Origin of the sequence: Joostella sp., assembly GCF_048266025.1 — a bacterium.
Classification (GTDB): domain Bacteria; phylum Bacteroidota; class Bacteroidia; order Flavobacteriales; family Flavobacteriaceae; genus Galbibacter; species Galbibacter atrarenae.
This window is the reverse complement of the sequence record NZ_JBLXAF010000012.1, coordinates 1-85,166: the sequence shown is the minus strand read 5'-3', so window position 1 is coordinate 85,166 and position 85,166 is coordinate 1. Positions and strand designations below refer to the sequence as shown.

Sequence of the window (85,166 nt, the reverse complement as noted above, 5' to 3'; positions counted from 1 at the left end):
GGAACGAGTATAAAAGGTAGACCTAAAATCAGTAAAATGGGTAATCCTAAACTTAGAAATTTACTATTCATGTGTAGTTTTAATGCATGTAAATATAATCGCGCATGTAAGGCGCTTTACGAGCGTATTGTTGCAAAAGGAAAGAGTAAAAAGTTAGCATTAATTGCCGTGTGTAATAAACTACTTAAACAAGCTTTTGCTATTGTGAAAAATGGAATGCCTTATGATGAAAACTTTGTTTCAAGATTGAGGTAAAATCCTTTGGTTTTTACCTCAGTTCTTTGTTAGGGCACGTTATTATTCAGCGTTTATTTTTAATTTAACGAATGCTCTCATCATAGGGTTTTTAAACATATAACGAGTACTCATTCCTTTGCCTAATTTAACTAGTACATCCCCTCGATTTTCAGTAACAAGTTGGTTTAGGTTGTAAGTAATACTATTATTTTTTACATCACGACCAGTGATTTTATTATAAATCTTAACAACATCGCTGATTGTGAAAGCATTGAATTCGTCAATTTTAACTATTGCACAAGCAAACAATAAATCTCTCCATTTTGAACTGCTATTTGATGTAAGTATTGCTTTGCGATATGAAATTCTTAATTGTTCAGATGTGTTTTCAATACCTAGTCTTATTGCAATTGATAAATAGGCGTCTGAAAAAATGCTTTTTTCGTTCTCAATTATTTCTTTAGCACCATATTTACATAGTAAATGAACATAATGAGGAAAACCAGATGAAAATTCAATTATTTTATCTTTTACTTTATTGTCAATTCCAATTTCTAGTCTATTAAGACCGTTAATAATTATTTCTTCGCATTCATCATCTTTCATTTTTGGCATTTTCACTTGTTTAAGACATCTTTCTAAAGACTGGTGATTACCAATTAAATTTTCTATACTGTCAGATATTCCTACAAGTACAATTGTTGCATTAGAATTGTTATCTGACATTGATTTTATTAAATCCGCAAACGATGACCTAGTTTTTTGGGTTGAAATATTGTCAAACTCATCAAATATAAAAAGAAGTTTGCCTGCAGGTAGAGAATTTAGAATTTGTACTATGTGATTTGGTCGAACACTTTTAATGCCTCTCAATTGATTTCCAATACGAACTATTTCCTCGGCTTGTTGAGGATTGAAACCTATACCATCTGTTTTTCTTGAAAATTGAATACCATCTAATGCATTTTGCCATAGTGTTTGAAAATTGTCTTGTCTGTTACAAGTTACTTTAACGGGATATAGGTTTGTATAAGAAGTTGCCATTATGTTTGCCAAAGATGTCTTTCCAACCCCTCTCTCTCCGTATAGAATTGCGTGTTGTCCTTCTTCGTTTATTGCATCTGCAACTTTATTTAATTGATTAATTCTACCATAAAAAAAATCTTTTTGTTTAATCGGTGATGTTGGTGAGAATACTTGATTAAGTATAAATGTTTTTTCTTCTTTTGTCATAAGTTGTTTTTAATGTGCCCTAACAATTATATATAATGCATATGCACTATATAACTATTTTATATATCAAATATAAACATTCACTTTAAACATGTTATACAGTAATCCTCATTTTGGGATATACATTGTATTATTTATACTATATGTATAAAAAATTCAACAACGAAGGATTGGTTAAAATTATCTGGGAAATTACAATATTTTTCGATTTAATTGACTTCCTCTTTATCTAATTCAAAGTTAACATCTAATAATTCTTTAGGATGAACTTCTAAAGCTTTGGCTAATGCCAATAAGGTTGTGAATTGAAAGTTTCTATCACCATTTTCAATGACACTTATACTTCCTTTTGTCACGCGACATCTAGTAGCTAAATCATCTTGAGACAATCCTTTTTCATTTCTTATACGAAGTAAATTCTTACCAAATATTAATTGCCTTTTTTTGTCTAGATTACTCATTTACTGGTACCACTTTCAACAAAAACACTAATTATTTTCCATAATTTTGTTACAAGAACTTGTAACAAAGCAAAATTTTTAATATTTTAGTAAAAATTTATCTTCATTTACATTCTTTGATGGGATGGAATGAGATAGTATATTTGCAATTCTTCAAATAAAAAAATATTAGAAGCAATTGCTTTGAATCTCGACTAGAAAACTGGTACTTTTTGAGGAAACGAGATGATAAGTAAGTTTGCTCACGACCGCGGGCGTGGGCTCTCTTATCGTTTCCAAGGTATACCAGTACCTCTAGTCGGTAAGTTGAGTTTCATGCCCAATTTTTTAAATTTGCTGAACTTTTCTTAGCGTTGTTTCTTGGTATTGAGTTTTTAGGTATTGCATTATAAATATTTTTAGAATGAACCAATCGATTACTTTACTATTGTGCTATTTTGTACTACTAAACCTTTCATATGGCTTAATAGTAACCGTTATGAATAGACTTTTTAGGAAAAAGCCCAAGGGTCCGATATAAAATAATTAAGTTACGGGATTGATGATTTTTAATGATTGATTTTGGATTACGATACACGGTTATCCCGTAATAGTACACTTCACGAATCACCGAAACCACGGTGTTAATTTTTACAAGCTTAGAACGAGTAATAAAGGTATTTCCCCCAATGCCTATATCTATTGACTTTAATGTCAATGGATGAATCACTTATTGTTTAATTTTAAAAAGTATGCGTATGTAAAAAATGAAAGTAAAAGACAATATCCATTAGAACCAGTTTAAAATACTGGTAAAAAGAAGGTCTCCCAAAGTTTTGGAAGGCAGTGGGAGACCTCTAAATAACTAAACTTTTAAAAGTCTAATTAATACAACTCAAAATTATGGAAAATAATTGTGTTATAAAGGATAGGTGCAAATTATTGTTGGCCCTGCTTATCTTTTCATTTACGATGTGTTCTTTGTTCGGGAACACTAGGGGTTATTTTAATTCATTTGAATTAGCTGAATTTCAACATCGGATTACAGGGGTAGTCACAGATGTCTACGGAACACCCATTCAGGGCGTAAATGTGGAAATAAAGAATACGACTCTAGGCACTTTCACTAATAAAGAGGGTATTTTTTATCTGGAGGCTATCCCTACCGATGTTTTGGTTTTTAAATACTTGGGATTTAAATCAATTGAAGTAGTCGTGGGGAGTTCAGAGAAGCTCTCTATAGTGCTTGAGGAGGATGTTACGAATTTAGATGCCGTAACGGTTAATGCGGGATATTATACGGTTTCTGAGAAAGAAAGAACTGGAAACATCGCTAGCATATCGGCTGTTGATATAGAAAAACAGCCTGTTAACAATCCTTTGGGTGCCATGCAGGGCTATATGTCAGGTGTTAATATAATACAAGATACTGGAGTGCCTGGTGGTGGTTATGAAATTCAAGTCCGGGGGAAGAATTTTATCAATGGTGGAACGGAACCTTTATATATTATAGATGGGGTGCCTTTTGGTTCGCAATCCCTTGGCGTACCCGAACTATCAGCTGGGATTAACAATGGTAATATTAGTCCTTTAAATGCTATTAATCCTACGGATATCGAGAGTATCGAAGTATTGAAAGATGCGGATGCCACGGCTATTTATGGTGCTCGTGGAGCCAATGGTGTGGTCTTAATTACGACCAAAAAAGGCGTTGCAGGAACGACACAATTTAAAGCGAATGTGAGTAGTTCACTAGGGAGCGTTTCTCATTTTTTAAATCTTATGAATACTCCTGAGTATCTTGAATTACGGAATGAAGCAGTTATAAATGATGGATATGGTGAACTACTAGAAAATCCAGCGTATGATTTTGTTTGGCCTGACCTTAAAACATGGGATCAAAATCGCTACACCAATTGGCAAAAGGAATTAATAGGGGGGACCGCATATAGGAATAACGCACAACTTTCTGTCTCAGGGGGTAGTGCTCAAACTCAATTTTTGATTAGCGGTGCCTATCAAAAGGAAACTACAGTGTTCCCCGGGAATGCCAATTATAAAAAATATTCACTGCGTAGCAATATCAATCATGTTTCTAAAGATGATAGGTTTACAATAGGCATGACAGGGAGTTACACCATAGAAGATAATCAAATGCCTCGAACAGATCTTACCAGTAGTGCCTATCGATTGCCACCAAATGCTCCTGAATTATATACCGAAGATGGGAATATTAATTGGGAAGATAATACGTGGGACAATCCATTAGCTGTCTTAGCGGATGATTATAAGGCTCAAATACATACCTTACTTACCAATATTAATATGTCTTATCGTCTGCTGCCAAGTTTGAAGGTAATGGCGAACTTGGGGTATAATCAATATCAGATTTCATCTTACAAATTATTGTTGAATACTTCTAGAAACCCAAGTTTTGGTTTTACTCCAGAAAACTATTCGTCCATAACAACGAATGAATCATCCAGAGATTCTTGGATTGTAGAACCACAACTTCAGTGGGAGAAAAAATGGGGGATGATAGCTCTGGATGTATTAGTGGGGACTACTTTTCAACGGCAAACATCCGAACAATTGGTCTTAAAAGGCACAGGCTTTCCTAATAACAGTCTTATTCATAATATAGCAGCAGCTAATGAATTAGAGGTTCGAAACTCCAGTGATAGTGAATATAATTATCAGGCATTTTTCGGAAGGATAAATTTCAAATTAGATAATAAATACATTTTAAATATCACAGGAAGAAGGGATGGGTCCTCTAGGTTTGGTCCAGATAAGCAATATGGTAATTTTGGAGCCGTTGGATTGGCATGGTTGTTCTCAGATGAGGCATTCTTGGCAGCGAATGATGTTTTAAGTTTTGGGAAGCTTAGAGGTAGTTATGGAACAACGGGGAGTGATAATATTGGTGATTATCAATTTTTAAGTACCTACAATGTTACCGGAAATGACTATGATGGTACATTAGTATTGGAACCATCTGGGCTCTCGAATCCTCTTTTTGGGTGGGAGGTCAATAAAAAAATGGAATTTGCCTTAGAATTGGGATTTTTCAAGGATCGTATTTTATTAAATACGGCTTGGTACCAAAACCGTTCCTCTAACCAATTGGTTGGTATTCCTTTGGCGGCGACAACAGGTTTTAGCAGCTTAACAGGTAATCTAGATGCAACCGTCCAAAACAGTGGTTGGGAAGTTGATTTATTTAGTAAAAATCTGAATGGTAATGATTTTCAATGGACAACTACATTTAATATTTCAATGCCTAAAAGCAAGCTGTTGGAATTTCCAAACCTAGAGAATTCAACCTTTGCAGCAAGGTACGTTATTGGGCAGCCAATCACCATTCAAAAGCTTTATAATGCTACAGGGGTTGATCCTGATACAGGGATTTATCAATTCGAAGATTACAATGATGATGGAACTATAAGTAGTTTAGAAGATCGTCAGTGGATAGAAGATACAGCACCAGATTTTTATGGAGGATTGGGAAATACATTTACCTATAAAAATCTATCATTGGATGTTTTCTTTCAGTTCAAAAAGCAAAAAGCTTATAATTATCTCAGACAGCAGGCGGCACCAGGTTTAAAGAATAATGCTTCGGTTGCCTTTTTGGATAGATGGCAGCAACCAGGAGATCAATCGTCCTTAATGATGGCTACCTCAGGGCTAAATGCTAGTTTAATACCAAGTCGGGACTATTACAGGCAAAGTAATAAAACTATAAGTGACGCCTCATTTATGAGACTTCGAAACGTCACTCTAAATTATGCGATACCTAGTAAGGCAAATGAGAACCTTTCCATCAATATATACCTACAAGGTCAAAACTTGTGGACCTTGACTGGATTTGATGGTCCAGACCCGGAGCAACCTTCTCATATTATATTACCACCACTACGACAAATTACATTAGGCGCACAGTTTAATTTTTAAATTAAAGATCATGAAACATACTAAAACATTATTAAAACATACGCGGATTATAGGCCACAGTCCTTTCTCTATAAAAATCCTTGTAATTCAAATTATGCTGTTGGCGAGTCTGAATTCTTGTTCAGAGTTTGTCGCTGTTGACCCTCCTAAAAATATTTTGGTTTCCGAAACCGTTTTTAAGGACGCAGCAACTGTTGAATCAGCCTTGGCCAATATTTATTATACTTTGAGAAATCAAGGGATGGTGAGTTATAATATAAGTGCAGATATGGGGATCTATGCAGATGAGTTAGATTATTATTCCTCGAACGCTGATAAATTATCTATTTACCTTCATAGTATGACTCCTATAAACAGTAGGGCATCTTATTATTGGACAAATACTTATGCGCTTATCTATGCTGCCAATGATATTCTTGAAGGGCTGGCGAGCTCCGAGACGTTAAGTTCTGATGAAATTGCAATTTACAAAGGGCAGGCACTTTTTATTCGGGCATACCTTCATTTTATATTAATAAATATATATGGAGATGTTCCGTTGGTAACAAGTACCGATTATTTAACAAACAATAGTATCGAACGTTCCGCAACAGCAGTCGTTTATGACACAATCATTGAAGATTTAAAACGTGCCGTAAATCTATTGAACTCGGAAGACCTTACAGGTGAACATGTAATACCCAACAAAGCAGTAGCCAATGCGCTACTCGGGAGGGTGTATTTGTATACAGAAAATTGGGAATTAGCAGAAGAAACATCTTCTTTGCTCATTGATGAATTTGAATTGGAATCAGATTTAAGTAAAGTGTTTTTAAAGGAGTCCAGAGAAACCATTTGGCAATTTAAATCAGACCCTGCAAATGTTAGAAATACTTATGAAGCTACTCAATTTATAATACAAGCCATCCCTGGAAATAGTTATGCTTTAAGTGATTCGCTTTTAAGTGTTTTTGAATTGGAAGATGAAAGATTGAAGCAGTGGGTGGGGAGTTTTACCAGTGGAGATGGCTTGACAACTTTGCATTTTCCATATAAATACAAAGCGCCTCTAAGTGAAGAGGAGACTTTAGAATATTCAGTTGTATTTAGATTGGCAGAGCAATTTTTAATTAGAGCGGAAGCGAAGGCACAACAGGGAAACATCGTGGGATCTCAAAACGATTTAAATAGGATTAGATTAAGAGCTGGTCTTGGGAAAACAACAGCTGCTACAAAGGAGACCCTTTTAAGTGCGATACTCGATGAGCGTTTTATGGAATTATTTTCCGAACAAGGACATAGATGGTTCGATTTAAAACGTACTGGTAAAGCAGGGGCTATTTTGGAGTTGGTAAAACCAAATTGGAAATTAACAGATGTTCTTTGGCCTGTGCCCGAAGCTGAGATAGAACGCAATGCTAATTTACTACCACAAAACACAGGCTATTAACTTATCTAATATTAATAACATGAAAACTTATTTGTTAATGGTGTTATTTGTATTTCCCTTGTTAGTATTTGGAACTACGGTAACGAAAAAATTAGTAACATTGACCGATATAGTGGAAAATAAACCCAACAATGGTTTTATTGAAGCTCGGCTAGAAAATAAGAGTCTTTATTTGGGGATTCCTAAATCACTTTTGGATAAACCAATGCTACTAATAAATCATCAAGATAGAGCTAGGTTGGAGAATAAATATGTGCTTTGGACTGAGCATGGTAGTAACTTATTTTTGAAGACTCCAGGTACTATTGAATCATCCTCAGGTATTTTGATTCCCATGGGAAATGAAGGTTCAATGCACGATGAAATAATTGCGACCTTTCCAATTAACGAATTAAAAAGCAATGCTAGTATGATTTGGGTGAACGCCAGTGATTTATTTTTGAATCCACTGCTCACAGAATGGAAGGCAGCTGTTAGTCAAGGCACCTTAAAAAGTCAGTCTTTTATTAAAGGTTTTAAGTACTTTGAAAACGAACTCGTTGTTAAAGTAGCCCAAGTAAATTCAGGAAAGAAGAATACTTGGATTGAGGAAGTCGATTATAGTCTTTTCTTATTACCAAAACCTATGAAATCAAGACCATTTGATCATCGTATGGGATTTTTTAGTGCTGATAATATGAGTTTTAATACCATAAATTATAAAGCAGAAACCCCTAAGGCCAATATTGCAAGATGGCGATTGGAGAAAAAAAACAAGGGTGCTTCAATTAGTGAACCGGTGAAACCTATAACCTTTATACTTCCAGATGTTATTCCCAAGAAATGGAGACCCTATGTAAAAGCAGGTATTTTAGAATGGTTGCCTGCTTTTGAAGCTGCTGGTTTTAAAAATGCACTTGAAGTAAAAGAGGAAACAGTTAATGATTCCAATCCCTACTTTCATAGTGTCCATCATAACCTGGTAATTTGGGGAAATAAGGCAAACATAAGAGGATTTGAAAATAAAAAAGGTGCTACAGCCTTTTCAATATCGGATTTAAGATCTGGAGAGATATTAAAATCCAACATCCATTTTGGATCATCATATCAAAGCATTATGGATAGATATATTGTAAGGTGTGCGCCCTTGGATTTTAGAGCTCAGCAATATCCTTTACCTGATGAACTCTTGGGAAAGCTGATTCAATCTACAATAGCTCATGAAGCTGGTCATGCTTTTGGGTTAATGGATGCACATTACGGAGAATATTCATATCCATTTGAAAAAATGAGAGATGAAGCGTGGTTAGAACATATGGGGCACACGCCAAGTATCATGAATTATGCAAGGCAAAACTATATCCCCCAACCAGAAGATAGTATTTCTCCTTCATTGTTAATACAAAAGGTTGGGCCTACAGACATTTATAATATTAAATGGGCTTATACACCATTTAATAGGGTGTCCGCTAATGAAGAAAAGGTGGCATTAGAGAATAGTGTTCGAGAGCAGGACTCCATCCTTTGGTATCGTTACAATAAAGGACAGCATGAGCTAGTTGGTCCTGGGGCCACTGACGAAGTTGTAGAGAGTAACAACCCCGTAGAAAGTACAAAGTTGGGTTTGAAAAATATGAAAAGGGTGCTAGAACTACTACCCGAGATAAATAAAAATCAAAGCGATTACTCCTTAATGGAGCGATTACATGAAACTGTATTGGAACTGTGGTTTAAACAAATGAGACAAGTATTGTCATTGGTTGGAGGTTATACCATTTATTATAAATCGGGGAGGCAAAAAGGAGATGTCTATACACCAATAGCTTTGAATATTCAACAAAACGCTTTGATGTTCTTTATTCAGCACACATTTAATGCACCCGATTGGTTGATTAATCCATCTTGGATGAAAGGATTACATTATTCAACGTATCCAGATAAACTTATGGACTTTCAAATGAGGTTATTGATGGAAAGTATTGGACAACGGCGTTTAAAACGATTGGCCTATTTAGAAGAGCACTACCCAACCTTTAACAGTGTTACATCAGATTTTTTAATTAAAATACAAAACAGCCTATTCAATGAATTGGAAGAAGATCATATCCAAATTAGTTTTAGAAGACAACAGCTTCAACAGGTATACGTGGAAGCTTTATTAAGGGTGATTCAACAAAAAGTAGGAGAGTTAAACGCTGTGGGAAACGTAAATTATAACAGTTACTCGAAAAGTCTCTTTTTTGATAATTTATTGAATTTAAAATTAAAAATAGCATCATGTGTAGATAAGAAAATAGACGTAAAAACGTCTGGGCATTTAAAGTTGATACTAAATCAATTAAACGATATTGAATAATTTTAAAAGGAATAGCAAATATGGAAAAGGTGTCGATTGTGACACCTTTTCTTTTTATAATTTTTATATAATTCTACTGATCATATCGTTTTTCAACGGTAAGCCCCATATCATCATACACTTGAAATCCTTTATAGAGACATGGGTTTTCTCCAGAAGTTGGACAAGCAACTCCTTCTTCAATGATTTGAATTCCAGGCTCCAAAGGATCATCATAGTAATCTGGATCGTTATCATTTGTGTAGTTATTGGCAACAGCCAATCCTACAGCCATAACCATAGTAAAAACGGGTAATACGGATTTTAAAAAATTGGTTTTCATACTATTAAAAATTTAAAAATTAGGACCTACTCTGTTTTAGGTTTTCGGCCTTCCCCTAGCACTGCACAGTATGTTTTTGACGTGTCTTTATCAGCATCGCAATGATTGCTAAGAAGATCCACCAAAGATTAAAGATCATATGTTGTGTCCAATTCAAACTACTGATGACACCCCCACAGGAGCAAGGAATGTGTGGACTATAGTTTAACATATACCAGATGTAAATGGTAAACACAGTTATGAGTCCAAGGCTTAGTTGTAGTGCCAATAATTGGTATTTGGACACTAATAATATGGCTATACCAAGCTCTAAAGTTGGTATTAACCATACCAAGACTTTAGCGTAGGACGATAATAATGGCGATTGAATTAATTGAACTTCAAATTTTTGATATCCCAGTAGCTTGCTTGTAGCGGCATATACAAATAGTACTACAAGTAAATAACTAATAATACTTGGAAGTTGGATTCGATATTTTTGATACCATTTCATTTCAATTGTTTACATTGATGATCAATGGTGTAAAACTAATGGGTTTAAAAGATCCGTAAAGGAGTAAAATCTATCTATGAAGGATTATTTGAAATACTGGGTTGTTTTTGTAGTGATTGCGCAGTTCTTAGTTCCCTTACCGAATACCCGAACCTTTTTTTGAATTCTCTCGAAAAATGGTTTGCTTTTTTAAATCCCAATTGTTGGGCAATCAACTTTACGGATGTGTCTGTATTCTGTGCTAAGGTATGAGCGTTTCGTAAGCGTTCATTTTTTTGAAACTGTAAAACGGTCATTCCATACAACTGTTTGAAGCCTCTTTTTAGTTTGAACTCATTAAGTCCATTTTCAACAGCCAAGGTTTTAAGATTGGGTATATGTGTAGCGGGTTGTTTTTCAATCTTGTTACCAATGCTTCTTATCTTATGTATGTCTTCGCTAAAGAGATGGGTTGTATGAGAAGTGGTAGCTTTATTGTTGGTAGCTTTTTTAAGGGAATCTTTTATTTTTTTTGTCAATTCATTTTCTAATACTTTTCGCTCTTTTAAAAGTACGGTAAAGGTGAGTAAGCAATTTCCTTTTTTAATATATTTTGGATTGGGAAATATTATTGAGCCGTATACAGGTAGTAGTAATCGTTCTTTGGTATTCAATAACATTTTGAAAGTACTCGGTGGAGAAATTTCTTGTTTCCATAAACCTTTAAAAAACTTCTTCCATGTTTTACTGCGTTTGTGCAATAGCCGTTCAAAAGATATACCAATGAGGTCATTCCCCTTATATTGTAATAAGTTATGACCTGTCGTATTACTATACTTAATAACTCCTTTTCGATTCAATACAAAAAGTGCCGTTTGGGAAAGCGTATAGGAGTCGTCCAATGCAATGTAACCTTGGTGTAAAAAAGAATCTTGTATTTCCTCTACGGTCATATTTAAAAGCGTAACCAAAGCCTCTAACTCATCATTATTTTCACTCAAAGCAATGCGGTAATTGAAATTACCTTTCGAAAGCTCCAGAAGAAGTTGATGTATTTGTTGGAGTCGTTGTTCAGTATGCGCATTCATTATTGATCCGTTGTTTAGAGTCTCTTCTTATAATTCTAATTATTTTTATGTAAAAAGTCATTGATTAAAGCAATCCCTTCTTCTAAAGTGCGACAAGCAACGGTGGGTACTTTAGGTGTGTTTATCTTCAAGTATACCTCTGAAATACTAGTGGCTACAGGATTGTCCACCAGAAGTACTAAAAAGGAAATCAAATGAGAGCCTTCTGTCGCGAGATAGGTACGTGCTGCCTTTTCGAAGTATTTGACCCTTCTCATATCACAAATGATGGGATATGAAAGTCCCTGCTGCGTAGACATACGGCAGGAAACAACCTCCATGGCTTTAGGCAGGTCTATGAGCGTTTGATCCTTATAAGTAAAATATAAGATCCCGTCTATAATACGAATCTTGGCATAATCATTTTCACAAGTATTATTCATATCACTTTCACATAAAGGGTCAAATTACAATATTCTAATCATATTTTATAACAGGAAATATCCCCAAATCGCATTAAAAGTATCCCAAACGGAGTTTTTAGTATCTAAAACGGATTATTTTCTTTGTTAAGGGCGGGCGTTGAATGATAACTTGTTGATTTGCTTTAATTTGAAAATTAAAATGAGATGATTGGAATAAAATATTTATCATATGGCAAAAATTAAGAATAACAATTTTTTGGATACCGTGAATGAAGTGTTTACGGATGCTACTAATCATGGGGTATTGCATCTTTATGCCGAAGACACTTATTTTACAGGGCGTAAAATCGCTGTAAAAAATAAAGAGCTTTTTCATTTCGGAACTACCGGGTATTTAGGTTTAGAACAGGATTTGAGACTTAAAAAAGCTGCTATAGAAGCAATAAATAGATATGGAACACAATTTCCATTATCCAAAACCTATATCTCACACCCTCTTTACCGAGCCCTCGAAGAAAAAGTAGCATGCATGTATCAACATCCCATCATTATTACAAAAAATAGCACCTTGGGACATATGGGAGTTATACCGAGTGCTGTAGGAGATCACGATGCTATAGTACTGGATCATCAAGTACATTGGAGTGTTCAAAGTGCTGCTAAAGTATTACAAACGCGCAGTGTGCCCATTGAGATGATTCGACATAATAACTTGGATATGTTGGAAGATAAATTAAGAAAGTTATCACCAAAGCACAACCGCATTTGGTATATGGCGGATGGAGTCTATTCCATGTATGGAGATGAAGCACCCGTAAAAGAATTGATCTCTTTATGTCAAAAATATCCTCAATTATACTTGTATTTTGATGATGTTCATGGGATGAGTTGGACAGGTAACAATGGAACAGGGTTTGTTATGAGCAAATTAAAAGAATTGCCAGAGAACGTACTGCTTTTTGGAACGTTAAGCAAAACATTTGGAGCGAGTGGCTCTGTTTTAGTTTGCCCAAATCAAGCCATGTATCAAAAAATTAAAACCTTTGGAGGGCCTCTGACCTTTTCGGCACAGTTAGAACCTGCCTCTGTAGGTGCAGCCATCGCATCGGCAGATATTCATCTTTCAAAAGAGATTTATAGGCTTCAAAATGAATTGCTAGAACGCATTCAATTATTCAATTCCTTGTTGGCAAAAACCTCTTTACCACTTATAGATCAAAATAATGCTCCCGTATTCTATATAGGAACAGGAATGCCGATTACAGGCTATAATTTTGTAAACCGGCTAATGATGGAAGGATTCTTTGTAAACCTTGGGATCTTTCCTGCAGTACCTGTTAAAAATACGGGCGTTAGAATAACCATATCAAGGCATAATCAACCTGATGAAATTAAAGCCTTGGTAGCAGCGATGGAGTATCATTATCCAAAGGCTTTAGAAGCAACCCTTACCACGCATCATAAGGTATGTAAGGCATTTAATATGCAAACGAAGCCATTAACGAATATACCACAAACATTACCCGAAGGATTGTGCATTCAAGTATCTGAAAGTATTGAAAATATACACCCCTCTTTATGGAATTCTTTAATGGATCATCAAGGGGTCTACAATTGGGAAGGGCTTAAATTTATAGAACGGAGCTTTTCAAATAATACAGCGCCCTATCACAATTACTCTTTTACCTACGTTATAGTGAAGGATCAGCTGAACACTCCAATTTTAGCTACATTTTTCACACGTGCTTTGTGGAAGGAAGATATGTTAGCTCCAGAAAGGGTTTCAAAAAAAATAGAACAGAAGCGAGAAAGCGTTCCTAATTATATGGTTTCTGAGGTGTTAAGTATGGGATGTATGTTCACAGAAGGAAATCACCTGTTTTTAGATAAGGAACATCCCAGATGGCGAGATGCTATGCATTTACTTTTTAATGAAATAGATGAATTGGATGCCAAGTGGAACCCTCAGATGATTGTTTTACGTGATTTTGAAGAAAATGAATTATTAAATGAGTTTTTTCATAATCATGGATACATTAAGGTAGCGATGCCCGATGCTTGTACAATCAAAGACTTACATTGGAAAAATGAAGAAAGCTTTGTAAAAAAGTTGTCGCGTAGATCAAGAAGGCATTATAAAAAGGAAGTACAGGCCTTTTTGCACCACTTTACAGTTAAAATTAAAAGTCAAATAAAGGAAGAGCAAGAAACCACGTATTATAAGTTATTAGAGCAAGTTCGTAAAAATAACCTAGGATTGAACACATTCCCATTCCCTTTTAGACTGATGCATGAAATGAGTGACCACGCCGCTTGGGAGTTCATTGAAATCAATTTAAAGGCACCCTACGTAAAGGAAAAAAAGGTGAAAACTGTTGGTGTCATGTTTTGTTTTAAGAATGGACAACATACTTATGTTCCTGCATTTGTAGGAATGGATTACACCTACGCGCATGACTATGGAGTTTATAGGCAGTTATTGTTTCAAACGATTAAAAGGGCAGGGGAGTGTGGTTTTAAAAATGTTGATTTTGGAATGACAGCTCCATTTGAAAAGAAGAAATTCGGAGCCGCTATCACTCCTAAAGTAGCCTATATACAGGCAAAGGATAATTACACCATGGAACTTATGGGTTTTATGGAGGAAAATAAGTAAGTCGATGTTTACATTATAAATTTAAAAACAACTTAAGCTACCTACCAGTACTGAAGCTTAATACCTAATACGAAGTAGGATGAATGACCATTACCAACCCATAATTATTCAATTCCTCGAGCGTTTAGAGGAAATTGAGTGTAAGAAAACCGTTAGTATTAAACGTATTGAAGATGGAATTTATTTATGTAATGATACACTGTATCAACTTAAAAACATCCTTGAACAAAATAGTTTTCCTAATAAAATAGCAGAAATTCAATTCTTTAAAACAATTAAAGTTATTCCTTTAAGTGCATTGGTATATCTCAATGAAGTTCGATCCTGCGAATTGTTGATGCCCAAAATAGGCGCGAAGCACAAGCTTTCCTATTTAAATAAAAAGAAACGTCGAATAAATAAGTTTTTCAATAAACACTGTGATTTTGTTTATTATATGGAGGCAGAGCTATCATACCTCGACAATCAATACTTCACTAGAGAACATCAAGTATTTCCTTTGAACACTCCTCCAGAATCATCTTATTTAGATCCTAACTTTTTTACCTCGCACGACATGTTATGGGCTAGAATTAAAGGGATGCATAAGTTTGTGGGGTATTTGAAAAGACGAATAAATGAATTTAAGACCCTGATTCATTCTGGGGCTGTTGATGCTCCATATGGAAATAAGTTGGAATGGACTGCTTCTAAAGTAGCCTTAACAGAGTTAATTTATGCACTATATACTTCTAAAGCCATTAATTATGGCCAAAAGGATATCAAAACAATAGCAACAACTTTTGAAAATCTATTTGAAATTAAACTAGATAACTTTTACAAAACGTATTCCGAAATAAAGGCTAGGAAGGGGGCAAGAGCCCGATTCTTACAAGATCTGGTGTATCAATTTAATGCCAAAATGGAAATAGATGATGATTATTAATCACGTAACTCCGATGTGCATACGTGTTTATTGCTAAGATAGTTTAAAAAGAAAAAGTGCCCTGTTAAAGGCCATAAAGTCCAACAAAATGGTTCCAATTTTAAAATGTTAAAATTCAACGTAACTACGAACCCCTTGTGAAGTTAATTCATGAAAGCGCTTCAACTTTACCCTAAGAAAGTCAAATCATTTCAAGGCTGTCGAATGTAAAACCATAAACTATTTCGGCAGTCTTGTTTAAAAAACATTCAAAAATGGGAGCAACACTTATTACTACCGAAGAACTTATGGAGTTTAAAATGGAACTGCTAGATGAAATCAAACAATTATTTCAATCTCAAAATGGAAGTCCCTCTAAAAAATGGTTAAAATCTCATGAAGTGATGAAACTTCTAGGAGTTTCACCAGGGACTTTACAAAATATGAGAATTAATGGAACGTTACCCTACACAAAGGTAGGAGGTATATTATACTATGATTATCAAGAAATAATGAGTGTACTGGAACAAAATCGTGTGCACAATAAATTACAATAAGGTGGAGATTAATTATATCAAACACCTTAATTCTTTGTTCGAATTGTTCTCCAAAGATAGTAGACTGAACCCAACGCATGTCAGCCTATATTTAGCTCTTTTTCAGTGCTGGAACAGCAATTTCTTTAGGGAAGAATTTTATATCAATCGTAATGAGGTGATGCACTTATCAAAAATAGGCTCTACAGCAACCTATCACAAATGTATCAAAGACCTCAGTCATTGGAATTATTTGCTTTATATGCCCTCGCATAATCCATTTAAGGGAAGTAAAGTTAAGATGTTCAATTTCGGATCAAGCACTGTACAAGAGGTAAGTAAGAGCTTTACCAAAAAACAAACAAGTGCTAAACAAGAACTGATACCTATTAATAAACATAAACAAACCATAGAAAACTTTAAAAATAAAAACAAACAAAGTGTTTTTGATAAATCAAGTTTCCATCAAGTTAAAAACAACAAAAAACCTTCAGAACCTATTCACTTTCAAGACAACTTAAAAACAACCTCTGAAAAAAATTATAATGAACCCTTATGAAAATCGATCATCCACATATCATTATTGAAGGAGGTGTGCAATTTTGTTTAGGTGTACCAAAAAGAGAGTATGTTCAGTACGATTTTGATAAAATGCTGATTTATCTAGAAGCTAAAGGGAAAATGATGTTTGGTAAGAAATTCAAAATACATGCTGAAGACCATCAGGTGTTGTATAAGCTTTGTTGCTATTTCATTAAAGATAAAACAAGCTGTGATCGCTTTAGCATTGATATAAATAAAGGGATTTTACTTACTGGTCCAGTAGGTTGTGGTAAAACATCGATGATGCGATTGTTAAAACATATGGTTCCACATTTTCGTCCTTATGAAGTCATTCCTACAAGAAATATTGTTTTCGGTTTTAATAATATTGGGTATCGAATTATCGAACAATATGGAGATCATCAGTTTTATTGTTTTGATGATTTGGGAGTAGAACCTACTGGAAGGTACTTTGGTAAAGATTGTAATGCAATAGGAGAAATTCTTTTATCTAGATACGATCTATTTGTGAAGAATAAAGTAAAAACTCATGCCACGACCAACCTCAATGCACAGGAACTGGAAGATCGTTATGGAAATAGAGTGCGGTCTAGAATGCGAGAATTGTTCAATTTGATTGCCTTTGATAAAAAAAGTAAGGATAAGAGAAAGTAATGTAGTAACGACCTTTATATTTTTATGCTAATTCATCATAAGTAACTTTTTCAATGATTCTTGCATTATCTGACTCAACATGGGAATTAGTTACATCTCTGCTTACGGGGTAGGCCTCTAATGGAATAGATTTAAAGATTTTAAATTCTTCTTTTAATATTTCTTCATTAGGAAGGCTTAGCATATAATCTTTATCTTGAGGATCCACACACATAGGCATACGTTTAGCTCCATTATGTATTCTTTCAAATAAAGGATCCGCAGTAGTTGTAATTACCGAACAAGTTAGTTGATCTGTTTGTTTTGTATAAATTCCAAAAAGGGCAAACATTTCTTTGTTTGGACGCTCAAAAAAGAATGGAATATTTTTACCTTTTTTTGGTTTGTGAGGCTCATACAGACCATCAATTAAAATGAGACATTTTTGCTCTAATAATGCATCATCTTTCCAGTTATGATAGCTTTGAAAGAATTTATCATCGCGGGTATTTAAAGTACCTCCAGTATATTTTTTCCAATATTCTGTGATTGCTTCTGAATACTTTGGCGGTGCTATCCCCCAAGTTGCTAATTGAATTTGATCTGGATCCTCTTGAGTAATTACTAAGAGTTTACCATGCGTAAAACCATTAAGGTGATAGTGTACAGGTATTTTATCTTCCGTTAACGCGGTCTCCACTTCAAAAATGTCAGCAATCTTTTGTGGGTTCTTTTGTCTTTGAGAAATATGATAGCACATAAATGTATGAGTTTATATATCATAAAGTTAAGGTTGATTTTAATCATTTACAATAGCTTTTTTGAGAATTGTTTATAAGTAAATTTGGATTATATCCAATAAATTGGAATTATTCCTAATTTTGTAAAAAATGATAACGATGGAACGAACGATTCTTCATTTAGATTTAGATACTTTTTTTGTTTCTGTAGAGCGCTTAATAGACAGCCGTTTAAAAGGACGACCTATTTTAGTCGGTGGTATAAGTGATCGAGGTGTTGTTGCTGCATGCAGTTATGAAACTAGAGCCTTTGGTGTACATAGCGGGATGCCTATGAAAATGGCAAAGCAGCTTTGTCCCGAGGCAGTAGTAATAAAAGGGAATGCTGGGGTATACACTAAACACTCGGAATTGGTCACTGACATTGTTAAAGAAAGTGTACCGCTATTTGAGAAATCTAGTATTGATGAATTTTATGCAGATTTATCTGGAATGGATAAATTCTTTGGTTCCTATAAGTTTTCATCTGAATTGCGTAAAAAAGTTATTAAAGAAACAGGTCTTCCTATATCCTTTGGGCTTTCAGCAAATAAGATAGTTTCTAAAGTAGCCACAGGTGAAGCCAAACCTAACAATCAATTGAAGATCGATGTAGGATTTGAAAAACCATTTCTAGCACCCCTATCGATACGAAAAATCCCAATGATTGGAGAAAAGACTTTTTTAACGCTTCGAAATTTAGGAATTAAACAAGTGCGAACCTTACAGGAAATGCCAAAAGAAATGCTTTATACGGTTCTTGGAAAAAATGGATTGACTATTTGGCAACGCTCTTGTGGGGTAGACAACACCCCTGTGATTCCTTTTTCAGAAAGAAAATCAATATCAACAGAACGAACCTTTGATAGAGACACCATTGATGTTCAAAAACTAAAAGGCCTATTAACCGCTATGACAGAAAACTTAGCATATCAATTACGACGTGGTGATAAGTTAACAGCTTGTATCACCGTAAAGCTTAGATACTCTGACTTTCAAACGGTTTCTAAACAATTGAAAATTCCATACACCAGTGCAGATCACATTTTAATAACTAAGGTATTGGATCTTTTTAAACAGCTTTATAACCGCAGATTATTAGTGCGCCTTATTGGTGTTCGCTTTAGTCATCTTGTACAGGGGAGTTATCAAATTCATTTATTTGAGGATACAGAAGAAATGATCAATCTTTATCAAGCCATGGATAAAATTCGTTTGCGCTATGGCGATAAAAGTGTGATTCGAGCTGCTTCCTTGGGGTCTAGGACTATAGGTAGAATGCAAAATCCTTTTAATGGACAACCTCCAATTATATTAGCTCATAGAAAACAATAATGTATTTAAATTGTCATACATATTACAGTTTGCGTTATGGTACTTTTTCTGAAGTTGAACTTTTGAAACTCGCAGCAGCCAATCACGTAAAAACAGTAGCCTTAACAGATATAAACAATACCTCTGCGTGTCTTAATTTTATTCGCAGTGCAGAAGGGTTTGATATTGCGCCTATTGTAGGGATTGATTTTAGAAATGGAGTTGATCAGCAGTTTATAGGTCTTGCTAAAAACAATGAAGGATACCAGGAATTAAATGAATTTCTTTCAGATTGTTTACAACAAGAGAAGTTTCTTTTTAATCGAGCACCTGAATTTAAAAATGCATTTGTAATCTATCCTTTTGAAAAAGTATTAGAATGGGAGTTAACGGAGTTCAAACCTTATGAATATATTGGTATTTCTGTAAAGGATCTTCGGAAATTACCATTTAGTAAGTACATAAAATATCGAGATCGTTTGGTCTTCCAACAAACAGTCACTTTTAGAAATAAAAGAGATTTTAATGCGCATCGTTTGCTACGAGCAATCGATAATAATATACTATTGAGTAAACTTGAAGTCTCCGAACAAGGAAGTTTAAATCATGTAATGTATCCCATGGATAACATATACGCCTTATTTAAAGAATATCCTTTTATTTTAGAAAACACGGCATTCCTTTTTAATCAGTGTCAAATTCAATTTGATTTTTCTAAAACTAAACAGAGTCAAAATCAATCCACCTATACCGGTAGTCAAGAGAAAGATCAGCAATTACTAGTGGAGCTTTGTAAGGAGCGACTTTCCAATCGTTATCCTGAGAACTCTGATGCAGCTTTAAAACGGATGTATAAAGAGCTAGCATTGATTCAAAAAATGGAATTTGTCTCTTATTTCTTGATTAATTTTGATATTATCAGTTATGCAAAGTCAAAGGGCTATTTTCATGTGGGGCGTGGTAGTGGAGCGAATAGTATTGTAGCCTATATATTAGGGATTACAGATGTTGACCCCTTGGAACTTGATTTATATTTTGAGCGCTTTATGAATCTGTTTCGTAGCAGTCCTCCCGATTTTGATATTGATTTTTCATGGCGAGATAGAAATGATGTTACACGATACATCTTTGAGAGATTTGAAAATGTAGCGCTCATGGGAACCTATGTTACCTTTAAGTATAAAGGAGCAGTCAGAGAATTGGGGAAAGTTTTTGGGTTACCCAAAGAAGAGATAGATCGTTTAAGTGCTGGGAATATTACTACAAGTGCTTTGGATGAATGCGCAAGGTTGGTACTTCGATATGGAAGTTTAATTGAAGGGATGCCAAATTACATTAGTGTACATTCCAGTGGGATACTTATTAGTGAAAAACCTCTTTCTTATTTTTCAACAACCTTTTTACCCCCTAAAGGATATCCTACAGTTCAATTCGATATGCATATAGCAGAGGATGTGGGCTTATATAAGTATGATATATTAGGCCAGCGTGGGCTAGCAAAAATTAAAGAAGCAATAGCTATTATTCAACATAATAAGAAAGGGGGAGTGGATTTTGATATCCATAATGTACATCAATTTAAAAAGGACGATACTATCAATTCCATGCTTAGTAAAGGACAGTGTATGGGATGTTTTTATGTGGAATCACCTGCTATGCGAATGCTCATTAGCAAGCTTAAAGTAAATACTTATTTAGGACTTGTAGCTGCAAGTTCCATTATACGTCCTGGAGTTGCACAAAGTGGTATGATGCGCGAATACATCTTAAGACATCACGATCCAGAAAGAATAAAACAAGCACATCCTGTTTTATTATCAATTATGCCTGAGACCTATGGTGTAATGGTGTATCAAGAAGATGTAATTAAAGTAGCTCATCACTTTGCTGGTTTATCTTTAGGGGAAGCGGATGTTTTGCGTAGAGGGATGAGTGGAAAATATCGCTCTCGAGAAGAGTTTAAAGCAGTGGAGCAAAAGTTTATTGATAATTGTCGATTAAAGGGGTATCAAGATGACGTAATCTTCGAAGTGTGGAAACAAATTGAGAGTTTTGCGGGCTATGCCTTTGCTAAGGGACACTCCGCTTCTTATGCCGTAGAAAGTTATCAAAGTTTATTTTTAAGAGCTTACTTTCCTTTGGAGTACATGGTAGCTGTATTAAATAACGGTGGTGGATTTTATCGTCCTGAGATCTATTTACATGAGGCTAAAATGCTTGGAGCCACTATCAATCTTCCATGTATCAATAAAAGTAATATAGAAACAGTTATCTATGGTGAAGATATTTACCTTGGGTATTTATTTCTAAAAGATTTTGAAGATCGATGTAGTCATAGAATCCTTAAAGAACGTAGCATAAATGGGGAGTATCTAAGTCTTGAAGACTTTATGGATCGTGTGACAATCAGTATCGAACAATTGAGTGTATTAATTCGAATCGGAGCTTTTCGTTTTACAGGTATAGACAAGTATGAACTCCTTTGGAAGGCTCATTTTACTTTAGGCCATATAAAAAGGTTTGACACCCAATATCCCCTTTTTAAATTACAACAAAGTAATCATTCAATCCCTGTATTACATACAACTTCATTGGAAAAAACTTATGATCAACTAGAATTATTAGGCTTTACCATAGCGAGTCCTTTTGAATTATTACTTGAAGAACCTGAAAGTAATTTAGGAGTAAAGGATATGCCGTTATATCTTAATGGGAAAATTGATATCTATGGATATTTAGTGACAACAAAATATGCGCGCACCAGTGATAAAAAAGAAATGTATTTTGCTACTTTTTTAGATGTTTATGGAGTTGTTTTTGACGTTGTTCTTTTCCCTCAGATTGCTCAGAAATATAAATTTAGAGGAAAAGGTATCTATAGGATTTATGGCAATGTTGTAAGTGAATTTGGGTACTTAAGCATTGAGGTTATTAAAATGCGGAAAGAAGCCTTTGTTCAAGATCCTCGATTTGTTTAATCACGTTATCCTATTAAGATTGCTCTTGTTTATTAATCAGATATCCCCTCCATTCTCACATAGTTTAGTGCAAAGTCTCCTATAAGTTTTAGGCGTGCTTTTAGTGGAATTCAGATCATTAAAAAGTGCACAGAAATATTAACTGCAAACCCATAATCTGAAGTTTTCAGTGATTATGTTCAAACGATGTTATGAGTTATTAACATAGAAGTCGCTATTTTTCTTTTTGTTTGGGTGTAAAAAACATCAACTGATTACAATTAATTTCAAACTTTATTTTATTCGCAAATATTTGACAATAAATATATTGAGTTCCTTTATGTAGTAATTTTTTCATATCAAAATTAACCCAATTTTAAATCCTTTTTTGATATGAAAAAAGCAACTTATTTCACACCGTTTTTGTTATTGATCTCAACAACTCTTTTTGCACAAATTGGAGGTATCGAAGATTCTGTTAATGATATCTCCAATACCATAAGAGTTATATTTCCTATAATACTCGGAGTCATCTTTTTAGTCGGATTTCTATTTAATGCTGGTCACTTCTTTGGTGAAAATGCAGACTTAAAAAAAGGAATTACTCGTGTTCTGGTTTTTGTACTTATCGCCGGAGCAGTAGTTGGAATCTTTACCTATTTAATCGGAATTGTAGTGTAATGAAAAAGTATACTCCGTATAAAAACATCCGTAAACAAGCCATGATACTTGGACTACCGCTATCCTTTTTTGCACTACAAATGATATCGGTGGTTGCCTCACTTTTGGTTATTATTTTTTCTTTCAGTCTTGTAGCAATTATAATAGTACTTCTTTGGAATCTTATGCTATTTATGCTCCTATCCAAACTATCAAAAAGGACTGGTTTGTTTCCTTTTCAAGGAGTACTTCCTAGATATATCAGTAATAAAAAGCATACCCGATTGAATTATGAAGACCATTAATTTTTCAGAATATCATCCTATTTTACACATTGAAGATCATGTCGTTTTTTTGGCTAACGGCAATGTGATGCTTTGTTATGAGGTTGTACTTCCTGAGGTATACTCTCTTTCTGAAAATGATTTTCAGCAGCTGCATGGAAGTTGGTTTCAAGCGTTTAAATCCCTGCCTTCTGGAACGGTTATTCATAAACAAGATGTTTATGAAAAATGTAAGTATACCGCCAATACGATTCCAAACAAAACATTTTTGCAAAAAGCAACCCATGACTATTTTAAAAATAGAGACTTTATGGAACATAAGAGCTATTTGTTCTTTGTGCTACCTTTAGATAAAACACTAAAAGCTGCTAGGTACGTAAATCCATTTAAAAAAGTTGAGCGTGGGATTTATAAAAAGTCGGACACTCAGGTTAAAGAATTTATAAAACTAGTTGAAGATGCCATCTCCTTTCTCAATAATGGTCGTAAAGTTTCTATTTCACCCATTGCTAAAGAAGCTATTTTAAAATATACCCATTGCTATTTTAATGGGTTTAACCAAGGGGTAGATGCCGATATAAGCTTAAATAATAAAGGGATTACCATTGGTGAAACCCATTTTGAAGTGTTGGCTGTCAATAGTGAATTGTGTTTTGGAGAGGATATTCAAACCAGTAAAATCAATGAGAAATTAACATCAGATGATTTTACCTTCCATAAGGGATTTATAGATGGATTAGGGCTCGATCTTAGCGAGAATCATATTGTTAATCACATTTTATATCTCGATGATAAACATAAGTGGCGAAAGCTTCTGGAAAAGAAAATAGAAGAACTCTCTAAAAGCTCCAATTTTGGAACACAAAATAAGGTTGTATTAAAAAAAATCCGTCAAATAGTTACGCAAATTAATGAGGATGATAGTTCCCGTATTGTACGAGGGCATCTTAATGTAGTGTATTGGGATGATAAGAAAGAAAATCTAGACAATATAACTTCCAAATTGAAGGCTGAATTTAAGGAATTGGATATTTTTCCTTACTTACCTATTGGTGAAATGCGCAAGCATTATTTTTTGAATTCTTACCCTGGCTTTTCTTCTCATTTTTCTAGCGAAGATCTTTATGTCACTGACCTTAAACATGCATTATGCTTGTGGATCAATAACACCAATTATCGCTCAGATTCCACAGGTATCATATTCAATGATCGACAACATAACATTCCCATACTCAAAGACGTTTGGGATGAACCAAAAAAACGTATCAAAGCACAAAACTTTGCCATTTTTGCACCTACCGGGGAAGGAAAGTCATTTTTGGCAAATAATATTCTTAGACAATATTTTGAAGAAAAGGTACGCCTAGTTATTATTGACCTCGGAGGTTCCTATGCTAAATTTGCCAAACTCTATCCTAATGACCATGTAATATTACGTTACAAGCAAGGAAAAAACCTTGGGATCAATCCTTTCTATATTGATAAGGAAGCTGATCTGACCCCAGAACGATTGGAAGACCTCTCCATTTTCTTATTGGAGCTTTTGGCTGAGGGTAAATTAGTTTCAAAGGGTAGGGAAGTGGCCATGAAAAAAGTGTTGTTACACTATTACAGCAAAGTCCGAAAAGCACATTCACTCACATCCCTTTATCATTTCATTGTTGAGCACCAGGAAAATTTGATGCAGGACTTGGGGATTCAAGAAACGGACTTTAGCACCTATAACTTTTTACATATTATCTCCGAATATGTAGATGATGGACTCTACAGCTTTTTATTTAATGTAGGTGAAGATCAAACCTATAAGATAGAAGATAAGCGTATGATTGTTTTTGAACTGGATGAGGTTCGAGACAATAAGGAAATTTTATCTGTGATGCTAAAACTTATCAAGTCTGCCATTCAACGTACCATTTGGCGTAACCGATCTGAAAAAGGAATCATTTTATTTGATGAGTTTGCGAAACAGTTAAAGTTCGAGAATGTTTTAGAAAGTGTGGAATTCTATTATCAAGCGATTCGTAAACAAAACGGAGCTATTGGAATTATTTTACAATCGATTAATCAGTTACCAAACAATGCTACATCTGCTAGTATTTTGGAGAACACTCAGGTCATTTATAGTCTTCGAAATGAAAAGGGATATGACGAACTTAGAAAAAGGTTGAACCTTTCTTCTCATGATTTAAATCAACTTCGTTCCATCCGAAACAACTTAACCGGTACCCAAAAGTATACAGAGATGTTCATCAAAATAGGAAAAGAAAGTAACATCTTTCGCCTAGAAGTTCCCCCAGAGGTCTATGCCGCTTACCTGACAGATGGAGCCGAAAACGAACGCATCATGCGGATTTATGAGGAAACTTGTGATATGGAGCAAGCGATAAAAAAATTTACACAACTTAAAACCAAACAACCATGAGATATTGTTTAAAAAAGAAGAGGAGAATCTTAATAATTTTATTGGTTTTCTCCTTTTCATCATCTGGTCATTTGTTGGCTCAAGGGATGCCCGTCTATGACAATACCAACTTTATCAGTCTGGCAAAGCAGCTCATTGAATCGGCAAAACAGACCTCGAACCTCTTAAAGACAGTTGATTTTTTAAAAAAGCAGAAAGACCGTATTGAACAGGTAAGCAATGTAATTCAACAATTGGACGCTGTTGGTAAGCTAATACAAAACAATCACCAACTCTTTACAATGGTACAGGGAGATTTACAAGAGATATTAAATTCTCCATACATCAAGCCTGAAGAGATAAATCAAATTACAAACTCTTTTAATACGATCCTAAATCGTTCCTCAGAAAGTGTGAATTATGTCAACAAGATTTTAACCAGCGATTATTTGAAGATGACCGATGCAGATCGCGCTTCCGTATTAGAAAGCCATGAAAACCAATCTAACGAAATGGTTGCTGAAGTGGAAAATAAAACAAGACGTTACAAGGAGATTATCTCCTTTAGAAAGATGCAAGAGAAAATTAATAACAGAGCAAGCGAATACTAATAAACTATGTTTTTGGGAATTGGATTGGAATATATAGATACAGTCTTTCAGACGATTAAAGGTAGTGATTTCTCACAGTATACTATTGTTGGGATGAAATCTTTGGCTGTATTATTCTTTTTGATCAATATTCTAAAAAAGTATAACGAAGGCATTGCTGCAATCGATGGACATACTTGGGGTTTAACACCTACGGAATTGGCTAAAAATTTTGCAATAGTACTATTGGTTATATTCTCCACGCAAGTACTGAGCGTGTTTGATAGTATTTTGGTAAGTATTGAAAATCAATACCGTGATACGGCTCCAGCACTCCTTCCATTACAATTGCAAGATGTAGATTTAGAACAGGATGTGGGTTCCCTAGAAGCCGCTAAAAAGGCCATGGCAATATTATACGAAGCACTTGTGACTCCGCTTTACGGTCTTAAAATGATCGCCTTTATGACGGGCGTTATTCTTTGGTTATTGGATTTGTTTATTTATCCAATATTCTTGGCAGAGCGTTACTTTTTACTAGGAATTATGCAAGCCTTTTTTCCGTTGGTTATAAGTCTGGCTGTGTTTGAAAAGTTTCGGTCCCTGGCCTATTCGTTTTTTAAATTATATGCTGGCGTGTATATGTTGGTTCCCGCTTTTTTTCTGGTCAATGTTTTTGTCAACAATCTTTATTTAGTAATCAACACCCATTTTTGGGTGGATTTATTTGGAGCCAATTGGGGTAGTGAGTTTTTTGCTCCAGTTATTGAATGTTCTTCGATTGGATTTATTGTTTTACTCAAATTTAAATTGTATCGAAAAGCTAGCACGTTCGTCCTGCGTCTTTTTACGGGAGGTTCTTAATATGTAAAATTAAAATAGTATGAAAATACCCTATAAAAATATCTTTGAAGTACTCCGTACCAATCGTTTTATCGTTTTGGTAACAGTATGTTGTTCCGCCTTGGTTTGTATGGTTGCTGTACTGGTGACTTTTAAAATTCATATGGAATCCCTAAACAATGCTTTTGTAATAAGTGCTAAGGGTGATGTCATTCCCTTAGAAATAGTTCGTCAAAGGGAAAACTTGGAAGTGGAGGCCTTAGCACATTTAGAAAGCTTTCACCACTATTTTTATGACCTTGATGCAACTAATTACAAAAAGAACATAGAAAAATCATTATGGCTTGGAAACAATTCTCTTGTGGATTTATATCGTCAAAAACAGGCGGAAGGGGTTTATAATAGACTCTTGCAGTATTCCTTGGTTCAGAAGGTTATCAGCATTCGTTCCCAAATTACACTAGATAAGGAGCCATATCATTTTAAGTCGGTAACCAACTTTCAAATTAATAGGGGAACAATGACCGATACGTATGAGCTTATTACTAGTGGAAGCCTAATTCATGTGGATCGCAATTTTCCGCATAATCCTCATGGACTATTGATTACAGATTATCTTGAAAATACACTTAGAAAACTTGAAGATTATGAAAATTCAGAAAAGTAAAATTGTAATGGTATTGATCCTGCTGAGTGTTGTCTTGTTTATTGTTTTTTATGCTATCATCACCTTTGGAAAGGATGATGATGCTATTATAGAAAACAACCAAGTACCTGTCCCTAAACTTGGAGAAACGCAGCAACCATATGAAAATAAAATGGAGGCCATTGAAGCACTAAAAGAAGAACGAGACATCAATGCTCCAAGCCTATATGACGAAAGGCTTTTGGACTCCTTAGGGTATTATAATACAAATAGGGATAGTATCCGAAAAAAAAGACTGATAGATAGTGTCTATTTTCTGGGACAAAGGCGATACCAAAACATAGCATCCTTGAAGAATTTAGAAGGAAATTATTTAAAAAAGCAGTCTAAAGCACCCATACCTCAAACTATTGATACATCTAATACGGGCGTTTCCAAAACTTACGCAAAAGCCATGGAAAGGAGTGCAAGAGAATTAGCGTTGGAACATCAATTATTTTTTGCCTCAAACCCCAAAAAAAATTTAGAACAGATTACCCGAAATACAGATCAAGAATTGATGGTGCACGTAGATGGCACTCAGCGCGTAAAACAAAATTTTAGATTGCGTATGCGACTTTCTAAATCAGCCACTATAGATGGGGTGAAACTTAATAGGAATACTTTGATATATGGTTTCGTGAGTTTTAAATCAAATAGAACGCTCCTAAACATTGAACAGATTAAAGGAGTTCCTGTTCAATTTGAAGCCTATGATCTGGACGATGGAAGCAACGGGATTTATATAGAGAACAGTTTTCAGGAAGCGCTTCGAAATCAAGTAATTGGAGATGTGGTCAATGATATAAGTGTGCCCGGAGTGCCGCAAATAAGCGGTATTAAACAGCTTTTTAGAAGAAGTAACCGACAAATAAAGGCGACAGTAATAGATAACTATCAATTGGTATTAAAACTTAAACAATGAAAACAATACTTATACTTTTAACTATAATATTATCGAGTCCTATACAAGCACAAGCTGTTTTGGATACATTATATGCCAATGATAAAAAGAATGTTTCCTTGTTTTTCCCCGAGACCATTCGTCAAGGAATTACAGGAGCTTCTCATTTTGTATTTAGCTACAATCGAGAAGAAAAGCAATATTTTGGATTGTTACAAGCACAACCTGGGGAAGAAAGTAATTTGCTAGTTGTTACTGACGATGGAATGGTATATTCCTATATTTTGAAGTACACTAATGAACTATCAAAACTAAATCACTTTGTATCAAGAAGAGAAAGCATTGGTAGCGAAATTCCATTTTCAGAGGAACCAAAGCCAAAGCAGAAAGAGTTGGACAGTACAGATAGAAGTGAGCAATACTTTAAAACATTTAGTAAATATTTACTAAAGATAGAACCTCGTAAAATAAATGGAGAACAAAAGAGTGGAATTAAACTACAGCTTCAGAATTTAATTTATCACAAATCTGAAATGTACTTGGTCTTGGAAATAGGTAATACCTCAAATATTACCTTTGAAACTGACTTTTTAAATATATATAGAGCCAGTGGTGACAAAAAACGAAAAGCATCTTACCAAAGACTCAAAATGAAACCCATCTACATTTGTAATCCACCTATTAAAATATGGAATGGTCAATCGCTTCGATTTGTCTATGTATTGCCTAAATATGCACTAGGTGATAAGGAAAAACTAATGGTAGAATTACAGGAATTGAATGGGGGTAGAAAGTTGAAACTTGAAGCTAAGATTCCGAAACTATGACCAATTTAAAAGAACAATACTCAGTGACTCAATATTAAAATTAAATCGACTTATCTTCTAAAATAATGGTTTATCCATTCTAAAAAAATAGCTATTTTTTATTTTTAAGATAGGAATATTTTGCCTTAATTCATATGAGTGTTAAAGATTAAGCCTTTTGCTTAAGATAGCCATATCATTACTTATTTTGCTATCTAAAATTTTAGCATAATGTTGCGTAGTTTTTAATGAACTATGTCCCAGCATTTTACTTACAGATTCGATCGGAACACCATTTGATAGCGTTACAGTCGTTGCAAATGTATGACGAGCCATATGGGTCGTGAAATTTTTATTAATACCACATAAATCGGCTATTTCTTTTAAATAGGCATTCATTTTTTGATTGGTTAATACTGGTAGTAACTTATTGTGTCCCTTATTATCTATATAGTCAGAATACTTATCTAAAATCATAGCAGCAATAGGTAAAATTGGAATATTGCTTTTTGAATTGGTCTTTTTTCTTTTAGTTTTGATCCATTTTTCACCATCAATACCTATGGTGATATCATTTTCATTTAACTTCTCTACATCAGCATAGGCTAAACCAGTAAAGCAACAGAATATAAAAATATCTCGAACATGTTCTAGTCTTGGCGTTCTAAGATTCTTTTTTAGTAGCAATTCTATTTCTTGCTTTGTTAGAAATTCACGTTCTACGTTTTTCAATCGAACCTTCCAGTTTAAAAAAGGATCTTTTTTGATCCAATCATTAGCTAAAGCAATACGGATAATCTTTTTAAAGTTTGTGATGTATTTAATTGCTGTGTTATGGCTACACTTACGGACGGTTTTAAGATAGTATTCAAATCCGCTTATGAATCGGTAGTCAACATCAGTAACAGGAATATCGTTAAGTTTATACTCATGCTTAATGAAGTTTTCAATATGTTTCTTTGCGGTTCTATAACGTTCTGCTGTACCGGCAGAGAAATCTTTTCCAATAAGGCTATTAACTTTATCATTATGCTCTTGAAAGATTTTTAATAGCATTTTATTGTTTCTACTTTTCCCAAGATAGGCATCTCTTAAAGAAATTGCAGTAAGCGCTTTTTCATTAACTATAAATTCTTGGTGCTTATTAAGCAGGGCAGTTTTAACTTTTACTAAATAGCTATTCAATTCATTAATTTCCGGACTTGAGCCTTTAGCCACTCCCGATTTGGCTATCCAACGATTTGCTTCAACTTTCCTATTGATACTAAATTCTGCCCTTTTACCGTCAATGGTTATGCGCATATAGATATTACATTTCTTATTTTGATCTGCTTTTGATTTTTTTATGTAGTACAGTAGTGATAGAGAATTGATCATAAGTGACACCGAATTTTGAAGAAAAGTTACAAAATGACTCCTTAATTACAAAATGCAAAAAACATCAAAACGCACTAAATTAAAGGGATTTAGCGTAATTCGGTGTCACTTAATTTAGAGATTTTACTGACACCGATTTAGTCCCCTTTTTAATGATATTAATTGAAATCAAATGAAATCGTATAAAATGAAAAATCCCGTAAACATTGACGTTTACGGGATTTTGTTGGAGCTTTTTCCACTCTCAGCGGAGAAAGAGGGATTCGAACCCCCGGAGGTGTGACCCTCAACAGTTTTCAAGACTGCCGCATTCGACCACTCTGCCATTTCTCCTTAGCGGTTGCAAATATAGAAACCTTTTTTAAATACAAAAAGCCTTAAACGAACTTTTTTTAAATTATTTTTTTTAACCTTGATTATCAGATAGATAATTTTTAATTTTTTTTCTGACTTTCTGAATTCTTGCTATAATTATAATATTATCTCTTACTTTTGCTCAAAACCAATTTGAATGAGTATCATTAATGCACTAGAATGGCGTTATGCAGTAAAAAAGTTTGACCCCAAAAAAATACTTTCTAAAGAAAAGGTTTCTGTATTAAAAAAGGCTTTTAATTTAACAGCCACTTCATATGGACTACAACCTGTAAAATTAATTATAGTATCCAATAAAGAGCTTCAGAAGACTTTAAAAGCAAGTTCATGGAATCAGGCGCAAGTGGAGGATGCTTCCCATTTATTGATTTTCTGTATTGAAAATGAGATTGATGATGCATATATTAAGAAGTATTTCGAACGGGTGAAGAATATTCGAAATACTCCTGATGAAATCCTAGCTCCTTTTCAGAACTTCTTAATTGAAGATTTCAACAGAAAAACTACCGAAGAGATTAAACATTGGGCAAAGAATCAGGTGTATTTAGCTATGGGAAATTTACTAACTGTTTGCGCTCTCGAAGAGATTGATGCTTGCCCTATGGAAGGTTTTTTACCTGAGGATTATGATAAGATTTTAAAGCTTGATGCAAAGGGGTTAAAGTCTGTTTTAGTATTGCCAATTGGTTATCGTGCCGATGACGATATGTTTGCCGAGCTTAAAAAAGTTCGTAAGCCGCTACAGGATAGTGTGATAGAGTTTGAATAAATTTTATAATTACTTACGTCGTTTTGTGAGTTAATTAGAGTGACTCTGTAAGAAGAAATTGATGCGTAAAGTTTAGATGTTGAAAGATTTTTTTTAAATACGCTTTTAGCTAACTTTGTGCATAAGCAATGATAAATATAATAGTATGCCTGGATTTGAATTATTTGGAGATCAAGAAAGAAAACAAGTTAACGATGTGCTAGAAAGTGGCGTTTTGATGCGTTATGGTTTTGATGGAATGAGAAATGGACATTGGAAAGCTGTAGAGCTTGAAAAAGCTCTTTCTGAAAGAATGGAAGTGAAGCACACTCAGCTAGTAAGTAGCGGTACTTCTGCGCTTACAATAGCCTTGGCGAGTGCTGGTATTGGTGCTGGAGACGAGGTTATCATGCCTACTTTCACATTTGTTGCGAGTTTTGAGTCTATTATGGCTCTTGGTGCGGTTCCTATTTTAGTAGATATCGATGATACACTTACTTTAGATCCTGAAAAAGTTAAAGCGGCAATTACCTCGAAAACGAAAGTTATTATGCCTGTGCATATGTGTGGCTCTATGGCTAACTTAAAAGCGTTGAAAGAGATTTGTGAGCAACATAAACTATTGCTTTTAGAAGATGCTTGTCAGGCAATTGGTGGGATTTATGAAGGGAAACCACTAGGAAGTTACGGAGACTTAGGTTGCTTTTCTTTTGATTATGTAAAAACGATTACCTGTGGAGAGGGTGGTGCTATTATTACAAATAATGACACTTATGCTGTGCATGCAGATAATTATTCTGATCACGGTCACGATCATGTTGGTAAAGATAGAGGAGCTGAAACACATCCTTTTTTAGGTTATAATTTTAGAATTTCTGAATTGAATGCTGCTGTTGGATTAGCTCAAATAGCACGTTTGGATGAGTTTATTGCCCTTCAGAAGAAAAACTATACAGTTTTAAGAAATGCTATTGAAGATCTTCCTGGAGTAACTATTAGAACTGTTCCTGAGGGTGGAGAAGAGAATTATTCTTTTTTAAGTTTCTTTTTACCTGAAGAGGAGATTGCTAGATCTACACAAAAACTACTTGTGGAGAATGGCGTAGATGGTTGTTTCTATTGGTTTGATAATAACTGGCACTATATTAAAAAATGGGATCATTTAAAAGAATTAAAAAGTCTTGGAAAGTTTCCTGCGGAAGTAATTAATGGTTTACAAGATTTTGATAAGTTAGATTTCTCTCAATCTGATAAATGGTTAGGGAGAAATATCTCAATGCTTATAAAATTAAGTTGGACGGAAGAAGAGGTTAAGTTAAGAGCAGAAAAATTAAAAGAAGTTCTTAGTGACGTGCTCCTAGAAGTTAAAAATTAAGTTTCCCCAAAAAAGGGTCATTATACAAATAACACCAATGGCAATCAGGTTTAAAATAAAACCCGTGGTTGCCATTTGTTTTATAGTAAGTTTTCCTGCACCATAAATAATTGCATTTGGAGGAGTGGCTATAGGAAACATAAAAGCCATGGAGCCTGCTAGTGTAACAGGAATCATAAGTAAAAGCGGATTTATTTTTAATTCTGATGCTAGTCCTCCCACAATTGGTAGTAACATTTCTGTGGTCGCTGCATTGCTAGTAAATTCTGTAAGTACACTCATCATAGCTGTAAGTAAAATCATGAATCCATTTGGTGTAGTATTTACTGTATTTATAATTACTTCGCCCAAATAGTTAGATAAACCACTTTCTACAAACCCCGTAGCAAGAGCAAAACCTCCTCCAAAAAGTAAGACTATATGCCAAGGGATTTTTTTAGTGAGTTCCCAATCTGCTAATGCTTTATTTTTATCTGAAGATGGTATCATGAATAATAGTACAGCCATAAAAATAGCTACAGTGCCATCGTTTATATATTTCGGATTGTTAAAAAGGTTACTCCAGCCTGGTAAAACAAAACTCCCAATAGATAAATCTTCTCTAAAAATCCATAGAAATATCAGAATCAGAAAAAGTGAGAACACACGTTTCTCTTCTGTAGTTGGCTTTCCTAATTTCGCATATTCTTCTAAGTAATAGCTCTTAGGAAGCTTTTTAAGTGCCTGTTTTGGTTTATATAATAGATATAAATACCAAAGTGTGACTAAGAAAATAATGATGCTAATTGGCAAAGCAAATACAAACCAATTACCAAAGCTTATGGATTGATTCTCTGGAAACATAATCTCATAAATCCTTATAAACGATAGGTTAGGAGGGGTTCCTACCAAAGTTGCAATCCCTCCAATGGAACAACCATAGGCAACTCCCAGTAGGAGACCTGCACTATAGTTTCCTAGGTTTTTTTCTGAATATATAGTATTTAAAGCTGAAATTACTGAGAATACAATAGGAAGCATCATCATAGCTGTTGCAGTATTACTCATCCACATTGATAAAAATGCGGAAGCAAACATGAATCCTAACAACACCATAAATGGACTACCGCCAAGTAACGACAGTACTTTTAAGGCTATTCTACGATGTAGATTCCATTTTTCAATAGTGAGCGCCATTATAAAACCTCCAATATATAGGAAGATGATATAGTTAATATAACTTTCGGAGATGATTTTACCATCTACGACTCCAAAAATTGGGAATAAAATAAGCGGTAATAAAGAGGTGGCACCAATGGGAATTGCTTCGGTAATCCACCAAAAAGCTACAAGGATTCCAATGGCAGCAGTATATGTAAGTTCAGGACGCTCAGGGTCTAAATCGACAAAAAGCACGAAACCTATAAAAAATAGAATCCCAATTAATATGAGTTTATAATTTACAGTTTGTGATATGTTTAAATCTGCCATTAAGAATTAATTCGCTTTACAACGAAATATAGACTTAATAATTTACATATTCAACAATTTCAAGTCCGTAACCAATAATACCTACTCTTTTAGTTTGCGAAGAATTAGACATTAATTTTATTTTAGAAATGTCTAAATCGTGAAGTATTTGCGCTCCAATTCCAAAATCTTTGGCGTCCATATTTATTTTAGGAGCTCTCATTTCGCCTTCTTCTTGTAGTTTTTTCAATTCTGATAAGCGTCCAAGTAGATTTAAAGAATGACTCTCTTGATTTATAAATACAATCGCACCTTTATCTTCTTTATTTAGCAATTTAAACATATCATCAAGCTTCTTATCAGCATCACTGGTAAGAGTTCCTAAGATATCGTTATTTACCAAAGTAGAATTTATACGTGTTAATACCGGTTCGTCTACAGTCCAAGTACCTTTAGTGAGGGCTATATGAATCTGATCGTTTGTAGTTTGTTTATAAGCACGAAGTCTAAACTTCCCATATCTTGTTTGGATATCAAAATCTTCTCCTTTTTCTATCAGGCTATCGTGTTGCATTCTATATGCAATAAGATCTTCTATTGTAACAATCTTTAAATCATGAGATTTAGCAACTTCGCACAACTCTGGTAATCGAGCCATGCTCCCGTCTTCATTCATTATTTCTACAATAACACCAGCGGGTTCTAAGCCTGCAAGTCTAGCGAAATCTATAGCAGCTTCTGTGTGTCCTGTTCTTCTTAAAACACCACCTTCTTTCGCTACTAAAGGAAATATGTGTCCTGGTCTAGCTAGATCGAAAGATTTAGTGTTCTTATCTATAAATGCTTTTACTGTTTTAGCTCTATCTCCAGCAGAAATACCAGTTGTAACACCATGCCCACGTAAATCTACTGATACAGTAAATGCAGTTTCCATTGGATCGGTATTATTTCCAACCATTGGATGTAAGTCTAACTCTTTACACCTTTTTTCTGTTAGGGGTGCACATATTAATCCACGACCATGAGTAGCCATAAAATTAATCATCTCTGGAGTTACCTTATCTGCAGCTGCAACAAAATCTCCTTCATTTTCTCTATTTTCATCATCGACAACAATTATTACCTTTCCTGCTCGGATATCGGCTATTGCTTCTTCAATGCTATTTAGTTTAATATCTGTTGCTGACATTAGTGTATTTGTGTTCATTACAAATTTTTATCAAAGATACTTAATTAGATACTTTTGGCTCCTTTTTCTTCAACTTTTGACTTCTTTTTCTTTAGAAAACTGAATAGCTTTCCAACGTTTTTAAAAGAAAAGTTTGTTTCAAATAAAGCCTTATCGGCAGTAGCTCGCCTTGTTAAGAAGATTCCTAACGGAAGCATAATTCCAGTTGCAACCCATGCGCCAATTACAGGAGGAATACTTCCATCTTCAGCATAGTTCTTAGCAAAAATCCCTATAAAGTGATAGGTTAGGAATAATCCAATTGCAAGTACCATAGGAAGTCCTAATCCACCTTTTCTAATAATAGCGCCCAATGGCGCTCCTACGAAAAAGAGGATAAAACAAGCAAAAGCTAATGCATATTTTTGGTGTAAAGAAAGAATATGGTGATTGTAAAGTTTTAATCTCCTGTTTAAATCCCATTTCTTACCTTCTAAAGTAGATGTGGTATTCTTTACAGTATTCAGCGCCATATCTACTAATTGGTTCTGTCTGTAATCTTCAAAAATGGTGATAATACTATCACTATTCTCTGTTATTAACGCATGAAGCTTTTCTTTTTCTTCAGCAGAAATAACAACTTTATCTTTATTACTATCTGGCTTTTTAGCCTTAGTAGGAGTTATTTTAAGATTCGCTGCTCCTGTTCTCTTGTAGACATTTTCTCCAAAATTGGTATAGATTTTTTTATTGTCCTTTTTAATGGAATCTATAGCGTAATCTAGCTCCGTAACATTAAGCATTTTGAAAGTGTTCTTAACCTTTTCTTCTTCAAGATCTACATTATTTAATTCCGATAGATCCATAAATATGGTATAGCGATCAAAACTTGCTTTTGCATGTGGGTAATTATCTCTTTTATCTCGACTTTCTGCTTTTAAGTCTTCGTAGTAATTCCCATTTTTTAATATTAGCTGAAGGATATTTGAGTTTTCACTGCTTACAAGCTCCCCATCAACAGATTTAATAACTTTATTATTTATGTTTCCATCTGATAATTGATGAATAATAACGTTATCCAGAAGATTGTCATTGTCTCCGTGTTTTTCATCAACCTTAATGCTAAAATCTTCTCCTACGGTACTAAAAGCTCCTTCTGAAATTGCCATTGCAGGCTTCATTTGAGCAATATTCCTTCTTAGGTTATAAGACTTGTATTCCGCAGCAGGAATAATATCATTTGCAAAAAAGAAAGTCCCAATACTCAAAAAGAATATAAAGACTATTAATCCTCGCATAGCACGATACAATGAGATTCCGGAGGCTTTCATTGCAGCAAACTCATAGTTTTCTGCCAAAGAACCGAAAGTCATTATCGAGGCTAATAACACAGTAAGTGGGAGTACATTTGGTACAAGGTTAGGGGAGTAGTAGAATAAAAATTTTCCTACAATAGCTAAATCGATATCTTTCCCAGCAAATTCGTCAATAAAAAACCAAATTGCTTGAAAAATAAATATAAGCATCAGTATAACAAACGAACTGATGAAATTATATAAAAATCTCGATAGAATATATCTGTCTAAAATCTTCAAATTACTAGTTTGTTATGATGTAGTATCCTAAATTTTCATATTTCCTTTTGTCGAAGGTAAATAATGATTTTGAAAGTGGCTCGTCTGTTCTAAAAGAATTAACTGTAATAGTAGTCTTTGTTCCGTTGTTACCAACTTCAATTAAATTATAAATATGTTTTGTTTGCGCATCAATACCTAGCAAAATCTGCTTGATTTCTGAATTACTATCTATTGGTGTTAACTCAACATATTGGATATTTCTCCCTTTTACATTCTGAAGAATATCCCACTTATAATTATACCCTTTTTTATAAAAAGTAAGCATTTTAGAAGGTGTAATTGTTCCTTCTGTATCACCTTCATTCGCTTCGATTACTACTTCTTCATTTTCAGGAATTATTGTGTATGTATTACTTCCGTCAAATATTTTTGTAGCTCCTAAATAGTTGAAAACATATTTATCACCTTTAATGGTTACATCACCTTTTGTTTCTTGGTGAATACTCTCCGAAGTGTTATCTAAAGCATACTTAAATTCAATAAAAATATTATCGTAGCTTTTTACTTTATTATAAACTTCGTCTAATAATGTTTTGGCTTTTGCATTGCTTTGAGCGTTTGCACCTATAGAAATAAGAACTACTGATATTAATAAAAATATTTTTTTCATTTTGTGTTTTAAATTATGTTTTCTGAGCTTTTACTCGTTGCTTAATAATTGATCTAATGCTGCCATATCCGATACAAGTACTTGTCTTGCTTTACTACCTTCAAAAGGACCAACAATTCCTGCTGCTTCTAACTGATCTACAATTCTTCCAGCTCTGTTATAACCAAGCTTTAATTTTCGTTGTAAAAGGGAAGCAGATCCCTGTTGTGCAATAACAATAACTTCTGCTGCTTCTCTAAAGAGCGCATCACGATCGGAGATATCTACATCAAGTCCTGTGCCAGACTCTTCTCCTACATATTCTGGCAGTAAATGAGCGTCAGGATAAGCTCGTTGTCCACCAATAAAGTCTGTAATTTTATCTACTTCTGGAGTGTCCACAAAAGCACATTGTAGCCTTGTAAGATCGTTTCCTTGCGTATAAAGCATGTCTCCACGACCAATTAATTGATCCGCTCCAGGAGAATCTAAAATTGTTCTTGAGTCAATTTTAGAAGTTACTCTAAAGGCAACCCTAGCTGGGAAATTCGCCTTAATAATACCTGTTATAACGTTTACAGAAGGACGTTGTGTAGCTACAATCAAGTGAATTCCGATCGCACGCGCTAATTGTGCTAGACGGGCAATTGGTGTTTCTACTTCTTTTCCAGCAGTCATAATTAAATCGGCAAACTCATCAATAACCAATACAATATACGGTAGAAATTGGTGTCCGTCGTTTGGATTTAGTTTTCTAGCTTTAAACTTAGTGTTGTATTCTTTAATGTTTCTCACCATGGCGTTTTTCAACATCTCATAGCGATTATCCATCTCTATACAAAGTGAATTTAAAGTATTGATTACTTTAGTGTTGTCAGTTATAATAGCTTCTTCGCTGTCCGGAAGTTTAGCCAAAAAGTGACGTTCGATTTTATTAAATAGCGTAAGCTCTACTTTTTTAGGATCGACTAATACAAATTTTACTTCTGCAGGATGCTTTTTATAAAGTAGAGAAGTTAAAATTGCATTTAATCCAACCGATTTACCTTGCCCTGTTGCTCCCGCCATTAATAAGTGAGGCATTTTGGCAAGATCGACAACAAAAGTTTCATTGCTAATAGTTTTACCAAAAGCAATTGGTAATTCCATTTCGGCAGCTTGGAATTTCTTAGAAGCAATTACCGAGCGCATAGAAACAATAGTAGAATTTTTGTTTGGAACCTCAATACCAATTGTTCCTTTCCCAGGGATCGGAGCGATGATTCGAATTCCTAATGCCGCTAAAGAAAGCGCAATATCATCTTCTAAATTTTTAATTTTTGAAATTCTCACTCCCGCAGCAGGAACTATTTCGTACAATGTTACCGTAGGGCCAATAGTTGCCTTTATTTGAGAGATCTCAATTTTATAGTTTTTAAGAGTATCTACAATTTTATTCTTGTTTTCCTCTAGCTCTTCTTGATTGATGGTTATGCTTCCAGAACCATATTCATTTAAAAGCTCTAGCGTTGGAAATTTATAATTGCTTAATGCTAGTTTTGGATCAAATTCCCCAAAATCTTTGACTAGTTTATCTGAAAGGTTGTCGATTTCTTCTTTCTCCTCTTCAACAGTTTCTACTTCTATTTTCAGTTCTTCTTTTTCTTGTGTAGGAGTAGTCTCTTGTGTTTTTAGTGTTGGAGCAGCTAGTTCTTCATCATCCTCTTCTTCATCGGCTATTTTCACTTCAAAAGAGTTTTCGATATCTACATCAGATGTTTCATCAGTAATTTGACTTTCAGAATTAGTGTTAAGAGTATTTACTTTCTCTATTTCTTTTTCTAAAGATTCTTCAGTATCTGTATTCTGGTTAGTAGATTCTTCGCTATGCTCTGCTTTTACTTTATTAGATTTAAAAGCAGCTTTAAACTCTTCCTGTGTTGTGTAGAATAATGCTTTTATTTTTTGAGGAGTAACACCAAGTCTTATAACTGCATAGGTAATAAATATAAAAAACAACACTAAAACAACTCCGATTACTCCAATATAGGCGCGTAGAAAATCATTCATTTCAAAACCTATAACTCCCCCAAGTAGTGGAGCGCTTTCTGAGAAAAACCCGAAAAATATAGCTAACCAAACACTTACAATAACTCCCCAAAAAACTCTATTAATCAGTTTTTTAAGACTGTAGTTTAAAAACATATAAAGTCCAATCTGGAATAAAAGAATAGGGAAAATAAATGCAGCAATTCCAAAGCCTTTGTAAATAAAAAAGTGACTTACGGATGCACCAAATTTATTAAGCCAATTTTTAGCTTCAGCTTGTCGGTCACCAAATTCTTTTAGTAAGCTTTGGTCTTCTTGCCAAGTAGAAAAGTACGAGATAAAAGCAATAACACAAGCAACACTAAGTAGCATTAACAAACTCCCAAAAATGATTTTTTGTTGATTAGATACCTTAAAAGATATTTTCTTTTTTGAAGAAGCAGTCTTACTTGTTTTCGTCGTTTTTTTGGCCATCGGCTACATTAAGTTTAATCGCAAAAATACTAATTACAAACGTACATTTTCTATTTATATTTTTAAAATATTTTAGGAATGTAGATAATGCAACCTATTATTACTGCTGCAATGGCAGCAATGCATACAGCTCCAGCTGCTATATCTTTAATGAAGCCTATTTTTTTGTGATGTTCTGGGTGGACAAAGTCCGCAATTTTTTCGATAGCAGTATTTACTCCTTCTAAGCTAAGAATCAATGCTATAGTTAGGATTTGTAATATCCATTCTGTAGGAGATATATGGTAATAGAATCCAGCGATTGTAGTAATGACTGCAATAAAAAATTGCGTTTGAATGCTGGCTTCTGTTTTAAGAAGAAGATACGCTCCTTTAAGAGCGTATCTAATACTATGTATTCTATTTATTATAAAACTCATTAAGCTTTAATAGCGTTAAGTGCAGCTTCGTAATTTGGCTCGTCTACAGTTTCTGCTATTTGTTCTGTATATGCTACATTTCCTTCTTCATCTAATACAATTACAACTCTACTTAAGAGTCCTTCTAAAGGTCCATCTGTAAACTCTAAACCGTAATCTTTACCGAACTTCTGATTTCTAAAATCTGATAAAGAAATAACATTGTCTAATCCTTCAGCACCACAAAATCTAGCCATTGCAAATGGTAAATCTCTTGAGATACATAGAACTTTAGTGTTTTCCATATCAGAAACCTCTTTATTAAATGCACGAACACTTGCCGCGCACGTTCCTGTGTCTACACTAGGGAATATGTTTAAAACTACTTTAGAACCTTTGTAATCTCCTAATGAAGCAGAAGAAAGGTCTGTTTTTACTAAAGTGAATTCTGGTGCTTTTGTTCCTGTTTTAGGTAATTCTCCAGAAGTGTTGATTTTATTTCCTTTTAAAGTTACTGTTGCCATAATAATTTTTTATAAACGATTTTTTGTGTGATATAATCCTTTTGATGTTACTATTAATTGAGCGTAAGTCATCTTAATACTATAAATAGTAAAGGCTGAATTTACTTTTTTAAAGATATTAATAATTACTGATAAGTAGAAACAAAAAGGCAGCCTTTTCAGGCTGCCTTAATGCTCTTTTTCTCAATTCTTTCCCATGTGAGGATCTGTAGCTATTTATCAATAGAGCCTAAAACTCTCTTCATAAATTTGTTAACCGCCTCTTTTTGGTTTATTCCTTCTTCTTTTATCATTTTATTTACTTCCAAAGCGCCGTACATATTAGAGATTAATTCTCCTATAACGTCTAGCTCTTCGTCTTTTAATGAAGGTACTTCGGTAATAGCTTCTAACGTTTCTATTGCCTCAATTACGTAATCTTCATCATTAGTTTCAATAAAATTAGAAAGCTGTTTAATTACTGGTAGCTTCATCGATAAAAGATTTTAAAATTTCTGTCTTATTAGTCTGAATTTGGTTTTCAACCTTACCGTTTTTAAAAGCGGCAAAAGTTGGTAAATTGTCTACGCTAGCCAATTTTCTAGACTCAGGAAACTTCTCAGCATCTACAATTACAAATGTTGCATTTTCTGCTTCTTGAGAGAATTTCTTGAATTTTGGTTTCATAATGCGACAGTTACCACACCATCCAGCAGAATACTGTACTAAAACAGTTTCATTTTCTGCAATTAATTCAGCTAAATTGTCTTTTTCTAATTCTAAAAGCATAATTTCTTAGTTTGCGCTTAAGTATGCTGCAACTCCTTTTCTGTCGGCATTCATAGCATCTTTACCTTCTTCCCAGTTTGCAGGACATACTTCTCCGTTTTTCTGAACGTGAGTATAAGCATCGATTAGACGTAAATATTCGTTTACATTTCTTCCAACAGGCATATCATTAACGCTTTCATGGAATACTTTACCTTCTTCATCAATTAAGAAAGTAGCTCTGTAAGTTACATTGTCACCTTCGTATACGTAAGATTCTGTTTCCTCATTGTAAGTTTCAGAAGATAAATCTAAAATACGTAGCATATTAGCTAAGTTTCTGTTGCTATCAGCAAGAAGAGGGTAAGTAACACCTTCAATTCCTCCGTTGTCTTTAGAAGCGTTTAACCAAGCGAAATGTACTTCTGGAGTGTCACAAGATGCACCTACAACAATAGTGTTTCTTTTGTCAAATTCTCCTAAAGCTGCTTGGAATGCATGAAGTTCAGTAGGACATACGAACGTAAAGTCTTTTGGATACCAAAAAAGAATAACTTTTTTGTTGTTTTTAACCGCTTCTTCAAAAACGTTTAATTTAAAAGTATCTCCCATTTCGTTCATAGCGTCTACTGCTATATTTGGAAATTTTTTTCCTACTAGTGCCATATTTATTACTATTTAATTTTGTTAAATTCTCTATGCAAATTTAAGTAGTAATACAGAGGAAACAATGATTTTTAAATTATATTAACTTATCTAGGAATAAGAATTACCTATAGTAACTATTGCGAATAATTATTTTTATTGATAGCTTAAAATAAGTCGGCACTTATTAATAAATGTATAATATAAGCGCACTTATATTGTGAAATTATTTTTTCTCGGTGAGTTGTTTTATTTTGATATTAAATGCAGCATACAATAAAGTTACAAAAGGACTAAGATAATTGAAGAATGCATATCCAATATATGCAGTAGTATCTACTCCTAAAACGCCACTTTGATATGCTCCGCAAGTATTCCAAGGGACCAAAACAGAAGTTACAGTACCAGAATCTTCAAGGGTTCTACTTAGATTCTCTGGAGCCAACCCTTTATCTCGATATGCTTGTGCATACATTTTACCGGGAACTACGATAGCCAAATATTGATCGGAAGCAGTAACGTTTAATACTAAGCAACTAGCAACAGTACTTGCAAATAATCCGAATACAGAATCGAAAGCAGTAAGTAGGGCTTTACTAATTCTAGCTAGCGCTCCAATAGCGTCCATAATACCTCCAAAAACCATGGCGCATATAATTAGCCAAATGGTTCCTAACATACCAGACATTCCTCCAGAAGAGAATAAGTCGTTTAATTTCTCATTGCTAGTTTCTATAGCAGTATCTACCGTAATAGCATTCATAATACCTTTATATCCTGAGATAAAATTAAGATCGGTTGCTCCTGTAATACTTTTTACGATTTCTGGCTGAAAGATAAGTGCAAAAACACCTCCTAAAAGTGTTCCTATTAGTAATGCTAAAAGGGGAGGAGCTTTCTTTACAATTAGGAATATAACAACTACAGGGACTAAAAATAACCAAGGAGAAATATTGAAAGATTCGTCAATCGAAGACAATAAAGAAGCCGTTTCAGGCACTTTTGTTGTATCTAGATTAAGTCCAATTATCGTGAAAATTATAAGTGTTACAACAACAGTAGGTACCGTTGTTAATGCCATATATCTAATATGAGTAAACAAATCTGTTCCCGCCATTGCAGGCGCAAGATTTGTAGTGTCGCTAAGAGGAGACATTTTATCTCCAAAATATGCTCCAGAAATTACAGCTCCAGCTGTCATACCAGGAGAAATTCCTAAAGCTCCACCAATACCAACTAGCGCAATACCTACAGTAGCAGAAGTTGTCCAGCTACTTCCAGTTGCAATAGAAATAATTGCACAAATGATTACACAAGCAGAAAGGAAAAATGTAGGGTTTAATATCTGTAGTCCGTAGTAAATCATGGAAGGAATTACACCGCTTATAAGCCATGTTCCTGCTAAAGCACCTACAAAAAGTAAAATTAGAATTGCTCCAGCAGTAGATTTAATGTTATTAGCCACTTCCTCAAGCATTCTATCATAAGAAACCTTATTAAAAACACCTACAACACCTGCTACAGCGCCACCAATTAAAAGTATAAATTGGTTAGAACCGCTTAATGCATCATCACCATAAACAAACACATTAAAAGCTAATAAACCAACTAAAACAAGAACTGGGATAAGAGCTTCCCAAATACTAAGCTCTTTATTCTGAATTACTTTTTCGTCTTCCATTAAAATATTTTGATTTTGTAATGTTACGAAATGGAGGCGAAAGTTCAAAGTTTTATGTGATTTTCGTCAGTATTAATAGTGTTTTAAGTTTATAAATTATCAATTATAATGAGGATAGGAGTTTTATTTTATAAGGATTTTTAAAAAACAAAACTGCAGACCAAGATGTAAATCCTGAGTCTACAGTTTTAAATAACCTAAACCTAATTGTCAGTTTTTAGTTTAGTATATCAAGTTCTTTCATGCATGATTTCATCATTTCATAGGTACGTTTAATATCGTTATCTAATCCTATTGAAAAACGAATCAATCCATTGCTAAGTCCCATTTCTTCTTGCTCTTCTATTGGAATTTCTGAAGATGTAGAGCTTCCTGGAGCACTAAATAATGTTTTATAAAATCCAAGACTTACAGCAAGGTATCCAAGATTTTTTTCTTGCATCTTTTCCATAAGCGCATTTGCTTTTTCTAGAGATCCGATATCTATTGTTAACATCCCTCCAAAGCCATATTCTTCATTCATTTGAGATTTTAAAGTCTCATTTCCAGGGTGAGATGCTAATCCAGGGTAAACAACTTTTAATCCATCTTTTTCAAAGTTCTCAGCCAGATAAAGTGCGTTCTCACTATGTTTCTTTATTCTAATATGAAGTGTGCGTAAGTTTTTTAAGATGGAAGAAGCTCTTAAACTGTCCATTGTGCTTCCTAAAAGCATTGCGGCACCATCATTTACATCTTTTAAGCTCGTACAGAATTCTTTAGTTCCGCAAACAACACCACCAACAGCATCGCTACTTCCGTTTATAAATTTAGTAAGACTATTAATCACAATATCAGCGCCCAATTTTGCAGGAGCTACTGTTAAAGGGGAAAATGTGTTGTCTACCACTAGTGCGATATTATGTTTCTTAGCAATTTTTGCTAATCCTTCTATATCGGAAACTTCTAAAAGCGGATTGCTAATAGTTTCACAGTAAATCATTTTAGTGTTTTCTGTGATTGCTTCTTCTACTTTCTGAAGGTTTGTAGTGTCTACAAAAGAAGTAGGAATATTAAACTTAGGTAGGAAATTTTTCATAAAAGCATACGTTCCACCGTAAATTGTTCGGCTAGAAACGATATGGTCTCCTGCATTACATAATTGCATAATTACTGCAGTAATTGCACCCATTCCAGATGCGGTAACATTTGCTGTTTCTGTACCTTCAAGAGCGGCCAAAGCTTCGCCTAAATATAAATTAGAAGGGGAGGAGTGTCTGCTATAAAGGTAGCAACCCTCTGTATTACCTTCAAAAGTATCGAACATTGTTTTTGCTGATAAAAAGGTATATGTTGAAGAATCTGATATCGATGGATTTACACCACCAAATTCACCAAAGTATTGTAAATCTTGAACGTTGTCTGCGGGATTGAATTTCATAACTAATAAGGTTTATTTATTCATCAAAATAAGGTAATGGCTGACTAAATATCAATAGTGATAGGATTATTTAGATTAATAATCTACCATAGTGTGCTTAATGTGATTATATTTTTATTTTTGTTGAAATTAATTCAGCTAAAAGAAAATTTGTCATTTATGAAACTTGATAACATTGATAAAATCTTACTAGAATTACTGCAGAAAGATGCCAAACAAACTACAAAAGCACTTTCAATGCAGCTTAATCTATCTAAAACTGCCGTTTATGAGCGGATTAGGAAATTAGAAAAAGAAGGTGTTATTAAAGGATATACTGCACTTTTAGATAAAAGAAAGATAAATAAAGCATTTGCCGTTTTTTGTCATGTACGATTAGTGCAGCATACAAAAGAGCATATTACTAGTTTTGAGCGCGAAGTAATTAAGCTCCCAGAGGTGTTGGAATGTTATCACGTAAGTGGAGATTATGATTATATCTTAAAAATAAGTGTTGCAGATATGGCTACTTATAGGGAATTTATGACTACAAAACTGACTTCCTTAAAACATATAGGAAGTACGCATAGTATTTTTATGATTGAAGAAGTAAAAAACACAACGATAGTGGAATTATAATGCTAGCGTATTATTTAAACGTGCTATGTTGTATCCACTTTTAAGAACCTCTTTGGTTTGTTCACTTTCTTTATTTAATAAGGGATTTGTGTGATTGAAATGTATAAAATGAATTTTCTTTTTTTCTGATGTTTTTAAGTTTTTAAAAAGATCCATGCTTTCAATCACAAATGGATGCGGAATTTCAGAGATATCACGATTATTTATTTCTTCAGCATCGAAAAAGGTAGCGTCTAGAAAAGCATAATCTACTTTTTTAATTTCATCAATAATATCTGTATCCCATTTTTGCCATTTATCAATATCAGGAATAAATAGCACTTTCTTTTTTGGCCCAATAATAGTATATCCAACGGTTTCAGAATACTCATCCCGATGAGGCACTGTAAACGGAATTACGCTAAGGTTGGAAGTGATTTCTATTGTATCTTTTTGGTGTAGCGCCTCAATTTTAATATTAGAATTGTTGATCAATTGTTCCCAAGGACCATTATTCTCTATAAAACCTTTCAATTTAGGCATCGCATAAACAGGAACATTAGTAGCGTTCATAGCTTCTTTTCCTAAAAACATGAGTCCAGCGTAATGCCCAATATGAGCATGGGTAATAAAAATCCCGTCTGGGAGTTCACTCTCTCTTTGAGTATATCGTTTTAAAAGCTTGGTTTGCGTATTTATATTAGGAGAAGCTTCAAAAAGGAATGACTTTCCATTCTCTTGATCGTAAATTCCCAATGCTGTTACTTTCTTGGAAGCATCAGGATTATTAAAAAGGTCTGCACAGCAATCTTTATCACATCCTATTTGGGGAGCACCGGCATCTTGAACGTTTCCCAATACGATAAGAGAAACATCTTTTATAAGTTTAGGCGGATTCTCTTCATTTGAAATAGGAGTATTTTTATCCCTTTGGCATGAAAAGAGGCAAAAAGCTATGATTAACAGTAAATATTTCATTTAAATAATTATCTTTTATTGTAAAGCTTTAAATATAGGGAATGATTTTAAACAGTTTGAAATTATGGAAACATAGTTTAAGGAATACATTTGTTATAGAATGTTATAATTCAATAATTTTAAAAAGATAGATAGTTGCCTTCCCATAAAACATTTGTATTTTTGTTAGTACATTATAAAAGTTATACAAAAAACATACTATGAATTCATACGATGTGGCCGTTATAGGCTCAGGACCCGGTGGTTATGTAGCAGCATTACGTTGCGCACAATTGGGTATGAAAACTGCTATTATTGAAAAATATAACACTTTAGGAGGAACTTGCCTTAACGTAGGTTGTATTCCGTCTAAAGCACTATTAGATTCTTCTCACCATTATGAAGATGCAATATCTCATTTTAAAGAGCATGGAATAGATATTCCTGGGGAAATAAAGGTGAATTTAAAGCAAATGATAGCGCGTAAGCAAGGCGTAGTAGAACAAACAACTAGTGGAATCGATTTCTTGATGAACAAGAATAAAATTGATGTATACCACGGAATGGGAAGTTTTAAAGATGCTACTCATATTGAGATTAAAGGAGAAAAGAATGAAGAAATCGAGGCTAAGAAAATTATCATAGCTACAGGTTCTAAACCTTCTAGTCTTCCTTTTATTGAAATCGATAAAGAAAAAATTATTACTTCTACAGAAGCTTTAAAACTTAAGGAAATTCCTAAACACCTTATTATTATTGGTGGTGGAGTTATTGGTTTAGAGCTAGGACAGGTTTATAGTCGTCTTGGAGCTGAAGTTTCTGTAATAGAATATATGGATAGAATTATCCCTACTATGGATGGTGGACTTTCTAAAGAGTTACAACGTTCTCTTAAGAAAAGAGGTATGAAGTTCTTTACTTCTCATAAAGTAAAAGAAGTAACTCGTAAGGGAGATACTGTTACTGTAAAAGCTGATGATAAGAAAGGGAAAGAAGTTTCTTTTGAAGGAGATTACTGTTTAGTTTCTGTGGGAAGACGTCCTTATACTGAAGGATTGAACCTTGATAAAGCAGGTGTTAAATTAAACGATAGAGGACAAGTAGAAGTAAACGATCATTTACAAACTAATGTTTCTAATATCTATGCAATTGGAGATGTTATTAAAGGAGCGATGTTAGCTCATAAGGCTGAAGAAGAAGGAGTTTTAGTTGCTGAAAGCTTAGCTGGTCAAAAACCACATATCGATTATAACTTAATCCCAGGTGTTGTTTACACATGGCCAGAGGTTGCTGCTGTTGGTAAAACAGAGGAGCAATTAAAAGAAGCAGGTGTGAAATATAAAACTGGACAGTTTCCTATGCGTGCTTTAGGTAGAGCACGTGCTAGTATGGATATCGATGGGTTTGTAAAAATCCTTGCTGATGCTGAAACAGATGAAGTTTTAGGTGTTCATATGATTGGAGCTCGTACTGCAGATTTAATTTCTGAAGCAGTAACTGCGATGGAATTTAGAGCAAGTGCGGAAGATATTTCTCGTATGAGTCATGCGCATCCAACATATGCTGAAGCAGTAAAAGAAGCTGCTCTAGCGGCTACAGATGATAGAGCGTTACACGTTTAAGTAACTGTTTTAATAATATATAAAACGCCCAAAGATTTGATGATCTTTGGGCGTTTTTTGATTTACGAGTGTATTTCTATAGTATATTCAGCTTTAAATGTATTTTTCCCCGCCAGGTTAATAATCCCTTCTTTCTTTTCGAAATCTCCGTTCGTATCTTCGTGATCTGTAATTCCTAACCAAGGCTCTATACAAACAAAATCTCCATCTGGTTTAGCCCAAATTCCTACATAATCAAAATCAGAATAAGAAACAGTCACCACCTTTCCGTTGGTTTTATGAGCTAAACTTATTCTTTTAGACTTTAGATCTTTAAATATCAAGGCATCATCTTTAAATAATTCATGTTTTAGCTGTAATGTATCCGTATTTTCTAAAAAAGGAAGTGTTTTTCCGTTTTGTAAGCCCTTATCGTTTATTAAATGACGATTGCTATTTTCTTTCTCTTCAAAAACTAGTGAATAATCATCATAATTTTCATTATTCTTCAGAGGACATTTAAATGCTGGGTGACCGCCAAGAGAGAATAGCATTTTCTTGGAATCGTGATTTATAACTTCATGAGAAACTGTAAGAACTTTATCGTTCAACGAAAAAGTAATATTGAACTCAAACTTAAATGGATATGTTTTTAATGTTTCTGAATCATATTTGTATTGAAAAGTAATAGAATGCTCCTTGTGGTTGGTAATTTTCAAGGCTTCGTTATGTCTTATAAAGCCATGTTTAGGAACTGTATATTCTTCTCCTTGGTAATAGAAGAGATTGTTTTTTAGGCCGCCAATTATAGGAAATAAAACAGGTGCATGGCTACCCCAAATCTTTGGATCTGCCTGCCAGATATATTCTTGATTATCATTGTTTTTAATACTGCAAAGTTCGGCTCCAACTTTTGTAATATCAATTTGTAATAATGTGTTTTTGATAGATAGTTTTTCAGAATTTTTCATCGTTTGGCTATAAATAATGGATACTTATCAAAAGTATAAAAACTAGCTTACTATATTAAAAAAGATTGCTATCTTGTTATTAATATAGAAAATAAATAATTTTATTGATGAAAAAAATAATCGCTTTTGCTGGTAGTAATTCTAAAGGATCTATAAATTATGAATTGGTAAAATATACCGTTTCTTTAATTGATGATTATGATATTCAATTACTAAATATGGCAAATATGGCATTTCCTCTTTTTAGTGAAGATGAAGAGCGTGAAAACGGTTATAAAAACTCATTAATCGAGTTAAAAGATGATATTTTAGAAGCTGATGCTGTTATTATAAGTGTTAATGAACACAATAGCAATCCATCTGCTTATTTTAAAAACCTTATCGATTGGTTGTCTCGACTTGATCCAAAGTTTTTACTTGATAAGAAGTTATTTCTAATGGGAACTTCTCCTGGTGGAAGAGGAGCTATTTCTTCGATTACACTTATGGAGCAAACGTTGCCTAGATTTGGAGCTTCTTTAGAGAATATATTTTCGTTGCCAAAATTTGGAGAAAATTTCTCAGTAAAAAAAGGGACTATAATTAATGAGGAGCTAAAGCAAAAACACGCTGCTGAATTATCAGATTTTTTAAGTAAGATCTAATTAATTATTTAGGTTTTTCTGAGCTAATTCATCCGTTATAAAAGGTAAACTGATATTAAAAGATAAATAGCGACTCTTATTATTACCGTCGATAAAAGAATCTTTAAAGACATCTGTAAACCCTTGACTGTAACGTAGACTTACATAAATACCTTTACCGTTTCTTTTATATTGTAAATAATAACTAAGATTGGCAATTAGTCCATAATCGATGTCATTTACTCGAGTTCCAACGGCTTGTTTAAAGTCACCTATTTCGGAACTAAATGTAGCGTCTACGTCCTGTTTAAAAGACATTTGAGGAGCTAAACCAATTCTAAATTTAGAATTCGGAATTTTATAATTTACAAATATTGGAACCTGAATATAATTAAGTTCTATAGTTGCAGGAACATCACTGTATATATTATTTAAATAAGCATCAGGTCCATTCATTGAAAATGATTCGATATCAAAACTTCTTTTTGATAAAAAGTAAGCTGTAGGGCTCAGAGACCAAGAATCATTAATCTTAATATTCCCAGCAATTCCGAAGTTGATCCCAAGATTTGGTTTATTTCCTTCTATATTGCTATAATTTGTTAGAGGAACTCCAATTTCCATACTAAGATTAAACTTCTCTGATGCTACTCGATCTCCAAAAATAGCTGCAATAATAGCTGCTTGAGCGTTTGTTGCTAGAGGGAAAAGCATTAAGCAAGCATATAATACAACAGAGGATACGTTTAAATTAAGTTCCTTAATACTTTTCATAAGTTTTTGTATATCTAATATAATTATTCAACTAATATCAATAAAAAATCTAAAAAAGTAGATCCATTTTACTTTTAATTTCATCTAAGCATAGATTTCCTAAACTCCCTTTATGGCTATGAGAGATATTTCTTTTAGGAGTGAATTCTCCTCGTTGAATTTCTTCTCCCATTTTTTTATATGCGTCTCTAAAAGGCATTCCACTTAAAACTAAATCGTTCAAAGTATCTACACTAAAGAGATAATCATATTTTTTATCATCAATTACACCTTCTTTTACAATTATATTCTTGATAGAGAAAGTAAGCATTTCTAAGCATGATTTTAACTCTTGTATAGCAGGAACAATTATTTCTTTTGTAAGCTGAAGATCTCTGTGATATCCACTAGGTAAATTTGTAGTTAACATAGCTAGTTGGTTTGGAACTGCTTGGATTTTATTACATTTCCCACGGATAAGTTCAAAAACATCAGGGTTTTTTTTATGTGGCATAATACTAGACCCTGTTGTAAGTTCATCTGGGAAAGTAATGAAGTCAAAATTCTGACTCATATACAAGCATATATCCATGGACATTTTGGAGAGCGTTGAAGCAATACTACTTAATCCAAAAGCAGTACTTTTCTCAGATTTCCCTCTACTCATTTGTGCGGCTACCACATTATATTTTAGCGTTTCGAAAGCAAGCTCTTTTGTTGTGTAATCACGATCAATAGGGAAGGAGCTACCATAACCAGCAGCGCTTCCTAGTGGATTCTGATCTACAATTTTATGTGCAGCATCGATAAAATATAGATCGTCAATTAGACTTTCAGCATATGCAGAAAACCATAGTCCAAAAGAAGAAGGCATTGCAATCTGTAAATGTGTATATCCAGGGAGTAATGTTTCCTTGTGTTTGTCTGCTAATCCTAATAATACTTCAAAAAGTTCTCTAGTGCTATTCTTTATTTCAGAAAGCTCTTCTTTTAAATAAAGGTTTACAGCAACAAGAACTTGATCGTTTCTAGAACGAGCTGTATGGATTCTTTTTCCTGTGTCTCCCAGCTTGTCGGTTAAAAGGTATTCAATTTTAGAATGTGCATCTTCAAAATCATCTTCAATAGTAAAAGAACCATTTTTTATGGTTTCTCCAATATTTTCTAGTTCTGTTACTAAATCTTGAGCCTCTTCTTTAGTGATAAGATCAATTTTATGAAGCATTTTAGCATGCGCAATAGAGGCTAAAACATCATATTTTGCAATTACTAAATCTAATTCCCTATCTGAACCTACAGTGAAGATGTCTATTTTTTTATCAGTTGAAAAACCTTTTTCCCAAAGTTTCATTATTCTCTAGTATTATGAGTGTTATTATCTAGTTACGTATTGCCTAGAATGGTTATTAAGGCAAAGATAACTTTTATTATTATTAAAGCTAAAATCCATTACCGGCTTATAGCACTTTCTCTAATAACTTAATATATAAATCCACACCTTCTTCAATCTCATTTACATAAATAAATTCGTTTGCAGAATGTGATCGCGTAGAATCTCCAGGCCCTAATTTTAAAGAAGCACAGGTTAACGTTGCTTGATCTGAAAGGGTAGGAGATCCGTATGTTTCCCTTCCTAATTCAATACCAGCCTTTACAAGAGCGTGGTCTTTTGGAATAGCGGAAGAATTTAAGCGTAATGATCTTGGTGTAACTTCACAAGGAGCTAATTCTTTTAAGGTATCGTATACTTCTTGATTGCTATACTTGTCGTTTACGCGTACATCAATTACCAATTTGACTTCTGCAGGAACTACATTGTGTTGATTTCCAGCTTCTATCTGTGTAACTGTCATTTTTACAGGGCCTAAAACTTCAGATACTTTCTCGAATTTATAATCTTTAAACCACTGTAAAACGTTGATAGTTTTATATATCGCATTGTCGTCATTTGGATGTGCGGCATGACTTGGAGTTCCTTTTACAGAACCGTCAAAAACAACCAAACCTTTCTCTGCAATGGCAAGATTCATTAATGTAGGCTCACCAACAATAGCAACTTCGATTTCTGGCAGGCTTTTTAATACAGAATTGAGTCCTTTTGGACCTGAACTTTCTTCTTCAGCAGAAGCAACGATAACTATGTTATAATTAAGGTTTTTCTTTTGATAGAAATACGTGAAAGTAGCAATTAAAGAAACTAAGCAACCTCCAGCGTCATTACTTCCAAGACCAAATAATTTTCCGTCTTCAATATGAGGATTAAAAGGGTCTTTGGTATATGCAGTATTTGGTTTTACGGTATCATGATGCGAATTAAGGAGTAGCAAAGGCTTTCCTTCTGTATAATCTTCATTAAAAGCCCATATATTATTGTTTTCCCTTTTGAAAGGGATGTTATATCTCTGAAACCAATTTTCAATCAGTGCAGCTGTTTTTTCCTCTTCAGAAGAAAAAGATTGTGTACTAATTAGTGATTTTAAAAGTTCTATTGCCTCTTGTGTAAGTTGTTGAATAGTCATTATGTTAAGTTCTAATGTTGAAAATATGTTGTTTATATTTAATTAAGTGAAGAAGTCAATAAGTTGAAGATTGAAAATTAATCTTCTTATTGCCTCCCCTGAATTAAATAATATAACTTTAAAGAGTAATTGTTGTTTTTAGTTGGTTATCATCAGCGAGCATTGCTACACTACCTATAAAAACTTTTGACACCTTTTTTTCTAACGCATTAAAGCAATTATGAAGCTTTGGAAGCATTCCGTCTGCAATAATGTGTTCTTTTACAAGCGCTTGATATATCTCTGTATTAATATCTGTTATTACTGAATTTTCGTCTTCAATACTTCTTAAGACACCCTTTTTCTCAAAGCAATAATACAATTCTACTTCAAAATCGTTTGCTAAAGAAACGGCTATTTCTGAAGCAATTGTATCTGCGTTGGTATTAAATAATTGTCCATTTTTATCATGAGAAATAGCACAGCAAACAGGAGTGATATTATTATTCAGTAAAAGAGAAAACATCTCTGAGTTTACTTCAGTTACATCACCTACAAACCCAAAATCGTGAGTTTTTATAGGTCTTTTTATAGATTTTATAGTATTTAAATCTGCTCCAGAAAGCCCTAGCGCATTACAATTATTAGCCTGTAATTTTGCAACAATAGTTTTATTTACGAGTCCGCCGTAAACCATTGTAATGATATTTAGTGTTTCTCTATCGGTAATCCTTCTACCATCGACCATTTGAGTTTTTACACCCAATTTCTCTGATAACTGCGTTGCCATTTTTCCACCTCCGTGAACTAATATTTTAGCACCTTCTATGGCAGCGAAATTTGTAAGAACCTGATCAAGAACAGTTTCGTCTTCAATAAGATTCCCACCAATTTTTATAATAGATACTTTCATATGCGTTTATAAAATTTTAATAATGAATGTTGTAAAGTTTAGTTATGAGTAAATAACTGGTAACCAACAACTATTTCCCTTCCAGAATATTTTTTAATACAGCTTGTGCTGCATAAGTTCTATTGTTTGCTTGTTCGATTACCAACGATTGCTCACTGTCTAGAACTTCATCAGCAACGATTACATTTCGTCTTACAGGAAGGCAATGCATGAATTTCGCAGCTTTTATTTTATCAAGCGTAACCATCCAACTCTCATCAGTGCTTTTTATTTGTCCGTAGTCATTATAGCTACTCCAGTTTTTTGCATACACAAAATCGGCATCTTTTAAAGCTTCTTCCTGGTCGTAAATAATAGGAGTTTCTCCAGTGATTTTAGGATTTAATTCATAGCCTTCTGGATGTGTAATAACAAAATCTACATCTATCATCTGCATCATTTTAGCAAATGAATTTGGAACAGCATGAGGCAATGCTCTTGGGTGTGGAGCCCATGTTAAAACAACTTTTGGACGTTCTTTTTGTTTAAACTCTGAAATTGTAATAGCATCTGTAAGCGCTTGAAGCGGGTGAGCTGTTGCGCTTTCCATATTTACTACAGGAACTGATGCATGCTCTTTAAAACTTTTTATAATGAGTTCTTCTTCATCCTTTTTCTTATCAGTTAAAGAAGGGAAAGCTCTTAATGCAATGATGTCTACATATTGAGAAATAACTGCTGCAGCTTCTTTAATGTGCTCTGCAGTACCAGCATTCATTATGCTTCCATCTTCAAACTCTAAAGCCCAACCATCAGAATTGAGATTTAGAATCATAACTTCCATTCCAAGGTTTTGTGCCGCCTTTTGAGTACTTAAACGTGTTCTTAAACTAGAATTAAAGAATAAAAGTCCTATACTCTTATTTTTTCCTAACTCTTTATGAGAAAAAGGATTTGATTTTAAGGTGATAGCATTTTTAATAAGTTCATCTACATTATCGATGTCTTCTAAATCTAGGAATTGTTTCATTTTACTAATTTTTAATTTTCTAAAAGCCTATTGGATTTATCATATATCGCCTTTAGAAGTTATGTGTTTTATATCTATACTTTTATCGATTATATAAAAGTTATTTTAATTATTAACGAGGTTTTATCTTGGTAAATGGGATCTCATCTGCAACTGCATTAGTAATAAAATTTTCATTAAGTCCATTTACAATCCATGTTTCTATGCCTGCGGCAGACGCAATTTCTACGGCATCTACTTTAGATTTCATGCCTCCAGTTCCATGAGATGACTTTCCATCTGCAATTTCTGTAATTAGGCTTTCAAAACCAATAACTTCCTTAATAGTTTCTGGAGAATTAAGAGTCATTGATTCTTTAGTGTAAATTCCATCAGTATTTGTGGCAATAATAAGAAGATCTGCCTGTATGAGCTCTGCTGTTAAAGCGGCTAATTTATCATTGTCACCAAACTTAATTTCATCAGTAGCAACCGTATCATTTTCATTGATTATTGGAATGTAATCATTTTGAAGCAAGATATTTATGGTATTTACAATATTCTCTTTTGACGTTTTACTTTTAAAATCAGAATAGGAGAGGAGGCATTGTGAAATTAAGAGGCCTAATTCTCTAAAATTCTCTTGATAGATTCTCATAAGATGTAACTGCCCGATTGATGCAAGCGCTTGTTTTACATTAATCTCTTTGCCGTTACTTTCTAAGTTTACAAATTGCTTGGCTGCAGCTATAGCACCAGAGCTTACAATTACAAACTCATATTTATTTTTAAGTACTGCTATTTGTCTAGCAATATCTTCAATTTTACCGCGAGAAATGTGGTTTGTTTCTCTGGTTAGGGTATTGGAACCTATTTTAAGAACAATTCTTTTTTTGGTTGTTTTCATCATTTTAGTTGGACAAATGACATAAAAAAGGCTCGAAAAGCAATGCTATCATATTAAAAATATGGAGTCATTATTTACTTTTCGAGCCTTATTTATCTATACTTATATTTTAATTAAAAAATCATTCAATTTTAGTATAAGGAGTATTATCGTTGATAGTATTTAGAATGAAATTATCTTCCAATCCGTTTACTATCCATGTTTCGATATTTGCTTTGTTTGCAATCTCTAAAGCAATTACTTTAGAACTCATACCTCCAGTACCATGAGATGATTTTGTGTCATCCATAACCTCTTTTTTAAGGTCGGAGAAGTTATCTACTTCTTCAATAGTTTCTGGCGATCCTTCTGCAAAGGACTCCTTCGTATAAATACCATTTGTATTTGTTGCGATTATCAATAAGTCAACTTTTAATAAAGCAGCTGTTAAAGCAGCTAATTTATCATTATCACCAAATTGAATCTCATCAGTGGCAACCGTATCATTTTCGTTGATAATTGGAATGTATCCATTTTCAACCAAAATATTTATGGTATTTACAATGTTTTCTTTTGAAACATCTTTTTCAAAATCAGAATAAGAAAGTAGACATTGAGAAGCCAATAATCCTAACTCTCTAAAACTTTCTTGAAATATACGTATTAAGTGAGGCTGACCAATAGAGGTAAGCGCTTGTTTCACGTTAATATCTTCGCTATAAGTACTTTCTAAGTTTACAAATTGCTTAGCAACTACTTTGGCACCAGAACTCACGATTACAAATTCGTAATCATCTTGAAGTGCTGCGATTTGGCGACCAATATCTTCTAATTTACCTCTAGATATCTGGTCAGATTCTTTTGTAAGCGTATTAGATCCTATTTTTAAAAGAATTCTTTTCTTCTTTTTTTCGGGCTTACTCATTTTTTTGTTTTTAGTATTATGTTAAAGTTGTAAATGCTCACCAATTGAGCTTTTTTACAGTTCGATTAATTATCGAGTTATTATTATTTATTATTGTTAAACTTCTTTAATAGTGTAAAACTATCTAATTTGACCATCTCCATGGATATACCACTTATTGGTAACCAAGTGCTCAAGGCCAATAGGTCCACGCTGGTGTAATTTGTCTGTACTAATTGCCAACTCACCACCTAATCCTAATTGCGATCCATCTGTAAATCTAGTAGACGCATTATGATATACAGCAGCTGTATCTACGGTTGCCATAAATTCTTCTGCTACTTCTTTATCTTTTGTTATGATAGACGCAGAATGACCTCCAGAGTATTTATTTATCTTAGCAATTGCTTCTTCATTAGAATCAATAACACCAATTACTATTTTATAGTCTAAGAACTCTTCATACCAAATATTATCGTCTGATATAACAGTAACATTATCTAAATCACTTAGTTCTTTATCTACATGAACAGCTACTTTATGCTCCGCCAATTTGTCAAGAAGTCTTTTTGCAAACTCTTTATAATTTGGAAGATTTGTGTCAATAAGTACTTTATCTAATGCGTTACAAGCAGAAATCTTAGCTGTTTTAGCATTGATGATAACTTTAAGTGCCAAATCTAGATCTGCATCTTTTTGGACATATACAAAGTTGTTTCCTCTACCACTTACAATAACTGGACAATTTGCATTTTCTTTTACAAATTGAATAAGACGCTCACCACCTCTAGGAACAATAAGGTCTATTTGTTGTGTTGGCTTTTCTAAGAAAGCTTGAGTTTCTTGACGGTTAAATTGTAAATATTCAACCCAAACAGTAGAAACTCCATGTTTTTTCATGGCTTTATGCCATAAATCAACAATTAGTAGGTTAGAGTTTAAAGACTCTTTACCTCCTTTTAATAAAATCTTATTACCAGATTTAAAAGCAATTCCTGCTGCTTCTACTGTAACATCTGGTCTAGATTCGTATATAATCATGATAGTTCCGAAAGGAGCTGTTTTATTATAAACATCCATTCCGTTATCATGCTTAAAGTGGAAACGTTCTTTTCCTAACGGATCCTCTTGTGAAGCTAATTCTTTTAATGACGCTATCATCCCATCGATTTTAGCATCATCAACTTTTAGTCGGTCTTCCATAGCGAGATCATCGCCAGAATAACCGTTTAGGTCTTTCTTGTTTTCTTTTATGAGTGCATCTTTTTCCTCACGGATAAGATCAGCCATGGTTAATAATACATTATTTCTTTCGGAAATTGTTAGTATTTTATTCATTACAAGTTGTGATTTTCCAAAACATCAGACAAAGAATCTAAAAATGTGTCTATATGATGTTTCTTAATCGTTAATGGCGGTAAAATTCTTAATAAGTTCTTATTTGACGAGCCGCCTGTAAATATTTTTTTCTCGTAAATAAGCTCTTTTCTTATTTCTGATACATTTTGTTCAAACTCCATACCAAGCATCAATCCTCTACCTTTAAGTTTTTGTAAACTCTTGATTTCCTTTGATTTTTCAATAAAATAATCAGAAATTTCGTTCACGTTATCGATGAGTTTTTCATCTTCCATAACCTCCAGAACGGCAAGGGCAGCAGTACATGCCAAATGATTCCCTCCAAAGGTGGTACCCAGCATTCCATGTTTAGCTTTAAATCGTGGGTGGATTAATACGCCTCCAATAGGAAAACCATTACCCATTCCTTTAGCAACTGTCACTATGTCGGGTTCTATGTCATGATGTTGAAATGCAAAGAATTTTCCACTTCTACCATAACCAGATTGAATTTCATCTAAAATCAATACAGCATTGTGTTTTTTACATAATGCAGCTGCTCCTTGGAGAAATTCTGTTGTTGGCTCGTCTAAGCCTCCAACACCTTGTATAGGTTCAATAATAACCGCACATACGTCACCGAACGCTAATTCATAATCTAAAGAGTGAAGTTGGTTAAAAGGAAGGAATGTTGTGACGCTGTGCTGATTATTAATAGGAGCGTTTATAGCTCCATTATCGGTTGCTGCAACTGCTGCAGATGTTCTTCCGTGGAATCCATTTTTAAAAGCTATTACTCGCGACTTATTCGTATGAAAAGACGCTAACTTTAATGCATTCTCATTGGCTTCTGCTCCAGAATTGCAAAGAAATAGGTTGTATTCCTCACAATTAGAAAGCCTTCCTAACCTTTCTGCCAATTCCACTTGAAGTGGATTTTGAATGGCATTGGAGTAGAAACCAAGTTTGTTTACTTGCTCGGTAATGCGCTCTACATATGTAGGATGCGAATGACCAATAGAAATAACGGCATGACCTCCATAGAGATCTAAATATTCTTGACCGCTTTCATCGTAAACATAAACGTCTTTTCCCTTTTCAGGAGTAACGTTGTACAAAGGATAAACATCAAACAGTTTCATTTATTGTGCTAAAAATTATAAAGTTTGCTTAATTGAAGATATATAACGTTGTTAATCAGTAATGTTACAAATTTTGTTATATACTTCAATTTTTAAGTTATTTAATATCACTAATTCGTTTGTATGAAGCCATAATACCTTTTATCACTGCAGAACTCAATCCGTTGTGCTCCATGGCATTTAAACCTTCAATAGTACAACCCATAGGAGTAGTAACATTATCTACTTCTACTTCGGCATGTGTTCCATCTTCAATTAGAGCAGCAGCTCCAATTGCTACCTGAGCAGAGATTTCTTGTGCTTCGTGAGGATGGAATCCCATTTGCACGCCTCCTTGTGTAAGTGCTCTTAAGAAACGTAAAAAGAAAGCAGTACTACTAGCTCCAAGAACTGTTGCTGCTTGCATTAAACGCTCTTCAATAATCATTGTTTTTCCAATGGTACCAAACATCTTTTCTACAAAATGTACATCATCATGCTCGATATCATCAGCACAGATAAAAGACATTGACTGTAGTTTTACAGCAGCTGTGTTTGGCATAGCTCTAATAACTTTATTGTTTGGTACAATTTCGTTAATCTCACTAATAGAAACTCCAGTAACTGTAGAAATTAAAATCTGATCGTCTGTAAGATGATCTTTAATTTCGTTAAGTACAATTTTTAAAATTCGCGGTTGAATACAGAGGATTACCCATTTGGACTCTTTAACTGCTTTAATATTGTCTGACGTAACAGATACGCCGGCTTGTTCTTTAATAATTTCCAGATTCTCATCTGATTTGTCTGCTACTAAGATGTTCTTTGAATCAAATAAATCGCTGGATGCAATTCCGGTAATGATTGATTTTCCTAGATTTCCTGATCCAATAACGGTAACTTTCATTTGTTTTGTTTTTAGTTTTTTAGAAATAACTTCCTTTTAAATTTAGTCCGTCACTTTCATTTAAACCGAAAAGTAAGTTCATGTTTTGTACTGCCTGTCCAGAGGCGCCTTTTATTAAATTATCTATGACACTAGTGATGAGCAGCACGTCTTCGTGCTTATGAAGATGGATAAAACAATTGTTAGTATTAATAACTTGTTTTAAGTGAACTTCTTTCTTTGATAAATGTGTGAACGGGTCTATAACATAAAAATCCTCGTATAAATTCCAAGTTTCTTCCAAACTATTTTCAAATTTCATGTAAGATGTTACAAAAATCCCCTTTGTGAAATTCCCTCTTTGTGGGAGCATAAAAATATTTGGTTGGTTGTTCTGAAGACTCACAATACTTTGATTGATCTCTCCTAAGTGTTGGTGTGTAAAGGGTTTGTACCAAGATACATTGTTGTTTCTCCAGCTAAAATGAGAAGTAGAAGAAGGAGAAACTCCTGCTCCAGTACTTCCAGTAACAGCATTGATATGAATATCCTCTGTTAATAGGTTGTTTTTAGCTAATGGCAGTAATGCCAGTTGGATTGCAGTAGCAAAGCATCCTGGGTTTGCAATATTTTTCGCCGTTTTAATGGCTTCCTTTTGTAATTCTGGCAAGCCATATACAAATTCTCTACCATTATAAGTAGCATCAGCATTTAATCTGAAATCATTACTTAAGTCTATAACTCTTGTGTGATCTGAAAATGTATGCTGATCTAAAAAAGCTTTAGAATTACCGTGACCAAGACATAAAAAAAGCACATCAACACTAGGGTTAATGGTTCCTGCGAATTTTAAATCTGTAGTACCAAGAAGATCTTCATGAGCATCTGTAACTGGTTTCCCAGCACGAGTGGTGCTATATACAAAGTCAATCTCTGCTTGTGGATGGTTAATTAAAATTCTTATCAGTTCGCCTCCAGTATATCCCGAACCACCTATAATTCCTGCTTTAATCATTTTTTATTTTTTTCTTCTGAATAATCTAACGATTGGATCGTTTAGTAATTAGATTTCTTAATGAAACGATCCAGTGTTATATGTCTAACTATTTTTTATTTACTGCTTGATGTATTTTTGCAGCGTTTGCATTGATTTTGATAAATCCTTTAGCTTCTTCTGCTGTCCAGCCTTCATTCATTTCTCCGTAGCTACCAAATTTAGCATTCATTAAATCGTGTTCTGATTTAATACCATCCACAAAAAATCTATATGGAAATAAGGTTACCCAAACATCTCCAGTTACATTTTTCTGAGCATCAGTTAAAAAAGCTTCTGTATTTCTCATTACTTCATCCAAATAGTTTCCTTCATGAAGTAACATTCCATACCAATTTGCCAAATAGTCTTTTTGTTGTTGTTGCCATTTTGTTAGCACGTGTTTTTCTAACGTATGGTGTGCTTTTATAATTACCATCGGAGCAGCGGCCTCAAAACCAACTCTTCCTTTAATACCTATAATAGTGTCTCCAACGTGAATATCTCTTCCGATAGCAAAAGCAGAAGCTATTTTATCGAGCTTTTCTATTAGATTGATGGTTTTATCTTCCTTTCCGTCGATAGCAGTTAACTCACCTTTTGTGAAAGTTAATTTTACTTTTTGACTCCCCATATTTTCTAATTGACTAGGGTATGCTTCATTCGGAAGTGATAGGTGAGAGGTAAGTGTCTCGTCTCCACCAACACTAGTTCCCCAAAGTCCTTTATTAATAGAATATTTAGCTTTCTCCCATTCCATATCTACTCCTTTAGATTTTAAGAAGTCGATTTCCTCTTGTCTAGAAAGCTTATTATCTCTAATAGGAGTGATAATTTCAATCTCTGGAGCTAATATTTGAAAAATCATATCGAAACGTACTTGGTCGTTTCCTGCACCTGTACTTCCGTGAGCTATATACTGAGCATTGTTTTCTTTAGCAAAATTTACAATCTCAATAGCTTGTACAATCCTCTCTGCACTTACAGAAAGTGGGTATGTATTATTTTTAAGGACATTACCGTAGATAAGATATTTTACTACTTTATCATAAAATGTCTGTACAGCATCTAAAGAAGTGTAGCTAGTAGCACCTAATTTCAGGGCCTTCTCTTCAATATTTTTTATTTCCTCTTTAGAGAAACCTCCTGTGTTTACACTTACAGCGTGTACTTCATAACCGTTTTCAGATAAATGCTTTGCGCAATAAGAAGTATCTAAACCTCCGCTGTATGCTAAAACTAATTTTTTCATTTCTTTTTATTTTTTGTCAATCCTACAATGAGATTTATTTTTAGATTGACCATTGTACGTTGTTATTAATATTTTATAATCCCAAAAGAGATTACTATTTACTTAATCTTATTTCTGTTTCTCTTTCTTTAGGAATAGAGATTGTTTAATTTTCTTTAATCTATTAAATACTTTAGAGTCGTATTTATGCTTATGCTTTTTTTGTTCTTTTTCAACAGGATCATACAACATTCCAGTACATAAACACATTTTCCCTTCATTCCTAGTTAGAATATCAAAGTTTTTACATGTTTTACATCCGTTCCAAAAGCTAGGATCGTCTGTTAATTCTGAAAATGTTACAGGTTCATAACCTAAATCGTAGTTGATCTTCATTACCGCCAAGCCTGTAGTAATACCGAAAATTTTGGCATCTGGAAATTTGGTTCTACTATGTTCGAAAACCTTATTTTTAATTTTAGTAGCCAAACCTTGACCTCTAAAATCAGGATGTACAATAAGTCCAGAATTGGCTACATATTTTCCATGGCCCCATGTTTCAATGTAGCAAAATCCAGCAAACCTATTACCATCCAAAGCGATAACAGCATTACCGTTTTGTATTTTGGTAGTTATATACTCAGGAGTTCTTTTAGCAATACCCGTTCCGCGTTGTTTTGCAGATTCTTCAATAGTATCACAGATCTGTTCTGCGTATGGTATGTGTGTATCGTTTGCAATAAGTATTTGCATTCAATTACTGAATTAAAATTAATAAAATTGGAAATGGTTTTGTTTTTTAAGAGGGGAGTTGGACGCACCTAACTCCATAATATCGTTACACCCTTACGGGCGGCGACGAGGAAAGCGAACGTGACGTACAGGTACCATTACATAAGTAGGAGTTGCCCTTAAGGACAATTCTCTGATAATGGTTTGTATTTTTTTAATTACTTTTTGCATTTCGCAAGTATTCGTTCTTTTCTTAGAATTATAGTACAATATTATGAATAATAATTAGATTAAAAAGCTTATAGTTTGTTAAATTTGTAACATTAATAAGAAACTCGTTTTTTTGGTATGAATAGAACTATTAAGCAATTTAATATAACAGATATTGAACTGTTTAAAAGTAATCTTCTCGCTTGGTCCTCTTCATTTGAGGAAGTAATTTGGCTGGATAGCAACTTTTACAAACAATCCCATGGTAGTTATGATGCAGTTTTAGCTGCGGAAGCCTTTACTTCTATAAAGACCGATTATTATGATGCTTTCGAAAATCTTAAAGAATATCAGTCGGTTACTAAAGATTGGATCTTTGGATACCTTACTTACGATCTAAAAAATGATGTAGAGCGACTATCTTCTAAAAATTACGACGGATTAGAATTTCCAGATTTGTTTTTCTTTCAGCCAAAACGATTAATATTCTTAAAGGAAGGAGTATTGGAATTCCATTATTTAGGAATGATTGATGACGAAATTGAGAGCGATTTTCAGGAAATATCTTCATTTATTGCTGAAGATAAAAGTAATGATGGAAAAAAAGATATTCAGATTCAACATAGAATAGAGAAGCAAGCCTATTTGGAAAAGGTAAATGCAATGCTGACTCATATTCACCGTGGAGATATTTATGAAGCTAATTTTTGTCAAGAGTTTTATGCTGAAAATACTACAATAGACCCTGTAAAAACTTTTCAGAATTTAAATGAAATCTCCAAACCTCCATTTGCAACTTTTCTAAAACATCAAAATAAATATGTTTTATCCGCTTCTCCAGAAAGGTATATCCGAAAGGAAGGAACTCAAATTATATCACAACCAATTAAAGGGACTGCAAAAAGAGCAGAAGATAAAGAAGAAGATGCTCTATTGATAAAAGAGTTGGAGAACGATACTAAAGAACGCTCCGAGAATGTTATGATTGTAGATTTGGTGCGTAATGACCTATCTAAAGTTGCTGTAAAAGGAAGTGTAAAGGTAGAAGAACTTTGTAAGGTATATACTTTTATGCAAGTTCATCAGATGATCTCTACGATAAAAGCAGAAGTGTTACCAACAACAAGTCCTGTAGATATAATTAAAGCCGCTTTTCCTATGGGAAGTATGACTGGAGCTCCAAAACTTTCAGCAATGAAAATCATTGAAGATTTAGAAGAAACTAAGCGCGGTGTATATAGTGGTGCCGTAGGTTATTTTAGTCCGAATGGAGATTTTGATTTTAATGTAATTATTAGAAGTATCTGTTTTAATAGTGAAAAGAAATATGTTTCCTTTTCCGCAGGGAGTGCCATTACGGCAAAGTCGAAACCAGAAAAAGAATATGAAGAGTGTCTTGTTAAAGCTGCTGCAATGCGGAGAGCACTTCAGTAGAAAGACATTTATTTAATTACTATTTTTTAGGACATCTTTAAATCATTAAATAGATAAAGAAATCAATTCTGTTGATAAAATAATTGATGAAATTTAGTGTATTTCATTACATTTTACGATTTTAGAGGGAACTAACCATTACCCTTTTCTTTTATGCAACATCAAGGTTTCGATTTTTATTGTAGTAACAAGCGTTTATTTGGTCAATATTGGCATGGAGAAAAGATGAAAGCAGCCGTTGTGTTGGTTCATGGAATGGGAGAGCATAGTGGCCGTTATACAGGATCTGTAATCCCAGAACTTGTGGATGCCGGTTATGTAGTTTTTAGTTACGACCATTTTGGTCACGGTCATTCAGAAGGAAAAAGAGGTCATTGCCCAAGTTATAAGGCTGTTTTAGATAGTGTAGATGCTATTATAACAGAAAAAAATGATCGTTTCCCAGAACTTCCAACTTTTCTCTACGGACACAGCATGGGAGGCAATGTGGTTCTTAATTATGTAATGAGGCGTAAACCAACATTGCAAGGGGTAATAGCTTCGAGTCCTTTTCTTAGAATGGCTTTCGATCCGCCAGCATGGAAAATGAGCGCAGGGAAAGTATGTTACTATATGCTGCCTTTTATAACGATGCCTAGCGGAATTAAAGCTAAATATATTTCTCGTGATGAGAGTGAAATAGAAAAATATAAAGACGATCCTTTAGTGCATGATCGCGTAAGTCCAAATTTCACAATTCCATTTATAAAATGGGGAGAGTGGGTGCTAAACAATCCCAAGGAATTAGAAATTCCTTTACTATTATTTCATGGTTCTGGCGATCATATTACAAGTCATTGGGCTAGTAAAGCCTTTGCTAAACAATCCAATTTAATAACTTTTAAGCTTTATAAAGGTGGTTACCACGAACTTCATAATGATTTAGACAGAGAAGATGTTTTTGAAACTATTGTAGATTGGCTGGATAAGCAGTTAATGGCTGATCTTGTAGCGAGTTAAAACATATCTCAAGAAGTCATTTAAAAAAAACATCATTTAAAATAGGCTTTAGTTACCTTTGTAGAATGTTAGATAGATTTAAAAATCATATTATAAAACGATTTCCTTATCTGTTGACTTCAAAAGTGGCAATAGCTTCTAGCGGAGGAATTGATAGTATGGTGCTTACTCATTTATGCTATCAATTGGGAATGGATATCTGTGTCTTGCATTGCAATTTTCAACTGAGAGGGGATGCAAGTCTTGGAGATGAAGATTTTCTTCAGCAAAAAATGGAAACATTTGATATTCCTTTTTATTCGATTAGGTTTATGACGAATGCTTATGCTGAAGCTCATAAAATATCTACGCAAATTGCAGCCCGAGAATTACGTTACGATTGGTTTAAACAGCAAAAAGACATTTTAAATTTTGAATATCTATTAACGGGGCATCATGCAGATGATAATTTAGAGACTTTTTTAATTAACCTTTCTCGCGGAACAGGAATTGAAGGCCTCACTGGAATTCCAGAAATTAACGATTATATAGTGCGTCCATTATTACCTTTTTCTAGGGATGAGATATTTCAATATGCATTGCACAATGAAATTAAGTGGCGAGAAGATAGTAGTAATGCTGAAACTAAATATCTAAGAAATAAAATCCGCCATGAGGTTATTCCAAAAATAAAGGAAATCAATCCTAGCGTATTGCAAAGTTTTGAAAATACGGTAAATCACTTAAAAGGGAGCTCAGAAATCCTAAATAGTCATATCGATAGTTTACGATCGGATATTTTTATTAAAGGGGGAAAGGATATTAAGGTGTCCATAGCTGCATTGCAAAATCTTACTCCAAAGGAGTCCTATTTTTATCATTTATTTAAGGATTTTGGATTTAATGATCCCACGGATCTTATTAATATAATAGATTCTCAAAGCGGAAAACAGCTTTTTTCAAGTACACATCGGTTGGTTCGTGACCGTGATGAAATTATTATTTCTACTGCTGAAAAAGAAGAAGAAATAGTTGATTTTTTTATTGAAGAATCGCAAAGTCTTATTACTACCCCTATCAAAATATCTATCGATTTAGTAGAGCATATTGAAGCAGGAGATTCGCATTCAATATATGTTGATAAGGAAACGTTAAAGTTTCCTTTAAAACTCCGAAAATGGGAAAATGGTGATTATTTTTACCCTTTTGGAATGCAGGGAAAGAAAAAGCTCAGTAAGTTTTTTAAGGATGAAAAAATTTCCTTGCTAGATAAAGAAAAGCAATGGTTACTATGTGATACTCACAATACGATTATTTGGATAGTTGGCAAGCGTGCCGATAATCAATTTAAAGTAACTGAAAAAACGAAGCAAATTATAAAAATACAATACGTCGATGCGTAATTTATTAGTTACATTATTACTTTTTATTACTACATTCTCCCAAGCTCAAGATCCTGTAAAATGGAATACTTCCGTAGAAAAAATTTCTGATACTGAATATGAGTTAACCATTAATGCTTCCATACAAGAGCATTGGCATTTATATGCTCAAAATCAGCCGCTCGGTGAGGATGCTTCTATAATTCCTACTGTTTTCCATTTTGAAAATGAAGGAGAAGGCTACAATCTTATCGGAGAGGTAGTGGAAGAGGAGCCCATTACAGAAATGGATCTGATTTTTGAAGAAGAGTTGTCATATTTTGCTGAGAAAGCGATTTTTAAACAGCGAATCCAAATTACAGATCCAGCCTTAAAAAGTGTAATTGGTTCTGTAGAATATCAAGCTTGTGATGATGAACGTTGTATATTTAACGATGCCGAATTAGGTTTTTCTATTGATGGAGGGGAAGTTGTTTTTGAAAATAAAAACATCGACGATAAAAGCCTTAATCTTGCCGAAAACCTAGCATTACCATTAAAAAATAAGGAGCTTTTAGAACATACGCAAGGAAGCGAGACAAGCAAGGATAGTGGACTTATGAGTCTTTTTGTACTTGGTTTTCTAGGTGGACTTATTGCCTTACTAACACCTTGTGTTTTCCCTATGATTCCGTTAACGGTTTCTTTTTTTACTAAGCAATCTTCGGATAAAAAGAAAGGAATTTCTAACGCTGTTCTTTATGGAGCGTTTATTATTGGGATTTATATGGCGCTGAGTGTTCCTTTTCATTTTTTGGATTCTATTGCTCCAGAAATTTTAAATAATATCTCTACGAACGTCTGGCTGAATGTTACCTTTTTTGTAATCTTTATATTTTTCTCTTTTTCATTCTTTGGATATTATGAGTTAACATTACCGAGTTCTTGGGGTAATAAGATGGATTCTGCTTCTAATTCTGGAGGTATAATTGGAATTTTCTTTATGGCATTAACACTGGCAATTGTTTCTTTCTCTTGTACAGGCCCAATTCTAGGCTCTTTATTGGCAGGTTCATTATCAAATGACGGTGGCGCAATGCAACTTACAGTGGGAATGACAGGTTTTGGTGCTGCTTTAGCTTTACCATTCGCCTTGTTTGCCCTATTTCCAAATATGCTAAAATCGCTTCCTAAGTCTGGAGGTTGGATGAATACAACAAAAGTGATTCTAGGTTTCTTAGAGCTTGCTTTAGCTTTTAAATTCTTATCGAATGCCGATCTTGTTGAGCATTGGGGAATCTTAAAAAGAGAGGTTTTTATCGGAATCTGGATTGTTATTTTCATATTAATGGCGCTTTATGTGTTCGGAATCATTCGTTTCCCTCATGATGGACCTAAGAAGAAACTTAGCTTCTACCGTGGAATTTTTGGTGTTGCAATTATAGGTTTTGTTATTTATTTAATTCCTGGTTTACAGAACTCCAAGGAGTCTAACTTAAAGCTGTTAAGTGGATTCCCACCGCCTGTATTTTATAGTATTTACCCACAGGAAAGTGACTGTCCACTTGGACTTAACTGTTTTAAAAACTTTGAAGATGGTTTGGAATATGCCAAGGCAAATAACAAACCTATTTTATTGGATTTTACAGGATGGGCGTGTGTAAATTGTAGAAAAATGGAAGAGAATGTATGGAGTGAACCAGAGATATTCTCAATGTTAAATGATGAATATGTTCTTATTTCATTATACGTAGACGACCGTAAAGACTTGCCTGAGGATTTACAGTTTAACTATAAACTTGACAACGGACGAGTGAAATCTATCAAAACAATAGGCGATAAATGGGCTACTTTCCAAGCTATCAACTTTAAAACAGCTTCACAGCCATATTATATTTTGATGTCTCCAGATTTTGAACTCCTTAATAGTCCGCAGCAATATGCAGATGACATAGCTTATTATGAGTGGCTTAAACAAGGTTTGGCTAACTTCAAAAAGGAGTAATAGACTTAAAATAGTTTGATTTTTAGCTGAATTAAGCAATATTCATATTTAATAATTTATAAAATTTACCTCAAAGGTTCCTAGAGTCTTTGAGGTTTTTTATTTTTAGTAACTATTTAACCTTATTTTTATAATGAAACTGATTTCCAGTCTCTTCTTTTTTTGTTTTATACTTAATATAAACGCCCAATCTCCAACGTGCGACTGTAAGGCTGATTTAGATTTTATTTATCAAGAATTGATAGAATCTAAAGCATATAAATCTCAAAAGAAAAATATAGAATCCGATTTTAAAGCTTCGTATCAAAAATTAAAAGCATCTATAAATAAAGAAGAAACTCCTGTTTTTGATTGTTACATCCTTTTAAATAGATTGTTGTTGCCTATAAAAGATAGACACACGGAAATCTATGGGAATACTACATCTGTAGCTTATAGTGAATTTGATGACGAAGCTGTTTTGGCTGACTTTAAAGCTAGTGAAACCAATAGGATCTTTCCTAAAAGTACATTAGCAATCGATTCTCTTTCAAAAGAATTATCAACTAAAAAAAGAGAAGATCTTGAGGGAATATATTATTATGGAAAATACTTAAAGATAGGGGTTTATAAAACTTCGGATAAAGCATATAGGGGAGTAGTTTTAAAATCTACATTATATACATGGGAACGTGGAGATGTTATTTTGAATCTATACAATACTATCAACGATAGATACCAATTTGTTACGGGAACTCATACCGGTAAAAAGTTAATAAGTGCTTCAGGAGTTATAAAAAACGGTCAATTTTTAAAGCTCGGTTATAAAAAAGATACCACTACAATTAATCACTACAAACCACCTTATCCTGATCATAACTATGAATTAAGTATAGTTGCTTCTAATACTCAGTATATAAAATTGGGGAGTTTTGGGAGCTATGGAAATCTATTAAAAGAGGCAGATGCTTTTGCTGATAAAATCTCCAATAAACTTACGGTAGAAAATATTATTGTAGATCTTCGTGATAATACTGGCGGAGGCGAGCGTAATTCGAAACAGTTTTACAAACTACTTAAGAAATTTGTGCGTAACGGAAATCTATATATTTTGGTCAATGGAAATACAAGAAGCGCAGCAGAACAGTTCCTTTTAAAGGTTAGCGAGCTACCTAATGTAACTGTTTTAGGTGATAATACCGCTGGAGCATTGTCTTATGGCTGGAACTCTAAAACCCAAGTTATAACACCCAGCGAATACTTTGTTTTTCATCCAACAGATATTGATAATAGTCAGTTTTTAGAATATGAAGTGATTGGAGTTTCACCAGATATTTATCTTGACAATAATGAAGATTGGATTTCCCAAACGCTAAAATTTATCAATCATTAGTAAAAAGCATCAGAACTATAAAAAATGAATAACTAGCTGTAATTTTAAAGTTATATGACTTTTGAGTCAGACATTGGCGTAATTGTCATAGAATTGTCATAATAGTGACGTAAGAACTAAAACGGACTTAAAATACCTTTGCTTAGTGAACATTAAAATTATTGAATTATGAATAATCAAAACTTAGCAATTAAAGTAAAAGAGTTGAGAAATAGAAAAGGTTTCTCTCAAGAACAACTATCGGAAGAATCAAAATTAAGTCTTAGAACAGTTCAACGAATTGAAAAAGGCGAATCAATTCCGAGAGGTGATACGTTATTAAAGTTAACGCAAGCTCTTGGAGTAACGCCAGACGATCTTTTAGAATGGGCAGATGTTGAAGATAAAGGTTATCTAACTCTTTTGAACTTTAGTGCTCTATCAGGTTTATTATTTCATCCATTGTTAGGGGTAATAATCCCGTTAGTAATGTGGATCTTGAAAAAGGATAAAATAAAATTTGTGGATAATTATGGAAAGAAGATCATTAGTTTTCAGATCACTTGGACTTTGTTACTTTATTCTATCATAATGATAGCTACAAAAGGTTCTTATATTAGATTCGACATTAATTTTTTTGATATATTTTCATCCTTAGTAAATTTTAGAATGAATAAAGAAGTAATCTTTACTGCTCTTATAGGCGTTCTTTATTTGTATAACATTGTATTAATATTTAAGAATTATATGAGGATTAAAAAGGGGGAATTAAGTTGGTATTTTCCTGCTATTCCATTTTTGAAGTAAAATTATCATATAACATCGCTTATGGCTCATATTTGGGGAGACTATAAATCGACTTGTATTTAAACTGAAAACTGAATAGATTACACATTTCTACATGCACGAAACTTAATTCGCGATTTATCTTTTCTAAACTTCAGCATTAATAAAGAACGCAACGTATAATTTTAATCAAATATGTTAGTTTTTAACTTTTATAAATTCACTATTACAGGAAATACTAATAAATTTGAATTTCTTAAACCAATAGCTAATTTTTTATTTATTCAGATGAAAAAAATATTATTACTCTTTTTATTAGTATCCTTTAGTTACTTATCTGCACAGGATACATATAGCGTTCAAGATAATTATAACAAACAGGAAGTTATGATTACAATGCGCGATGGTATAAAACTGCATACTACTATTTACAGTCCAAAAGACACTTCTAAGAAGTATCCTATTTTAATGCAAAGAACTCCTTATAGCTGTAAACCTTACGGAGAAAACCAATTTCGTTCTAAAATCGGACCTAATGAAACGATGATGAAAGAAGGGAATATTATAGTGTATCAAGATGTTCGTGGACGTTGGAATAGTGAAGGAGTATATGATAATATGCGTGCTTTTATTCCGAATAAAAAGAAGAAAGAAATTGATGAAGCATCAGATACTTATGACACGATTGATTGGTTGGTGAAAAATGTAAAAAACACGAATAAAAACGTTGGTGTTTGGGGAATTTCATACCCTGGATTTTACTCTACTTATTCATTGTTAAGCGAGCATCCTAATCTAAAAGCGGTATCTCCACAAGCATGTATTGCAGATTTCTTCTTTGATGATTTTCATCATAATGGAGCTTATTTATTGAGCTATTGGAGAGCAACTTCTTTATTTGGTTATGAGAAAGACGGTCAAAAAACAGAAGCTTGGTACAATTTTCCTGAATTGGAAAGTAAAGACCAATATCAATTTTTCTTAGATGCAGGACCTCTTAGTAATCTAGATAAATATTATAAAGAAGATAATGTATTCTGGCAGCAATTAAAGGAACACCCTAACTATGATGAATTTTGGAAATCTAGAGGTATTATTCAGCATTTAGAAGACATAAAACCAGCAACAATGGTTGTTGGAGGTTGGTTTGATGCCGAAGATTTATACGGGCCACTTACCACTTATAAAACAATAGAAAAGAGTAGTAAGAACTACAATACTATTGTAATGGGACCATGGAGTCATGGTGATTGGGCGAGAACAAAAGAGCGCCAAGCAATTGGGAATGTATATTTTGGAGATAATATTTCTGAATTCTTTCAAAAGGAGATAGAAACGAAATTCTTTAATCATTTCCTTAAAGAAGGAGGAAAAGGTGAATCTGGACTTCCTGAAGCTTATGTTTATGATACAGGTATAAATGAGTGGAATACATATGATGTATGGCCTCCAAAGAACATAAAAGAGAAAACTTATAGTTTGGGTCAGCACCAATCTATGGGAGAAATAATGACGTTACAACATTCTTATGAAGAGTTTATAAGTGACCCTAATAAACCTGTTCCTTATAGCGAAGACATAAAAATGGTTTTTACTCCTAGAAAGTATATGACCGACGATCAGCGCTTTGCAGCAAGAAGACCTGATGTTTTAGTTTTTGAAACACAAGTTTTAGAAGAAGATATGACTGTTATAGGAGATATAATGGCCAAATTAAAAGTAGCTACTTCTGGAACAGCTGCAGATTGGGTGGTTAAAGTAATAGATGTTTTCCCTGCTGATGCTGAAAACTATGAAGAAACACAAGATTACCTTCAAATGAGTAATTACCATATGATGGTGCGTAGTGAAGTAATGCGTGGACGTTTTAGAAATAGCTTTGAAAACCCAGAGCCTTTTGTACCGAATGAAGAAACAGCAGTAAATATTAAACTTCAAGATATTTACCATACATTTAAAAAAGGACATAAAATGCAAGTGCAAATCCAAAGTACTTGGTTCCCATTAATAGATATTAATCCGCAGACGTATGTAGACAATATCTTTAAAGCAAAAAAGGAAGACTTTAAAAAACAAACACATAGAGTTTATAATTCCTCGAAAATAGAATTTAAGGTTTTAGACTAATATCGAATTATAATCTCATGCTTACACAAAGGTGTCTCTAATCGAGGCACCTTTTTTTGATTCTTCATAATAGCTTTGCAACAAAAAAGGTACGAATATGAACAAAAATGCCTCTTTTTAATTGTCAAAATCTCAAATAAATTTATTGAAATATTATATATTCGCAATCTAACTTTAACTATTATTTGGTATGGCAATACTATCCTTTGTAGGATTTACGCTTTTAGTGGCGGTAATCGCATATTTTGCTACAAAAAAAACAAACGAAAACACATCTGATGGATATTTCTTAGGAGGACGTAGTCTAACTGCTGGAGTTGTTGCGGGGTCGTTATTACTAACAAACCTTTCTACAGAGCAGATTGTAGGTCTTAACGGACAAGCATATTCAGAAGGAATTCTTGTAATGGCATGGGAAACATTAGCAGCACTAGCAATGGTGGTAACTGCTATATTTTTACTTCCTCGTTACTTAAAAGGTGGACTTACTACCGTGCCTCAATTCTTAGAAACTCGATATGATAAAGGAACCAAAACAATAGCTTCAGGGCTCTTTTTATTAGGTTATGTAGTTATATTTTTACCAATCGTATTATATTCTGGTTCTTTGGCAATCTCTACAATGTTCGATATCCCTTCTTTATTAGGAGTCTCTTTAAACACATCTATTTGGATTTGTGTTTGGGTAATTGGAATTATCGGATCTATTTACGCAATTTTTGGGGGATTAAGAGCAGTAGCAATTTCAGATACTGTAAATGCTGTTGGACTTCTTATTGGAGGATTAATGATTCCTTTCTTTGGATTGATGTTAATTGGAGACGGTTCTGTTACAGAAGGTATTACTATTTTAATGAACGAGGCTCCAGAAAAATTCCAATCCATGGGAGATCGTACTAGTTCTGTTCCTTTCAGTACCATATTTACAGGGATGATGCTTGTGCAGTTATTTTATTGGGGTACCAATCAAGCTATAATTCAACGAGCTTTAGCTGCTAAAAACTTAAAAGAAGGTCAAAAAGGACTATTATTAGCTGCTTTTATTAAAATATTAGGGCCGCTAATTGTGGTACTTCCTGGGATCATTGCTTTTTATGTTTTTGGACCTGACTTAGAAACTCCAGATCAAGCATATCCTTTATTAGTTAATAAAGTGCTTCCTACAGCATTATTAGGGTTCTTTGCCGCTGTATTATTCGGAGCTATATTAAGTTCGTTTAACAGTGCTTTAAATAGTTCTGTTACATTATTTAGTATCGACTTTTATAAAGAATATATCAATAAAGATGCTTCTGAGATTACAGTTATTAAAAACGGTAAATACTTCGGGATTGTTTTAGCAATCGCATCAATGTTAATTGCACCGCTTATTGCAAATGCTCCAAACGGATTATTTGGATACTTACAAGAAGTAAATGGGTGTTATAGTATTCCTATTCTTACTATTATCGTGGTAGGATACGCAACCAAGCGTGTACCAGCAATCGCTGCCAAAGTTGGGATTATTTCTGGGAGTGCTCTATATATTATTAGTCAGTTTATAGTAAAACCTATGATGGCAGATAATGCAATTGAAGCCGCAAAAGCTTCAGGGATTACTGATCCTGATAAGTTAGCTGAAATAGGTACTCTTGCTTATCCACATTATTTACATGTAATGGCAATTTTGTTTGTTATTAATATCATCATTATGTTGATAATTGGTAAAATAGCACCTAGAGATACAGATTTCGAATTAGAGTATACGCAGAAAGTAAGTATCGAACCTTACAAGTTTTTAGTTCCTGTAGGACTTGCTATTTGTGCGATTGTAATAGGTATCTATGCATACTTCTCTTAAGAAGTTTCAGTTGAAATAAAACATTTTATATGATTATAAAATAAGCTCCAATTTGGAGCTTATTTTTTTCACTATATTTAGGAGTGTAAATAAAATATGACATGTTAAGAAAAATTTTCGGCAGTTCGGTGTTTGGTATTGAAGCAACTACAATAACTGTAGAAGTAAATATAGGTCAGGGGATAGGGTATCATTTGGTTGGCTTGCCAGATAATGCCATAAAGGAGAGTAATTATAGAATAGCGGCAGCTTTACAGTATAACGGATTTAAAATTCCAGGGAAAAAGATTACCATCAATATGGCTCCAGCAGACCTACGTAAAGAAGGTTCTGCATACGATCTTACTCTTGCTATAGGGATTTTAACAGCTTCACAGCAAATAAAAGCAGATGGTCTAGAAGATTACTTAATCATGGGGGAACTTTCTTTAGATGGTACTTTACAACCAATAAAAGGAGCGTTACCAATAGCTATAAATGCCAAAGAAGAAGGTTTTAAAGGTTTTATTCTGCCAGAAGAGAATGCTAAGGAAGCTGCTATTGTAGAAGGAATTAATGTCTATGGAATTAAAGATATAAAAGATGTTATCGCTTTTTTTGATGAAGGAATTCCGTTAACACCTACTATTGTAGATATAAAGGAAGAGTTTAATAAAGCATTGGATTTTCCAGAGTTTGATTTTTCTGACGTAAAAGGACAAGAGAGTATCAAGCGAAGCATGGAAATAGCTGCCGCAGGAGGACATAATATTATTTTAATAGGACCACCAGGCTCAGGAAAAACAATGTTAGCAAAGCGACTACCTTCAATTCTGCCACCCATGACGATGAATGAAGCTTTAGAAACAACTAAAATTCATTCTGTAACAGGAAGAACAGCCAATATAGGAATCATGAATTCTCGTCCGTTTCGGAGCCCACATCATACAATTTCGGACGTTGCCCTTGTTGGTGGCGGTGCTTATCCACAACCAGGAGAGATTTCCATGGCTCATAACGGAGTACTTTTTTTAGATGAATTACCAGAATTTAAACGTGGCGTTTTAGAAGTAATGAGACAACCGTTAGAAGATAGAGAGGTGACGATCTCTAGAGCTAAATTTACAGTAACCTACCCTTCAAGTTTTATGTTGGTTGCTAGTATGAATCCTAGTCCAGGGGGATATTTTAATGATCCAGATGCGCCTGTAACATCATCACCAGCAGAAATGCAACGTTATTTAGGGAAGATTTCAGGTCCGCTTTTAGACCGTATAGATATTCATATAGAAGTAACTCCTGTTCCTTTTGAAAAGCTTTCAGACGAACGAAAAGGCGAACACAGTTCCGTAATTCGAAAGCGGGTAACCAAATCTAGAGAGATTCAAACAAAACGTTTTGAAGGCTTACCAACCATAAATAATAATGCTCAAATGAATACCAAGCAAATCCGTGAGTATTGTAAGTTACAACCGTCTTCTCTTCAACTATTAAAAAGTGCTATGGAACGATTAAATCTTTCAGCAAGAGCATACGACCGTATTTTAAAAGTATCAAGAACAATTGCCGATTTAGAAAATGTGAATGCTATTAATGAAAGTCACATCAGTGAAGCCATTCAATACAGAAGCCTAGATCGAGACGGTTGGCTTGGTTAGTTTTTGTAATGAGTAGGGTGGTACGAGAGTTATATTACATGAAGATTTTAGGAATTGGTTTTTCCTCTCAAGTATATTTCTGGTGTAAATACTGCTAAATCACTCCTTTTAAAGTCCTTTAAATTTCTTGTCAGAATAATTTTTATATGTCCATTTTGTATTGCTGAAAAATTCTGCAATGCATCTTCAAAATCTTTGAATTCAGAATTCAACGCATTTATTACAGCATTTTCATCCATTTTGATAATATCAATAATATTAAGAAGCTGCTTAATTTTTTCAACTATAATATCGTGTTTTGCTGTTTTTCTGAGTAAATAATAAACATTCGAAATTATAACTGGCGTAGTATATCCTTTTATTTCTTTTTCAGCACAAAGATTTAGAATTTCTGCCGAGTATTCCGCAAATGGTTCTCTGTCAAAAAAGAAATCAAGAAGAACGTCTGTATCAATTAGAACTTTATCCATTTATAAGTATTTCTTTTCTAGTCGATTTTGAAGCTCCTTTTTATAATCCATATCTTTTGGCATCTTAAAAGAACCTTTTAGTGATTCTACCGTTGGATTAAGTTTCTTTCTTTTTTTATTCTGGTCTTGCTTAGTAAGTGTTTTCAAGTAGTTTTCAATAATATCAGACAAACTGCGATTTTTTTCTTTAGCATAGTTTTTTGCCTTTTCAATTATTTCTTTTTCTATTGTTAATGTCAACTTTGTATTCATAATGATGAGCCTATAAGTTACTTAATCATAAAGTTACAAATTATTCCTTAGATACGTGTTTATATTTTATATTTCACACGTATGTTCAGTTTGTTACTAATATTTGTAGGATGTCTACATTAGTACTTTTTAATTGAATGATAACGTATTGGGATAGGTCTTTCACGCCAAATTATACGTATAGCAATGTATCGGGATAGGTCTTCCATGCCAAATTATACGTATGGCAACGTATCTGGACAGTTCTTTCACGCTTAATTATACGTATGGTAACGTATCGGGATAGGTCTTTTACGTCAAATTATACGTATGGCAACGTATCTGGACAGGTCTTTCATGCCTAATTATACGTATAGTAACGTATCTGGACAGGTCTTTCACGCTTAATTATACGTATGGTAACGTATCGGGATAGGTCTTTTACGTCAAATTATACGTATGGCAACGTATCGGGATGGGTCTTTCACGCCAACTTATACGTATAGCAACGTATCGGGACATGTCTTTCATGCCTAATTATACGTATGGTAACGTATCTGGATAGGTCTTTCACGCCAAATTATACGTATGGCAACTGAATTGACCTGTAATAATTAATATTATAAATAAGTAACTAATAGAATTCAGTCTATAAATATTTGATTTTAAGAGGTTTAAATGTTACTCGACCTTGTTTTAGATACGTTTTGACTAAAAGGGGAAATAGACCCTAGATAATCCCTTAGTCTTAGCTGTAACTTTATGTAAATCAAAAAGTTATTTGTTATGAGAAATTTTCTTTTATTCGGGTTATTAATTGTTATTTCATGTAGTTCATCAGATGACAATGAGGTTGTAGACGTGCAATATTTTAATCCTCCAACATGGATTCAAGGCACATGGGTTAGCAAAGAAAGGGGAGTGGTATTAGATGGTTACAAGTTTACTTCAAATGATTTTATAATGACGCATGGTCATACTAAACTCATATCAAGCTATAAAAGTAAATTACATAATATGGAAAGTGAAGGGATATTTCCAGTAGTTTATGAGAAGGCTGCCAAAAATGAATATACATTTACAATTACATACGGTAATGAACATATGGATTTTTCATTTTATAAAGCTTCAAATGGATCGCTTATTTCTAATAAACGGGAAGGAGCGTATATAAAACAGCCGTAGTAGCAGTATAACCAATTTGGTCATGCTTTAAAGCAATTTTCATAGTGCTTCTATATTCTTAATATTTACACCAATAAAACAATCATCGGCACAATTATCGTAGACATATCCACATGTTGAAATCATTCCGTTATTCTCCGTTTCGAAATAAGTAGTTGTGTTGCTTCTTTCAATGAGCCATTCATTTTGGGCTTTATCATAAATTTCATCTAAAGTGATAGGATCGGCACCGTTCTCGTGAGTACCTATTTCAGAGCCAGTTTCTGTCCATTCTATTTCGTCGAACTCATTATATTCGGAGGTTCCTTCAACCATATTTAATTCAAAATCTCTTTGTACGACAGCACCATTTTTAATCGATATAGTAGTTTTACTACTATTTCCTACCCATGAACTATTTGTTACGGTGTATTTGTATGAGTTATTGGAAGATTCTTTAAAGTCTAACCAAGATTTTTTACTAGTTTCAAATTCGCTTTGATATTCTAAATCGTCAGAATCGCATGAATTTAATGTACATCCAAATACTAAAAGAGCTATTAAGTAAATTTTGTTATTCATGTTTTTAGGTTTTACTTATAGATGTTTTTCTATCAATTAAGTTGCGTCAGAATTAAGTAAATTTATTAAATACCTCTCTGTTATGGTGTTTATTAGGTGTTGTTATGTAAAAAATAGGTTTTTTATTTATAAGAATATGTGCTTTTTTAATAGAGAGTATTTTACTTATAAAAGCTTCCAAGCTAATGATATAACTTGTAAGTTAAAATACTTTAGTTTTCTATTTCTGAAGAGAGCCGTTCTTTCATTTCATCTTTTCACCTAACAAGGTTATTTTTTCTAACCATTTTTTTCTGAAATAGGAGTTTGAGTTTTTAATTGGAGCTATATAAGTTACTTTAACAGGATTGATTCCACAAAACTGTAAAGTCCCTTTTTTAAACTGATTTATAGTTGGACTTTTCATAAATAGAGAATCATACCATTTTGGTGTGTCTGCAGTAATGATTAACCTTGCTGATTTCCCCTTTAAGAGTTTTTCGGGTAATGGTTTGCCTTCTATTGGTTGATAAGTAATTCCAGGTAAAAATATTCTATCGATAAAACCTTTCATTAGTGCAGGATAGCCATACCACCACATTGGGAATATCCATACGATGTGATCTGCCATTTTTATTTTGTTGATGGCAATTACTAAATCGGGTTCTAATTCCATTCTTTTACGATAACCAAACTCTAGATTTGGATTAAATTCCAAGTCGGCAATATTAATTTGAGTTATTATGGAATCAGTTTTACGGAGTCCTTTTTTATAAGCATCAGATAATGCGTAATTAAAACTCTCTTTATCTGGATGTCCATTAATTATTAAAATATTTTTCATGTCGGTTCTATGTTTTCAGCAAAGAACCACAGGATTAAATTTCTTTGAAAGGACATTTGTCTAATTCGAAATCGACTTTCTTATTCGGCTTAGATGTCTTTGCGTAATGCCTAAATATGAAGAAAGGAAGTTAAGAGGAATTAATTGTAAATATTCAGGTTGATTAGTGAGTAAATCATGATACCGTTTTTCAGCGGTTTCTTTTTGTAACAAGAAAATTCTTTTTTCCATTTTGATATATTCTTGTTCAGCAATAAGTTTAAAAAATTTCACCCAATTGATACTTGATTGCTCTAATTTTAAAATTTCATCTCTTGAAATGATTAGCATTTCAATATCTGTTAGCGCTTGAATATTCTCTATAGTTTTTTCTTGTGATAAAAATGAAGAATAAGCACTTACAAACGAGTTAGAAAAAGTAAAGCAATAGGTTACTTCTTCGTTTGTTGATGAATGATAAAAAGATCTGAATAATCCAGAAACTACAAAGCCCACTTCTTTGGAGGTTTGCCCTTCTTTAATGAAATAATCCCCTTTTTTTAGCTTTCTATAAGCAGTTTTAGCTTCAAATAAATCAATTTCATCTTTGGTAAGGATACCAAATGATTCTAAATAGTTCTTCATTTTGTTTGATTGAGCCAAGAGCTAGGCTATGAACAGTACGAAAGTAGAAAATAAAGACCGAATAGAAAACCGCTTTCAGTCGATAATCAGTTGTGAAGGGGAGTATAGCAATTAATTTTAGCAGAAATAGAAAGTGTTTAATTGAGAATGTATAATCTCATCCTCAATTAAACACTTATAAAAATATTATTATGAATTGATTAATACTACAAAATAGACTTTAAGAGCCTGAACACTTGTTAGTATTGATTATTTTATTGCACTTAATATTGATTCTGCAAGTTCAGATTGCCCTTTTTCAGTAGTTAGCATTTCTCGATCATTTAAATTAGTTAGATAACCAAGTTCAACTAAAGCAATTGGATGGTTCACATTTCTTAGAAGATGGAAATCAGCTTTTCTGATTTCAACGCTTTTATCATTGAAGCTATAAAACAGTTCTAAAGCTAAATCTCCCGATTTTTCTTTCTGTTTGTTTTTATCACTTATAAAAATCTCTTTTCCACTTTTTTTATCGTTGTCATTAGCGTTAGCATGTAACGATATAACAAAATCAGGACTTAATTTATTGATTTGCTCAACTCGTTCGTTTAAGGTTAAAAACTTATCCGAATCTCTCGTTAAGATAATTTCTACGTTCGAATTTTTATTTAGCTCCTTGATTTTATTTGCAATATTTAGAGCAATTGCTTTTTCGTTAAATCCGTTAGCTGTAGTCCCATTGTCATGACCACCATGACTAACATCAATCACAATTGTCTTTTTATCAACACTTGTAAATGCAAATGTGATTGTTAATAAGGCTAATCCGATGAATTTTGTTAGGTTTTTCATATTTTTCGGTGTTGGTTATAATTATTACTAACGTATTCGTATATAGTTTGTTGTGTTATTGAGTAACTAATTTACTAAATAAAAACTGAATAGGAAATTAACTAATTGAATTTGTAGGCTTAATATAATAGGAAATAATATTTTACTAGAGATCATTGTTAAGCATAGGCATTTCGCTATCTTCTAATTCGAAAAAATCATTTACAGGTTTTTTAAAAAGTAAAGAGAGTCTTAATGCAAGAACAGTTGAAGGAACGTATCTATTTTTTTCAATTGAACTAATAGTTTGTCGAGATACTCCTATTTTATTTGCTAGTTCATCTTGTGTTAAATCCAGTATTGTTCTTTCAATCTTTAATCGATTTTTCATTTGTTCATACGTTTTAAAAATTCAAAATAAAAAACCTGAATAAACAATAAAATCCATAATATTTTCCAATCTCCAACTTCTTGAAAATTTTCTTGGTGTTTTTGTGAAATGATATTTGCGATATAATTAAATAATGGGTTCGTTAATAAAGTTATGATAACACCAGTAATAAAAGCAAAGGTATAAGATTGCATTCTTAAAGATGTGATTAGTTCATCTTCTATTTTTTCTTTTGAAATAGAAATGAGTAATAGTCCTATTAATATTCCATATTTGGCTATTAGTTTTAAGTCAATATTTTCAATTGAAAATTTATTTATAAAAAAAGTTACTAAAGAAATTATTACAATACCGATTCCGATTTTTTTAAATCTATTTGGTAATTGATAACGTTTCATCTTTTCGAGACTTTTTCTTTCACATTCCATAAATGATTTTACATTCATAATATATTTTTTTAAAGTTAAAAAATAAGTTAGCTTGTCTCAAATATAAATATATTTTCCATAATGACAAACAAACTTTACATTATCCAATAAAAAAATCTCATCTTTTTTGAAAATGATTATATAATTCCGTCGATGTTTTTCTGCATTAGCCTATGGTCAATATAAGATCAGTCGTGTAGTTTAATAACTAACTTACTAAATGAAAAAAACAGATAAGAAATTAAGTAATTGAATCTGTAAGCCCGATATAATAGTGTCTAATACTTTTGAAGAAATGATTTGCTTTTTATCTCAGTTATTTGTTGGCAGTAGGTTTTTTATTTCCGCTACATTCCATCTTCTCGTTCTGAAAGCCAATCTTTATATTTATTTTTTAATATGTCTCTTTTTTCTTGATTTTCCACTATTATGTCCATTCCGCCATTATAAGGTGCTACAATACAATTCCTTTTCGGACAAACAAACATTGCTCGTAACTCATCATCCGCAATATTTCTCAGCAATCTGTTTTGAGAATTAATTCTCCAAGAATCAGGTCTGAAATAAACATCATAAAAGAAATCATCTTCATATTCTTCGGGATAAATTTTATGAAGTTCAATTGTTCTACTTTTTTTAAATTCTCCGTATTTAGATAATTCGGTTGAGATTTTGTCGGTCAATTCCATTTCGTATTGTCCCGAAACAATTATAATTTCCGTATTCTCTCCAATTAGTTCCGAAATCAGCTTGTTTTGTCTATCCAGAATTATTTGATATTCATCTTTCGATTCCGCATATCTTTTCGATTCGGGCAAACTATGGATTCGTAACCATCTATTCGGATAAACACCTTTTAATTCGTGTCCGATTGGATTCGATTCTGGGTAATTTAAATCCCAATATTTATTGAATTCTATGCTGTTCATCAAATGTTTGCCAACATGTTTGTGTATGATTAGTGGCGTGTTTAAGCACCTAATTTAGCAAATAAAAACCGAATAGAATATTCCGCAGGAATATTCGTAAACAAGCTCGAACTAGCCATTAATTATACACCATGTTGTAGGTAGTTTTATTTAATATTAGAGTCAATATATACAATAGCCTTATTTAATTCATTTTTGTCCCATTCACCAAAGTGAGAACTTAATTTTAAATATTTCGATTTTAGACTTTCATAATTAGGGTTTGAAACGAATTTAGCAACTAACAAGCCGTATATAATATCAACTTTTAATCGTCTGCTATTTATCATATATTCTTTTGTATTATACCAAACGTCTAAATCATTTATTGTCTCAATTTTTTTGAAATTTGGTATTATTCTTTCTATGAAGTATTCGACAATTTCTATAACTGCCTTTTCAGCTTCTTGTAGGGTGTATAGATCATAGCTTTTACAAGAGTATTTTTGTTGGTCATAAAGTAATGCTTGATTAATATATAATTGTCCTGAGGATTTAATCTTAGCAATTTCTTTTTCATTTTTGTTCAATAGCTCTGCGTACTTCTTTTCCACTTCTATAAAGCCTGAAAAACAAGAAAATGAAGTTGGAAATGAATTGTCATAGTTGAGACTATTGAAATTAATTGAATAGCTTTTTCCTTTTTCTAAAAAATAAAAATTTGAGCCTCTTTTTTTGAATCCAAAAGGTATTAATTTTTCTTTGAATGAGTTGTTTAAATACTCTCTTAATTCCTTTGCTTTCATTCTTAGAGATATTTTGTGTAATGTCACGTCCTAAAATACGGCTACAGATTAATATTAAATTTAAGCGGCATTTTGGTGCACGTAATTAGGTGTTTTA

General features: G+C 33.5%; 78 protein-coding genes, 1 tRNA gene and 1 pseudogene. 34 read left to right on the top strand and 46 right to left on the bottom strand.

The genetic code is table 11. The features are described from left to right. A pseudogene (locus ACN0TY_RS16230) lies at nt 1-255 on the top strand (IS110 family transposase); the annotation flags it as partial. Nucleotides 256-297: 42 nt separating this feature from the next. On the opposite strand, the gene ACN0TY_RS16225 reads toward ACN0TY_RS16230, so the two are convergent. Continuing rightward, nucleotides 298-1,470 carry an AAA family ATPase gene (locus ACN0TY_RS16225; protein ID WP_417445288.1) on the bottom strand — a complete coding sequence of 391 codons (1,173 nt, stop codon included), beginning with the start codon at nt 1,468-1,470 and terminating at the stop codon, nt 298-300. Between the two features lie 209 nt (nt 1,471-1,679). Further along, nucleotides 1,680-1,931, bottom strand: coding sequence for a helix-turn-helix domain-containing protein (locus tag ACN0TY_RS16220; protein WP_417445287.1), 252 nt, complete (start codon nt 1,929-1,931; stop codon nt 1,680-1,682). Nucleotides 1,932-2,882: 951 nt separating this feature from the next. Here ACN0TY_RS16220 and ACN0TY_RS16215 point away from each other — a divergent pair. From ACN0TY_RS16215 to ACN0TY_RS16205, 3 genes are read left to right on the top strand one after another with little or no spacing between them, the layout of a single operon-like run. Beyond that, nucleotides 2,883-5,867: a SusC/RagA family TonB-linked outer membrane protein gene (locus tag ACN0TY_RS16215; RefSeq protein WP_417445289.1), complete on the top strand. Its 2,985-nt coding sequence runs from the start codon at nt 2,883-2,885 to the stop codon at nt 5,865-5,867. A gap of 10 nt (nt 5,868-5,877) precedes the next feature. Beyond that, nucleotides 5,878-7,296: a RagB/SusD family nutrient uptake outer membrane protein gene (locus ACN0TY_RS16210; RefSeq protein WP_417445286.1), complete on the top strand. Its 1,419-nt coding sequence runs from the start codon at nt 5,878-5,880 to the stop codon at nt 7,294-7,296. 19 nt (nt 7,297-7,315) lie between these two features. Then, complete coding sequence (locus tag ACN0TY_RS16205; RefSeq protein WP_417445285.1) at nt 7,316-9,631, top strand: zinc-dependent metalloprotease; 2,316 nt, start codon at nt 7,316-7,318, stop codon at nt 9,629-9,631. 73 nt (nt 9,632-9,704) lie between these two features. Here the strand turns inward: ACN0TY_RS16205 and ACN0TY_RS16200 are convergent, their stop codons facing one another. From ACN0TY_RS16200 to ACN0TY_RS16185, 4 genes are all read right to left on the bottom strand, one after another. Beyond that, complete coding sequence (locus ACN0TY_RS16200; protein WP_417445284.1) at nt 9,705-9,953, bottom strand: DUF6520 family protein; 249 nt, start codon at nt 9,951-9,953, stop codon at nt 9,705-9,707. Between the two features lie 55 nt (nt 9,954-10,008). Continuing rightward, nucleotides 10,009-10,446, bottom strand: a complete 438-nt coding sequence (locus tag ACN0TY_RS16195; RefSeq protein ID WP_417445283.1) for a MauE/DoxX family redox-associated membrane protein — start codon at nt 10,444-10,446, stop codon at nt 10,009-10,011. A 74-nt stretch (nt 10,447-10,520) separates the two neighbouring features. Next, nucleotides 10,521-11,513, bottom strand: a complete 993-nt coding sequence (locus tag ACN0TY_RS16190) for a helix-turn-helix domain-containing protein (protein WP_417445282.1) — start codon at nt 11,511-11,513, stop codon at nt 10,521-10,523. A 35-nt stretch (nt 11,514-11,548) separates the two neighbouring features. Then, entirely contained in the window at nt 11,549-11,770 is a 222-nt protein-coding gene (locus ACN0TY_RS16185) for a hypothetical protein (RefSeq protein WP_417445281.1), read from the bottom strand. Nucleotides 11,771-12,146: 376 nt separating this feature from the next. Between ACN0TY_RS16185 and ACN0TY_RS16180 the strand changes: the two genes are divergently transcribed. From ACN0TY_RS16180 to ACN0TY_RS16160, 5 genes are all read left to right on the top strand, one after another. Further along, a complete protein-coding gene (locus ACN0TY_RS16180; protein WP_417445280.1) occupies nt 12,147-14,573 on the top strand; it encodes an aminotransferase class I/II-fold pyridoxal phosphate-dependent enzyme in 2,427 nt (808 codons plus the stop codon). 79 nt (nt 14,574-14,652) lie between these two features. Further along, nucleotides 14,653-15,498 carry an RteC domain-containing protein gene (locus tag ACN0TY_RS16175; RefSeq protein ID WP_417445279.1) on the top strand — a complete coding sequence of 282 codons (846 nt, stop codon included), beginning with the start codon at nt 14,653-14,655 and terminating at the stop codon, nt 15,496-15,498. Between the two features lie 254 nt (nt 15,499-15,752). Further along, on the top strand, nt 15,753-16,034 hold the full coding sequence (locus ACN0TY_RS16170; RefSeq protein ID WP_417445278.1) for a helix-turn-helix domain-containing protein: 282 nt from the start codon (nt 15,753-15,755) through the stop codon (nt 16,032-16,034). A gap of 1 nt (nt 16,035) precedes the next feature. Further along, nucleotides 16,036-16,572 (top strand): hypothetical protein, encoded by a 537-nt coding sequence (locus tag ACN0TY_RS16165; RefSeq protein WP_417445277.1) that lies wholly within the window; start codon nt 16,036-16,038, stop codon nt 16,570-16,572. Then, complete coding sequence (locus tag ACN0TY_RS16160; protein ID WP_417445276.1) at nt 16,569-17,231, top strand: ABC transporter ATP-binding protein; 663 nt, start codon at nt 16,569-16,571, stop codon at nt 17,229-17,231. The genes ACN0TY_RS16165 and ACN0TY_RS16160 overlap by 4 nt, the downstream gene beginning before the upstream one ends. A gap of 22 nt (nt 17,232-17,253) precedes the next feature. On the opposite strand, the gene ACN0TY_RS16155 is transcribed toward ACN0TY_RS16160, so the two are convergent. After that, on the bottom strand, nt 17,254-17,970 hold the full coding sequence (locus ACN0TY_RS16155) for an SOS response-associated peptidase (protein WP_417445275.1): 717 nt from the start codon (nt 17,968-17,970) through the stop codon (nt 17,254-17,256). Between the two features lie 139 nt (nt 17,971-18,109). Here ACN0TY_RS16155 and dinB point away from each other — a divergent pair, with 139 nt between their 5' ends. The 10 genes from dinB to ACN0TY_RS16105 all read left to right on the top strand — a co-directional run bounded on the left by dinB (nt 18,110) and on the right by ACN0TY_RS16105 (nt 29,454). Further along, the gene (gene dinB / locus ACN0TY_RS16150) at nt 18,110-19,324 is read left to right on the top strand and encodes a DNA polymerase IV (RefSeq protein WP_417445274.1); all 1,215 of its coding nucleotides are present in this window, start codon (nt 18,110-18,112) and stop codon (nt 19,322-19,324) included. Further along, entirely contained in the window at nt 19,324-22,281 is a 2,958-nt protein-coding gene (locus ACN0TY_RS16145) for a DNA polymerase III subunit alpha (RefSeq protein ID WP_417445273.1), read from the top strand. The genes dinB and ACN0TY_RS16145 overlap by 1 nt, the downstream gene beginning before the upstream one ends. Before the next feature lie 372 nt (nt 22,282-22,653). Next, the gene (locus ACN0TY_RS16140; protein WP_417445272.1) at nt 22,654-22,941 is read left to right on the top strand and encodes a hypothetical protein; all 288 of its coding nucleotides are present in this window, start codon (nt 22,654-22,656) and stop codon (nt 22,939-22,941) included. Further along, on the top strand, nt 22,941-23,225 hold the full coding sequence (locus ACN0TY_RS16135) for a hypothetical protein (RefSeq protein ID WP_417445271.1): 285 nt from the start codon (nt 22,941-22,943) through the stop codon (nt 23,223-23,225). Before ACN0TY_RS16140 ends, ACN0TY_RS16135 begins: the two co-directional genes overlap by 1 nt. Next, on the top strand, nt 23,212-25,626 hold the full coding sequence (locus ACN0TY_RS16130; protein WP_417445270.1) for a TraG family conjugative transposon ATPase: 2,415 nt from the start codon (nt 23,212-23,214) through the stop codon (nt 25,624-25,626). The genes ACN0TY_RS16135 and ACN0TY_RS16130 overlap by 14 nt, the downstream gene beginning before the upstream one ends. After that, nucleotides 25,623-26,216 carry a conjugal transfer protein gene (locus ACN0TY_RS16125; protein ID WP_417445269.1) on the top strand — a complete coding sequence of 198 codons (594 nt, stop codon included), beginning with the start codon at nt 25,623-25,625 and terminating at the stop codon, nt 26,214-26,216. The genes ACN0TY_RS16130 and ACN0TY_RS16125 overlap by 4 nt, the downstream gene beginning before the upstream one ends. 6 nt (nt 26,217-26,222) lie before the next feature. Beyond that, the gene (locus ACN0TY_RS16120; RefSeq protein WP_417445268.1) at nt 26,223-27,059 is read left to right on the top strand and encodes a hypothetical protein; all 837 of its coding nucleotides are present in this window, start codon (nt 26,223-26,225) and stop codon (nt 27,057-27,059) included. A 19-nt stretch (nt 27,060-27,078) separates the two neighbouring features. Next, the gene (locus ACN0TY_RS16115) at nt 27,079-27,705 is read left to right on the top strand and encodes a conjugal transfer protein TraK (protein ID WP_417445267.1); all 627 of its coding nucleotides are present in this window, start codon (nt 27,079-27,081) and stop codon (nt 27,703-27,705) included. Beyond that, nucleotides 27,686-28,648 (top strand): conjugative transposon protein TraM, encoded by a 963-nt coding sequence (gene traM, locus ACN0TY_RS16110; protein WP_417445266.1) that lies wholly within the window; start codon nt 27,686-27,688, stop codon nt 28,646-28,648. The genes ACN0TY_RS16115 and traM overlap by 20 nt, the downstream gene beginning before the upstream one ends. Beyond that, nucleotides 28,645-29,454 carry a DUF4138 domain-containing protein gene (locus ACN0TY_RS16105; protein WP_417445265.1) on the top strand — a complete coding sequence of 270 codons (810 nt, stop codon included), beginning with the start codon at nt 28,645-28,647 and terminating at the stop codon, nt 29,452-29,454. The genes traM and ACN0TY_RS16105 overlap by 4 nt, the downstream gene beginning before the upstream one ends. Before the next feature lie 141 nt (nt 29,455-29,595). Here the strand turns inward: ACN0TY_RS16105 and ACN0TY_RS16100 are convergent, their stop codons facing one another. Further along, nucleotides 29,596-30,810 (bottom strand): phage integrase SAM-like domain-containing protein, encoded by a 1,215-nt coding sequence (locus tag ACN0TY_RS16100; RefSeq protein ID WP_417445264.1) that lies wholly within the window; start codon nt 30,808-30,810, stop codon nt 29,596-29,598. 248 nt (nt 30,811-31,058) lie between these two features. Continuing rightward, nucleotides 31,059-31,143 (bottom strand) — tRNA-Ser (locus ACN0TY_RS16095). A gap of 178 nt (nt 31,144-31,321) precedes the next feature. Here ACN0TY_RS16095 and ACN0TY_RS16090 point away from each other — a divergent pair. Both ACN0TY_RS16090 and ACN0TY_RS16085 read left to right on the top strand, forming a co-directional pair. Beyond that, nucleotides 31,322-31,954: an NAD(P)H-dependent oxidoreductase gene (locus ACN0TY_RS16090; protein WP_417445263.1), complete on the top strand. Its 633-nt coding sequence runs from the start codon at nt 31,322-31,324 to the stop codon at nt 31,952-31,954. Nucleotides 31,955-32,099: 145 nt separating this feature from the next. Next, on the top strand, nt 32,100-33,308 hold the full coding sequence (locus tag ACN0TY_RS16085) for a DegT/DnrJ/EryC1/StrS family aminotransferase (RefSeq protein ID WP_417445262.1): 1,209 nt from the start codon (nt 32,100-32,102) through the stop codon (nt 33,306-33,308). On the opposite strand, the gene ACN0TY_RS16080 is transcribed toward ACN0TY_RS16085, so the two are convergent. From ACN0TY_RS16080 to ACN0TY_RS16025, 12 genes are all read right to left on the bottom strand, one after another. Then, on the bottom strand, nt 33,291-34,778 hold the full coding sequence (locus ACN0TY_RS16080; protein ID WP_417445261.1) for an SLC13 family permease: 1,488 nt from the start codon (nt 34,776-34,778) through the stop codon (nt 33,291-33,293). The genes ACN0TY_RS16085 and ACN0TY_RS16080 overlap by 18 nt on opposite strands. A gap of 34 nt (nt 34,779-34,812) precedes the next feature. Continuing rightward, the gene (gene ribB, locus ACN0TY_RS16075; RefSeq protein ID WP_236960602.1) at nt 34,813-35,964 is read right to left on the bottom strand and encodes a 3,4-dihydroxy-2-butanone-4-phosphate synthase; all 1,152 of its coding nucleotides are present in this window, start codon (nt 35,962-35,964) and stop codon (nt 34,813-34,815) included. A 26-nt stretch (nt 35,965-35,990) separates the two neighbouring features. Continuing rightward, nucleotides 35,991-37,451: an LptF/LptG family permease gene (locus ACN0TY_RS16070; RefSeq protein ID WP_417445260.1), complete on the bottom strand. Its 1,461-nt coding sequence runs from the start codon at nt 37,449-37,451 to the stop codon at nt 35,991-35,993. A 73-nt stretch (nt 37,452-37,524) separates the two neighbouring features. Then, nucleotides 37,525-38,172: a LolA family protein gene (locus tag ACN0TY_RS16065; RefSeq protein WP_417445259.1), complete on the bottom strand. Its 648-nt coding sequence runs from the start codon at nt 38,170-38,172 to the stop codon at nt 37,525-37,527. 30 nt (nt 38,173-38,202) lie between these two features. Continuing rightward, entirely contained in the window at nt 38,203-40,653 is a 2,451-nt protein-coding gene (locus ACN0TY_RS16060) for a DNA translocase FtsK (protein ID WP_417445258.1), read from the bottom strand. A gap of 62 nt (nt 40,654-40,715) precedes the next feature. Continuing rightward, the gene (locus ACN0TY_RS16055; protein WP_236960593.1) at nt 40,716-41,072 is read right to left on the bottom strand and encodes a diacylglycerol kinase; all 357 of its coding nucleotides are present in this window, start codon (nt 41,070-41,072) and stop codon (nt 40,716-40,718) included. Continuing rightward, the gene (gene tpx / locus ACN0TY_RS16050) at nt 41,072-41,575 is read right to left on the bottom strand and encodes a thiol peroxidase (protein WP_236960590.1); all 504 of its coding nucleotides are present in this window, start codon (nt 41,573-41,575) and stop codon (nt 41,072-41,074) included. Before tpx ends, ACN0TY_RS16055 begins: the two co-directional genes overlap by 1 nt. A gap of 212 nt (nt 41,576-41,787) precedes the next feature. Next, entirely contained in the window at nt 41,788-42,048 is a 261-nt protein-coding gene (locus tag ACN0TY_RS16045) for a DUF6952 family protein (protein WP_236960588.1), read from the bottom strand. Beyond that, nucleotides 42,029-42,343 carry a thioredoxin family protein gene (locus tag ACN0TY_RS16040; protein WP_236960586.1) on the bottom strand — a complete coding sequence of 105 codons (315 nt, stop codon included), beginning with the start codon at nt 42,341-42,343 and terminating at the stop codon, nt 42,029-42,031. The genes ACN0TY_RS16045 and ACN0TY_RS16040 overlap by 20 nt, the downstream gene beginning before the upstream one ends. Nucleotides 42,344-42,349: 6 nt before the next feature. Continuing rightward, on the bottom strand, nt 42,350-42,988 hold the full coding sequence (locus tag ACN0TY_RS16035) for a peroxiredoxin (protein ID WP_236960584.1): 639 nt from the start codon (nt 42,986-42,988) through the stop codon (nt 42,350-42,352). Nucleotides 42,989-43,193: 205 nt separating this feature from the next. After that, nucleotides 43,194-44,648, bottom strand: coding sequence for a Na+/H+ antiporter NhaC (gene nhaC / locus ACN0TY_RS16030; RefSeq protein WP_236960582.1), 1,455 nt, complete (start codon nt 44,646-44,648; stop codon nt 43,194-43,196). A gap of 217 nt (nt 44,649-44,865) precedes the next feature. Continuing rightward, the gene (locus ACN0TY_RS16025; RefSeq protein WP_417445257.1) at nt 44,866-46,068 is read right to left on the bottom strand and encodes an aminotransferase class I/II-fold pyridoxal phosphate-dependent enzyme; all 1,203 of its coding nucleotides are present in this window, start codon (nt 46,066-46,068) and stop codon (nt 44,866-44,868) included. A gap of 159 nt (nt 46,069-46,227) precedes the next feature. On the opposite strand from ACN0TY_RS16025, the gene ACN0TY_RS16020 reads away from it, so the two are divergent. Beyond that, on the top strand, nt 46,228-46,686 hold the full coding sequence (locus ACN0TY_RS16020; RefSeq protein WP_236960578.1) for an Lrp/AsnC family transcriptional regulator: 459 nt from the start codon (nt 46,228-46,230) through the stop codon (nt 46,684-46,686). Here the strand turns inward: ACN0TY_RS16020 and ACN0TY_RS16015 are convergent. Continuing rightward, entirely contained in the window at nt 46,681-47,643 is a 963-nt protein-coding gene (locus ACN0TY_RS16015; protein ID WP_417445256.1) for an MBL fold metallo-hydrolase, read from the bottom strand. The two genes, ACN0TY_RS16020 and ACN0TY_RS16015, sit on opposite strands and share 6 nt — an antisense overlap. A gap of 200 nt (nt 47,644-47,843) precedes the next feature. Between ACN0TY_RS16015 and lpdA the strand changes: the two genes are divergently transcribed. After that, the gene (gene lpdA / locus ACN0TY_RS16010; protein ID WP_417445255.1) at nt 47,844-49,244 is read left to right on the top strand and encodes a dihydrolipoyl dehydrogenase; all 1,401 of its coding nucleotides are present in this window, start codon (nt 47,844-47,846) and stop codon (nt 49,242-49,244) included. 62 nt (nt 49,245-49,306) lie between these two features. Here lpdA and ACN0TY_RS16005 read toward each other — a convergent pair whose 3' ends face one another. Next, a complete protein-coding gene (locus ACN0TY_RS16005; RefSeq protein WP_417445254.1) occupies nt 49,307-50,194 on the bottom strand; it encodes an aldose 1-epimerase family protein in 888 nt (295 codons plus the stop codon). Nucleotides 50,195-50,301: 107 nt separating this feature from the next. Between ACN0TY_RS16005 and ACN0TY_RS16000 the strand changes: the two genes are divergently transcribed. Next, a complete protein-coding gene (locus tag ACN0TY_RS16000) occupies nt 50,302-50,838 on the top strand; it encodes an NADPH-dependent FMN reductase (protein WP_236960570.1) in 537 nt (178 codons plus the stop codon). Here ACN0TY_RS16000 and ACN0TY_RS15995 read toward each other — a convergent pair whose 3' ends face one another. From ACN0TY_RS15995 to ACN0TY_RS15935, 13 genes are all read right to left on the bottom strand, one after another. Beyond that, nucleotides 50,839-51,591: a porin family protein gene (locus tag ACN0TY_RS15995; protein WP_417445253.1), complete on the bottom strand. Its 753-nt coding sequence runs from the start codon at nt 51,589-51,591 to the stop codon at nt 50,839-50,841. It lies immediately after the preceding gene. Nucleotides 51,592-51,640: 49 nt separating this feature from the next. Further along, nucleotides 51,641-52,921: an argininosuccinate lyase gene (gene argH / locus ACN0TY_RS15990; protein WP_417445252.1), complete on the bottom strand. Its 1,281-nt coding sequence runs from the start codon at nt 52,919-52,921 to the stop codon at nt 51,641-51,643. A gap of 106 nt (nt 52,922-53,027) precedes the next feature. After that, a complete protein-coding gene (locus ACN0TY_RS15985; protein WP_417445251.1) occupies nt 53,028-54,089 on the bottom strand; it encodes a M20 family metallo-hydrolase in 1,062 nt (353 codons plus the stop codon). A gap of 118 nt (nt 54,090-54,207) precedes the next feature. Continuing rightward, nucleotides 54,208-54,981 carry an acetylglutamate kinase gene (gene argB, locus ACN0TY_RS15980; protein WP_236960560.1) on the bottom strand — a complete coding sequence of 258 codons (774 nt, stop codon included), beginning with the start codon at nt 54,979-54,981 and terminating at the stop codon, nt 54,208-54,210. A gap of 70 nt (nt 54,982-55,051) precedes the next feature. Then, nucleotides 55,052-55,990 carry an N-acetylornithine carbamoyltransferase gene (locus tag ACN0TY_RS15975; protein ID WP_417445250.1) on the bottom strand — a complete coding sequence of 313 codons (939 nt, stop codon included), beginning with the start codon at nt 55,988-55,990 and terminating at the stop codon, nt 55,052-55,054. A 112-nt stretch (nt 55,991-56,102) separates the two neighbouring features. Further along, nucleotides 56,103-56,879 (bottom strand): glutamate 5-kinase, encoded by a 777-nt coding sequence (gene proB / locus ACN0TY_RS15970; RefSeq protein WP_417445249.1) that lies wholly within the window; start codon nt 56,877-56,879, stop codon nt 56,103-56,105. Nucleotides 56,880-56,997: 118 nt separating this feature from the next. Next, nucleotides 56,998-57,780, bottom strand: a complete 783-nt coding sequence (gene proB, locus ACN0TY_RS15965) for a glutamate 5-kinase (protein WP_236960554.1) — start codon at nt 57,778-57,780, stop codon at nt 56,998-57,000. Nucleotides 57,781-57,900: 120 nt separating this feature from the next. Further along, a complete protein-coding gene (locus ACN0TY_RS15960; protein ID WP_417445248.1) occupies nt 57,901-59,097 on the bottom strand; it encodes a glutamate-5-semialdehyde dehydrogenase in 1,197 nt (398 codons plus the stop codon). Continuing rightward, nucleotides 59,097-60,239: an aspartate aminotransferase family protein gene (locus ACN0TY_RS15955; RefSeq protein WP_417445247.1), complete on the bottom strand. Its 1,143-nt coding sequence runs from the start codon at nt 60,237-60,239 to the stop codon at nt 59,097-59,099. Before ACN0TY_RS15955 ends, ACN0TY_RS15960 begins: the two co-directional genes overlap by 1 nt. Nucleotides 60,240-60,336: 97 nt before the next feature. Beyond that, complete coding sequence (proC, locus tag ACN0TY_RS15950; RefSeq protein WP_236960548.1) at nt 60,337-61,125, bottom strand: pyrroline-5-carboxylate reductase; 789 nt, start codon at nt 61,123-61,125, stop codon at nt 60,337-60,339. Between the two features lie 19 nt (nt 61,126-61,144). Then, nucleotides 61,145-62,119: an N-acetyl-gamma-glutamyl-phosphate reductase gene (argC, locus tag ACN0TY_RS15945; RefSeq protein WP_417445246.1), complete on the bottom strand. Its 975-nt coding sequence runs from the start codon at nt 62,117-62,119 to the stop codon at nt 61,145-61,147. 88 nt (nt 62,120-62,207) lie between these two features. Next, nucleotides 62,208-63,389 carry an argininosuccinate synthase gene (gene argG / locus ACN0TY_RS15940; RefSeq protein WP_236960545.1) on the bottom strand — a complete coding sequence of 394 codons (1,182 nt, stop codon included), beginning with the start codon at nt 63,387-63,389 and terminating at the stop codon, nt 62,208-62,210. A 108-nt stretch (nt 63,390-63,497) separates the two neighbouring features. After that, nucleotides 63,498-64,121: a GNAT family N-acetyltransferase gene (locus ACN0TY_RS15935; RefSeq protein ID WP_236960542.1), complete on the bottom strand. Its 624-nt coding sequence runs from the start codon at nt 64,119-64,121 to the stop codon at nt 63,498-63,500. A 327-nt stretch (nt 64,122-64,448) separates the two neighbouring features. Between ACN0TY_RS15935 and pabB the strand changes: the two genes are divergently transcribed. The 9 genes from pabB to ACN0TY_RS15890 all read left to right on the top strand — a co-directional run bounded on the left by pabB (nt 64,449) and on the right by ACN0TY_RS15890 (nt 77,829). After that, entirely contained in the window at nt 64,449-65,744 is a 1,296-nt protein-coding gene (gene pabB / locus ACN0TY_RS15930; protein WP_417445245.1) for an aminodeoxychorismate synthase component I, read from the top strand. A gap of 153 nt (nt 65,745-65,897) precedes the next feature. Next, on the top strand, nt 65,898-66,743 hold the full coding sequence (locus ACN0TY_RS15925; protein WP_417445244.1) for a lysophospholipase: 846 nt from the start codon (nt 65,898-65,900) through the stop codon (nt 66,741-66,743). Nucleotides 66,744-66,808: 65 nt separating this feature from the next. Then, the gene (gene tilS / locus ACN0TY_RS15920; RefSeq protein ID WP_417445243.1) at nt 66,809-68,125 is read left to right on the top strand and encodes a tRNA lysidine(34) synthetase TilS; all 1,317 of its coding nucleotides are present in this window, start codon (nt 66,809-66,811) and stop codon (nt 68,123-68,125) included. Beyond that, entirely contained in the window at nt 68,118-70,088 is a 1,971-nt protein-coding gene (locus ACN0TY_RS15915) for a protein-disulfide reductase DsbD family protein (protein WP_417445242.1), read from the top strand. The genes tilS and ACN0TY_RS15915 overlap by 8 nt, the downstream gene beginning before the upstream one ends. 133 nt (nt 70,089-70,221) lie before the next feature. Then, complete coding sequence (locus tag ACN0TY_RS15910) at nt 70,222-71,460, top strand: S41 family peptidase (protein ID WP_417445241.1); 1,239 nt, start codon at nt 70,222-70,224, stop codon at nt 71,458-71,460. Between the two features lie 168 nt (nt 71,461-71,628). Next, entirely contained in the window at nt 71,629-72,246 is a 618-nt protein-coding gene (locus ACN0TY_RS15905; RefSeq protein WP_417445240.1) for a DUF4870 domain-containing protein, read from the top strand. Between the two features lie 267 nt (nt 72,247-72,513). Next, nucleotides 72,514-74,352 carry a CocE/NonD family hydrolase gene (locus ACN0TY_RS15900; RefSeq protein WP_417445239.1) on the top strand — a complete coding sequence of 613 codons (1,839 nt, stop codon included), beginning with the start codon at nt 72,514-72,516 and terminating at the stop codon, nt 74,350-74,352. A gap of 190 nt (nt 74,353-74,542) precedes the next feature. After that, complete coding sequence (locus tag ACN0TY_RS15895; protein ID WP_417445238.1) at nt 74,543-76,192, top strand: solute:sodium symporter family transporter; 1,650 nt, start codon at nt 74,543-74,545, stop codon at nt 76,190-76,192. A gap of 101 nt (nt 76,193-76,293) precedes the next feature. Then, on the top strand, nt 76,294-77,829 hold the full coding sequence (locus tag ACN0TY_RS15890) for a YifB family Mg chelatase-like AAA ATPase (protein ID WP_417445237.1): 1,536 nt from the start codon (nt 76,294-76,296) through the stop codon (nt 77,827-77,829). A 47-nt stretch (nt 77,830-77,876) separates the two neighbouring features. Here ACN0TY_RS15890 and ACN0TY_RS15885 read toward each other — a convergent pair whose 3' ends face one another. Both ACN0TY_RS15885 and ACN0TY_RS15880 read right to left on the bottom strand, forming a co-directional pair. Next, the gene (locus ACN0TY_RS15885; protein WP_417445236.1) at nt 77,877-78,299 is read right to left on the bottom strand and encodes a type II toxin-antitoxin system VapC family toxin; all 423 of its coding nucleotides are present in this window, start codon (nt 78,297-78,299) and stop codon (nt 77,877-77,879) included. Next, nucleotides 78,300-78,551, bottom strand: a complete 252-nt coding sequence (locus ACN0TY_RS15880) for a DUF6364 family protein (protein ID WP_417445235.1) — start codon at nt 78,549-78,551, stop codon at nt 78,300-78,302. A 765-nt stretch (nt 78,552-79,316) separates the two neighbouring features. Between ACN0TY_RS15880 and ACN0TY_RS15875 the strand changes: the two genes are divergently transcribed. Further along, nucleotides 79,317-79,715, top strand: a complete 399-nt coding sequence (locus ACN0TY_RS15875; protein WP_236960512.1) for a hypothetical protein — start codon at nt 79,317-79,319, stop codon at nt 79,713-79,715. 39 nt (nt 79,716-79,754) lie between these two features. On the opposite strand, the gene ACN0TY_RS15870 is transcribed toward ACN0TY_RS15875, so the two are convergent. The 8 genes from ACN0TY_RS15870 to ACN0TY_RS15835 all read right to left on the bottom strand — a co-directional run bounded on the left by ACN0TY_RS15870 (nt 79,755) and on the right by ACN0TY_RS15835 (nt 85,069). Continuing rightward, nucleotides 79,755-80,276 carry a hypothetical protein gene (locus tag ACN0TY_RS15870; RefSeq protein WP_417445234.1) on the bottom strand — a complete coding sequence of 174 codons (522 nt, stop codon included), beginning with the start codon at nt 80,274-80,276 and terminating at the stop codon, nt 79,755-79,757. A gap of 244 nt (nt 80,277-80,520) precedes the next feature. Next, entirely contained in the window at nt 80,521-81,099 is a 579-nt protein-coding gene (locus ACN0TY_RS15865) for an NAD(P)H-dependent oxidoreductase (protein ID WP_236960889.1), read from the bottom strand. A 60-nt stretch (nt 81,100-81,159) separates the two neighbouring features. Next, entirely contained in the window at nt 81,160-81,723 is a 564-nt protein-coding gene (locus ACN0TY_RS15860; RefSeq protein ID WP_236960891.1) for a Crp/Fnr family transcriptional regulator, read from the bottom strand. A gap of 249 nt (nt 81,724-81,972) precedes the next feature. After that, entirely contained in the window at nt 81,973-82,557 is a 585-nt protein-coding gene (locus ACN0TY_RS15855) for an N-acetylmuramoyl-L-alanine amidase family protein (RefSeq protein ID WP_236960893.1), read from the bottom strand. Nucleotides 82,558-82,702: 145 nt separating this feature from the next. Next, the gene (locus ACN0TY_RS15850; protein WP_236960895.1) at nt 82,703-82,927 is read right to left on the bottom strand and encodes a helix-turn-helix transcriptional regulator; all 225 of its coding nucleotides are present in this window, start codon (nt 82,925-82,927) and stop codon (nt 82,703-82,705) included. Next, nucleotides 82,924-83,373 (bottom strand): hypothetical protein, encoded by a 450-nt coding sequence (locus tag ACN0TY_RS15845; protein WP_417445233.1) that lies wholly within the window; start codon nt 83,371-83,373, stop codon nt 82,924-82,926. The genes ACN0TY_RS15850 and ACN0TY_RS15845 overlap by 4 nt, the downstream gene beginning before the upstream one ends. Nucleotides 83,374-83,702: 329 nt before the next feature. Next, nucleotides 83,703-84,284: a hypothetical protein gene (locus tag ACN0TY_RS15840; RefSeq protein ID WP_417445232.1), complete on the bottom strand. Its 582-nt coding sequence runs from the start codon at nt 84,282-84,284 to the stop codon at nt 83,703-83,705. A 146-nt stretch (nt 84,285-84,430) separates the two neighbouring features. Beyond that, nucleotides 84,431-85,069, bottom strand: coding sequence for a hypothetical protein (locus ACN0TY_RS15835; protein WP_417445231.1), 639 nt, complete (start codon nt 85,067-85,069; stop codon nt 84,431-84,433). Nucleotides 85,070-85,166 lie beyond the last annotated feature (97 nt).

Bases quoted from the DNA above. Each gene is read 5' to 3' on its own strand.
- ACN0TY_RS16225 (WP_417445288.1), bottom strand. From the start codon at position 1,470: ATGACAAAAGAAGAAAAAACATTTATACTTAATCAAGTATTCTCACCA.
- ACN0TY_RS16220 (WP_417445287.1), bottom strand. From the start codon at position 1,931: ATGAGTAATCTAGACAAAAAAAGGCAATTAATATTTGGTAAGAATTTA.
- ACN0TY_RS16215 (WP_417445289.1), top strand. From the start codon at position 2,883: ATGTGTTCTTTGTTCGGGAACACTAGGGGTTATTTTAATTCATTTGAA.
- ACN0TY_RS16210 (WP_417445286.1), top strand. From the start codon at position 5,878: ATGAAACATACTAAAACATTATTAAAACATACGCGGATTATAGGCCAC.
- ACN0TY_RS16205 (WP_417445285.1), top strand. From the start codon at position 7,316: ATGAAAACTTATTTGTTAATGGTGTTATTTGTATTTCCCTTGTTAGTA.
- ACN0TY_RS16200 (WP_417445284.1), bottom strand. From the start codon at position 9,953: ATGAAAACCAATTTTTTAAAATCCGTATTACCCGTTTTTACTATGGTT.
- ACN0TY_RS16195 (WP_417445283.1), bottom strand. From the start codon at position 10,446: ATGAAATGGTATCAAAAATATCGAATCCAACTTCCAAGTATTATTAGT.
- ACN0TY_RS16190 (WP_417445282.1), bottom strand. From the start codon at position 11,513: ATGAATGCGCATACTGAACAACGACTCCAACAAATACATCAACTTCTT.
- ACN0TY_RS16185 (WP_417445281.1), bottom strand. From the start codon at position 11,770: ATGAGAAGGGTCAAATACTTCGAAAAGGCAGCACGTACCTATCTCGCG.
- ACN0TY_RS16180 (WP_417445280.1), top strand. From the start codon at position 12,147: ATGGCAAAAATTAAGAATAACAATTTTTTGGATACCGTGAATGAAGTG.
- ACN0TY_RS16175 (WP_417445279.1), top strand. From the start codon at position 14,653: ATGAATGACCATTACCAACCCATAATTATTCAATTCCTCGAGCGTTTA.
- ACN0TY_RS16170 (WP_417445278.1), top strand. From the start codon at position 15,753: ATGGGAGCAACACTTATTACTACCGAAGAACTTATGGAGTTTAAAATG.
- ACN0TY_RS16160 (WP_417445276.1), top strand. From the start codon at position 16,569: ATGAAAATCGATCATCCACATATCATTATTGAAGGAGGTGTGCAATTT.
- ACN0TY_RS16155 (WP_417445275.1), bottom strand. From the start codon at position 17,970: ATGTGCTATCATATTTCTCAAAGACAAAAGAACCCACAAAAGATTGCT.
- dinB (WP_417445274.1), top strand. From the start codon at position 18,110: ATGGAACGAACGATTCTTCATTTAGATTTAGATACTTTTTTTGTTTCT.
- ACN0TY_RS16145 (WP_417445273.1), top strand. From the start codon at position 19,324: ATGTATTTAAATTGTCATACATATTACAGTTTGCGTTATGGTACTTTT.
- ACN0TY_RS16140 (WP_417445272.1), top strand. From the start codon at position 22,654: ATGAAAAAAGCAACTTATTTCACACCGTTTTTGTTATTGATCTCAACA.
- ACN0TY_RS16135 (WP_417445271.1), top strand. From the start codon at position 22,941: ATGAAAAAGTATACTCCGTATAAAAACATCCGTAAACAAGCCATGATA.
- ACN0TY_RS16130 (WP_417445270.1), top strand. From the start codon at position 23,212: ATGAAGACCATTAATTTTTCAGAATATCATCCTATTTTACACATTGAA.
- ACN0TY_RS16125 (WP_417445269.1), top strand. From the start codon at position 25,623: ATGAGATATTGTTTAAAAAAGAAGAGGAGAATCTTAATAATTTTATTG.
- ACN0TY_RS16120 (WP_417445268.1), top strand. From the start codon at position 26,223: ATGTTTTTGGGAATTGGATTGGAATATATAGATACAGTCTTTCAGACG.
- ACN0TY_RS16115 (WP_417445267.1), top strand. From the start codon at position 27,079: ATGAAAATACCCTATAAAAATATCTTTGAAGTACTCCGTACCAATCGT.
- traM (WP_417445266.1), top strand. From the start codon at position 27,686: ATGAAAATTCAGAAAAGTAAAATTGTAATGGTATTGATCCTGCTGAGT.
- ACN0TY_RS16105 (WP_417445265.1), top strand. From the start codon at position 28,645: ATGAAAACAATACTTATACTTTTAACTATAATATTATCGAGTCCTATA.
- ACN0TY_RS16100 (WP_417445264.1), bottom strand. From the start codon at position 30,810: ATGATCAATTCTCTATCACTACTGTACTACATAAAAAAATCAAAAGCA.
- ACN0TY_RS16090 (WP_417445263.1), top strand. From the start codon at position 31,322: ATGAGTATCATTAATGCACTAGAATGGCGTTATGCAGTAAAAAAGTTT.
- ACN0TY_RS16085 (WP_417445262.1), top strand. From the start codon at position 32,100: ATGCCTGGATTTGAATTATTTGGAGATCAAGAAAGAAAACAAGTTAAC.
- ACN0TY_RS16080 (WP_417445261.1), bottom strand. From the start codon at position 34,778: ATGGCAGATTTAAACATATCACAAACTGTAAATTATAAACTCATATTA.
- ribB (WP_236960602.1), bottom strand. From the start codon at position 35,964: ATGAACACAAATACACTAATGTCAGCAACAGATATTAAACTAAATAGC.
- ACN0TY_RS16070 (WP_417445260.1), bottom strand. From the start codon at position 37,451: ATGCTTATATTTATTTTTCAAGCAATTTGGTTTTTTATTGACGAATTT.
- ACN0TY_RS16065 (WP_417445259.1), bottom strand. From the start codon at position 38,172: ATGAAAAAAATATTTTTATTAATATCAGTAGTTCTTATTTCTATAGGT.
- ACN0TY_RS16060 (WP_417445258.1), bottom strand. From the start codon at position 40,653: ATGGCCAAAAAAACGACGAAAACAAGTAAGACTGCTTCTTCAAAAAAG.
- ACN0TY_RS16055 (WP_236960593.1), bottom strand. From the start codon at position 41,072: ATGAGTTTTATAATAAATAGAATACATAGTATTAGATACGCTCTTAAA.
- tpx (WP_236960590.1), bottom strand. From the start codon at position 41,575: ATGGCAACAGTAACTTTAAAAGGAAATAAAATCAACACTTCTGGAGAA.
- ACN0TY_RS16045 (WP_236960588.1), bottom strand. From the start codon at position 42,048: ATGAAGCTACCAGTAATTAAACAGCTTTCTAATTTTATTGAAACTAAT.
- ACN0TY_RS16040 (WP_236960586.1), bottom strand. From the start codon at position 42,343: ATGCTTTTAGAATTAGAAAAAGACAATTTAGCTGAATTAATTGCAGAA.
- ACN0TY_RS16035 (WP_236960584.1), bottom strand. From the start codon at position 42,988: ATGGCACTAGTAGGAAAAAAATTTCCAAATATAGCAGTAGACGCTATG.
- nhaC (WP_236960582.1), bottom strand. From the start codon at position 44,648: ATGGAAGACGAAAAAGTAATTCAGAATAAAGAGCTTAGTATTTGGGAA.
- ACN0TY_RS16025 (WP_417445257.1), bottom strand. From the start codon at position 46,068: ATGAAATTCAATCCCGCAGACAACGTTCAAGATTTACAATACTTTGGT.
- ACN0TY_RS16020 (WP_236960578.1), top strand. From the start codon at position 46,228: ATGAAACTTGATAACATTGATAAAATCTTACTAGAATTACTGCAGAAA.
- ACN0TY_RS16015 (WP_417445256.1), bottom strand. From the start codon at position 47,643: ATGAAATATTTACTGTTAATCATAGCTTTTTGCCTCTTTTCATGCCAA.
- lpdA (WP_417445255.1), top strand. From the start codon at position 47,844: ATGAATTCATACGATGTGGCCGTTATAGGCTCAGGACCCGGTGGTTAT.
- ACN0TY_RS16005 (WP_417445254.1), bottom strand. From the start codon at position 50,194: ATGAAAAATTCTGAAAAACTATCTATCAAAAACACATTATTACAAATT.
- ACN0TY_RS16000 (WP_236960570.1), top strand. From the start codon at position 50,302: ATGAAAAAAATAATCGCTTTTGCTGGTAGTAATTCTAAAGGATCTATA.
- ACN0TY_RS15995 (WP_417445253.1), bottom strand. From the start codon at position 51,591: ATGAAAAGTATTAAGGAACTTAATTTAAACGTATCCTCTGTTGTATTA.
- argH (WP_417445252.1), bottom strand. From the start codon at position 52,921: ATGAAACTTTGGGAAAAAGGTTTTTCAACTGATAAAAAAATAGACATC.
- ACN0TY_RS15985 (WP_417445251.1), bottom strand. From the start codon at position 54,089: ATGACTATTCAACAACTTACACAAGAGGCAATAGAACTTTTAAAATCA.
- argB (WP_236960560.1), bottom strand. From the start codon at position 54,981: ATGAAAGTATCTATTATAAAAATTGGTGGGAATCTTATTGAAGACGAA.
- ACN0TY_RS15975 (WP_417445250.1), bottom strand. From the start codon at position 55,990: ATGAAACAATTCCTAGATTTAGAAGACATCGATAATGTAGATGAACTT.
- proB (WP_417445249.1), bottom strand. From the start codon at position 56,879: ATGATGAAAACAACCAAAAAAAGAATTGTTCTTAAAATAGGTTCCAAT.
- proB (WP_236960554.1), bottom strand. From the start codon at position 57,780: ATGAGTAAGCCCGAAAAAAAGAAGAAAAGAATTCTTTTAAAAATAGGA.
- ACN0TY_RS15960 (WP_417445248.1), bottom strand. From the start codon at position 59,097: ATGAATAAAATACTAACAATTTCCGAAAGAAATAATGTATTATTAACC.
- ACN0TY_RS15955 (WP_417445247.1), bottom strand. From the start codon at position 60,239: ATGAAACTGTTTGATGTTTATCCTTTGTACAACGTTACTCCTGAAAAG.
- proC (WP_236960548.1), bottom strand. From the start codon at position 61,125: ATGAAAGTTACCGTTATTGGATCAGGAAATCTAGGAAAATCAATCATT.
- argC (WP_417445246.1), bottom strand. From the start codon at position 62,119: ATGATTAAAGCAGGAATTATAGGTGGTTCGGGATATACTGGAGGCGAA.
- argG (WP_236960545.1), bottom strand. From the start codon at position 63,389: ATGAAAAAATTAGTTTTAGCATACAGCGGAGGTTTAGATACTTCTTAT.
- ACN0TY_RS15935 (WP_236960542.1), bottom strand. From the start codon at position 64,121: ATGCAAATACTTATTGCAAACGATACACACATACCATACGCAGAACAG.
- pabB (WP_417445245.1), top strand. From the start codon at position 64,449: ATGAATAGAACTATTAAGCAATTTAATATAACAGATATTGAACTGTTT.
- ACN0TY_RS15925 (WP_417445244.1), top strand. From the start codon at position 65,898: ATGCAACATCAAGGTTTCGATTTTTATTGTAGTAACAAGCGTTTATTT.
- tilS (WP_417445243.1), top strand. From the start codon at position 66,809: ATGTTAGATAGATTTAAAAATCATATTATAAAACGATTTCCTTATCTG.
- ACN0TY_RS15915 (WP_417445242.1), top strand. From the start codon at position 68,118: ATGCGTAATTTATTAGTTACATTATTACTTTTTATTACTACATTCTCC.
- ACN0TY_RS15910 (WP_417445241.1), top strand. From the start codon at position 70,222: ATGAAACTGATTTCCAGTCTCTTCTTTTTTTGTTTTATACTTAATATA.
- ACN0TY_RS15905 (WP_417445240.1), top strand. From the start codon at position 71,629: ATGAATAATCAAAACTTAGCAATTAAAGTAAAAGAGTTGAGAAATAGA.
- ACN0TY_RS15900 (WP_417445239.1), top strand. From the start codon at position 72,514: ATGAAAAAAATATTATTACTCTTTTTATTAGTATCCTTTAGTTACTTA.
- ACN0TY_RS15895 (WP_417445238.1), top strand. From the start codon at position 74,543: ATGGCAATACTATCCTTTGTAGGATTTACGCTTTTAGTGGCGGTAATC.
- ACN0TY_RS15890 (WP_417445237.1), top strand. From the start codon at position 76,294: ATGTTAAGAAAAATTTTCGGCAGTTCGGTGTTTGGTATTGAAGCAACT.
- ACN0TY_RS15885 (WP_417445236.1), bottom strand. From the start codon at position 78,299: ATGGATAAAGTTCTAATTGATACAGACGTTCTTCTTGATTTCTTTTTT.
- ACN0TY_RS15880 (WP_417445235.1), bottom strand. From the start codon at position 78,551: ATGAATACAAAGTTGACATTAACAATAGAAAAAGAAATAATTGAAAAG.
- ACN0TY_RS15875 (WP_236960512.1), top strand. From the start codon at position 79,317: ATGAGAAATTTTCTTTTATTCGGGTTATTAATTGTTATTTCATGTAGT.
- ACN0TY_RS15870 (WP_417445234.1), bottom strand. From the start codon at position 80,276: ATGAATAACAAAATTTACTTAATAGCTCTTTTAGTATTTGGATGTACA.
- ACN0TY_RS15865 (WP_236960889.1), bottom strand. From the start codon at position 81,099: ATGAAAAATATTTTAATAATTAATGGACATCCAGATAAAGAGAGTTTT.
- ACN0TY_RS15860 (WP_236960891.1), bottom strand. From the start codon at position 81,723: ATGAAGAACTATTTAGAATCATTTGGTATCCTTACCAAAGATGAAATT.
- ACN0TY_RS15855 (WP_236960893.1), bottom strand. From the start codon at position 82,557: ATGAAAAACCTAACAAAATTCATCGGATTAGCCTTATTAACAATCACA.
- ACN0TY_RS15850 (WP_236960895.1), bottom strand. From the start codon at position 82,927: ATGAAAAATCGATTAAAGATTGAAAGAACAATACTGGATTTAACACAA.
- ACN0TY_RS15845 (WP_417445233.1), bottom strand. From the start codon at position 83,373: ATGAATGTAAAATCATTTATGGAATGTGAAAGAAAAAGTCTCGAAAAG.
- ACN0TY_RS15840 (WP_417445232.1), bottom strand. From the start codon at position 84,284: ATGAACAGCATAGAATTCAATAAATATTGGGATTTAAATTACCCAGAA.
- ACN0TY_RS15835 (WP_417445231.1), bottom strand. From the start codon at position 85,069: ATGAAAGCAAAGGAATTAAGAGAGTATTTAAACAACTCATTCAAAGAA.